The following is a 112,879-nucleotide window of genomic DNA, read 5'->3' on the forward strand; positions in this document are numbered from 1 at the left end:
ACGGTAGTTGCTTCTTTTTGCATCTTATTGTCCTCCTGTCGCTAAAGTCATAATTTGTTCTTGCGTCGCTTCATGGCTCGAAAGTTCGCCGCCGATTTTGCCTTCGTGTACGACGATGATTCGGTCGCTCATCCCGAGTACTTCCGGCAATTCCGAAGACACCATGATAATCGCCACGCCTCGGTCGGTCAGTTCATTCATCAACTGATAAATTTCGCGTTTGGCACCGACATCGACGCCGCGCGTAGGCTCGTCGAGAATGAGTAGGCTAGGTCCGATTCCGATCCATTTCGCGATGACGACTTTTTGCTGGTTGCCCCCGGACAAACTGCGAGCAGGCGTCTCGGCGGACTGCGTTTTGACTTGCAACCGCTTGACGAGCGAATCTACAAACTCACGCTCTTTGCGCGAAGAAATAAATCCTTTGGATGTAAAACTGAATAAATTCGGCAGCGCCATATTTTCCCGAATCGAAAAGTCGAGCACCAGACCTTCGTCTTTGCGGTCTTCCGTAATAAAGCCGATGCCATGCCGCACTGCATCTTCCGGGCGACGGATCTGAATCTTTTTGCCACGCAGCTTAATTTCACCGCTATCCAATTTATCCAGCCCGAAGATCGCCCGCATAATCTCAGTTCGTCCGGCACCCATCAGCCCCGAGAACCCGACAATCTCTCCGGCACGTACTTGAAAGCTCACATTTTCGAAAAGCCCGCGTCGGCTAATCTTATTCACTTCGAGTATGAGTTCGCTTGGCTTCGGATTACGTTTTGGGTAACGTTCCGTGAGTTCGCGTCCCACCATCTTACGCAAGACTTCATCGAAGTTCGTCGCCGGGATCTCTGTTGTATCTACGGTGATTCCGTCACGCATGACCGTGATCCGATCGCAGATCGCAAAAATCTCTTCCATCCGGTGCGAGATGTACACGATCGATACGCCTTCGGCTTTGAGCGACTTAATGACTTCGAACAACTTCACGATTTCTCGCTCGGTTAAAGCCGCAGTCGGTTCGTCCATCACGATGACTTTGGCATTCGTCATCAATGCTTTGGCGATTTCGATCATCTGTTGTTGCCCGACCGAACAAGTTCCTGCGTCTTTGCTCAGCGGTAAATCTACCGATAACCGCTGCAACTGTTCGCGAGCGAGCGCTTTCATTTTGCGTGTGTCCAGCAGCCCGTAAGGCAGGTTCAGTTCACGTCCGATAAATAGATTTTCGAGCACGGTCATTTCCGGCCAGATATTCAATTCTTGATGGATAAAAGCCAGCCCGCGATTTTCCGCTTCGCCGGGATTATCGAAATACGTTTCTTTGCCGTCTACGATAATCGTACCTTCATCGAGTTTATGTAAGCCGACGAGGATATTCATCAACGTCGACTTACCCGCTCCGTTTTCGCCCATTAGAGCGTGAACTTCGCCTTCTTTTAATTCGAAATCGACACCCTTCAGCACTTGGTTCGTGCCGAATGATTTATGAATGCCTTTCATTTCGATATTCATATCCGTTCCTCCTATTCTTCGTTGCCGAAGTACACGCCTGAGTACAAAATACAATTGGCGTAAGGCTTCGCTTCACCTGTTCGGATAATCACTTTGGCGCCTGCGGTCAAAGCTTTGAATTGTTCGTGACTGTAAGTCTCCAAAGTCTGCGAGGCAAAAGTTTGCTGGATAAATCCGTAAGCGGGTTGATTTTGCGCCTTGATTTCTTCTGCGATTACGACTTTCTCAATCTCCATATCATTAGCAACGATCTCCACCACTTGCTCAAAACTCGGAACGCCGTACGTCAGTGCCAGATCGATCTTGGGAACCCCGTCCGGAATCGGAAGCCCTACATCTGCAATCACGATATAATCGGTATGCCCAAGATCGGCTAATACTTTAGCGATATGACTGTTCAAGATGCCGTGTTTTTTCATTACAACGCTTCCTCCACTTCACTGCGAGTCGGCATACCGCCTTGCGCGCCAAAACGCATAACCGATAATGACGCTGCGCGGTTCGCGAATTTCAGGCTATCCCCAATCTGATTTCCTTCTGCCAAAGCTACGGCGAACGCCGCGTTGAAGGTATCGCCTGCGCCTGTCGTATCGACGGCTTCTACGCGGTAAGACGACACAACCGCTTCTTGTTGCCCGTCGAAATACCGGACACCTTGACTGCCTTCGGTGATAAACAATTTTTCGGGATGCCTGCATAAAATATCGCTGATCGATTGCCCTTCGAACAAAAGACTAGCTTCATGTTCATTCGGCGTGATATACGCGCAATTCTCGATTAATTCCGCTTCCACCGGACGTGCCGGTGCAGGGTTCAGTAGCAAAGGAACACCGGCTTGTTTGCAAATCCGGCTGACAAGCAGTACCGTCTCTGCGGGAACTTCTTGTTGGATCAATACGATATCCGCTTGCTCAATGATTTCACGGCATTTTTCTACATACTCTGGCGTGACATGCCGATTGGCTGCTTCGACAACGATGATACTGTTATCGCCTTCTGCCAAAATGATATGCGCGGTTCCGCTTTCGCAATGTGTAACCGGTTCCACATTATTCACACTTACACCATTTTGTTTGAGATTTTCCAAAATCGTCTGACCCAGCGTATCGTCGCCTACGCGACCGATCATCGAAACCTTCGCGCCGAGTCTAGCTGCGGCTACCGCTTGGTTAGCTCCTTTACCGCCGGGAACCGTTTTGAAGCTTTCTCCAAGAACGGTTTCTCCGGCACCCGGACGCCGAGACGAGGTGACGACCAAATCCATCGAACAACTTCCGACGACCACGACGTTCGCTTGTTTTTTGCTTTGTGTATTCATCTGGTTGCCCACCTTTTCTATAGATTAGAAGATTGTAACTTTCTATTAGATTGATTCTTCTGCCTTGATCCGTGTTGTGCCCCGCTGTATAAATTGTACCGGCATTTGGATACTTTTGAGTTCCACATCGTCATTTTCGATCAATTGGATCATTAGCTCTGCCGCTTGCTTCCCCATATCGTAAGCAGGCTGACGAATCGTAGAAAGACTTGGAGACACCAATTCGCTAAGCGGAATATCGTCGAATCCGATAATCTGTATATCTTCCGGTACTTTTTTGCCTAAACGAAGAGCTTCGTGCAAAACAGCGATTGCCGCCATATCGTTACTTGCGATCACACCGTCTGTCTCGGGAAAAGAAACAAATAACTCTTCGGCTCTACGCTGTGCTTCATCCAATGTGAACGAATCCGTCTGCACGACTTCATAGGTCACGCCTGTATCTTGCAGAACTTCGACTGCTCCTTGAAAGCGATCTTGCGCGGGACGCACATGCGCGGGACCTTGCAATACGGCAATCTGCCGACTTCCGCGTTCAATCATTTGCTGCGCCGCAATTCTGCCGCCTTCACGTCCGTCTGCGTATACCGCAGGTCGATCACTTGAGATCCGATCCAAAAAGACAACCGGAATCTTCAATCGACGATAAAAATCCATACCCGGAAAATTGGTGGACGCGATAATGCCGACCACGTTATTTTGTACAAAGGTCTGAATATAATCCTGTTCTTTTTGCTGACTTTCATCGCTATTGCCAAAAATAAGTCGCAGCCCGCTTTGTTGCATCCGGTCTTCGACTCCTCTGGCGAGCTGCGGAAAGTAGGGATTTGTAATATCAGGTAGCAATAGTCCGATCAATCTTGATTTGCGCTTATATAAAGAACGAGCGACTTCATTCGGTGTGTAATTCAATTCTTTGATTGCTTTCTCTACCACGCGGCGCGTATCTTCGTGCACATATCCATTTTCATTCAAAACTCGGGATATCGTCGCGACCGATACGCCTGCGTATTTCGCAACATCTTTGATCGTAACCATCTTTTCACCTCAAATAAGTAACCGGTTACACATAAACTAGCACAAATTTTAACCGCTTTCAAGTTTTTTGATCCATAAAAATAATTCCCGGCAAAAAACCTTCTACACCGGGCTTTTAGGCACCAATGAAAAGGTTTTTAGTCAATAATTAGATCGCTTGTACCGGATTTCCAGCAAGGACTACTGTTGCTGAACCGCCGCTGAAGATCGCGTTGATATTTTCGAGCGATGTAATGACGGCTTTGCTGCCCGGACGGCTTTCAGCGAACGAGATCGCCGCTTGTACTTTTGGCAACATACTGCCCGGCGCAAATTGATCTTCTTTAATCCACCCCTGCAATTGCTGAATCGTTACATCTTCCAACTTTTGTTGATTCGGTTGATTGTAATTCACATAGACGTTATCTACGCCGGTTAGCAAAAATAGATAATCCGCTTCTACCAGATTAGCGAGCTTTGCGGAAGCAAAGTCTTTATCGATTACAGCTTCGACGCCTTCATAGCCATGTTGTACTTTTTTGACCGGAATCCCGCCACCGCCTGCCGACACCGTGACGTAGCCGTTTTCGATCAGCGTTTTGATCATTGGATATTCGACGATCGTTTGCGGTTTTGGGGAAGGAACGACTTTGCGGTACCCACGCCCGGAATCTTCGATATAGACTTCGCCGGTTTCCTCCGACATTTTCGCGGCTTCTTCTTGGGTGAAGAAAGGGCCGATCGGCTTCGTCGGGTTGCTGAACGCCGGATCATGCTCGTCCACGACCACTTGGGTTACGATCGATGCGACCTGCTGACTCAAACCTGCTTCGGCAATCGCTTCGTTCATCGTATTTTGCAGCCAATAGCCGATACTGCCTTGGGTCATCGCGACGCAAGCATCGAGTGGCAACGCCGGATTTTTCTCGGACTTTGCAATCGATTGTTGGAGCAGTAAATTACCGACCTGGGGGCCGTTGCCGTGGCTAATAATGAGTTGATGCCCTTGCTTGATCAATTCGACCAACTGTTTGCTCGTATGGCGCAATGCTTCGATCTGCCCTTGCGGCGAAGGGTCTTCGTTCAATATCGCGTTACCGCCGAGTGCGACTACGATTCGTTTTCCCATAATTGCCTCCGTTTCGCTTGTCTTAAAAAAGTAAGCACACCGAGCAAACTATCGTTGCCCGATGTAGCCCCGTAAGCTTGGATGTGTTGGATTGCAGCTGTAATCTTGGATGAATCTCTATTTTGAATCGCGCTGCACAGATGTCTCCACGTTGGATGGATATATCCGTCGAAAAGTGTCTGATAATACGCAAGACTGACGTCTGTCGTCGAACGAATCTGCAAAGCTTGCCGGGTGAAATCCGCTATAATCGGCTTGCTCTGCGTAATTTGTTCCAGCAAGATCATTCCTTGCAAAAAATCGTCGCCCGAAGGCGTTAAGCCGATTCCTGCACCGATTAACGACTGAACGGTATCGGCTGAAAATTCAGCGGAACCCTCTGATAACCGAGCATCAATCTGATCTAGCGGCGGTGCAGCAAAGCCAGAATTTTGCCGGACTTGCGCTTGTTCGAGTTTTTGCAAAATGTCGCTTGCATACCAATCCTCTAGCGGAATACGCGGAATCGACACATCCACGTTTTGGATCGAAGTCAAAATCAAGATCATCGGTTGAGGTCGAACATATACCGTTAATACCAGATCAAATTGCTTACCCGCTGACGAACAATGCGGGCTGATTTTAATCAAAGTGCCGACCGATAACCCCTGCGCGATTAGGTCAAAGTTTTCGGTATCTATCGTAAATCCGATTGCAGATAGGTAAGCTTCCCCTTTGCCGACGAACCATAATCGCTTCCCGACTTTCAGGTTAAATCCATTCGAGAAGATCGAATGGACTTTTCCCTGAAGCCTACGCGTAGGATTTATCTGCCGAAAATAATTCCGCATATAACTGCTGATATAAGCATGTTCAGAGATCAAGCTTTCTTGAACCATGGGGATCCCTACTCTTCGACTGGAATGCCTAACGATTTTGCGTAAGCAATCAACGCTTTCTCGAAGCAGACCAGAGGAGCACGAACGGTTCCTGCGCCGATCTGACCGACGCCCGCTTCTTTATGCGCAATCCCCGTGTTGATGATTGGCGTAATTCCGGTCTCGACGACTTTACGAATATCGATCCCAAGCGTAGCGCCTTTGAAATTCCAGTTCGGAATCGACCAAGTCGGATTGTTCGTAATCGAAATCCGCTGCATTTCTTCCGAAATATTCTGCGCATCGTCCAAGCCGCTCAAACCCACGAAACGAGTGACGCCCGGCGCCGCAATCATCGCCATACCGCCTACGCCAACGGTTTCGGTAATCGCGCTATCGCCGATATCGGGATTTGCTTGCTCGGCAGAGTATCCGGTAAAGTACAGGCCATCCGGTGTATTCACCGCGCCGTTGAACCATTCGTCGCCAAGCGCGCTGATTCGTACGCCGAAGTTTTCGCCGTTGCGCGACATCGTGGTTACGACGCAACCTTCTTGGATTTTGCGGGCATAATCGACCATTGCTTTGCTCGTTGCCATCATGATATTCAAGAAAAATTGATCGGTATTCGCCAAAAATTGAATCACATCGGCTTTGTTTTGTTGATCGATATTTAGCAGCGTAATCGCTGGCGTAATTTCTTTGAGGAATACGAGCGATGCCGCAATATTCCGTTGATGGAACTCGTCGCCCATGCCGATTGCTCTAGCGATAATGACGTTTAAGTTAATGCCTTCGTCAAAAGTCCGCAACGCTTCGCCAAGTACCGGTCCAAGCACGTCGCGCATCCATTTGAGACGCGTAATGACGTTCTCGTTATTTGCACCGAAACGCAATACTTCGCCGATGCCTTCGTTCATGATGCACATGCCGGTTGTCCCGTCCGTTTTGTTTTCAACAATAAATACCGGGAAATTCGCAGTTGTAATGCCGCCCATTGGCCCTACGGCGCCTACATGGTGACACGGGATAAACTTCACTTCCCCGTTGTCCAACTGACGAAGCGCATCTTCTTGATCCGTTGCCCAACCTTCGAACAACATAGCACCGATCACGGAACCTTTCATCGGCCCTGTCATATTTTCATATTGAATCGGCGGCCCTGCGTGCAATACGACTTTTTCGCCCGTATTCAGTTCCGGAATCACTTCTTTTGCCGGGCGCGCATCGACAAGGAAAGGCTGCGACTCCATCAATCGGCTTACGACTTTATCGTTCGCCGCATCGATCTCCGCTTGGCGCTTATCCAACTCGTTCAAAATCCGAATCAGTTTGCGATTGCCGCCCGCTTTTGGACGCCATGTGAATTGAAGTGCTTTGCCTTGAAAATCCGTAATCGACTTCGTAAAACTTTGAATCCCGATATTGATCACGCGCGGCACGCTATTGAGCAGTTCCAATACTTTTTCGCCAGGAGCCGGAAGTTCGATTTTACTCTCGGTGTATTCCACTAGAGTTTTATCCCCGACTTGAAGTTCATGTCCCATCAGCTTAAGCGCCAGACGAACCGCGCGTGCGTTGCTGGTTTCGACGATGACTCCGGCATCTTGCAGACTCTGAACGGCTTGATCGTAATTTTGCGGATCGTTCGCGGTGCCGACGACGCTACCGATCACATACAATTTGCGCCCGGACTTTTGCGCTTGTTCCAATGCCGACTTGATGCTTGGCGTCAAAGCTCCTGCCATATCGGCATGCGCGCCGTAGCCCAGTACCACATCCAGCAAAATGATGCCGGTACTTTGATCTTCTAGCACTTCGCGCAATTTATTCACGCGAACTTCGGGATCGATCATTGGATGCGGCTTGCCTTGCGTATAAATATCGTCGCCGAGATCCATGACTTGGAATCCTTGCGTGTTGAGCATATATCCGTCTTCGCCTTTGACCTGATCCAGACCAAGCGCATCGGCGATCAGCGTCGCGGCTTCATTTGCCAACGTTCCGCCGGAATATAGTCCTTTGACGGTCTGACCTGTCGCTAACGGCTGATCGACGACATAATCAATCGGCTCATTGTAATTCGGCTTCACTTCGTCGCCGTTCGCGAGATCGACCGCGATCTTCGCCGCTTCTTCAAGCGTGTACGCCAGCGATACGTTGCCGATATGATGTTCCGGCTTTTCGCCGAGGAACAAAGCGACTACGGGTTTCGACAGCGATTGAAGCACTTGCATCACTTGATCGCGTACTTGCTTTGCCGGAGGCTTGGAAATGATTAAGATAACATCGGTCGGAGCATGTTGCTCCAAAGCGACGACCGCATCGATCATCGTCTGCGCATTCACGCCTTCTTTCAAGTCGCGTCCGCCTGTTCCGATCGCGTGAACAACGCCGCTTCCGAGGCGGTCAATGATCGTGGTTGCTTCTTGGATTCCTGTTCCCGACGCAGCGACGATGCCGATATTGCCGGGATTCGTAACGTTCGTAAATGCCAGCGGCACGCCGGACAAGATACCTGTTCCGCAATCCGGTCCCATCAGCAATAGCCCGTTATCGTGCGCTTTTTGCTTTAACCGAATTTCGTCTTCCAGACTGACATTGTCACTGAACGAAAATACATGCAGCCCTGCATCCAATGCTTTTTCGATCTCGTCGGCGGCATACATTCCTGGGATCGAGAACAACGCCAGATTCGCATCGGGCATTTGCTCCAGCGCATCTTTCCAGTTGTCGACGCTAACTACGCCGCCTTCTTTTTTGTTGCCAGACAAATTGCTCAAAAAGCGATTGACTTCTTCGACGACGGTATCGAGAATATCGTTATCTTCGGATTCCACGACAATCGCCATATCGTTCGCGCTTGCACCTTGAACTTCATCGGTGAACAGACCCGCAGCTTTCAAAATATCTTTATTGGCGTCCGTAGCCATCATGACCTGGCCTTGTTGAACACCTTCTAATCCGTTAATGGAGTTGGTTAGCAACATCAAATTGATCGAATCTTGGTAATTGTTTTTTTGGATCACAGCATGTAGCATGGAAACCCTCCTTTTGATTGTTAGTATAACCGCTTTCATATAGGCGAAAAATGAACAATTCGTATAAAAACACATATCTCGTTGTGCACTTTCAACAAAAGAAAAAGAAAAGAGGAATCACAATTGTCTAGCTATACACAAAACATTGTCACGATCGGGAATATTGATGGCGTTAGTCTTCAAGGAACCTTTTACCGAGATCACGAAATTCAATCTTATAAAGGCACGATCCTTTATCTACACGGAGGCGGGATGATCTTCGGTCAACGGGACGATCTGCCGGAACTTTATCTGTCGCTGCTGACACAACATGGATACGGCGTACTAGCTGTGGATTACTTGCTTGCTCCTGAAAGCCGGTTGCCGCGCATTATGGAGTCGGTACAGCAGTCGATCGATTGGTTTGTGCAGCAAGGAAAAGAAAAACTGAATATCGATTCCGCTTTTTTTTATCTGATGGGACGTTCGGCGGGAGCTTATCTAGCGCTTTATCATGCGGCGCAAAACCGTTCCGTTTCTGGCATTATCGCGCTGTATGGTTACTACACACTGAGCGAAGCCAGCTTCCACGTGCCGAGTCGGCATTTTCTAAGTTATCCGCCGGTTTCGGAATCCACGATGCAAAGTTTGGTCGGCAAGCATCCTGTGACCGCATCTCATTCCGACCAGCGTTACCTGCTCTATCTGGGTCTTCGTCAGCAAGGAAAATGGTTATCTGCTCTGACGTCCGATCCTGCGGAGTTAAAAGATTATTCGTTAACGAAAACGCAATTTGAATCTTTCCCGCCGACGTTTCTTGCCACTGCCGATCAAGACCCGGATGTCCCAAGCAGACAATCGAAAATGGCGCACAAATGGATTCCCAGCAGCGAACTACACATTGTAGCGTCCGATGAACATGATTTCGACCGTACGCAGCAAGATTCATTAGGAATCGAGATTTATCGGAAAATGGTGGTCTGGTTAGATGCCTTAAATAAAAGTCAATTGCAAACTTAGCTTCAAAACCAAAAAGAGGTTCAACCGTATACGCATACGACTGAACCTCTTTTTCAATACTATTCCTGACTAGCTATTAGCGATGCGCGACTTTTCGGGAACCGGAAGACAAGATCGTGAACAGCACAGTGCCGATCAGCAAAATGATTGCCCCGATATAAAAGCCCCATTCGCCCGAACCCGTCGAGTCGATGATGTACCCGGTCAACGCAGGGGCGATAACCGATGACGACATTCCGAAGAAATTGAATACACCTAATGTCGAAGCGACCGATTTGGAATCGGCTTTATCCGTAATGTACGAAATCAATACCGGATCGACAGCAAGTTTGCCCAAGAAGCCGTATAGAAGCAGTACAAAAGCGAGCAGCCCTGCATTCGGTACAAACACCGACACTGCAATCAAAACGAATGCCGAAAATTCAAGCCCGATAATAATCGCCGGCTTTTTGTCTTTCTTTTTATCCGATAGATTCGCGAAGAACAAAGCCCCCGGAACGGCTGCAACAGCGATCATCGAAGTGATTAAACCGATCATCGAACCTTGAATGCCGCGTTCGGATTCCAAAAACTTCGGCAACCACGTCACGATCAAGTAGTACGCATAGCACGTCGAGAAGTACAAAATATACGAAGCGACAAGTTCTTTGCGGAACAGCCCTTTTTTGACCGGAGCTTCTTCGATAGCCGCTTTGCCTAAAGGCTCGATACTTCCGGCGCTTTCGGCTTTTTCAGCACTTTCCGCTGGCTGCGTATGTTGCGGATTCGGAGCATTTTTTGCCCCCACGATCATGATCGCAAACCAGATTACCAAAAAGACAATCAGTGCCGCCGAGATAAATACCATCGTTTGCCACGGCAAATTCAATTGTTTGACGAGGAACGACGAACCGGTCATTCCCAAGATCAGACCCAGCGCCGAACCCGAGTTTACGATCGCGGTCGCGACCCCTTTTTTCTCGGGAGGAACGTGCTGCGCGGTCAGCGAGAATGCAGCTCCGTAGTACGTTCCGCAGCCGACGCCGGCAAGCACAGAACCGAAATAGATCATCCCTAGATTTTGAGCAAAAGCAATCGATAACACACCGATCGCAAATACGATAAACCCAGGAATCAATATTTTTTTCTGCCCGAACTTATCGACTAAAATCCCCGAAGGAATCTGCAAAGCCGTATATCCGAAAAAGTAACAAGAAGCGATCAAGCCCATTGCGGCATTGCTTTGCGGGCCAATCGTCCCTTGAATTTCCGTATAGATTGGAGACAGCATTGAACGGTATACCCAAATAATCGCCCAGCCCATACAAAACGTAAAGACGACTCTTTTCCAATAGTTTGGAGGGTATACGCTGTGTTTAGCAAGTGTGGACATATCTACCCTACTCTCTTTGTTTGTAGTCTATCGATCGTTTAATACGCCAGTCGCTTCAAAGCTTCGGCTAACGCTTGTACCCCTTGCTGAATATCAACAGCTTCTGTATGTTCCGCAGGATTATGACTGATGCCATCGATCGAAGGCACGAAAATCATGCCTGTCGGCACGCGCGGCGCAAAAATTTGCGAATCATGCCCGGCTCCCGAGTGCATCAATTGGTAGCTCAGGCGGTGGTCTTCACATACGCTTTGGATCGTCTGAATCAGATGCGCATCCATCGGAACCGGCTTCTCGTCCATCCAGTTATCGATCTCGATCTCAATGCCCATACGGCTTGCTAATTCGCGCATATCTTGTTCAATTTCTGCGGTAAAATCAGCAAGCACGTCCGCATCCGTATGTCGGCAATCCATCGTAAATAACGTCTCGCCCGGCACAACATTCACCGTATTCGGCTTCGGCTCTACCCGCCCGAAAGTCAGAACGAGCGGATTGCCTTTGGCTTTCGCTTTGTCGATACTTTGCACGATGATACGCGCCATACATTCGACCGTATCTTGACGGTATTCCATCAAGGTCGTACCTGCATGGTTCGATTGACCTTTGAGCGTGATATTGTAGCGTTTTTGACCGACAATCGCGTTTACGACGCCGACTTTTTTACCTGTGTTTTGCAAAAAGTTTCCTTGTTCGATATGTAGCTCCAAAAAGGCGGCAATCCGGTCGAACTGAGGCGCGCCTTCCAAAAAATCAAAGCCCGCTTGCTTCATCGCATCGGTAAATTTGATTCCTTCGGCATCGACGATCTCTTCGACATCGCGACGCTCGGCAATTCCGAAAATATTTTTCGAACCCCAGAACGCATATGGAAAACGAGACCCTTCTTCTTCTGCCATCGAGATGATTTGCAGCGACTTTTTCGGTTTCCCTTCGGTTTCCAGCAATTCTTTGATCGCGATGTATCCTGCCATGATGCCGAGTTGCCCGTCTAGGCGTCCGCCTTTGACGACCGTATCGACATGCGAACCGGTGGCAATAATTTGTTCCGGTTGCTCCGTACCTTCGATCGTGGCGAATAGATTGCCTACGGCATCAAATTGCACGTTCATTCCGAGTTCTTCGAACTTTTCTTTTAGCGCCTGTTGCGCTTTGATCCAAGATTCGCTATACAGCAAACGAGTCGTCCCCGGTCCTTCGGCATCCGATATGCCCGAAATCCAGTCCATCAACTCATCGATTGTTTGTGGTTTTGATTGGATCACAAAGCTCACCCCGTTATGTTTGATTTTCTACGCTGGGTCGTCTGACCGTTCAACTTTCTACGTTAAGTATAAATACAACCGCTTTCAATATCATTGGTGATTTATACAAAAGGTCTGTGTTCTTTTGTTTACTCTGCACATTTTTTACGGTAAAACGATCAATAACAGTCACAAAAGTGTGCGAAAATCCTAAAAAGCTAAAATAGATCGCTTTCATTTTGGCAGATTAACTGTCATGCTAGTATCATTGAAACTTTGCAAAAAAGAGGTCGAAGAAAGGAAATCCCAATGACAACAATCGCTGAAATTTTGAGTTTGCCTCGTTATTCGGATCTCAAATTGTTAACGAGTCCGCGCTCTGTCGATATTCATAAAAATATTCAAAGCGTAGAAATTTCCGAAACGCCAGATATCGAACATTATATTTCGAGCGACGTGCTGCTGCTTACCACGGCAATGACTTATGCGGACGATCAGCAAGGGCTGATTTCGTTGATCGATTCGCTGATCCGCGCGAAAGCCGTAGGGTTGGGGATCAAAACAGGACGGTTTCTCGGAGAAATCGATCCTGCTGTTATCGCTTATGCGGAGAATGCCGATTTTCCGTTAATCGATATTCCTAACACCTATTCGCTGGGTTCACTTTTGCATCAATTGCTCAATAAAATCTGGGGAACGCAGTACGAAGAAATTTCGTTTGCACTCGATATTCAAAAAAAGTTCTTTAGCCTATTGGTACAAAACGCGAATAACAAAGTCGTGATCAATAAGTTGAGCGAGATTGTCAAAACGCCGATTATTTTGCTGAATCCGTTCAAAGAAATCATGGATCATTCCAAGCAGTTCACTTATTCGCGTAATCCCGCGCAGCATTACGTGAACGAGATCGTGCAGCGCAAACCTGTATTATCGAAACAAAACGATTCTTTTATTATCAGCGCACCCGATGGACGCGAAATCCAAGTATCGATCATTCCGATCCATGTGCATACGTACTTTCCGCATTATCTCGTTATTGTGAATCCCGAGCAAATCCCGTATCCGATCTCAAGTTTTGCGATTGACCAAGCGGCGATGGTGTTATCGTTCGTTCTGTTCAAAAATGAAAAAGTATCGGAATCCCAGCAATCGATCGCAACCGAATATTTCAAAGAATTGATCGATCATCATTCCAGTGCTACGGCTACGCCTCAATCGTTCGAACTCAACACGAAATACGGGTATATCTTGTCGGATCATTATCAAGTCGTGCATGTGTTTGACGAAAAAGCGATTGAAGACACACTGCCTCGGCTGGAGCAAGAAGAACGGTTGATTTTATCGGCTCAATGGTTGCAAAAGCAAGTCGCCGAACTTTTCCCGAATAGCCTGATTCTATTTTTCAGTACAAGCAAAGAAACGATCTTGTTGATCCAACGCGAGACTTCGGATATGGATCAAAAGCTACTGAATCTGCGCCAAGCGCTGATTGAAAATTTGGACATTGCGCTCATGTTCAGCGTCGGCAACCCGTACACCGATTGGAAACGAATCAACCAATCGTATACGGAAGCTCGAATCGTATTCGATGAACGCAAAAATAAGCAACAACCCCAGCCGATCATTCATTATAAAGACAAAGGCATGGTGCAGCTTTTTCATCATTTAGAGAAAAACGATGTCCGGTTCTTTTGCGAAAATATTTTGAAAGATTTTGCTTATCCAAAAGAACCCGCGATGGTCGAACTGCGCAAAACGTTATCCGTCTACCTCGGCGCCCAATGCGAAATCGCGAGTGCCGCAGCGATGTTATTCGTACATCGGAATACGGTCAAATATCGGATTTTGCGCTGCGAAGAAATTCTCGGTCACGCGGTAAACTCGCCAAGTCATTCGCTCAATCTGCGCCTGGCGCTTGCACTCAGTGACGACAATCATTAATTGGATTCAACAAAAAAAGCATGGATACCGGGTAGTCGCAAAAAGCGCCGCTTCGCTTACTACCTTCGGTTTTCCATGCTTTTTTCGTGGTGCTATAGATCGCTACGTTATTTCGTCGTTTTGGCAAAAGCGTCCAAACCTTCGTACCGATCGTAATGAATATCGTCGGATTGTAGGTATTGAATAATCGACTCCGGAATATCCATACCTTCTTCCAGACTTTTCAGATACCGTTCGTGACTGCCTTGACCCGGATATTGCACATGATCGAATCCGGCTGCCGGCTTGATCGCGTTCAGTTCTTTCATCGTACGTGTGATCGAAGCTTGGAAAGGCTGCAATCCGACAAAACGTTCGGGATCGATCAAAATATAAATCTGTCCCAGATTACGTCCTTCTTGCAGATTATGATACATCGAGCTGACGTCTTTGCCGAACGGAAGTCCTAGCAATACGCCGGATAAAATATCGACCATCATCATCAGCCCGTAACCTTTAGGTCCCGCAATCGGCAGCAGACCGCTGACTTGATTCGGATCGGTCGTCGGTGCGCCGTTTTCGTCGACTGCCCATGTATCGGGAATCAGCTTGCCTTTGGAACGTGCATCCAAAATTTTGCCCCAAGCTTGAACCGTCGTCGCCATATCGAAAATAAGCGGGTCTTCGCCTGCGCTCGGCACGCCGAACGCAATCGGATTGGTTCCGTAATACCGTTCGGCGCCGCCGTAAGGCACAACCATCGGATCGGACTGACACATCGAAATGCCGATTAGATTGTTTTGCGCGATTTTGCGTACATAATACGATAACGTCCCGGTATGACCGACTTTGGAGACGCCGACCACTGCTACGCCGCTTTCTTTTGCCATACGGATCGCGGGTTCTAACGCTTCGTTCGCCGCATAATGACCTTGCGTATTATCGCCGTGGAAAATCGCTGTACTGCTTCCGGTTGGCTCGAAGTTCAGCTCCGGCTGTACATTGATTCCGCCTTTATGAATGCGCTCCGCATAATATTCGACACGCACGGCGCCATGCGAATGGATTCCGCAAAGATCGGCATAAACGAGATGGTTGGCGGTTTCTTCGGCTTGCTCTTGCTTTAGCCCAGCTAAAATCAGTTTATTTTGGATTAATTCATGGAGCTGCTGGCTTGAGACCCGGATCATTTTTTCTTCAGTCGTCGACATAGATCAAATCCCCTTTTTCAACAGATTAAACGCCGGGGTTGCGGTTGGCGTCTTTCGAATACACATAAGCGAGCTTTTCTGTCCGATGCGTCGCGTAAGCGGCTTGCGGCGTGTATGCCGCCATAAAGATATAGTCGCCTTTTTCGACCGGATACCAGTTGTTGTCCAAATTATACATCCCTTGACCGGACAAAATATAGGCGCCATGCTCTTGGTAATGCGTTTCTACGTAGCCGTGACTTGCCGCCGGAGAAAACTCCAAAATGTGCATATTCATATCGAAGCCCAAGTCGTCGGTCGGCAGCAGGTTCCAGAACAATACGTCTTTCATCCCTTCGTATTCGATCGGCTCGATATCCGCGCGGTTGCCGACGACTTTGTGAGCTTGGTGCCCTTGCAGCGGATCGTATTTGCGTTGATACAAAAAGGCTTCGGTCATTTCGGTTTGTGCATTTTCAAAATACATCTTCTCGCCAACTGGGAAAAAGGCATAGCCGCCGTCTGTCAGTTCATGTTGCTCGGTGTCGTCGCTAACTTTCAGTTTACCGGAAATGACATAGACGAATGTCTCAATGCCTTCGCCGCCGAATCCGAGCGTGTTTTTGCCTCCTTCTTGGAACTCCGCGATAAAGTCGGAAAAGCTTGCTCCGAGTCGCGGGGAACCGAGGATGCTGATTCTTGTATGTTCAAAGCCGGGTACGACGTTATTGACTAATCCGTCATGCGGTAATATGGCGTAATTATTTTTTTTGACGACTGCGCGCGAATGTAAAGCTCCGTCCAGGTAACCGATATTGTTGTTTTTGTAGCCCATGTTTATCGTCCTTTCCATGAGTGGAATGACAGCCGGAATCACTGTTCTTCATCATTGTAAACGCTCGTTGTTCGGGTCAACCAGTTTCAAAATGTACAATTGTGAAAGGAAAGTTGTTGATGTTGAACAAAAAGCGGCGTGAAAAAAGAGCCTACAGATTTTTGTAGGCTCTTTTGCAGTGGGAAGCGAGAAGACTTCGAGGGGAATTCGTTTCGGTCGCTTGTTGAAATCGGGAAAATTTGATTGGAATTTGATTGTTGTTTTCCCGATTTCAAAGGCGAACGCTAAAGCATATGCTTCCGAAGTGCATTTCTTCGAAATGCTTGACCTCCACTGAATTCCCCTCTCCGTCTTCTCGCTTCCAGTTACGTTTGAGGGTGGTAGATCACTACAAAAACTTAAGACTCGCTCACTCCGGTGAGTTTCACGGATAGCTCCCAAAGGCGCTTCGCTTCTTCGGGATCAGTCGCGAAGTCTTTGACGCCGAAAAAGTCGCCGTTGTCTGGGGCTGGATCGGCGATATCGCAGTCTTCGCAGTAGACGCCGCCTTTGCCTTCCAATTGCGGCGAGGTGGCTGCCCAGATTTGGGTTGCGGCGCCTTGTTCCGGGGTTTTGAAGCCGGGCTTGATCGCGCCGTCTTCTTCGTCGGTTACGTTAATCGCGACTTGTTCTTCGTAATTGAGATGACGTTTTAGCTGAGTCATGATGCTGCCGGGATGTACGGAGAAAGCACGCACGCCGTCCGATGCTCCTCGGCGGTCTAGTTCGACAGCGAATAGAGCATTTGCGGTTTTGGATTGACCGTAAGCTTGGAATTTATCGTAATTGCCTTCGAAATTCAGATTATCCCAACGGATTGCAGAGAAATGATGCCCTGCCGATGAAGTGACGACGACGCGGGCGCCGCCGTCCGCGATCAGCAGCGGCATGATGCGATGAATCAATGCAAAATGACCGAGGTGATTGGTCGCGAATTGGAGTTCCCAATTTTCGCCGACGCGTGTCTCGGGGCTTGCCATGATTCCTGCGTTAAGCAGTGCTAAGTCGATACTGCGTCCGCCAGCTAGCAGACGGTCTGCTAATTTTTCTACGCTGTTAAGATCGGAAAGATCAAGTTCTTCGACTTCGACATGTTCGATGCCGACTAGAGCTTTTTGCGCGGTTTCCAAGCGACGAGCCGGCACGATGACATGCGCTCCGGCTTTCACTAACGCTTTTGTCGTTTCAAGTCCAAGACCTGAGTAGCCGCCCGTTACAAGAGCAAGCTTGCCCGATAAGTCGATGCCTTCAAGCACTTCGTCTGCCGTACTTTCGAAGCCGAATCCTGAATTTAATTTATGTTGGGGGGTCTTCGTATACGTCTGTTCCATATTGATTTCCTCCTTGTAGATCTTGCAAAGTATTTGTCATGCTTAGTATATGTTATCAGCTTCTACTAATCAGAAGCAAAATCTGCTTTCATAACTTGTATTCAAAGATTTACAACTTGGATACAATTCGTTTTTAAATTCGATACATTCGCAGGGTAATCTGTAATCAGAAGGCAAGAGCAACATACACAACCTACACATTTTAAGGAGATGAATCATTATGAATTACAAACAATTTATCGCAGCTTCGCTCGCAGCAGGTGTGCTTTTGACAGGAACAATCTCGGCTCAGACCGCTTCGGCAGCCGGCGTAACCTCGCCAACAGTCGCTACCGCTTCGGCAACTACGGCTAAAGCTCAAAAAGCAAACTTCACGCTGACGGACATTCCGTATTCGGCGGCTCAATACAAACAAATCGTCAAAGCTTTTGGTCAGTTCGACGGCTTCGAGACTCCTTATGTGCCTTCGCGCATGATTACAGGCGATGCGTTCAAAAACGTAGCCATATCTGCGGATAGCGTGACATTTTCGTTCAAATATATGAAAGTATCGGTATCTCCGCGTGACGATTCCTACGGATACAAAGGAACAACCATAACTCTGCCGAATTCCAACAATGTCAAAGGGAAATGGTATAAAGTCGGAAAAACGGATATGCTAACGTTCCCGCTCAAAGACCGTTTCGTCACGATCTACGCGCCTTACCATTCCTTGAGCAAAACAAAATTGGAACATGTCGCGACCGAAGTAACTCGCTACCAGCCTTAATCGGAATTAAAAAACATAAAGAAAGAAGCTCGCACACTGTGCAGGCTTCTTTTTCTTTTCCTTCATTTAGATACGATTAAGCGCCGCTCACTCCGGTCAGCTCTACCGACAAATCCCATAGACGTTTCGCTTGTTCGGGATCGACCGCGTAATCTTTGACGCCTACGCGCTCTCCTTCTTGCGCAGGTTTGGAGATATCGCAATCTTCGCAATACACGCCGCCTTTGCCTTCAAGCTGAGGAGAAGTTGCCGCCCATAATTGCGTTGCGGCTCCTTGCTCCGGTGTTTTGAAGCCCGGATTCACGCCTTTCCCGTCTTCATCCACCCAGTTCAGCGCCACCATCTCTTCACGGCTCATATGACGCTGGAGCGGAGTCAAAATCCCGCCCGGATGTGCCGCGAAAGCACGTACGCCTTGCGAAGCTCCGCGTCGATCCAACTCTACCGCGAATAGCGAGTTCGCCGTTTTCGATTGCCCATAGGCTTCGAATTTATGATAATTGCCTTCAAAGTTCAGATTGTCCCAACGAACCGGCGAGATATGGTGCCCTGTCGAAGAAGTCGCCACGACTCTGGCTCCGTCGCCTGCGGTCAGCAGTGTCCACAACCGATTCACCAGCGCAAAATGTCCCAAATGGTTCGTCGCAAATTGGAGTTCCCATCCCGGGCCTACCCGCGTTTCCGGGCTTGCCATCACTCCTGCATTCAATAGGGCTAGGTCGATACTGCGTCCGCTTTCCAGCATTTGCTCCGCAAAAGCTTCAACACTGCTCAGATCGGATAGATCCAGCTCATAGATCTCTACGTTTGGCGTATCCGCAAGTGCTTCTTTTGCAGCTTCGGGGCGCCGAGCCGGTACGATCACATGCGCTCCTGCTTTCACTAACGCTTTGGTCGTTTCCAGACCGAGACCGGAATACCCGCCCGTAACGAGCGCAAGTTTGCCGGACAGATCGATTCCTTTTAACACGTCGTCCGCAGTACTGCGAAGACCGAAACCGGATTGTATCGAATGTTGCGGTGTTCGAGTATAAGATTGTTCCATATTGAATCGCTCCTTTTGAGTTGGCATGTACGCTTTACTCTTTAGAGTTTACTCCTCCCGACCACCCCCAAGTCAAGTTTGCCGAATATGTCACGATAGATATAACAAATTAAAAGATATAAAAATCAAATATTGTCCGTCTTATCTATATCTATTCATTTGAAAAACGGCTAAAGGAGCTTCAGCATGCAAAAACAACGCAAACTTCTCTCTCTCATTACTACGATTTATACGTTATTTATTCTGTATTGTATGTTTTTCGCTTTTGGTCGAGGAGGTTCTGCTTCGAACACTAGCGAATACACCTTTATTTTTGTACCGGGGAACTTTTTGAAATTGCCGACTCTGCCCGATCTGCTTCCTCCGACTCTGATGGATCTGGTGAGTATCGGAAATATCGCAGCGTTTATTCCGTTCGGGATTTTGATTCCTTTGCTGCGTCCGATCTCGTTCGTTCGTTTCCTGATCGGATTTCTTTTGGCAATTCTGATTCTGGAGACGGTTCAAGCATTGACGTTCCTCGGCAGTTTCGATCTGGACGACGTCTTACGCAATACGCTCGGCGCGTGTATCGGATTCGCGGCTTACCGAATAGCTGTTCGCGGACAAGATATGCGGCGGAAAATTGGACTTGCGTGCATGTCCGTTGCGGTTCTGTTTATGGCGGTATGGTTCGTCGGTTTCGGAATCGACAAAGCGTTCGCCAAAACCCCCGCGCCCTTTACCGCCGTTACCGAAAAAGAAGGCGGTAGCCCGGAAGCGGCTATGAGCGAAAAGCTTCAACCTTTCGAAATCGGAGGGCAAAAGATCGTTCCTGAGTTCAACGTCTACGATTCCGGAACCTCGTCCAAACAAACGTACACGTATGATTTTGGTCAAAAACAACTTCGATTCCGTTTTCAATACGGTATTCCCGACGGAGCCGACTTTAAAGGCTCAATCAGTGCTTCCGTAGACGGCAAAGAGATTCTCTCCAATTCCGAAGGGTATCAAGGACATACTGCTCAAATATTCGAATGGGAATTCGAAGAAGGCGGCGTACTGACGATCACCGTGGAAGGAAACGAGAAAGTATGGGACGTCGGCTATGAAGAAATGAAGCATTTCTGGGAATAGATCGTTCGGAATTTGCTTAAAGTCAAAAAGCGATAAGGAGGTTGGATACAGCGCCGCGGCGTATAGGGAATCTGTATCGCACAAGGTCAAGGCGGCTTGCAATTAGATATGATTCGGAGGAACACCAAAATAAAAAGCCGTCAGCGCGATTAAACGCCGACGGCTTGTTTTGTTTATGAGACGAATAGCTCAGACTGCTTTTTCCGGTTTTGGTACTTCGACTCCGTTCAAGATCAAACGCAAGTTAATATCTGCTTTGAGCGAGTCGGAGACCGCGCAGTATTTCTCTTCCGCCATCAATAACGCTTTCCAGATCCGATAATCGGGAACGCTGCCGTCGATACGGAAAAACAGATCGATCGACGTGAAGCCCGACGGATTCGTTTCTTTACGCGTTCCGTTCGCTTCGATCTCGATACGCGTAATATCGGACAAAAACCGGTCCAAAATCATCGTGATATCGATGCCCATACAGCCTCCGAGTCCAGCCAGCAGTAGCTCCATCGGAGTCATGCCTTCGCCGTTCCCGCCGTATTTCGGGGTCGCGTCCATGCCTACGGAATAACCGGACGGCCCGGTCGAGTCAAACTTGCGGCCGCCTTTCCAGATTGTCGATACATTCATGATAAGCTAACCTTCTTCCTTAGACTTTATTCATACTTAAACTTTACTTGTACTTAAACCTTATTCATACTTAAATTTCATTAATCTGACGCAAGAACTTGCGTGTTCGTTCTTGCTGCGGATCTTCGAAAAAGCGCTGCGGTGCAGCTTCTTCGATGATATTTCCTTCCGCCATCAGCACGACTTTGCTTGCCACTTCGCGGGCGAACTTCATCTCGTGCGACACGACCAGCATGGTCATGCCTTCTTGAGCCAGCTCGCGCATGACGCTGAGCACTTCGCCGACCAGTTCCGGATCTAGCGCAGAGGTCGGTTCGTCAAACAGCATAACGGCTGGCTCCATCGCCAGCGAACGGGCGATCGCGACCCGCTGCTGCTGCCCGCCCGAGAGACGGGACGGGTAGTAGTCTTCCCGCTCCGCAAGCCCGACGCGGTGCAGCAGTTTGCGTCCGATGGCTACGGCTTGTTCTTTGGGCAGCTTTTTCACCGTGATCAAGCCTTCTATCACATTGCCGAGCGCGGTCATATGCGGATACAAATTGAACTGCTGGAATACCATGCCGCTCTGTCTGCGAATCTCTCGCGTCGCCTGCTGACGCGCCCGCTTGGAAGCCGTCGCATCAACTATAATTCCGTTGACTTCGAAACTACCGCCCGAAATGTCTTCCAAGCCGTTCAAGCATCGCAGTAGCGTACTTTTCCCCGAACCGCTTGGCCCCAGCACGACTACGATATCCCGCGCCGCGACTTGAAGATCGATACTTTTGAGCACTTCGAGATTCTGAAAATGTTTGGACAAACCTGTCGTCGTGATCATCGCTTCATCTCCATGTTCAGTAAGCTTTCTCTAATCGGCGTTCGAAGCGTTCCAAAATAAAGGACAGCCCCGTGCTCATGATCCAATACATTACGCCGATCGCCAGATAAAAAGGCATATATTGATAGTATTGAGCGATTAACAACTGCGCTTGGCGAAGCAGTTCGCTGACCGTGATAACCGAAACGAGAGACGTTTCTTTGAGCATGCCGATAAACGTATTGCCCATCGGCGGAATCGCGATACGCATTGCTTGAGGCAGCACCACCCGGCGCATCGCCTGCCAAGGCGTCATCCCGGTCGAATAAGCGGCTTCCAACTGCCCTTTGGGAACCGAGAGAATCGCGCCGCGAAATGTCTCGGACAAATACGCGCCGGCATTCACGCTAAGCGCGATATAGGCCGCCGTAAGAGAACCGAGCGTGATACCATAGTCCACGACGCCGTAATAAATAATGACGATCTGGACGAGAAGCGGCGTACCTCGAATGATCGAGACATAGACGCGAGCCAGCCAACGAATCGGTCGATTGCCTTTGAGTCTGGCAATCGCGACGACCAAGCCGATCATCAGTCCGAAAAACATCGACACGATCGTCAGCAGCAAGGTAAAGCCTGCGCCCTTCAGCAAGAAGGGCAGATTGTCGAATACGATCTGCATGAATTCTACCGCCTTTCTGCCGGAGGGCGAATGTTTTGATCTTTATTTGGACGGTGCTTCGCCGAACCATTTTTTGAAGATCGTATCGTAAGTGCCGTCTGCTTTCATATCCGCCAATGCTTTGTTCATCGATTCTTGCAGCTCGGCGTTGTCTTTGCGAAGAGCGATCCCCGCTTCGTCCGATTTAATCGGCTCGCCTACTGCTTTGATTTTGAAGCCGTTCTCGTCCACGATCGGCTTCAGCGCATACAGATTATTGATCGTCGCGTCGATGCGACCCGCATCCAGATCTTTCAGCGATGTAATGACGTCGTCGTAGGTTTTGATCTCGAAATCGCCGACTTTCGGCAGCACTTCGGTGCGCAGGTACGTCTCGTCGTTGGTTCCGAGCCCTACGCCGACTTTTTTACCTTTGAAGTCGTCCAGCTTGGTAATATCGTTGTTGTTTTCGTTCACGATGATTTTGACTTCGTTCGTAATATAACCGTCCGTGAAATCGATTTGTTTTTTGCGCTCGTCCGTAATCGTTACCTGACTGACCACGATATCGAACTTTTTGGCTTGCAAGCTTGGGATCAATCCAGAGAATTCTTGAGTCGTGAATTCCGCTTTGACTCCGATACGTTTAGCGATTTCTTTGGCGATATCCGGATCGAAACCGTCAACTTCTTTTTGTTCGTTCAAGAATGTGTAAGGCGGATAAGTCCCCATCGTGCCGACCTTGATTACGCCGGCTTTTTTGATCTGCTCCAATTCGTTACCGGATGCTGCTCCCGAATTCGAATTTCCTCCGCATGCGCTCAGAATGAGGCTTAATGTCGTCAATGTCGCGAGGGTCATGCCTGCCAATTTACGTTTCATCATCTTTTTTATCCCCTTATCCTTATCTTGATTTTCCTAATAATCCATAGAACTCGAAATTCGCCAATTCGCTCGCCAACTGCTCGGCAGTCGATTCGGCAATTTTGCTGTGCATCTCGCCTGAATCGAACAGCCAGCGCGACAACAACCCTTCGCACATGCTCATCAAGAGAGCGGCGCGAAGTTCGACATCGATACTTTCCGGCAGCATATGCAGCTCTTTCGCTCTGCGAATATTACGCCGGAAACCCTGCTCCATCGCGTTCCGGGCGTCAGAGATACTTTGGCGGATCGTCTGATCCGCTCCGTTGCCCATCAGCAGAATTTCCATTAAGTGACGATTTTGCTGGGCAAAACCAAACAATCGAAGAAACAAAGCTTCCGAAGCCTGCACCATATCGTCCAGTTCTCCGGGATCTTGGCGATAGCCTTGGTCGATCACTTGAAGCAACCGTCCCTTGCCCTGCTCGATAATATCCAACCCAATGGCTTCTTTGCTTTTGAAATGCCAATAAAAAGTGCCTTGCGCGACGCCCGCTTCGGATACGATGTCCGATATCTTCGTTTGATGATAGCCGAGCCTGGCGAACTTCTCTAGCGCGATCTCCATCAATTGAGCTTTTCGATCAATCGATTCTTTATTTTTTTCCTCATTGGATTCATCGTTAGGCAACCTGCATCTCCTCCCCGATTGACGAGTCAGTCAGTATTTATTTTTAAATCCTATGGGATAACTCAGGTATTGTCAAGCAGATTTGTTTAGCCTACTATTTCCTACAAAAAAAGAAGCCCGCGTATATGCGTAGCTTCCTTTTATCTAACTTTATGATTGATGATGTACAAGATGCCTCCGAAAAGAAATCCGCCGAATATCATACTAATGACGATGCTCGTCAATGCGGTTAAAAGCAGCTGTTCAGTTGTATTCGGAATATTGATTAGCAATAGTACCGCACAGCATATACTTGGAATCCAAAAAGATTTGGAACGTAGAAAATAGATCATGGTCTGCTCCCTTGATTTTGTATATGTAGTCTAGTTACTTGGCGTCGGTTCGTAAAACAAAAGCAAACGTTTTGTTATCATCCTCGTTGATCAACTTAAACCCTCGAATGATATTGCCCGGTTCGTGATCTGTAGAATCCGAACTGTAGGCAGTCAGCGGATTCATAGGAACGGTAAAAGTTACGATGCCTTTTTTAGCTTCTGCGGTCACTGGAAAAGGTTCGCTACTTGCGAATTTCGAAGTTCCGTCTTCATTTAGAATCAAATCTTGAACTTGATAACGGCTTGAAGAAGAATCAGGTAGCGCTACAGAAATCTTTTCTTCTGATTTCACGTAAGGTAACTCGGAAGGCTTTTGAGAAATGAGACGTTGGAACAGAGTTTTATCATTTTCTTCCACCTTCAAAGCCGAAATCTTCGTCTGATCTTGGTCTTGAACACATCCGGTTAAAAGCAAAAAAAGGACGACACCGAAACTCCATTTTTTCATTATCTTTTTTTATCCTCCGTCATTCAAAAATTACTTTATATCCAATGAACGAGTGTAGATTTTGCTTCGTTACGTTTCAGGATGAATTTTTTAACAAAAAAAAACCTGCTCTAAAGCGCTAGTTTCTTTGACGTTATGGCTTTTATAGAATTCGAGTCATTTTCGCAAAAGGTTCTCCGCTTTGAAAGCCGACTCTCTGATACAAAGCTTCTGCCGGGTTGCCTACTGTGACACATAGCTTAACAACAGGAGCATGTAAACGCGCTTGAGCCTTAACGTGACGCAGCATGAATTCTGCAATTCCTTTTCCTCGATAAGCAGGCAAGACCGCTATATCTGCAATTTCTGCAAAACCAAGAGGCATCTTCTCGCCAATCCCAGCCATACAAACTCCGACAATCTCTGATTTATTTTTATCCAGGATGTATACAGAAAGAGGTTCATGGCGATACACATCCAGCACATATTGAATATCTTTGAGTACTTCTTCTTCGCTCGGCGTGCCAAAAGTCTGATAATCAATGCCTCCGGTATAAGAAGACTTTAATAGCTTCTGAACGAAATGCAGATTTGTCGTCTCGTCTAAACGTTGCAAAATCAACCCTTCTTCAATTTCAAACGTTTGTTCTCCGCCAGTCGGGCAACACATTACTTTACGCGTACTTTGAACCTGAAAACCATGTCTGATCAAAACCGCAATATCAAGTTGTAAAACTCCATTAATCCGCATAATTTGTTCGTTAGGATCGCTTAATAAACCTGCCCAGAATTGTTCCCGATCCATAAAAGGCGGAATTATAAATGGATATATCAGCGTATCGCCAAGCTTTATAATCCCGCCGATCCTTACCCCGTCTTTGACAATCCAGAAGCAGTCTTGTGTGAATTCGGTATCATCCAATCGTCCAGTCCAGTCATACCACATCTCCAGATCCGTATTGGAATAGATCACTTGGTTGACGGCAAACTCTTCTTGATCGGCACGTTCCCATTGATAAAAAGTCATATGTAGTTCCTCGCATTCGTAAATGATGGAAGCTCAATCGATTTATCATAAACGAATTGGAGGTTGATAAATGAACCGTTCTTGCTCGGAATTCGATTATACCAATAGCTCTTTATTTCAAAGACCCATTTCTAGTCGCTTTCTGATACTCTCCGTTTACTTCAACTGCAATAGCTTCGCTAGATTCTATGCCTTTAATTTCAAACAATTTGCTCCCAACAGGTGTATCATTGGCTTCTTCGTTACCCCCTGGCATAGGCGTGGCTACACGTTTCACTTCACCAAGCTGATTTCCAATATCGTCTTGCGTGACTGTTTCTACAGATAATCCATAAAGCGTATCATCTAAAGAAACGACACTGGGATAAGTTTCTTCCGATCCAATGGAACATCCCGCTAATATCACAATAGAAAGAAAAACAGGTAGTAGTGATTTCAATACTTTACGCCTCCATTATCATGAGGAATATTTATCTAATAAAACAACTTTTATACTTATATAGTATTGAAGAATGTAGCATTAAAAGTAAAGCGATATCTATCCAGTACTTTTTATTTCATCGAAAAAGTCTACTTTTATCGCCGGTTTCTCTACTTATTTTCCTACATTCACAATTTTGCCAATCCACCCCGGCTCCGTTGTCGCTGCACGCACCAGACTATCCGCGCAATCTGCAAAAGATAAAGGTTGAAACGGAGCAATACGGGCTGCCGGGCCTGCGGTATAACTCAAAGTAGCTTCTGCATGGCTCAGCCCTGCCGGTCTGACAATCACCCAATCCAGATTGCTCCGTTGTACCGACTGCTCCGCTGCCCTTTTGTCTGTGATCGCTTTAGAGAACACACGGCGATTGATGCCCAACATCAAGCGACTGCCTACAGACAACTCTTTTCCATCGCTCAGACCAATGCCGCTTTGCATGACAAAGCGCTTAACTCCGACGCGTCGGCATGCTTCCACAATGTTCGGGATCCCTTCCGACATTACGGTACCCGGCGAGAAGTTTGACGTTAACGTATTCATGATTCCTTTCGACGTAGAACCGCCGGAAGGGCCGATACAACTGATCACGACATCGACTCCCGCAATCGCTTCGGCTAGGCTCGATCCGTTCAATACGTCTCCTTTTCGAATGATAAGTCTTTTTTGCGGAGAAATCTGTTCCGGTCTCCGCGCCACCGCTACCACTTCGTGACCTAACTGAAGCGCTCTTTCCACCGTATGCTTCCCTGTTCCCCCCGTTGCTCCAATGATCGCGATTTTCATGTGAACGACTCCTTCTGGTTTTTGATTGCGATGATTCTCTTGCTTTTACTTTCTCTAAAATGCACAATTGTGTAATAAGTAACGCCTATGTACAATTGTATAAAGGAATAGCAAGTCTACAAGTAGCAAAAAATCAGAGTTCGCGTATTAATTCACAGATCATGGGGTATTGTGCATGTATTTCAGAGGAAAGTCGGTGAGCATTTTATGTTGAACTTAGATCGAAGAGTACGCAAATCGCGGGAAGCGATAAAAGGTGCTGTAATTGAACTGATGATTGAAAAAAACTTCGATCAGATCACGCTGCAAGACATTTCAGATCGAGCAGATGTTAGCCGTAGGACGGTCTACCTGCATTACGTAGACAAATTCGATCTTTTGGACAAACTTCTCGAAGAACATATCCAAGAGCTACGGGAATTTTGCGATCAGGTAGAAGCTGCTGAACATGAGAAGATTGTTTTGTTGTGGTTTGAGTATTTGGAGAAACATTATTCGTTCTTTTCGGCGATGCTTAAAAGTAAAGGAAGTCTGTTTTTCCATAATCGATTTCTTGAATTTTTCCTTGAAGAGTTGGGGAAGAACGAACATGATTTGCCTGAAAAGAATGATCCAAAACCAACAGACGGCGAGATCGTGGATATGCAGTTTTTGGGAGCCGCTATTGTGGGGATTGTGGAATGGTGGTTCAAAAATGACCAACCTCTTTCGCCTTCGTTTATGGCAGAGAGAGTCGGAGTGTTGCTGAAAAGGAATCTGCTTGATGAATAATAAAAAGCCCGCGACGAACGCGGGCTTTGCTTTTTTAACCTAATCGGCTTTTTAGAAAACGACGAATCAACGCCGCGCTAATATCCAAATCTTCTTCCAACGGGAAATGCCCGGTATTCAACAAATGTACCTCTACATCTTCCAAATCATCCATGTACGCAAGAGCTCCTTTGACACCGAAAAACATATCGTTTTTTCCCCATGCAACCAATACAGGTGGCTGGTGCTTGCGGAAATATTCGTGCCATGTCGGGTATTGCTTGAGATTGTTCTGATAGTCGTAATAAAGCGCAAGCTGAATATCTTGATTTCCAGGTCGATCCAGATGGATTTGATCGTTGTTCCAGTTGTCTGGGCTGATACTTTCGGGATCGCGTGTACCGTTCACGTATTGAAGCTTTGTGATCGGGAGGGCTAATAAATCAATCACGCCTTGGCGAACATCCGTATTCTCCGGAGTTTTCCAATACGCTTGAATAGGCGCCCATGCCGACTCTAATCCGATTTCATAAGCGTTACCGTTTTGCGTGATGATCGCTTGTACGCGCTCTGGGTGCATGACTGCCAGACGATAACCGACAGGAGCGCCGTAATCATGTACATAGAGGCTGTATTTATCCAGATTCAATTGCATAACAAAAGCATTCATCAGATTCGCTATGCTATCAAACGTATAACTAAACTCCGTCATAGAAGGTTGGTCGCTATTGCCAAAGCCCGGATAATCGGGAGCGATAACATGATAATCACCTGCTAACTGAATAATCAGCCGACGATACATATGGGAGGACGACGGGAACCCATGTAACAATAAAATCGTCGGATTGCTCCGGCTGCCCGCTTCTCGGTAAAACACATTCAATCCTTCTACGACCGCATACTTATGTTTCACGTTCATTAGAATCACCTCGTTTTGGAATAGAGAATAGAACCTGCAGGATTCTGTCTTGTTTCGAATTATACATACAGGTCTGTATAGTTTCAAGTCTTTTATTTTTATTTTGATTTGCAATTGCATTCACCGAGTTTTATTATAAAAGTATACAAGTCTGTATATGTTGAAAATATAGAGTTAAATAAAAGAACGGAGATTCTCAAATGGTCAATAAAAGTAAAAAAGAGCAGATTTTGCGCGTAGCATCGAATCTTTTCAATAAGCAAGGGATTCGCGCTACCGGAGTCGATCAAGTGGTGGCAGAGTCACAAGTTGCTAAAATGACTTTATATAATCATTTTCCGTCGAAAGATAAGCTAGTATTGGCGTATTTGGAAAGACAAGACGAACAATGGCGAGGTTGGTTTCAGTCTTCTGTCGAACAACGCGAAGATACGCCGCAAAAGCGGCTGCTAGCGGTATACGATGTATTGGGCGAATGGTTTGCAGCGCCGGAATTTACGGGTTGCGCCTTTATTAAAACAGCATCCGAGTATTTGGATCATAGCCATCCGTACTTTGAAGCCACGCAGCGGTATAAAATCATATTGAAAAACTATATTCGGGAACTGGTAGAGCAGTCCGATTTCAAAAAACCTGAAGCGTTGGCAAGCGCATTGTATTTGCTGGTGGAAGGCGCAATTACGGCATATATGCTGCAATCCGATACGGAATCTGCCGATCATGCCAAAAATGCAGCCGCTATCTTGATCCAAAATTTCAAAGACAATTGATGCTTAGATATATGTTAAAAAACACAAAAAAGCCCGCGTCTATCGCGGGCTTTTCTGTTTCTTTATTCATCCTGCATGTAGCAAGATTTTGTTGTACCTTTCGCTGCCTTTTACGCTGTTTCCGGCAACTTTTTAACATCGCTATCGTCGGAAGAAGAGACCAGATCGCTCAGTCCTACGATCAAGCTTTCAAGTTCGCGGAAACTATCGACCATTTGTTTCGTAAGGTTTCTCTGTTCATCCATGCCTGCCAAGATTTCTTCTGCCGCCGCGCTGGATTGCTCCGTCAGACCCGAAATCTCTGTAACTTCGCCTACGACATGCCCCGAAGAATCTTTCATTGTCACCGAACTGCTTTCGATATACGAAGCCTGTGTCAACACATCGCGGGAACTTGCATCAATCGCGCGGAACGCTTGCTCTGCCGTATGAACGACGTCACGGCTTTCTTCAAGAGAAGCTCGCATGCTATCGAAACGACCCGTCAACTCGCTTGTGCGTCCTTGGAGACGTGCGAGGATCGCGGCAACGTCTGTCGCTGACTTGCCTGAATGTTCGGCAAGCTTGCGAACTTCGTCGGAAACGACAGCGAATCCTTTGCCATGCTCGCCTGCGCGTGCTGCTTCGATCGCCGCATTGAGCGCAAGCAAATTCGTTTGACGCGCGATATCGGAGATACCGTTTAGAATAGCCGTCATCGATTCGCTTTCTTGACTAAAGCTCTGCATATCGTCGGCTGCCGTCTTCATCGCTTCGTAGAGATCGTCCATTCGCGTGTTCAGCATATCCATTTTGGAACTTCCGACTTGCGTACTTCCAGCCATATCCGCAGAGATGTCTTTCATTTGCTGCGAATAAGCCGCTACGTTCTGAATATGCCCATCTGTCAAAGCCAGCGATTCCGAAATTTCGGCTACGCTAGCCGCTTGCACTTCAACGCCTCGCGCAACCTCGCCAAAGCCTAATGTAATCTCGTCCGAGATCGTAACCGTATTATTGACTTTCTGCTTGAATCCGTCCGTAAATTCGGTCAACCCTTCTACCGATTCTTTGACACGGTTCAGCATAGCTTCTACGCGTGCTTGCGACTCTTCGACTTTTTCCCGACGCTTCTCGCCGCTCAAGAACAGCTTTTTGTTCACATTCGATACCGTGATCAAGATAATGCCTGACACGGCGAACATGCTCAAATTCGTCAGATCATTAAAAAGAACAGTCGGATCTGACGCAGGCTTGATCATCATATGAACGATAAAATAAACCAACGTTATTCCAAAAGAGATATTGTAATATTTAGTGTCAGGATACAGCAGCAAAGGTAGCAAGATCAAAATGCCCTGTATAAAGTTGATCTGTTCGAGGTTAATCCCGATCGCGCTTAGAATGACCCATGCTGTAATCACCCAAGGGATGACACGGACACCTTTTTTGGTAAAACTAGCAATCGTAACGCCCACAGGAATAATCAGCGAGATCAATACAACCGGCAAAAATTCTGGGACGATGAAAGCCAATGCCATGCTGATGCAGAGAATCGCCCACATCATACAAACTACCAATCTGTTGCGTTTCCAAAGAATACTGTCTTTACGATCCATTTTCCGATTCCGCCTTTTTCGTCATGATGAAGTTTCTTTTTTAATCTAGAACGTTTTCGGTAGGCAGATTGTTTCCTTGTCGATATAGCGCAGCGCTCTCTATCATTCGGAAACCTTCATATCGCATACTTTTACGTATCACTTCCTACATATCGGAATATTTCGACAAGTTATTAAGCTTTTAAGAAATTTCTTCATCATTCGACAAAGATGCGCCTTTTTGAATCGAAAAAGTAGATGTTTGATAGGTAAATTAGGCGTTGATATCGAGCATAGCCGGGAGATCAATCTCTTTGACGCAAGCCGCCGGGGATAAACCGATCAGGCAGTTGGTTAAATCGACGACGTCCTGCAAAGGAATACGCGTCCCTTCATAAGCTTCTAACGCACGCTCCCGCCCCTCGCTATACGGAATTTCCGCAGCCAATTCACCCGGATTAATGCAAGTTACAGCAATCCGATCTTCACGCAAATGTTCGCGCAATGCTTCTCCGATGCCGCGAAGCGCAAATTTCGAAGCTACGAAAGTGACTTGAGTATTGTTGGCATTACTCAATCCCGCTGTTGAACCGATGAGGATGATCTTGCCGGAATCAGACTGACGCAGGTTAGGTAAAAGTCCCTGCAAACACACAATCGCAGAAGTAATATTGGTCTGAATCATACGGCTGATATGCTCAGGTGCGTCTTGATCGAAGGTGTAGTGATTCTCGAAGCCTTCTTTTTCCCAAATGCCTACATTATAAATGGCGACGTCTAGACGCTCTCGTTGAACGGAATTGAAAATGGTATGGGCGGATTCCGGTTGGGACAAGTCGGCTTGAATCCAGATTCGCTTCACACCGTCTTGCAGCTCAAGGCTGGATGGACGACTCCGCGATACTAACCATATTTTATCCCCGCTCTTCGCCAGGCCTCTTGCAAAAGCATCTCCGAGTCCTTGACTGGCTCCGAAAATCAGGTAACTTTTCATGATGGATTCTCCTTTACTTGCTTTTTGATTTGCTGGTAACGTTCATCCATGCTTGCTCACTTTGTTAGCATATAATAGTCGATTTAACTTGTAATGAAGATTTGATTAAAAGCGGGTTTTGGGATAGTGATTGGTGACCAACATGCCGGAATTGTAGTTAAAGTCATGAAACGACAAAAAAGCCCGCGTACCCCGCGGGCTTCCCTACTCCAAACCGTCTTACACTTCTTCACCCGTCCCGATCGGATTATCGTCATACGAAATCCAATCGCTCCAACTACCCGGATAAAGCCTCACTCGGCTATATCCAGCTTCTTCAAGCGCCAAAATATTCGGCGTTGCGCTCATACCTGCCGCGCAATACACAACAATCTCCGCATCTTTATCTACAGATTCGAAGTGCTTTTCCAGTTGTTCCTTGCTTTTATACGACCCATCTTCATTAAATAAATCCATCCAAAAGAAATTGATGGCTCCCGGAATATGACCACCTACCCGGTCGATCGGTTCTTTTTCACCCAGATACCGATCATGTGAACGAGAGTCGATCAATACAGGTGTGAAGAATGTTGCTTTATTGCTTGTCGCGGAAGTCTCGATGTCTTGCACCGGCACTTCTCCATGCTCCGCCGCTATTTGTTCCTCAACGCCTTCGACGATCTGTTCCGCCTTAATTGTACCGACAATCCGCTGCACTTCGTTCACGTCTGTAACCAAATGATGCTGAACGTTAGGAACAAAAGTAGCCGGAACACGCACCGCCTGTTTATTGTCTACAATAAAATCGGCTTCTTTCCAGCCTTTCAATCCACGATCCAGCACGGCAACCTTCTCATGCCCGATCCAGCGAAGCATCCACCAAAGGCGAGCGCCGAACATACCGCCTTCTTCATCGTATACAATCACTCGCGTATCATTGCTGATGCCGGCTTTCGCAAGTTTGGCTGCGAATTCTTCCGGCTCCGGCAACGGAAAACGTCCTCCGTGCTGAGCAAGCGGCGCCGACAGATCTTTGTCTAAATCCATATAGATCGCGCCTGGAATATGCTCCTTTTCAAAAGCTTCTCGTCCCGCGTCCGGTTGTCCAAAAATGTAACGGCAGTCCACGATCGTTTGTTCCGGCTCGTAGAGACGTGCTAATAGCCATTTTGGCGATACAATATTTTGCATCTTATTTCTCCTCTCGACCTACGAAACTTTTCATTTAGAATAGCATTTTCATTTTTCAAAAGCTAATTTGTGTCCTTTTAAAAACAATCCTGAAATTTTTTCGATTTTGTGAACCCTAACGTGATACTGCACGCTTACTAAAGGTTATGGTATAGTATCTAGTAATACATTTAGGGAGGAGGCAACAGACTTGGGAAGGCGTTTAACTATATAGCTTCGTTGACCACCGTTTCTTTGACCTGTCTCTTTCATACGGAATCCGCATTAAAGAGGCGAAACTGCTTGATACGTTAACCCATTATCTGGAGGTGAATCCCTCAAAAGAGGGAACTTATTGGACCTAATGACGATCGTCAATTTATTGATTCTTGCCGTACTTCTTGTGCTCACTGCTTTCTTCGTTGCTTCGGAGTTCGCGGTCGTGAAAGTACGGGTATCCCGGCTCGACCAACTGATTTCGGAAGGCAATAAAAAAGCGGTACGCGCGAAACAGGTCGCTCAAGACCTGGATTACTACTTGTCCGCTTGTCAGCTCGGTATTACGGTAACTGCACTCGGCTTGGGTGCGATCGGTAAACCGGCTGTTGAATTGCTGCTGTATCCGGTATTCGATTGGTTGAACGTGTCCAGCTCCGCGTCTTCGGTCGCGTCTTACGCGATTGCTTTCTTCTTGGTAACGTTCTTACACGTTGTCGTAGGCGAGATGGCTCCGAAAACGCTGGCGATTCAGTTTGCGGAAAAAATGACGCTGCTGCTCGCTCCGTCGCTGTACTGGTTCGGTCGCATCATGTACCCATTCATTTGGGCGCTCAACGGTGCGGCTCGCGTCTTGCTTCGTTCGTTTGGCGTTAAACCTGCCGGGCATGACGAAGTGTACTCCGAAGACGAGTTGAAGATTATTATGGCGCAAAGTTTCGAAGGCGGCGAAATCAATGAAACGAAACTGTCTTACATGGAAAACGTCTTTTCGTTCGATGAACGTGTAGCACGCGATATCATGGTGCCGCGTACGCAGCTCGTCACGATCGACAAAGACATGGATTATGCGGAATTGATTACAGTGCTCGATGAGAATAATTACACGCGTTATCCGGTTACCGAAGAAGGAAGCAAAGACCGGATTATCGGTGTCATCAACGCGAAAAAGATGCTTCCTCATATTATCGCCGGACGTGCGCGTAGACTCGAAGAATTTATTCGCCGGATTCCGATTGTATCGGAAGCAACGCCGATCCAGGAAACAATGCTCAAAATGCAGCAAGAACGGATGCATATTGCGCTTGTCGTCGACGAATACGGCGGTACAGCCGGTATCGTCACGATGGAAGACGTCATGGAAGAACTCGTCGGCGAAATCCGAGACGAATTCGATGCCGACGAGATCGCCGAAATCCGCCAAATGGGCGAACGCGAATATGTGGTGAGCGGTCGCGTATTGCTGGACGAACTGGAAAAACGCTTCGGCGCGAAGTTCGACGAACGCAGCGATACCGATACCATCGCGGGATGGATTCAACATCGCAAAGGGACTGCGGCAGGAGAAGGCGAGCAATTGATCGAGAACGGATACGTCTGGACGATCGAAGAAAAAGACGATCTACAGATCAAACAAGTGAGGTTAAGTTATACCGAAGCGTAAATCTTCTCAGCTTAAATCAACGAACCAAATAATCCGAATATTGTGGAGGTGAATCCCTCTCGCGAGGGAATTTATTGGACGGAACAATTGCATTAAACCTATTTCTGGTTGCTGTATTTATCGGGCTTACCGCCTTTTTCGTCGGTGCCGAATTTGCCATATTGAAAGTCCGTATGTCACGATTGGATCAATTGATCGCCGATGGTAACAAAAAAGCGGTGATGGCGAAAAAAGTCGCGCAAGACTTGGACTATTACTTGTCGGCATGTCAGCTCGGGATTACGATCACGGCGCTTGTACTTGGCGCGCTGGGTGAACCGACTGTCGAAAAGTTGCTGCATCCGGTATTTGATCATTTTGAAGTACCCGCTGCACTTGCAACCGTATTGTCTTACGGTATCGCGCTTGCGCTCGTGACTTTTTTACACGTCGTCATCGGCGAACTTGCACCGAAGACGCTAGCGATTCAATTTTCCGAAAAAATGACGTTGCTTCTCGCTCCGTCGTTATATCGCTTCGGACGCCTTACCGCTCCATTTATCCGTTTACTGAACGGTTCGGCAACGCTGCTCCTTCGAGCTTTCGGTGTGAAACCCGCCGGTCACGAATCGGTTCACTCCGAAGAAGAGTTGAAATGGTTGGTCGAGCAAAGTTACGAAAGCGGCGAGATTAACAAAACAGAACAAGCGTATTTGCAAAACATTTTCGCTTTTGACGATCGATTGCTGCGGGAGATCATGATCCCTGCCGACAAAATCGTTAAAATCGCAAAAGAATTGCCGCAAAACGAACTGATCGCGAAGTTAAGCGAACACGAGTATACACGTTATCCGGTAACGAACGGCAATCCGGACGGATTTATCGGATTCGTGCATAGCAAAGAAATATTGACCGCAATCGCCGCGGGTCGTGACGGCAAGATCGAAGGATTTATCCATAAGCTGCCGCAGTTCAAAGAAACGGCGACGCTGCGCGAAGTCATGCTCAGTATGCAGCAAAAAAGTGTGCATATGGCTTCTGTATCCGATCATTCAGGTAACACGATTGGCTTAGTCACGATGGAAGATATTTTGGAAGAGATCGTCGGCGATATTCGCGACGAAGCAGACGGCGTGCGCTTACCGTTGGCTCCGGTATAACTCTTTTGAATAAACATTGTTTTTGATTGAAGAACAAGAAACCCCCAATATTCCGTCATTGCGGAACATTGGGGGTTTTTTATCAAATTTGGCGAAAAATCAGTTGCTCTTTAGGTTTATTTTTGAGCCTCCGAAAGCTTGTCCAACACGGCTTGGACTTCAGCTCCTGTTACTAGACGATTTGGTTCAAATGTATGGGTACCGACGCCTTCCATCATACCCGCCGAGGTTACGGAAGCAATAGCGGCTGCTGCCCAATGTCCGGCTGGAACGTCGCTATACGAAGAAGTCGTAGCGCCTTTCGAGCCTCCCTGTACCCGATCCGCTAGCACAGCAAGCTGCGCTCTTGTCACTGCCGATGCCGGCGCGAACTTTTTGCCGCCAAGCCCTTGCATCACGCCGGCTGTAGCCGCTTGACGAATTTCCAGATCATAGCTTGAGTCCGCTGTGTCGTTGTAGATTGAAGTACTCCGCACTTCGCCCAAATTCAGATGTTGAGCCAAAGCTGCCGCAAGATCCGCACGGGTTACCGTCGAATCGCTTTTCAATGGGTTCGTCGGTTTTTTAACATCCAACTTTTGCTCAAACAACCAATCTCTCATTTCTTTATTATTAAATACCGGAACCCATGACCAGTGTTTCATCCCGCCGTAAAAACGATTTTGATCCATAAAAGCATCATCATAGAGCGTGATCTTCGTATCTTTCGCGCCCATTTCTTCTAGCGCTTGATACGCAAGCGTGCTGGTACGGCTATCTGTCGTAGGGTCGTTTTTGGCATGTACGATCCAGAGCGGTGTATCCGTCACATCTTTCAATTCTTGTTTGAACGCTTCTACTGAACCTTTGTAATCGGCAATCGTATCTTTCGCGGCAATCGCGATTGCGCCTGCAAATTTACCCGGATACTGCATCACGAAACGGAATACGCCGCCTCCTCCGCTCGAAGGCCCTACAACATAGATCCGCTGCGGGTCGACTTTACCTTCCGCTACAAGCTTATCGATCAGCTCCACTTGCATTTCGAAGTAATCTTGCATCCTTTTCAATTGATCGGGTTTGGCATAGATTGCCCAATCGTAGTTTTGCGGATATTGCACAGCCAGTACCGAAGTATCGAAGCCCGACTCTGTCCATACCGTTGCGCCGCGATTTTCGGTCAGTTGCTTCATATTGTCGCTACCGACTTCGCCGCCGCCATGTAACCAGACCACTAGAGGTTCAGGTGTTGCCGACTGAGATAATTTCAAACGGTACGTCAGCGTATCTCCATTGTCGTTTTGAAGCCCACCAGCTTCAAAATCGTCGACCGTACGCGTTTCGACTTTCGATACTTTTTCAGCGGTAAACGCAAGCTCGGGGTACTTTTTATTCACGACAGCGAACTCCGATACATAACCGCCCGGATATTTGAACGGCTTGACTTTCATCGACAATACATTGCCTTTTTGCGTCAATTGAATCCCGTCGTCTTCGTAAGCGTCTTGCGTCAGTTCGCCTGCGGCGTTCAGCGGATAACCATCGTAGTTCCCGGTAATATCGAAATCGGAAGCTTTCAGATCGCTATAAGAAGAACCGCTTGGTAATACAAAATCAAAAGATTCTGCCATACGACCCGCATCGCCGATATATGTATGTGCCGTAATTTCAAGCTTGCTTGAAGAGGAAGACGTCGCTTCCGCAGCGTTTGCCGGAGCTACGCCTCCTAAAGTTCCGCCTAACGCCAGAGCTGCAATCAAAGTTAATCCTGTCGGTTTTCTCATTTGTTTTCCTCCGTTTATACTAAGAATAGGTAAAATAAAAGATCGATAAACGACAAAAAACCCAAACGGTATCCGCAGTAGGGAATTTCCCGTACTGCCGACCCGATCAGGTTTTGCCCGTTCGCACGGTCACAATCCATCATCGTCGCTTTTACTTTAGCAAATTTTGAAAGCGTTATCAACTGTAAAACTGAAAAAGACTTTTTTAAAAAAAGTCCCTTTCTTCGCGTTCTGTATATGGCATCTGCACTTTTGGGTAATAAAGTTATTGAGATGAAGCAGGCGCAACCGATAAAACAGACTTCCGGCAAGTGTAAGTTTGACTTTACTATGTTGGAAGCCCTATATTTTTAGAATATGGATTGGTTGATTATGGCAAGACTGTTGTCGCATGATCGTATTTCAATTTCCGAGGAGGTCAATACCCATGATCGCAAAAGACACACTGACAAAAGAGTGGAATTCCGAAGAAGTTGCGCAAATGCTCGAAGAGCACCGCGCTTTTTATGATACCGACCGCACACGCAGTTACAAATTCCGGATTCGTCGCCTTGAAAAGCTTAAAGCGGCGATTGTTCGCTACGAACCGGCTTTACTGGAAGCACTGAAAGCAGACTTAGGCAAGCCCGCTTTTGAAGCTTATTCGACCGAAGTCGGATTCATTCTGAATAGCATCACCGAAATTTCGAAAGAATTGTATCGCTGGTCGAAGCCGCAGCGTGTCGCAACGCCGATTTCTTTGTCTGGCGCAAGCAGCTACATTATTAACGAACCGCACGGCACTGTGCTGATTATCGGACCTTTCAACTATCCGTTCCAACTTGTATTGGAACCGTTGGTAGGCGCGATTGCTACAGGCAACTGCGCCGTGATTAAAATGTCCGATAGCACGCCAAACGTATCTCGCATCGTGAAGCAACTGCTGGGCGACGTATTCGAAGAACATTATGTACGTGTTCTCGACGGCGGCAAAGATACGGTAAACGCGCTCATTAACTCGCCATTCGACTACATGTTCTTCACAGGCAGTACCGAAGTCGGCAAAATCGTAGGCGAAGCCGCAGCGAAACAATTGATTCCGTATACGCTGGAACTTGGCGGCAAAAGCCCGGCTATCGTAGACAAGCAAGCCGATATCCGTATGGCGGCAAAACGCATTATCTGGGGCAAGTTAGTCAACGCGGGTCAGACCTGCATCGCGCCGGATTACGTTCTTGTTCATGAGAGCAAAAAAATCCAACTGCTGATTGCCCTTAAAAACGCGATTCGCGAGTTCTTGGGTGAAGATCCGTCAAGCAGCCCGGATTTCGGTCGCATCGTCAACGAGCGTCATTTCGATCGTCTATCTGAAATTTTGGATAAAGACAAAGACCGTATCGTATTCGGTGGCAATCGAAAACGCGAAGACAAATTTATCGAGCCAACGCTTCTGGATTTGGATTCTTGGGATGCGGCAAGCATGGAGCAAGAATTGTTCGGTCCGATTCTCCCGATCTTGACTTACAATGATGTCGAAGAAGCGATTAAACTTGTGAACAAGCATCCTCGCCCGCTTTCGCTGTATCTGTTCACGACAGACGAGCAGGTTCAAGACCGCGTACTCGAAAAAATACCGTTCGGCGGCGGCTGCATCAACGATACGCTGCTTCATGTATCGAACCCGAACTTGCCGTTCGGCGGTACGGGTTCTTCCGGCGTAGGTTCTTACCACGGCGTGCATAGCCTGCGTACGTTCTCACATCAAAAAAGTATCTTGAAACGCGCATCCGCGGAGAGCGGCACGACGATGCTGTTCCCTCCTTACGGCGACGAACAAATGGCTTTAGTGAAAAAGATGTTTAAATAAATAAGCATGATTAAGCCGCTTTCTCCGACTTGGTTCGGGGAAAGCGGATTTTTTGTTATGTATTTTTTGACGAGGGATATAAGTTGCAACCTTTTATAAAAAACCTTCGTCAGAAGGCTAACACACTATAGGAGGTCATCGAAATGAACAAAAAAACTTTTTCTTCGGTATTGGCGGTATCCGTCTTATCTTTGTCGCTCGGCGGTCAACTTTTCGCGGCGCAAGCAAGCTTCGGCGACCTAAGCGGCGTAACCGGACAACAAAAAATCGAGACGCTTCAAAAAGAAGGTCTCATCAAAGGCGTGAGCGCATCATCTTTTAATCCAAAAGCTGTGTTAACGAATGCTCAAGGCGTTCAATTGATCGCAGGCGGTCTACAGCTGAGTCTGGCAGCCATCACGTTCGAAGCAGGCAAAGTTCCAACCGCTCATGATCTGTTCCCTGCAGCGAAAGAGGGAGCTTGGTACGCCGAAGCTTTCGTCAATGCACACTTCAATGGCGTAGAGTTGCCAAAAACGATCGATCCATCTGGCGTCATGACCAAAGAAGAATATACAAACTATTTGATGCAAGCAGTCGAAAAAGCCGGCAATCTGCCGCTGATCAACATCAAGCCGCAAGATATTACCGATGAAAAAGAGCTGACTGCCGAGTATCAAGGTGCAATCCAGCGGGCGCTCAACCGCGGAATTGTGAAACTCGATGCCGACGGCAACTTCCATCCAAAAGAACAGATTACTCGCGCCGAAGCAGCTGTAATGCTGTACGATTCGATTGAGTTTTTGAAGCAGCAATCGGCTCAGTGAGTTCGAAAAAATCGGTTCGGATCTAAATCATTTTTACAATTCGCCGACTTCAGACAAAGCGGTTTTCAATTGCTCATCTAATCGGCTACGGAATAAATTCCAACTTTCTTCATCCGTATTTAAAGCTTCGGCGCCGTAATCTTCGACGATCTGGATTCGTACATGCCGATCGTTTACGTCGCCGAGCTTTTTTTGTACTTTTTTGAAATGTTTCGCTTCTTCGGCTTGTTTGGCTTCCAATGCAAATGCGGCAGCTTCGGCGGTATAGCGGAAACGTTTGGCTGCAATCCGTACTTGATGCAGAGCGTCTAGCGATTGTTCACTCGAAGCTCCTTCACGGTCTGCGGTTACTTGGTACATATGCCGACGTTTGCGGTAATCGTCTTTGAGCATACGCAGACTACTGCGAACGTCCGCTTGCCCTACAAAATCAGGCAACTCTTGCTCTATAAAATTTTGCCAACGTTTATCCAGCTTACGATTGATGATCTTCGGTAACTTTCGGCTTAACTTTTTACGTTGACGATCTCGTTCGCTTTTTTCGAGCTTCGTCATTTTTTTATATAATTTGGCTTCTTCCATTTGCCCTTCGGATTTGGCGCTTTGACGTAGCTTTTTGAAATCGGCGATCATCACGTCCGCGTCACGGACTCTGCCGAAACGTTTTTGCGCTTTTTTGATGATTCGATATAGCCCGGTTTCTCCGTCTGGATCAAGGATCTGAATCAAGGTCAGTAATTTGCGCGCGCTTACTCTCGCTTGATGGATGTCTTCGACTTCGTAGTCTTTTAAGGCAGCGCGGCTGCGCTTACGAAATTCGCTGTATAACTGCTCCAACGCTTCGCTCCACGGCTGGATCTGATCGGAAGCTACTGTCGTTTGTTCTGATGCTCTATCGTGGGTCATATGGATGGTTCACTCCTTTTGGATAAACTTCGGGTTGTATACGCGATCTATAAGAATCATTACCCGCAAAAAGTATAAAGAAAAATACAGCTTCCTTGACCGCATCTGCGGAAGGAAACTGTATTTGACTTTAGTTGAACGCTATATCCGGGATATAGTCGATACTAGCTAGAATATTGAAGCTTTTTTTTATTTTTCGCGAATCACGATTTTGCCTTTGGCGTGATGGCTTTCGCTTTTGATATGCGCGTTGCGTACGCCTTCTTCGTTCAACCAATACGTCGAGTCGATGATCGGTTTCAACTTGCCTTCTTTGATCATCTCCGCAAGTTTCTCCAACTGCTCACCTTTAGGCTCCATCATGAATAGAGCGGTATGAATCCCTAAATCTTTGGCAAGGCTTTCGTCTGGCTTCTCTACAACCGAGACCAGGTGCCCGCCGGGTTTCAATACTTTGAAACTTTTGCTCTGAATATCGCCGCCCATAGTGTCTAGTACCATATCATAATCCGAGAGAATCTCGGAGAAGTCTTCTTTTTTGTAATCGATAAAATGATCGACGCCCAGCGATTTCAACAATTCCTCGTTCGCCGAACTTGCGGTCGAGGCTACGGTTGCCCCTAAATACTTCGCGATCTGAATCGCCATTGTACCGACGCCGCCTGCTCCGGCATGGATGAGTACTTTATGCCCTGCGGTCACTTTGCCGTGATCGACCAGCGCTTGCCAAGCGGTCATTCCTGCGAGCGGAATCGCCGCGGCTTCTTCGTAGCTCAGGTTTTCCGGCTTTTTCACCACAACATCCGCGTCTACGGCTACATATTGTGCATACGTGCCAAATACGCGCGGACGCGCAAATACAGGATCGCGTGGCTTAAAGCGACTCACGTTTTCGCCGACTTCTTTGACAATGCCCGCTACGTCTCCGCCAAGAATCAAAGGGAAACTGCCGGCTGCCGCGCCTAACGCACCTTCGCGAATTTTCGTGTCAACCGGATTCACTGATGTCGCATACAGCTTGATTAGGATCTGGTTGGCATCGATCTTCGGTTCCGGCACACTCTGCTCATGCAGCTTATCAGGTCCACCAAACTCGTCAATTACGATTGCTTTCAAAAATATCCTCACCTTTCTGTAACAGGTTAGCGTTGCTTCCCATGCTATTACCCAAGCTATTAGTTAAAGACCCTATTGCTGTAAAAAAATACGGCTTACGATTCATAAAAAAGGGTCGAATGATGTTGTTTCAGTGGTGTCAAGTTTCGGAAAACGAGACTAATGGAGGAGGAATTTAAGTTTGACTGTTAAAAATAAACAAAAAAAGAAGCCGTTTTAGGTAACGGCTTCAGGCTTCGGGAGAGATTTGTTACGGTCGCTTGTTGAAATCGGGAAAAAATGATTATAATTTTGCTTGAATTTTCCCGATTTCAAAGGCGAACGTTAACACTCCTTCACTAAATCTCTCCCTACGCTCCTCGCTTCACTCGGAATAACATCTTAGCTGCTTTTTTATAAAAAATTTCAACAGCAACTTTTTTTGATTTGAAAATTAAACCTCTTTTTCCGTCAACAAGTTCAGGAACTGAGAAGCACGTTCGCTAGACGGGTTTTGAAGAACCTGTTGAGGAGGTCCTTGTTCCAAGATTTTGCCATCATCCATCAGAACGACGGTATCGGCGGCTTCGGCGGCGAATTTCATTTCGTGCGTCACGACGACCATCGTCATGCCTTCGGCAGCGAGTTGTTTCATGACTTTGAGCACTTCGCCGACCAATTCGGGATCAAGTGCGGACGTCGGTTCGTCGAACAACATCACTTGAGGATCGGTGGCAAGTGCGCGGGCGATGCCGACGCGTTGTTGTTGACCGCCGGAGAGTTGGTGCGGGTACACGTCTTCTTTGCCGCTCAAGCCGACTTTCGCCAGAAGTTCGATCGAACGTTTGCGAGCTTCTTCTTTGCTCCGTTTTTGCACGACGATCTGGGCTTCCATCACGTTTTCCAATGCGGTTTTGTGAGGGAACAGATTGTATGATTGGAATACCATACCTGTGCTTTGGCGAAGGTCGAGCGTTTGTTGTTTGCTGGCTTTGCGGCGATTGCCGAATTCGACTGTCGTATTTCCGAGTCGCAGCGTGCCTTCATTGGGTGTTTCTAATAAATTCAGGCAGCGTAGCAGTGTGGTTTTACCAGAACCGGAAGGTCCGATAATGACCAGCACTTTGCCTTTTTCCAAAGACAGGTCGATGCCTTTCAATACTTCCAGCGATCCGAACGATTTATGCAAATTTTGAATTTGGATCATGATCGTTGCTCCTTTCTAATAACTTCGAAGAAAGCTAACCTTTTACTGCGTAGAGAAGCGGGAAAGTCGTTTCTCCATCACGTTTTGCAGCGCGTTAAGTACGGTACAGATGATTAGATAAATAACAGCGGCTTCCGAATAAAGGAGCAAAGGCTCATACGTCGTAGCCGTAATTTGTTTGGCGACCTGGAATAGTTCGACTACGGTAATGGTATACGCCAGAGACGTATCTTTTACTAGGCTGATAAAGGAGTTCGAAAGCGGCGGAACCGAGACGCGCGTAGCTTGCGGAAGAATGATGCGGCGAAGTGCCTGACCGCGTGTCATTCCAAGCGAATAAGCAGCTTCCCATTGACCATTTGCGATAGATTGAATAGCTGCACGCACGATTTCGGAGTTATAAGCCCCCATGTTGAGTGTAAAGGCGATAATCGCAGCCGGGAATGGGTCGAGTTCGATTCCAATACTCGGTAATCCGAAAAAGATAATGAATAACTGTACAAGTAACGGTGTTCCGCGGATGACCCAGACGTAGAAGATCGCGATCTGGTTCAATACAGGAATTTTCCACACCCGTACCAAAGCGACCAATACAGCTAAAATCAATCCTAATACAAATGAAATGACGGCTAGTGTAATCGTGTATTGCAATGCCGCTTTGACCATTGGCAGAAACGAATCGATTACAATTTGAATTTTACGATCGTCCATATTCCTAGGACTCCTTTCAATTTTGCAGATGCCAAACATTCTTCTTTCTTATACACGAAAAAGCTTGCTTTGAACAAACGAAGCGGGGCTGCCTCGTAGATTCGCAGAGCGAACCGGAGATAGCCCCGTTTTTATAGTCGGAAAATAACAATTTGATTGATCGTTTTTCTCGGTGAGTATCGAGAAAAGCCGACAATTTGATTGATTATTTCCCTCGAAATATTACGAGGAAAATAACAATTATTTCGATACGTCCTCACCGAAGTATTTCTCGGAAATCGTTTTGTACGTACCGTCGCTGTGCATATCAGCCAAAGCTTTATTTACTGCTTCAATCAGTTCTGGGCTGTTTTTCGGGAACACGCCGCCGCTTTGCGAAGCGTCTTCTGCTTCTGCGACTACTTTCAGCGCCAGATCCGGTTTTTGCTTTTTCAAATCAAGGAACGACAGGTTATCGTTGATCGTTGCATCCACGCGGTTAGAGTTCAGCAAATCGATTGCTTGTTGGAATCCTTCGATCGGTACGATCTCAGCGCCGTTTTCTTTCGCGATATCTGCAAGGTTACTTGTCAGCGATTGTGCAGACTTTTTACCTTTCAGATCAGCAAGCGATTTGATGTCGTTATTATCGTCACGTACGATCAGTACCGCACCGGAAGAAATGTACGGGTCAGAGAAATCGTATTTTTCTTTGCGATCGTCGCGAATCGATACTTCGTTGAATACGGCATCGAAGCGTCCAGCATCAATACCTGCAAGCAGGCTGTCCCACGGTGCTTCTTCGAATTTCACTTCAACGCCCAGACGTTTTGCCACTTCTTGAGCAATCTCAACGTCGAATCCAGTCAGCGTGCCACTTGCATCGTGATAAGTGAAAGGTGGGTAAGTACCTTCTGTACCGATCACGATTGTACCTTTAGATTTAATCTTTTCAAGCAGATTATCCGAACCTGCAGCTGGTTGTTCCGACGATGCTGAATTATTGCTGTCTGTATTTGTAGCGGCTGTGTTGCTTGAATTATTGTTACCGCAAGCGGCAAGCATCAGCACCATCAAGATCGCAACAACGCCGAGTAAAGTTACTTTTTTCATCATTCTGCCTCCAAAGTGTGTTTTGTTTTGAGTCATTGTCTTTCAGATGAAACATTCAAACAGTTGGACAACATTTCCAGAAGTCTGCAACCGTCTAGTGAACATTTAGGTCGTGCAAGATTGAATTTTAAAGCCTGTTTTAAAGAAAGTCAATAGCTTTTCATTTAATTCCTATAAATTTTATCGGCTTTAAATCATTCAATCTAAAGCGTTTCCGAAAAATCTTTTATTTTCCTGCAAAAAATAGGCGGCGTGAAAACATGATTTTGCGTTTAATATAGAGTAGATTTGCTTGCTTGAGCCAAGCTAACTGTTACATATCATTTACGTTTGCAACAGATTCAGACGAAAGGTATCACGGTTAAAGCGCCGACGACATCTCCAAATCTATATCATCTGTGGGAGGACAATCATGTTCAAAAATCGATTTTTCGTAATAGGTGCGGGGATCGCCTTAGTTCTGCTCATCATTTTTCTCGGTACATTAGTCAAATTCATCTTCACCCCGATTACTTCTTTAGTTAGCTCGCTCGTTGTACCGTTATTGATCTCGGCATTCTTCTATTACCCTTTGCGTCCACTCGTGCGTTTTCTCGAACGTAAAAAATGGAAACGTTCCTGGTCAGTAGCCTTGATCTTCGCGGTATTTATTTTACTGATCGTAGGCGCTTCAGTTTGGGTCTTCCCAACACTGCGCGATCAAGTGGAAAGCTTTATTATGAACGCTCCGCAATTGGCAAAAGACGCAGTAGCTCAATTGCAGCAATTGCAACAAAATCCGACGATTAGCCGATTTATTCCAAGTAACGATTCACAAAACCAAGACATTCTGAACCGATTGTCCGGTGTGCTGGATACGTCGATCACTTGGTTATCCGATAACTTGGCAAGCATGTTCTCGTTCTTATCGAGCTTCGTACTGGTTATTGCGACATTCCCAATCCTGCTCTACTTCTTGCTACGCGACGATAACCGATTGCCGGGCAACCTCATCAGAATGTTCCCGAACAATCAAAAAGAAGACGGCAAATTGATGCTTGACGAGATGGACGAAGCATTGAACGGATTTATCGCAGGCCGCGTAATCGTTAACTTATTGCTGTGCGTCCTGCTGTATATCGGCTTCTTGATTATCGGCTTGCCGTATTCGCTCCTGCTCGTTATCATTTCGTTCTTCTTGAACTTTATTCCGTTTATCGGAGCGTTCCTTGCTACCGTTCCTGTCGGAATCGTAGGTCTGATCGAATCGCCGAATATGGCAATCTGGTCGATCGTGATCGTGATTGTCGCTCAGTTGATTCAGAACAACTTGCTTGAACCGCTTGTGTTCGGCAAACAGCTCGATATGCACCCGCTTACGGTCATTGTCCTGCTGCTTGTCGGCGGCGACGTGATGGGGATTTTGGGGATGTTGATCTGTATTCCTATCTATATGGTGGTTAAAATTGCAATTCGCCATATTTATCAGATGTATCTCAAAAGCAAAATCGAACATAAAATCAACTGATATCTTTTAAAAACCGGGCAAGCCGCTTTTCTCCGCAGTGAGAAAAGCGGCTTGTTTGCGTTTGAATGTCCATAACTTACAATTGAGAGATATCGTTACCTATCGTCTATTGAGAAAGGAGTCGACAATTTTTATGAAATTCGATCCACTTTATCAACCTTATACTTCTCACCGTCTGCCGACTTATGCCCGAAAAGGAATGGTGGCTACCTCGCAACCTCTAGCTTCTCAAGCTGGACTGGATATTTTGAAAGCCGGAGGAAATGCGATTGATGCCGCGGTTGCTACAGCCGCCGCTCTTACCGTTTTGGAACCGGCTTTCAACGGCATTGGCGGCGACGCTTTTGCTTTGGTTTGGACAAAAGGCGAACTGCATGGTCTGAATGCCAGTGGACCGGCTCCAAAGACCTTATCGATTGAAGCGTTACAAAGCCTGGGGATCGACGAAATTCCAAAATACGGCGTAACGCCGATTACCGTTCCGGGCGCACCTGCGGCTTGGGCAGAATTGTCGCGTAAATTCGGACGGCTTTCACTGGAACAAACGCTGGAACCTGCGGTACGTTATGCTTCGGAAGGTTATCCGATTCCCGCTGGTTTGGCCTATTTTTGGAATCGGGCGCATCGGATTTTCCGTACCAACTTGAGCGGCAAAGCGTACGAAGAATGGTTCCGTGTTTTCGCTCCGAATGGCAAAGCGCCGCAAGCGGGAGAACTATGGTCTTCGCCGGATCATGCGGCAACGCTGCGAGAGATCGGGAAAACAAACGCCGAGTCGTTTTATCGGGGTGAATTGGCAGCTAAGATTGTGACTCATATTAAGCAGCACGATGGATTTTTAAATCTTGAAGATCTTGCTGCTTATGAGCCTGAATGGGTAAAGCCTATTTCTGTGCCTTACCGCGGTTACGACGTTTGGGAAATTCCGCCGAATGGTCAAGGATTGATTGCATTAATGGCGCTACGCATTATGGATGGTTTGGATGCCGGGGAAAAAGATAGCGTCTCCACCCTGCATCGCCAAATCGAAGCGATGAAGCTTGCTTTTGCCGATGGTGAAGCGTATCTTGCCGATGCTCCGCATATGCGAACTTCAATCGAAGGGCTGATCTCCAGCGAATACGCGGATACGCGCCGAGCTTTAATCTCGGACGAAGCCGCTTTGCCAGGTCCGGGCACCCCTCCTTCCGGCGGAACAGTCTATCTCGCGACCGCTGACGAAGAAGGCAATATGGTCTCGTTTATCCAAAGCAACTATATGGGCTTTGGCTCAGGCATCGTCATTCCGGGAACAGGCATCTCGATGCAAAATCGCGGGCATAATTTCTCGATGAATCCCGAACATGATAACGCACTGGCTCCAGGCAAAAAAAGTTACCATACGATCATTCCCGGTTTTTTGACCAAAGATGGCGAAGCTGTCGGTGCATTCGGCGTTATGGGCGGCTTCATGCAGCCTCAAGGTCATTTGCAAGTGATGATGAACACTATCGATTTTCAATTGAACCCGCAAGCGGCGCTCGATTCGCCTCGCTGGATGTGGGAACACGGTAAAAGCGTTCAAGTTGAACCTGATTTTCCGACTCATCTTCTTCAAGCGCTGATGCGCAAAGGGCATGAAATCAAGGTCGCGTCGGACAAAAGTACATTCGGGCGCGGGCAGATTATTTGGCGCGACTCCAAAAGCGGTGTTCTGTGCGGAGGTACAGAGTCTAGAGCCGACGGGTCTATTGCAGCTTGGTAAAAGCAAGCTTGATCCACAATATAAAAGCAGAATCACCCCTTCTCGCGTCGCCTTTTCAACCCTTTTCACGTTTCTATTTCAAAGGTTGGTTTAAGTATGAGACATATAGAAGTCTATACTAGGGCTAAAATGACCACGAGGAGGACGACATCATGAATCGAAAAATTATCGGAATATTCGCCACGGAACAGGAAGCCTCGCATACGATCGAAGCTTTGAAAAATATGGGGTATTCGACGGACGATATTTCAGCAGTCACTCGTAGCGCCGAAGAAGCTCGCAAATTCGAAGACGAAACGGTAACCCTCGCGCAAGAAGGAGCAACAGGCGGCGCGGCAACAGGTGGCGTAGTCGGCGGGATCGGAGGACTTTTGGCAGGTCTTGGCGCTTTGGCGATTCCGGGTATCGGTCCTCTGCTCGCAGCAGGTCCGATCGCGGCTACTCTTGCCGGAGCGGCGGTCGGTGCTGCCGGTGGCGGGCTGATCGGAGGATTAATCGGTCTGGGTATTCCTGAACATGAAGCCAAAGAATACGAAGCGATTGTCGGAGAAGGTCGTGTTCTCGTTATTGTCGATACGGAGGAAGCCAACCGAAGCGAAATTTATCGAATCTTCCGCGACAACCATTCTTTGAATAAACGGTACGATGAAGAATTTGCGGATTTGCCTCAATCTGCCGTAGAAGATTCCACCTATAACGAGACGCCGGCTATGGGTGCGACCAATCTCGAAGGAAACCGAATGGATGGTGCGCCTATCGGGCATCGCGGGCTTGCCAGCCCTGCCGATCTGGAAGAAGCAAATCCAAACGATCCAACCTATCGAACTCGAAAATCTGAATCTTAAGGAGGAAAGGCAACTATGATGCAAAAAACAGTAGGCGTCTTTTTGACGGAACGCGAAGCGGCTGAAGCCGTGGAAGAACTCAAACGTTCCGGCTATCAAGCAGACGATATTTCGGTCATCACTCGCAACCGCGAAAATGCGGAAGAAATGCTGGATCAGCATCATAATAAAGCTCCAGAAGGCGCGGCTGGCGGTGCAGCAGCTGGCGGGATCTTAGGAGGCGTAGGCGGGCTGTTAGTTGGACTTGGTGCGCTGGCGATCCCCGGTATCGGTCCTTTGCTTGCCGCAGGTCCTATCGCGGTGAGTCTAGCGGGTCTTGCGGTCGGCGCAACAAGCGGCGGATTGGTTGGCGGGCTGATTGGCTTAGGGATTCCTGAGGAAGATGCAAAAATGTATGACGAGCATGTCGGCGGAGGACGCGTACTGGTGATCGTCGAGACGGAAAATGACAAACGAAGCGAACTCGAATCGATCTTCCGCAATCATTACGCACTTAATCACACGCGCTTGGGTGGAACCGACGATTCCGGTCATAATATGCAAGCGATTCCGCCGCATCAAAAAGAGATTCGTTCCGATCCCAATTCTCCAATGAATAAATAGACCTATGATATACCTTTCAAAAAAACCTTTAATGTAATTAAATGTATTATAGTTATTTTTATAATTATATTTTTGTTGATTATTTATTCTTTTTTGATAAAAGCCCCTACATGGTTAGGGGCTTTTTGACGATAATAAAACTAAGTTTTACGCATCGCAATATCTAATATGAGGGAAGTGAGCATTTGAGTAACTTAGAGCGTGTAATGCGTCAACGAAACAAAGTAGTCATGTGGATCCTATATGTTTGCGTACCTTTGGTTATTTTATCTGCTATTTCTGGTGATACTATCGCCAAAATCTCTGCCGTCTTCTTGGTTGTATTTCTTGCAGCATTTACAGTCCTTCACATTCTTAAAAAAGCTACCTTTCTTCTTCCCTATGGCGTCGCACTCTATTTTGCCATAAGTTATGCTTTGCAATATACGACCACGATCAGTCTCGTAACGGCTATTGTTCCTTCTGTACTTCTTCTGTTGTATCCGCTTTATCGATATACCCTTGTCTACTCCTCAACGGCTTTAGTAATCATGGTTATTTCATACTTCCGAGGAGCTCAACCTTTCATCCCTGAAGGATCGGTTGGTCTACTATTAAATACGGTTATCGCATTTGCAATAATCGCGACGATCGCGGTTTTAATTGGTGTTGCTACTGAAAAAACACTTCGTGCAATGGCACTTCAAAGAGAAACAAGCAACAGCAATGCAGCAAAGATCGACCAAGTCTTATCTGAAGTTCGTACGGCTCTCGATGAACTGAGTAAATTCGCACGTAAGTCCAAAGAAAGTATTACGTTGAATGAACTGATCACTGGCGAAATTACGAATACCTTCTCTCACGTTGCAAAAGGCGCTGAATCTCAAGCCCAAAGCGTTACGAGCATTTCCGATAAAATGTCGGCAAGCGATGTAGAAATCGATGGCGTCGTTCAAAACTCTTCGATGATGCGCGATTTATCTGAACTTACGGTACATGTAACCCAAGAAGGTTCGGGAAAAATGACCGAGCTTCGTACACATATCGATCAAGTCTATTCGGTTATGAACGATACCGCCCATGATATGGAATTGTTCCGGGAACAAAATCAACAAATCGCTCAAATTTTAACGACGATCTCTGAAATTGCAAGCCAGACGAACCTTTTGGCACTCAATGCTGCGATCGAAGCTGCACGTGCGGGCGATGCTGGACGCGGATTCGCTGTCGTCTCCGACGAAGTTCGCAAACTTGCCGAACATTCGCGTGAATCCGCTGAACAAATCGGCGGGATCTTAAGCGAACTGCAAAATGGTACAGAGCGTCTAATGAGTCAAATCGTACGCGGACGCGAAGCCGCAGCAAACAGTTTGGGTGCAGCAGAGCGTTCGGAACAAGCGTTAAACGAAATCAATCAAAATACGCATCAATTGTTGGATCAAGCCGGAGAAGTTGAATCGCGTTCCGAGAAAATGAAAGCTTCTTCTTCGGAAGTTTCGACGCAAGCCGTCGCGATTGCTGCCGTAACGCAACAAACGAATGCGGCGATGGAAGAAATTTTAGCCGGAATGGGCGAGCAAAAATACATCAGCGACGAAATGACGAAAAGCTTCAACAAATTGGAGCAATTGATCAGCAATCTTCAAAATTTGTCGTCGTTCAAAATTGAAACGACACCTGATGAAACTGCTCCTGTTGCAAAAATTCGTAAAAAGAAAAACAAAAGTGATGAAACAGCCGTAGTAAATAGCGAAGAAGCAATTGCCGGTTAATCATTTTCGAACCTCTTCAAAAAAGCCGTTCCGAAGTTCGCCATTTGGCAATTCGGAACGGTTTTTGATATTTATTGAATCGTAAATACGCGGGATGCCGCATCAGCGCGTACCGATGATCCGGCATACAATACTCGATCCGGTTGCTTGTAGAACTGAGGCCATAATCCGTGGCGATAGTTTGCTTTATTCGGGAACGTTGGATCATTGGCTCGGATCGCGGCTGCGTACACATATACTTTTTGCCCTTTGGATGCTCCGGTCGCTTGTTTGAGATCAATCTGATATCGCATCGTATTGGCGTTAGACAATCGGAATTTGGTCGAAGACATTTTCCACTTCCCGGTAGCTCCAATCTTATAATGCAGTTGAATCTCAACTGGGCGATTTCGATCATATCGATTGCTCTGCGGGTTATCTGTTGCAGCGTATGCCGTCAAATACAACACATTTCCTTTTTGCCAGTCTGCCGAGATATAGTCAAGATCCGATCCCGCATTCCAAGTCTCGAGCGACGTATGACGATAAAACAGATACATGGGCATCGTCTGAATATCCGCTGAGTTACTTTTCCCACGGCTGACTTGTTGAATATGCAGATGTGGATTATATCGCTTTGCCCGATCCACGGTACCGATAACGGTCGTCTCTGTGACGTAATCGCCGACCGCAATGCCATAACTACCAGAGCCTGCCGGATCGATATGGACGTATTGCACGTAGACACCATCCGGGTTTCCGTCTCCGTCGGTATCGTGATCGATAATGACGCTGCCTAATTGAGCAGACGTATTGGATTTGATCTCGGTAATTTTCCCCGGCAAAATCGCATAGACGCGCTCGCCCGATGCCATCGCCATATCCGATCCGTTATGTGGATTCGTGCCGCTGACGACATTACGAGGTTGATTGGTTTTGCTTTCAATAGGCGCATAGCGTTCCAACAATCCATCTGCATCGCTTCTTGAAGGGGTCATTGCCGGTGCGATCGAAGCTTTGACTCCGTATTGTTGCAAAAATCTCGCTCCGTAATCCGCTGCTGAAGCTGAAGATACCGCGCTAAGCAAAAGCAGTGCCGCCATCGTCAGTTGTACTTTTCGCCGAAGATTCTTATTCATTATTTGACCTCCTTGCTCATATCAACGACATACGTCGACTCATGGGCTGACTCGCGATTGCGAACTTGAACGAGTAAGGTCTCTGAATCTTGCCAACTCATACCGATGATCGAACTGCCTGCCGGCTCGTCAAATTTATGTATCTCAGACGTATTCGCATCAACGACAATCAATGTCGAAACTCGGCTTGAGCGGTTCGGCGCATTGAGCAGCGCAAACCAAGCTCCATTCTCCGATGACGAGATCGAACGCAAATGATTCAATCCGCTGCCGCGTATCACTTTCTTTTGCCCTGTCGATAGATTTCGGATATTCACCGAACCGTCCGCAGTCTGGTACATCAAATGATTAGCTGATAGCGCTGACACTGAATATTCGGAAACAAGTTGGGCAGAAGCTTTGCCGCTACTGTCCACCTGCACAATTCCCAGATCGCCTAAATCCAGATAAAAGCGATTTTTCTGATCCCAACCGAGCACGGTATATCCGGCTCCGTATACTTTACGTTCTGCTCCGGTACGCAAATCTTTGATCCAGTTTTCGCCGTCTTCATTGCCGGTGGCGACGATATTGCGCGTTGTCCAATACAGCAACTGGGTACCGTCCGGGCTGATCGAAGCTCGCTGTCCCCATACGACCATTTTTGCCGAACCTCCAGAGATTGGACCGCGCTGTGTTTTGCGAATATTTCCTGTCTGACTGTTCAAAAACAGAGACAGGGTACGCTTTTGCGGATTTAGCTTATAGATCGACGCCGCGTATTCCACTAACACATTGCCATCAGGTAGCGTGACTATGTCATAACCGAGATCCGGTGAAGGCAATACCGTCATTTTTCCTGCGGAATCGATATAACGAAAAGTTAACGTGTCATTTAGACCGTCTGCGGTCAGCTTTGCTGTAAATGTCCGTGTTGAGTTAGAGATTGTGCCTGCACGCTTTGCAGAAATTCCTGTAACGGGATCGATTGAAGTCACTGCTTGTTGTTTCTCATCGCGCCCGGGTATTTTGACTTCAACGCCTTGTGTAGCGATAAGACGACCCGATTTTTTGCTTGCTTGTGTCCAAAGATCGGAGTCGGCAAGCGCGACGCTCGCCGCAAGGATTAACATCAGCGCCGTAAGACTAAATACCTTCCAACTCGTTTTGTTTCGCATCAGCTTCACCTTTCTTTTGGCTATGGGATTTAAAATGCTGGATTGCGCTCAATGTAACCGAAAAAACGATCGGATGCAATAAATCGGACGTTATGGAAAAACTATTCAGAAAAATAGGTCTAAAGATATTGTTATTTTTAGTTTAAAAGGCTTATTTTATAAGCAAGGATTATTTTGTATACGCTTTTTTTGACAATAAATCATACCTATAGACCCATCCTACTCCTGGTTACGAATCTCTCTTCTCTCCTCCACACTCTTTACGAGTCCCCGTGGTTATGATCATCTAGAGGAGGTTTTTTTGCGTGTTGAAATTTAATGAAGATATAGACACCCTATCGGAAACTACGCATACTACGCCTTGCAACGGGCTTATCGAAATTCGCGAGAATCGGTTTATTGTGACTGACCCGCAAGACGAAGGTGATTTTGCGGTGCTCATTCCGACTTTTCCGCTTCGTTTATGGTTAAACGGGGTTGAAATGAGAAATCCGTTTCCGGTTCGCGCCAGTGATCGGATCGAATGGGAACGTGCGGAAGAACCTTTATATGAGATCAAAGTTTCTCCAGATCGGATGCAAGCTTTTTTAACGGTATTTAGCGAAATTCGATATGCTTGGAAATTACAAGATTGCGCAGTCGCAGAACGATTGGCTCCGACCAGTGTTCACGATCTGGAAAACCCTGTGCATCGACTCGAAATTGCTGAAATCATGGCTGAGATCGGTAAACAAGGAATTCGCAAAAACTTAGACGTATCGGCAATCGCAGGTATTTTGCAAGAAGCGACAGGCCAAGCGGCTCAGTTTGCTTTCGGAGAAGAAGCATTACCGGGTGTAGATGCTACAATCGATCTGCTTTTTGAACAAAAAATCGAAAATGCTTTTGAAGAAGTCGGCGGTGCGCTCGATTATCGGAATCATCTACGTATTCCTTCGGTGCAACCAGGAGATATATTGGCTTACGCTCATCCTTCACAGCCGGGTACTCCCGGATTCGACGTGTTCGGAGATGTAATTGAACCTCCGCCTGTACGCGAAATCGATTTACGTGCCCGCCAACATGTTGAAGAACGCGAAGGCGGAATCTTTGTTGCGACCAAAGCCGGGCGTCCTTGTCTTGCCGAAGGCACAGTCTGTTACTTGGATATATCGGATGCTTATTTTGTTGCGGGTGATGTGGATCTCAAAACAGGGAATATCGTCTTTTCCGGTGATGTCACGATACAAGGTCATGTCACAGATAATATGATTGTGGAATCACTGGGCAACGTCTATATCTCGGGCGGTGTATATAATTCAACGATTACCGCTGCGGGTAGCATTATTGTACTCGGAAGCGTAATCGGAAGTCGGCTCTACTCGGGAAGTTTCGGTCTATCGTTCAATCGACTGTATCATCTTTCGCAAAAGTTAAAAAATGATCTGGGCGTGCTGCTGCAAGCTTCGCGAACTTTATATACTGAAGTTGGCAAACGCGGACAATCCGCAAAATTCGGACAAGTGGCTCTGCTGCTACTGAAAAGCAAATTCAAAGAAATCCAGCCAGATATTCGCGAGTTATTGCAAGTCATGATCACCGTACAACGTAGTACCGGTGGGGCTTCAAACGAATTTGCCGATGCGCTAAATCTAATGCTTTCTCCGACGCAAATGATCGAATCGCTGACCGAAGATTTGCTGCTCAATCTTCAAGATCATCTGGATCGCGAACATACTTTTGTCGATGATATGCAAAAAAGCGATGCTCAGATCGAATTATCCCGTTGTCAGACCAGCACGATTAAATCAAACGGCGATATCGTCATTCATAAAGAAGGTATTTTGCAAAGCGATCTCTACGCAACCGGATCGATCACGTTCGCTCATCCTTCTTCGGTCTGCCGAGGTTCATGCCTAGAAGCGGAAGACCGAATCAATGCAAAAACGGTAGGTAGCGCCGGCGGTGCTCCTTGTATCCTCCGCGCCAAACGAACGATCTACGTTTCTCAAATGTTTGACGGCAAAATATCCGCCGGTGGATTACACCGCGAGATCTTAGCTCCTGTCCGTGACTGCACCTTCGGATATATGGAAGACAATGCAACCCCCCTTCCAAATTAAAGGTTGTAAGCGCTAACTAACTTACTAACTCTTTTCATTCTATTAACGATTCCCAAACGATCTATACCCATAAAAAAAGCCAGCGAAGACTTTATTCGCTGGCTTTTATTCTTATTCTTATTCTTTTTCTTTCTCTTTTCTTTCTTCTTACCCTACCCCACATATCGTGCAGATACGTAAGCGAAGGGGAAAATACGTGAGATCCGCCTTTGAACTCGGAAAATTCCAATAAAAACTTCAATCTATTTTTCCGAGTGAAACAGCGAATCGAACGAATTTTCCCCGCAGCGCCTTCTACTTCAGCTGCTCGATCAACCGCCCCAACGCAACCCCTCGATGACTAATCTGCTGCTTTTCTTCCACGCTGACTTCCGCCATCGTCCGCTCATATTGCGGCACATAAAATAGCGGATCGTATCCGAAGCCGCCAGCTCCGGCAGTCTCCGAAGTGATCCAACCTTCGACCTCGCCTTCTGATTGAATACTGCTTTCATCAGAAGGATCGTATAAGACCAGGGCACAGACGAACCTTGCGGTGCTCAGTAGCGGCTGCTCCGTATCGTCACCTTGACGAAGACGCATCAGCTCACTCAATAGCTTGGCATTATTCGCGGCATCGTCGCCATGTTCTCCGGCATAACGAGCGGAATAAATACCTGGCGCTCCATCGAGTAGATCAACGCAAAGACCGGAATCGTCAGACAGCACCGGAAGATTCAGAAAATCTCCGATTTGTTTTGCTTTTTTAAACGCATTTTCCGCAAAAGTGTTTCCGTCTTCCACCACTTCCGGTGCTTCTGGATATTCGTGCAAACTGCGAACCTCTTTCCCAAAAGGAGCCAGTGCATGTCGAAATTCGCGAACTTTACCCATATTGCGTGTCGCTACGACGATAATCTGCTTGTTATCCCCGCTCATCCTTTCGATCATGCCAAGCCTCCAATCTCAGGGTTCCCGATTTTTAAAGCTGTTGTGCCAAGCGCTTGCTTTTGCACTTCGATCATCTGACGAACACCGGTTTCACCTAATTCAAGCAACTGATTCAACTCCGCACGACTGAACGGGCGGTCTTCTCCGGTACCTTGCAATTCGACGAACTCGCCCGAACCCGTCATCACGACGTTCATATCGACTTTCGCTGAACTATCTTCTTCGTAACGAAGGTCAAGCAGCGCTTCGTCTCCAACCACCCCTACACTGACCGAAGCCAGAAAATCGGTAATCGGATAACGCTTAAGCTTGCCTTGTTCTTCAAGCTTGTTCACAGCCAGACACATCGCGACAAAAGCTCCAGTGATCGAAGTCGTACGCGTGCCTCCATCGGCTTGAATAACATCACAGTCTACGATCAGTGTACGTTCGCCGAGTGCTTGCAGATCAACTACCGAGCGCAAAGCACGAGCGATCAAACGTTGGATCTCCATCGTACGTCCGCCAAGCTTTCCTTTTGCGGATTCACGGATATTTCGGGTATGTGTAGCGCGAGGCAGCATCGAATATTCAGCTGTCACCCAACCGCGTCCTTGCCCCTTCATAAAAGGAGGTACTTTCTCTTCAATCGTCGCATTACAAATGACTTTCGTATCTCCGACTTGAATGTGTACCGAACCTTCTGCGTATTTGTTCGTGTTAATTTCTAAAGTCACCGGGCGAATTTCATCCGGCTTTCGATCATTCCTGCTCACTTCGTTGTCCTCCCGTATATGCCCAATTTACTACGTTCTTCCCCTCATTTTAGCAAACTCGATCACCAAACGCACGGTGATTCGGAACTTAAGGGGGAATTTGATTCAAAAATGACGAATAGTATTAGAGATTAAGACGTAGAGACTTCTCTTTTTTTAATTCGGAGCGCACTCTACTTCTCAATTACTTTTGATAAAATCCGAGGTGAATATGATGCAAAATCCAGAGCAACCTACGCCAAAAGAAGAAAAAATGGGGATTCCCGAACGCCAAGCTTACTCGCTAAACAGCCGTAAAGTCGCCGAAGCAACCCGAAGTTGGCTTCAGCAACGCGGAGTTCAAATCGAAGAAATTGCTGAACTGGTTCTTTTTTTGCAAAAAAAATATTATCCGGGTCTTACGATGGAAGAATGTATACACAACGTCGAAAAAGTATTAGAAAAGCGTGAAGTTCAAAATGCCGTTCTAACCGGGATTCAACTCGACGTTCTTGCCGAAGAAGGCAAATTGCTATCCCCTCTGCAAGAAATGATCAAAAACGACGAAGGGCTGTACGGCGTCGATGAAATCTTGGCGCTATCGATCGTCAATGTCTATGGCAGTATTGGGCTGACGAACTTCGGCTATGTCGATAAATTGAAACCCGGTGTATTAGAACGGTTGAATGATAAAAACTTGGGACCGGTGCATACCTTCCTTGACGATATTGTCGGTGCGATTGCTTCGGCAGCAAGCAGCCGGATCGCCCACAATAAGCAAAGTGAACGTGAAGTTGAAATTGAACTGCCGAAAGAACCCGGCGACGATTAATCGGCTGCCCGGTTAATAGATCTAGTTTATCGCATCACGATTTCTTTACGTTTGTGCTTCTCGTAAAACGGAATACAATCCGATTCAAAATAAGATTCTAACCCACTCGTGCCGTCGAGCTGTACAAAGTCGACGGGCGGGTTGGGCATATGTATATCAGCAGTCTGATTGACTACCCTCTCGATGACTTGATCCCAACGATGTTCGACCTCAATCGCAATCAAAGTATGTGGTGGATCACCCGTTTCCGGATGATAATAATGAGCTAAATATGCCATTTTGACCTCAGGCAAAGTCTCGAACAAATTCGCCAAAACACTCAGTAGTTCATGAGGAAGCTGTTTCGGTTGTCCCAAAAGAACTTGTGAGTCTGCATGTACGGTGTACGTTTGCGTAGCCTCGAACAAACTCCCATCTAAGATCGATTCAATTTCCGAAGCTGGAAATACTTTAGCAAAAGCAGCACCGGGATTTAACCATACATCCGATCCACGTACAAGATTGAAAAAGTCAATCGATTGAATCGAGATATAATTCATTTCGCGATCAATAAACCGTTGTAACATCGTAAGTGAACTAAATACCGGAATATACGATTTATTTTCGATTTCAAGCGAAAAAAGCTGAAGATTGATCTTAGGATCGTCACTTGAAATCTGACCCTGTCCAGAAGATGAATCTTCAACTCGTAAGGTGTATAATTCTGAGCGGCGAAGCTCTTCGTAAAACTCCTTTCTGCGCGAGGAATCTTCGACTGCGGCTGAAAGTGCTCGCTCTAGTTTATTTTGTAGGTCAAAGCTCATGAAGATCCTCCTTTTTCTTTTTTATTCCAATCTGTCTTATTCCATACCTATACCCATTTCTCATACCTAACGAAAAGGTCAAACCCTCTTTTACCAAGAATTTCTCGTTTTTATGAATAAAAAAGCCGAGCACCCTATTAAATCCTAGGGTGCTCGGCGATTTTTAAATCATTATTCCGTTTTTATGCGGAAGGGTTCAAACAAATTACATCGATTTTGTCAGTGTGATCATCCAGTTGCTGCTGTTCACGCTGAAGTCCCAGCCCAGCAGTCCTGTGATGAAACGAAGCGGCACAACAGTACGGCCATTTTCGTCTGCGAATACAGTAGCGCCTACAGGTTGACGTTTACCGTTGACTTCCATGAAGTCTTTGCCCAACCAGAATTTCAGCGTATCGTTACCCGCCATTACCGTAACTTCGTTTGCTTTTTTGTTCCATTTCACTTGAGCGCCAATTCCTTCACTCAGGAAACGAAGCGGTACATAAGTTGTGTTGTTCCAAACGCGTGGCATTGTATCCATTTTCGTTGTTTTGCCATTCAGCGTCAGGTTCATGCTACCGATCTGCATTTTAACCGTTGTTTTGTTAGGTGCAGGTGTTGGAGTCGGCGTAGGTGTTGGCATTGTTGTTTCTTGGAATTTCGAGTTGAATTGGTCAACGATTGCACCGCTCAGCAGTTTACCTACATCGAACATCAACGCATAGCCTTCACGCTCTGTTTTGTACGAACCTGTGTAGTCTTTTGCTACATATTGATTCAGTACTTGTTGTACTTGGTTTTCGTGTGCAGTCAGACCTTCCAGTGCGCCTGCTTCTGGAATACGGTTTTCAGTTGCTGCACTCAAGAATTTAGCCATTTCTTTTGTGAACATCGTGATTTTTGCTTTAGCTGCTGTGATTTCAGCTTGGTTGCCGCTCTTCACTGCTGCTACGTATTGTGCTTGAACGTTGATGTGATCGGTTGTCCACAGTTTCTCGAACTGGTCTGCACCTGCGTTTCCGTATACGGAAGCGATCGCTGCTTTGAAGTCTTTTGTATTGCCAGCTTCAGCAGCTACCAAAGCGTTGCTGCTTGCTGTCATGCCATCGTATTGCTCTTGCATTTGCAGCGTTGCCAATGCGAAGTGTTCAGCAAACAGGTGGTTCAGTGCCGAACGCAGATCGCCTGCTTTTGTATCTGCTTTTGTATTTTGGAATTTCTCAGGCATTTGCGTCACGATTGCTGTCGAGAGTGCTTTACTGATCGTGAACATTTCGTTCAGACCTGTACGGTAAGCCGTAAATGCACCTGTGTAATCGCCTGCTACATATTTATCGAATGCTTCTTGAACTTGGTCTTCGTGGAGACGAAGTACTTTTTCAGCGGTTGCTTGTGGCAATTTGCCGCCTGTTGCTGTTCCCAAGAAAGCAGAGAATTCTTTAACGAATTTTTCGATGTTGGCTTTTGCGGTTTGAACTCCAGCTGTATCGCCGGCTTTCATTGCTTTTACCAAATCGTCTGTGTATTTGTTGTGTGCACGGAAGATGCGGCCGAATTCAGCAGCGCCGTCTTTACCGTACAGCGATTCGATCGCTGGCAACATGTCTACTGCGTTTTGATCAAGAGCTGCATAAGCGGCTGCCGCGTCTGGCGAACCTTGGTAGGCTTTGATCATTGCATCTACAGCCAGTTGATAGTGCTCGGAGAGAAGGTTGTCCAGTGCAGCTCTCAGTTCAACTGCCGGTGTAGTGATCGAAGCTTTCATTGTTGCCGATTGCGCTGCAGTTGCCGTTACGCTTGTTGCGGATGCTGCATGTGCAGGTGCGGCTCCTGCTACTGTTGGAACAACCAGTGCTAAACCGAGTACCGGAACCATAATCTTTTTGGCATTGAACTTCTTAGAGTCGAGATTTTTCACATTGAACATTTTAAACATCTTAATCCCTCCAGTTGTGTGTGGTTCATAATGGATGTTGCTGTTATTCTGTGGTGTCTGTTGTTCTTGTGTCTCTCGTGTACATTGGGTAAAACGCAGGGTTTGAAAATTTGGATCACATCTTTTTAAATTTTTTTAAAAAAGTTTTTAAAACGATGAATCCGTAACAGAGAGCGTCATACACTTTTATCGCTAAATTAAATTTACCTAAATCTTTTTGAGGTAAATATAGTTGCCGACTCTTTTTATATACACACGGTTCATTAGTCCTAATCAAGTAGAACTACTTATTTTTAAAATTTTTTTGGATGTCTTAGGGTACATGATAGCCTTTACTGTTCACGATTTGTCATAAAAAACCTCCCATTAATAACTCATTTATTCCTCATAATGTAAATATATATATTTTAAAGAAAAAATCAATACTTATCTAACTAAATATCAAAAAAAGCTTTTAAAAACCTAAAGGTCCTTAAAAGCTTCTTGATTTAATCCGTTAAATAGTGAAATATGATCGTTACTCGATCTTCATACGACTTCGCTTTGCCCCGGTCTTCCAGCTCGATCAAATGCGCAATCGTTTCCGATAAAGCGAATCGCAATTGATGGATACCAAGCGAATCGCCGAACAATGAGATACAGATTTCGTATGCGGTTTTGGAACCGTTTTGCAGGAGTTCCGCCATACGTTCTAGCCGCTGCTCATGATGCGCAAGCAATTGCCGGGTTCGCTCGGTAAAGTTCTCGAACGGATCGCGATGACCGGGGAAAGCTTGAGCGACCTTAAGCGCTCCAAGTGTACGTAACCCATCCAGATAAGAAGATAACGGATGAGCTTCGCCTCCAGGGCTATATGAAATATTAGGCGAAATACGCGGCAATACCGCATCTCCGCACAATAAAATTCCGGTCGATTCTTCGTAAAAAGATAAATGCCCTTCTGCATGCCCGCCGGTCTGAATCGGTTGCCACAGACGTCCACCGAAACGAATCGGTAATCCCGGTTCGATCACGGTGACTTCCGGTTGCGGATAGACTTGCGGGATAAAAGAAGCCAAATGCGCGGGAAGTTCTGCCAATCTCGACTCTGCCATCCCATGTTGCCGATATACTTCAATCGAAGCTTCAGCGAATCCGGTATCTGCCGAAGACGATTGAACGCCGCCCCAATTTCTCCAAGCTGCTTCACTTGCTGTTTTGGACATCCAGACTTGAGCTCCGCTACGTTCTTGTAGCCAGCCCGCCAATCCATAATGATCGGGATGATGATGCGTGAGCACGATCGAGGCAATCTCATTCATATCCATGCCCCATTCTTCGAACGCTTTTTCCCAAGTTTCTTCGTTTTCGGATGAACGTGGACCTGGATCGACAATCGTCAGACCCTCTTCGCCGCGCAGCACATAACTGTTCACCCAACGCAGCGGAAACGCCATCTCCATCCGAACACGCGAAAAAGGTTCATACACGGTAATTCTTGATTTGCTCATAACGTTTACGTAACCTTCCTTTCACTCCTGAACGTTTTTATCCATAGCCAGTATCGCGTTCAGCAGATGCAGCTTGCGGATCGGCTTCGTGATGATCGAACGGAAACGGCTTCGCTTTTCATCCTCTACCTTTTCGCCTAGACGCGCAAGCAAAAATACGTTCACGCCTTTGATTTCAGATAACGTGTAGAACTCTTCATCTTCATCAACCGTCTTCAAATCCGCTAGAACCACATCGAATTCACCTTGCCGAGTGCGATGAGTCAAAGCTTCTGTCGCTTCTTCTGCACATTCGACTATTGCACCCCATCCTTCCAGCATACTTGCGATGACGTGCCGGGATAATGGATGTTGTTCCAATAGCAAAAAGCGCATATCGGTCAATACATCGTCTTCGAACGGAATCGAAGGAATATCGGTGTAGCGTTCGAAAGAAAGGTTAATTTCGACAGACGTTCCTTTCCCTTTTTCGCTAAGCACTTCGATCTTGCCATCCAAAAGCTCAATTAGATTTTTGGTGATCGCAAGCCCTAGACCTGTGCCGCCATAATTATGTTCGGAGGCTTCATGCACTTGTGCGTAGACATCGAAAATTTTGGACACTTGGTCTTCCGACATGCCAATGCCTGTATCACGAACCGCAAAACACACATTAATTCGATCATTTTGAAGAGAAGGTACCCTTTTCAATTCAAATACGATTTGTCCGGTATGCGTAAATTTAATCGAATTTTGGATGAGGTTGAGAAAAATTTGACGCAACTTCAATGAATCGCCGACGACAAACAATGGAATTTCAGATTCAATATCGAGGATAATTTCGACTTCTTTTTCAAAGGCTTGCGGCGCAAGCATATAGATCAGATCTTCAATTGTGTTGATCAGGTCAAACGGATTAGTGGTAACCGTCATTTTACCCGCTTCAAGACGGCTAATATCTAAAATCCCGTTAATCAATTCCATTAGCGAATCGTTGCTCGCTTGAATGATTTCCAGATAACTTTGCTGTTCTTCTGTTAATTCAGTCTCGCCCAACAATTGACTCATCGCTACGATACCGTTAGCGGGATTACGAATTTCGTGACTCAAAAACGCAACGAAATTAGACTTGTTTTTCAAATCTTGCTGAGCTTGCTCTTTTTCTTGCGTTTCTTGATCTAAAAGCAACTGTAGACGAGCGTTCTCTGTCATACATTGTTCGTACTCGTTAGTCATAAATGACACCTCTTCGGTCTGTTGAATACAAGCTTATCTGATAGCTCTATATACCCGGTGCTTGCCAGCTCCTAACATAAACGATGTTCATTTGTACGCTGCCTTCGTAATCATATTGCGTTTCGCTGCTCTTTGTCACGTAACGCGGCTCCGCAGAGTTGGAAGCGATTCGGTGCGCCGCTACAGCAAGTGCCGCCGCGTCAAGGAGATCATCTTTTGCCACATGTTTTCTTAAAAAAAGAGTGAATTGCTGCTCCATTTGAGTCTGCGATAAACCGGATGCTTGCAAAATACGCAGACGTTCGCGCTGACCTTCTGCTTCTTTTTTACGATATAAAGGCACTTCTTCTATACCCGTATTCAAATTTAAAAAGACCAATTCAGGGTGCGATTCTTCGATAAATCCAGCGACAGGTAGCTGCCTCTTCAACCGCTGCGCGATAAAATCATCAACTTCCGAAATCTTCGGTAAAATATGAATACTTTGCCGGCTTAATTTGCGACCCGTTACCGAAAAGTTGATCGCAGACGGATCTTCTGCACGCAGCGCTTGGCGAACAGGAACCGGGAAAACGCTCGATTTGCGGCTTTTGGGAAGCAGCTTGCGGCAATCGCGGTCGCACTTCCGATCTTCTACGCTATTCAATTTCCCAGCTATGCCTTCCGGTAGCCCGATCGGAATATCGATCAGAACATGATCATAATCAGGATTTGGATTCAAATCTGCCCATAAATCCGTGATCGTCGGGTAGACAGCGCTGCGGATTCGTTGAAATTCAGTTGCTTCTGCCGAAGCTTCGATCAGGGCAGCAATCCAACCGGCTGGGCAGCCGTCAATCCCGATTCCACGGTACAGCGGAGACGGGTGAGCTTCTTTTTCTTTTGACATTCGGGTTCTTCGCCTTCCTTCCGCTCGATTCATCTGCTTCTATTATAAAGCAGATCCAAGATCGCGAAGCTTTGGCGAATAAGAAATAGCATCTTCGAAAAGAATCGAAGATGCTTAGAGAGGCGTTTTTATAAAAGTTAAAAATAATTATGAGGTCGTCTGCGAAGCCGCAATCGGAATCTGCACGCGGTATTCCGCATCCGGTATCCAGCAGCGACGTACAAAATCCCGACCCCGAACGACCACTTGATCGGCATACACTTCCACATGCAGCCCTTGGCTTCCGATGAGATGTTGATCTTGATCCGTCCAGAGATACGCTACGGATGCAGCGTTGAACATCGAAGGTTCGGTTCCATGCCCATCCGAAAATGTACGCTTCGCTTCCAATTGCCAATGGGTATGCCCCGAGAACAAGATAACTTGCGGATATTCCGCCAACGCTTGTTGTAGCGCCGCATTCTGGTTTACGCCGTACCAACCTTGATGACTCATCGAACCTGCTACCGTATCGCGCAGCGGTTGATGCAAGAATACAAAGATTGGACGCTCGGGCGATGCTTCTTCAGATAATCGATCACGTAGCCAATCCAGTTGCATATTTGATAGATCGCAATCTTTCGGATGCGGGCTTTCACTGCCGAGAAAAATAAAATGATAACCGGCTAGCCAATGATCGTGATAAGGAGCCGCTTCTCCTGTTCCTTCGGCAAAACGGCGCATCCGCGTTGTCCATAGTTCACGCGCTTGTTGCGAAATCGTCTGAGGTTCAGAAGAACCCAGACGTTCCGCCATTCCGGCAAAGTCCAGCCCCTCTGTCGCTGCGACAAGCTCAGTGACCGGGGACAACCTTCCGTCCAGTGCATCTTCGACTTCGTATTCCGGCAATAGGCTCAGATCGATCGGCGTGCCGCCTTCGTCCCAGAGCACGGCTCCGATATCATGGTTCCCGAGTGTGAGATAAAGCTCCGGCAAAGGTCTTGGGCGACTATTCCAAATCCGTCGAAACTCCGCATATTCCGTAGCTAGCCCGCGATCGGTTACATCGCCGACGTGCATAATACCCAGACTTTTCTGACCGAACGAAGATATATCGATCAGCGCTTCTTCAAAATGCCGGTTATGAATATGGCTGGCATCTTCCCGGACATGCGTATCCGTGATGACTTGGAATACAGCAAGCGGTTGCTGTTGAACCGATGGTGCAGACGTCGCGTCGATCTTAAGAAGTTCGGTGAACGAAGAGATCGTGAAATCCGCAAGTTGGAATACATCAGGCTCGCCGATTCCAACTTTGAGCGCGGCTCCTGCGGCTCTCGCCATCTCCATATCCCCATCGGTATCGCCAATGACCACGACGCGCTGAGGTGCTACGCCGAGCTGCTGGCAAGCAAGAAGACACAAATCGGGATACGGCTTGCCTCGCTCCGCCAGATCATTGCCAATGATTGCGCCAAAATAATGGTCGACGCCAAGCCAACGTAAATGCTGCAAAGCGCTATACGTATCGTCTGCGGTGACGACTGCCATCGGAATTTGCTCCGAGCGGCAACGATCCAGAAACTTTTGTACGCCGGGAAGCAGACGCGCAGGACGCACGATCTCCATTTGAGCATCGGCATATTCCATACAATCTTGTACGATCATTTTGGATTCTGCCCATGATAAGCCGGCGCGGTATCCTTGCCAGATCAGCACCGCATTCATTTCTTCCATCGTGCCCATTGCGAGCGGTCCGCGCCGATCATAATCGGACATCGAACCGGAAGCTTCATGCCGGGTTCCCCAAATTTCCGGAATCTGCTCATCCGTTAAAATAAGCTTCTGTTCAGCCAAACACTCGCGGAACCGATCAAGCACCGTATCTGCCCAAAATCCCCATAAAACGGTGAAATCGAGCAACGTTCCGTCTTTGTCGAACAAAATCGCGTCGGCTTGCCAAATCTCATGCTTCTGCTTTGAGGTTTCCTTCTCCATGTTGTCGACCTCCTATCGCTTTTGCTAAGCTGCTTCGATCCCGAGCAACTCTTATTTAGTCACGCGATCCAGTTCGCTTTGTGCTTTGGCTTGCGCTTCTTTCAAAGCTTGCTCGGCAGGTACGTTGTTGATCTGTACTTGATCGGCAGCCAATTTCAGCGCATCGGTAATTTTTCCGCCTGTCGGATCTTGATACGGAACCGATGCGTGCGAAGCTTGCTGAAGCGGAACGCTGATTTGCGGGTTCTTTTCGCTGAACGCTTTGAAAGCCGGATCTTCGAGCGAAGATTGACGAACCGCGATATAGCCGGTATTCATCGACCAATCCGCTGTATTTTCAGGCTGCATGAAATAGGTGAACCATTTGAACGCGGCTTGCTGTTGCTCAGGAGTTGCTTTCGCTACGATGCCCGCTTGAATCGCATTCGCTACCGGCTTTCCTTCGCCTACGCCTTCCCAGCCCGGTTGTTCCATCGCCGCTACGATATTGAAGTCCAGATCGCCTTGGTCGCCGCTGGAACCTGTATAACCCGCCGCTTTGTTTTTCATGACGTCGTCAATCGTTTTGTACCAATATTCCCAGCCTTGTCCGCCGGAATGGATACGCATGATCTGATCTTCGTGAATCCATTTGCGGAAATGTTCCCAAGTCTCAATCCATTCCGGGGAGTCGATCATGACCGTTTTGCCGTCTTCGCTCAGCACTTGCCCGCCGCGGCTAAGCGCCGCATCGATCATATTACCTTCGCCCCACATCGGTTCCCAACCGTAGAAAGTCGTTTTGTCGCCTTCTTTTTTGGTCATTTTAGCCGCTGCATCGGCAAGAGCTTCCCATGTTTTCAGGCTTGCCGGGTCGATACCCGCTGCTTCCAGCGTATCTTTGCGGTAGTACATGACTTGCGTCGTCCCGTACATTGGCAAGAAGTATTGTTTTCCGTCAACTTTACCTTGATTCAGAAAAGTCTGAACGAAGTCTTCGGACTTGAATTCGGGATCAGCCGCAATCATTTCGTCTAACGAAGCGTAATAACCTTTGCGTGCCCAGTCGACGTTAGAACTCAGTACAGCTGCCGGTACATTGTTCGATGCGATCGCCGCTTGCAGCTTTTGCTCGGTTTCGGTGTAGTCGGCTTGCGCGATTCCTTTTACGACCACTTCGTCTTGCGACTTATTAAACGCTTCGATCTTTGCTTTCATGTTGTCGCCGAGATTGCCGCCTAGACCGTACCAAAACTCGATTTCAACCGGCTTACCGGATTCGGTAGCTGCGCTAGCCGTGCCTGCCGAAGCTGCCGCGGTGTCGCCGCCTGTTTGCGAACCGCAAGCTGCGAGTAACGTAAAGCTCGCCGCGAGCAGCATCGACATTCCGCTTTTCCAACTCCATTTTTGACCCCATGATTTTTTCACCGAAAAACGCGCTTGATTCGAACTTGTTTTCATTCTTGATTCGCCTCCGATAGATAGGTTGATTGAAATCCGATTAGTTTTTGTTCACGCCAGCCGACATGTTGACACTTTGCATAATCGTTTTTTGCGCAAATACGAACAAGATCAGTAAAGGGGCAATCGTGAACGCGCTCGCTGCCATAATTTGCGGCCAGGCTAGCCCGTAAGCTCCGCCTTCGACGAAAAATCCGCGCAGCCCCGCCGACACTAGCCTTAGATCGGGGTCTTTAGTAATCAACATCGGCCAGAAGTAGTTGTTGTACTGGTCGATAAAGGTAATCAAGATCATCACGGCAAAAGACGAGCGAATCAGCGGCGACATAATCGTCCACAAAATGCGGAAGTGCGAAGCACCGTCCAATTGCCCTGCCTCTACCAGCTCATGCGACACTTGCATAAAAGCTTGACGCAATAAGAAGATCGAGAATACGCTGACACAGTTCGAGATAATCAAGCCCGCATAGGAGTCAAGTAAATGTAGATTGTTCAAAATCATATAACTCGGTAAATAAACCGCCGTGCTCGGAATCATATAGCCGATCAGCACCATCGCGGTAAACGGATTTTTGAGACGGAATTTCATATGCGTCAAAGCGTAAGCCATCATGCTTCCGTTAATGACTTGAATGACGCAAATGCTGACCGCTACAAAAATACTATTGAACATATATCTGGCAAAAGGAGCCGCGTTCCAAGCATCTGCATAGTTGTTCCAATGAATATTTTCCGGGAAAAAGGTCGGCGGGAACTGCCAAATCTCGTCGTTTGTTTTTAGCCCGCTCGTGACCATCCAGTAAAAAGGAAACGCCATCGCCAAGCTAATCAGAACCAAGACCGTATAGCGCACCGCGACTCCGATCTTTTCACTCATTGATAGCATTGAACGGCTACGATCACCCTTGCGTCCTCGGCTTAGTTCGCTTCGCGACTTCATTTTTTTGGCTTCGGTTAGATTCATGAGTAATGTACCAAGCGTCGACTGAGCAGGAACGATACCCCTGACAACAGCACGCAGATCAGAATGATAATCACGGCAATCGCAGAAGCTTCGCCAACGTTAAACGACTCGAATGCCGATTGGTAATACATGTACAGAAGCGTGCGTGTCGATCCGGCTGGGCCGCCTTGCGTCATGACGTTGATTTGGTCGTACGCTTGCAGCGACTGAATCGTCAGAATGATCGAAAGGAACAATGTCGTAGGCGAGATCAGCGGTAGCGTAATCCCTCGGAATTTGTCCCATGCCCCTGCTCCGTCAATCGAAGCGGCTTCCATTAGGTCTTGCGGCAGATTGCGCAGAGCGACCAGATAGAACACCATCGACCAACCGATCGATTTCCAGACGGTCACGATCATGACGGCTACAAGCGCCCATGTCGAATCTTGCAGCCAGCCGACAGGCGAAATGCCGACCCATCCCAATACAAGATTGGCAAGCCCGACATCCGGTTCGAAAATCCACGACCAAACAATCGATACGGCAACGGTAGGCGTGACCCATGGCGAGAACATCATGGCGCGAAAGAGTCCGGTCGAACGCAGCTTGCTGTTCATTAACAGCGCGAGCGCCAATCCTCCGACGATAATCGGAACCACGGTGCCGAATCCGAACAACAGGGTAACTTTCAGCGCTTGGTAAAAGTCGGCGTGCGTCAGTAGATATGTATAGTTTTCCAGACCGACAAACAACTTTTCCGGGCTCATGAAATCCCACTCGGTAAAGCTCAAATACACGATATAGCCGAGCGGTCCGAACCAGAACAACATAAGCGGTACAAGAGCCGGCAAGGTGAACAACACCGCTTCGCCTTCTCGCAAAGCTTTCAGACGCAAAACGTCAACTCCTCTAATTTTTATTTTTTGACGATAGCTTCATTCCGGTGTACAACTAAGGTAACTGGTGATCCGTACAAACATGATTGTACAGAGCAATTGAAAAACGCAGATTATCGTAGTGTTAAATGTTCCGGCTGTTATGTAAAAGTTATAGGTATAAAATTGGAGCCAATTTCGGTTCGATTATGGATGTAGAGGTGACTTTATGGAAAAAGAAATGATCAGCGGATTTGCGGATTCTTCGGCTGTGGGACGAAGCGAATTACGCCAAAAAGTGATCGAGTCGATCGCTTCAACCATGGATTTGTACGGGGTGAACCATTCATTCGGTCAACTGTACGGCATTATGTATTTCGAAGACCGTCCGATGACGCTCGAAGAAATGAAGATCGAGATGAATATGAGCAAAAGCAATATGAGCTATGCGGTACGTTCATTGACCGAGTCGCAGATGATTTACAAACTTGACGAAAAGCGCGACCGGAAAGATCAGTACCAAGCGGAGACCAACTTTTTCCGCACGTTCCGTAATTTCTTCGGTGCGAAGCTGCAACGCGAAGTTAATGTGATGTTGACGAGTATCCGCGAAGTTACGCCGGATTTATCGGAGATCGCGGTATCGCCGGATACTTCTGAGACGGAAAAGGAAGAAGCGCTGCGCGATCTGCATAAGCTGCAACATGCGGAGCAGTATTATGTATGGTTGCAAGGGTTTGTGGATCGGATGCAGAGTGAGGACGGGTTTTTTGAGGGGTGATTGAGGAGGGGAAGCGAGAAGACTGCGAGGGAAATTCGTTAGCGTATGCTTACGATGTGTCTTTCTTCGAAAGCCTTTAGCTCGCTTGTTGAACTCGGGAAAATTGGATTGGAATTTTGATTTGGATTTTCCCGAGTTCAAAGGCGAACATTTCATTCCTCCACTGACTTTCCCTCTCCGTCTTCTCGCTTCCCAGTTAGGTTTGAGGGATTAGGTACATAAGGAAAAGAGGAATCTTCGCGATTCCTCTTTTTTTAACGATATTGTCTTGGGTCATGGGGTTTAGGGATGGGGTCAGGATGGGCTTCGCACCATTTGACGGCAAAGCGTTCCAGTTCATCGAATAGATTATAGTTCATGTACGCGATATACGGTTGGCGCATCCGGTTGATGATCGTTTCGATTCGGTCTCGGTCGTAATCGGGCAGGTTGGTCGGGTCGAATGTAATTTCGATAAAATCACAGAATAATTCGTAGCCTTCGTCCCAATTGGCGTTGCCGTTACGTTCCGCTTCATCACGCAGTCTACCGACGGAACGGATCAATTCGCCTTGTACGGTATCCGCTTGTCCGCCGTCCGGTACAAGAGTTTTCCACAATTCTTGGAACTTGGGTGAGCTTGTCATGGTTGAAAGTCTCCTTTGATGTAGAAAAATGATCATTCATTTGGCTTGATGTAGTCGGCTTCTCAGTTCACGTTCAAGCTCTGAATCTTGTTCCACTCGTCGATACGACAGCGGAGGTCGAAATCCGTATTGATCTCGAAGCACCGTCAACGGCATCGGCTTGATGGGCTGAAGTTCCAGTAGTGGCAAAGCATAACCTTTTGTGGCGCCTTTAAAATACTCTAAGGTTCCGGCATAAGTACCCGCTTCGTCGTTTTCCGCAAGTTCCGCTAATTGCTCCGGCGTTGCGATGATCGGTTTGCCGAACTTGGCATAAGCCACAACCGAAGACACAGGCGCGGATAGATACAAAAAAGCTTCGGTTGGCGCATCTGGGAACCGGCGGCGAAACTCGTGCTTTTTGCTCCCTTCACTTAGAGCTTGGTAAGGAGCTGGACGCAAACTCAGAATGATCGGCGGCTCACCGGTAACCATCGTAATCGATGTGCCAACTTCTCCGACTTTTTGGAATCCAAAACGTTGATACAATCGCATAGCCGGTTCATTATCGGGATCGACACTTAGCGATACACGCTTTACGCCTTGCGACTTTAAAAGATCGAGCAGATATTCAAGCAAAGCCGCTCCGATTCCTCGACCTCGACTTTCTGCGGTTAGCGCCATACCAAGTTCCGGTACATCCGGCGCTACAGATCCATACCCTTGATCGTGTTCGGGAAACAATCGGACGTAAGCCGATCCCAAAGCTTTGCCTTCGTGATCCTCCGCAATAACGCCGACATCGCCTTTACGCCCCCAATGATCGATATATTTACGCATCGAAGGCTCGTCCAAAATGCTGCGTTCGAATGGCGGGTCTCCTTTTCTCACATACAACGATTGAAACAACATCTCCCGCAAAAAAGGAATATCTTTCGGTTCGGCAATGCGGATTCGAAAATTCAATGTAGACTTCTCCATGCTCGTCCCTCCCTTATTGGCTCCGTTTGCGAAGCAGCATCCATCCTCCAGCCGCAATCACCAGTAAAGCGCTCACTCCCAAGGTTACAGGTAAGATCCAGCGATTTCTAGAACTTTCGGCTGAGGGTATCTCTTGCGCTGATTGCTCGAATACCGTTCCCGCTCCAAGCTGCTGTAAATCGTCCATGACTCTTGCATTGGTTTCGATCACTTCGCCTGAACGTCCGCAATTCGTCACTTCGTATCGTCCATCATGCTCATACGGATAGAGAAGATAGGTTTTACCTTTTTCAAAATCGAACTGGCAGCTACTCCAACTGGTGTAGACTTCGACTTCCGGCTCACTAACTCCACTCCAGCTTTGCTTCACAGACAATGTAGCGACATCGTAATTTTCATATTGTTTGGGTGAATCTTCTCCGATCTGGGTTACGGTTCCTGTGAAAGTCGCCGCCGCTTCATTTTTCGCTTCTTGCGCTGTTTCTGGAAACATACAGCTACATGCTACCGCTTGCTGAGTTGGCAAAATAAAGGGCATCGATACCAGCAGCAAAACAACAATCATCCATACTTTCCCGAATTTCAGCATCCTTTTTCCCCCTCTATGTCTTATGCAAAATCGATACAATGTCATAGACGCAAAAAAGAAGAAAAAGGTTTTACACGGTGGTTTTAACAATTTGTTCCTGCAAGTCATTGAGTCTGCTAAGGTGCTTTCGGGTAATGAATGAAGAATTGTTGAAAACCGCTTATTATTTTCACTTACTTTCAACACATGAGATTTTAAACTACGATCCAAGAAGGAGAGCTGGTCCATCCTATGAGTAAAACGATTTTCGTATCCAACCGTCTTCCCGTCACCGTTTCCAAAAACGAATCCGGCCTGGACTACAAAGAAAGCATAGGCGGTCTGGCTACCGGGTTAAAAAATTACCATGAACAAGGCGATACGATCTGGGCAGGTTGGCCCGGCGTCGCGCAAGACGATCTGAGTGAAGAAGAAACCACTTCTATTGCGACCACACTGAAAAACAAATACAAATGCTTGTCCGTTCCTCTCACTTCTGCTGATGTGGAGCAATATTATCATGGATTTTGTAACGAAACGATCTGGCCTTTATTCCATTATTTCACAAGTGCGGTCGAGTACAATACGGACACTTGGGAAGCTTATAAGCGCGTCAACCGTACGTTTTTTGAATCGGTCGATCCGCTGATCGAAGAAGGCGATACGATCTGGATTCACGATTACCAATTGATGCTGCTGCCGCAAATGATTCGGGAAAAACACCCGGACGTCAAAATCGGCTTTTTCCTGCATATTCCGTTCCCATCGTTCGAAATTTATCGTCAAATGATCTGGCGTAACGAAATTTTACAAGGTCTGATGGGTGCGAATCTGATCGGCTTCCATACTTACGATTACGTGCGTCACTTCCTGAGCAGCGTGCGTCGTCTACTGGGTCATGAACATAGCTTATACAAAATGCAATTGGAGTCGCATATCGTACAAGTGGACGCGTTCCCAATGGGGATCGACTACGATTACTTTGCCAAAACACCGACTCGCGAAAATGCTTCGCCGGAAACGATGGAGTTTGTGAAAAGCACGCAAGACGTACGCAATATCGTTTCGGTTGACCGACTGGATTACACCAAAGGCATCCCGGACCGAATCAAAGCATTCAAAACGTTCCTCGCGAACTACCCGGAATATCGGGAAAAAGTGCGCTTGAACCTGATTATCGCACCTTCGCGTGTCGGTATTGAAAAATACGATAATTTGAAAAAAGAAATCGAAGAACTCGTCAGCGAAGTGAACGGCGAATTCGGTACGTTCAGCTGGATGCCGGTCTGGTTCTTCTTCCGTACCGTGTCGCAAGACGACCTGATCGCGTTCTACCGCCATAGCGATGTCCTATTGGTAACTCCGCTTCGCGACGGTATGAACCTGGTAGCAAAAGAATATATCGCTTCGCGCACCGACTACAAAGGGATGCTGGTCATGAGCGAAACAGCCGGCGCGGCAAGCGAACTTGGCGAAGCGGTTATCGTCAATACGAATGACCATGCAGCGATCGCAGCCGGAATCAAAACCGCGCTTGAAATGCCGGAAGAAGAAAAAATGGATCGCAACAAAAATATGCACCGCCGTCTGTCCCGGTATAACGTGAAGTTCTGGGCAGAAGAATTCCTCAGCACCTTGCACGGATCGCCGGAAGAAAAAATCCATACCGAACCACTGGATCGATTGACTTCCGGTTCGTCGGAACTGGATCTTGCGTATCGCACCGCCAAAAAACGCGTCTTGTTCCTCGATTACGACGGGACTTTGGTCGGCTTCAAGCCAACGCCGGATCAAGCCCGTCCAGACCGTGAGCTCAAGCAGCTGCTGACGAAGCTGACGGAAGATCCGAAAAACACGGTCGTTATTATTACCGGACGCGATAAAGTAACGGCGCAAAAATGGCTTGGCGATCTGAATCTCAGTATCGTTGCCGCACATGGTCTATGGTTCCGCCCTGCCGGCGGCGAATGGACCATGACACTCAATATCGACAACGAGTGGAAAGAAGCGATCCGTCCGATTCTCGAAACGTACACCGACCGTACGCCAGGTTCGTTGATCGAGGAAAAAGATTATTCGATCGCTTGGCATTACCGCCAATCCGAACCGGATATCGCAGCAGTGAAACGCAACGAATTAAAAGAAGCGCTCATGTCGATCACGCAATCGATGACGGTCGGCGTACTGGATGGCAATAAAGTCATCGAAGTAAAAGACGCTCGCGTCAACAAAGGTCACGGTGCGCATGTCGTCTTGAGCCAAGGCGAATACGACTTCGTATTCGGAGCCGGCGACGACCGTACCGACGAAGATATGTTTGCGGCTTTGCCGGAAAACGCGTATTCGATCAAAATCGGCAAAGAAGTAACAGCGGCTAGATACCGCCTGAAGTCTTCGCAAGATATTCGATCTTTGTTAGGGCGGTTTAACGAAGTGTCGAATGAAGTAGCGCAAGAAAATACGAATCGCTAAACTTCGGGTTTGCGATATGGCAAAAAGGGAGTCTCGTCTGCAATTGCGGCGAACTCCCTTTTTTAATTGGCGCAAGTGTCATCGGATCAGCTTTACCTTGCCGAGACTCCATACGCCTTTTATAATGAGTGTACTTATCTTATGTAAAGCGGCAAAGGAGTACGGTAATGAATATACACAATACGAACATTCCGCTCAATCCAAAAAATATCATTTTGATAGGATTTATGGGCGCTGGCAAAACAACGATCGGCAAGCTGCTCGCCCAAAAGCTAGAACGCGATTTTCTCGATGTCGATCACGAAATCGAACGTCAGCACGGCATGCCCGTGACGGAAATTTTCAAAACGATGGGCGAACCGGCTTTTCGAAAATTGGAAAAAGAGTACGTCGTACAGTTATGCCAACATTCAAACGGAAAAGTCGTCTCGTTAGGCGGAGGTTCATTCATGCAAGACGAAATTCGCGAGGCGTGCTTAAATAGCGGCATCGTCTATCATTTGGATTTAACTTGGGAATCGTGGGAAAAACGCTGTGCGTCGCTGGTCGATACACGCCCGATTCTGCAAAGTCGTTCGATGGAAGAGATCGAAGAATTGTTTTATACCCGCCGAAAAATCTATGCGGACAACCATCATCAGATTAACGTCGATACGCTTACGCCTGAGCAGATCGTAGAGGTAATGATTCAGCAGATTCAAGCTAACTAATGGGTAAAAAGAAAAGACGGAGCCACGTTGTAAAATGCGCAGCTTCGTCTTTGTTATGCTTCAAATTAGCCCAACTGCGTATACACTTTGTTCGTTAATTGCTCTAACCCTTGCTTTCCCGCTTCGTTACAAAAAATGATGATAACCGACTGATCTTCAACACGATACATAAACCTCCGATCGCTTCTTTGGACAATTGTAGCCACCCGCTCGAACGCATAAATGTCCAACCAATCCCCGGTATTCATCACCGAAATTTCATGCTGCTTTCCTTCATATACAAAAGAAATATCGGTTGCATCTTGTTTCGGATCAAATGTACCGTGTAGGTCTGAAATTTGGATCTGACCTTGCGATAAACCGATCATTTCGGTAATCAAATATTCATACACATCCGAAGATTCTGCGCTTTCAAGATCAAACGTTAAAAGTTGACCCGAAAAGCCAAACATCGCGATTTCATTCAACAGAAGCATGTATGGCTCTTTCTCGTAATAGTCCTCGCCTACGTACTCGGTCAACTTTTGCAACAACTCTTCTTTTGGAAATTTGAATGTAATGCCTAGAGCAAGTAGTTTGTCGATTTGTTCGTTAAGGGTTGGCATACGTTCACTCCTTCATCCGACGCATGATCGGGTGATCTTCGTTTAATTGCAGCAGATCCCATAGATTCCCGTATAAATCTTTGAAAACAGCGACGGTTCCGTAACTATCTTCTTTCGGTTCGCGTACAAACTCGATTCCGCGCTCTACCATCTCCCGATAATCTCGCCAGAAGTCGTCGGTATTCAAAAACAAAAATACGCGTCCGCCCGCTTGATTTCCGACAAACGGCTCTTGTTCGGGTTTCGAAGCGCGAGCCAGTAGAATCGTCGTACCCGATGATCCCGGAGGCGCAACCACGACCCAACGTTTATTTTGCTCAGGCTGGTCAATATCTTCGACCAAGGTAAAATGTAGCTTTTTCGTATAAAACTCGATGGCTTCGTCGTAATCATTCACAACGAGCGCGATATGGACGATCGATTGGATCATGTTCGGTTTCCTCCTGAAATCGCTGATTTCTTACGCATTCGGATAAACGACAACTTTCAGGCATTCGCTTTTATGATTTAACGCACGTTCCATCGCTTCATAGGTCTGCTCTAGCGGATATTTATCCGTCACAAGTACAGACGCATCGATCTGCCCCGACGATAAAAACTCGATCCCTTTCGGATACGTATTCGCATAACGGAACACGCCGTAAATATCGACTTCGTTATCCGCGATAAACGGGATATTGATCGGAATCTCGGCTTGTGCAGGCAGACCGACAATCGCAAGTTTACCGCCGCGGCGCAGACTTCCAAGCGCAGCTTGCAAAGCTTTCGGACTACCTGCCGTTTCCCAAGCCGTATCGACGCCGACTCCGTTCGTAATGGTCTGGATCGCTTCGATCGCATCTTGCTCCAACACGTTGATGACGTGCGTCGCCCCCATCTTTTTGGCGGCATCCAGACGTAGCGGTTCCAGATCGGTCACGATAATCTTCGAAGCTCCGTAGGCTTTTGCGGCGGCGACTGCCATCAGACCTACCGGTCCCATCCCCATAATCGCGATCGTGCTGCCCGGTTGAAGTTTGGAACGCGCCGCGGCATGAATCCCGACTGAAAAAGGTTCGACCAATGCTGCTTCTTCATACGACAAATGATCGGGAATCAAAAACGCGAAGTCTTGCCGGATTTTCAAATATTGCACGAATGCACCATCATACGGCGGCGTTGCCAGAAACTCAACGTTGGGGCACAGATTATAGCGACCGGCTTTGCACATCTCGCATACTCCGCATGTTACTCCCGGTTCAATCGCGACGCGATCTCCGATCCGAAGCGTATGCACATCATCGCCGATGTCTACGATTTCTCCCGCGCATTCATGACCCAAAATAAACGAACCCTCTACGATATAAGGACCGATCCGACCGTGATCATAATAATGCAGATCGGAACCGCAAATGCCGACTGCCATTACTTTAATCAACACTTCATCGGATTTAATCTGCGGAACAGGAATTTCTTCGATGCTAATCTCTCTTAATTGGTGCATAACAGCCGCTTTCATTACCGTAGGAACGTGAGTGCTTGGCATATTCATCATCCTTTTCGTATTGAAGTCTGTAGGGCGTAATCGCTTCCAAACTAAGATATGGATTTTACTTTATTGCGGAGCTTCAACCAATCTTCCACTTAACCAAAATGTCCCGTTTAATACGTCGCCTTCGTGAATTTCCCGACCTTCGATCAACGTCTCGTCGGCAACTACGTCAATATCCCCGCCATACGTGCGCACCAGCGCCCATTGAAAATAACGTCCGGTCAGTTCATTCTTGATCCATCCTGCGCGCAGTACGGTTCCGCTGAACTTCGCTGTTGAAATATCTTCGCCTCCGTCGTCATTCAGCCCCGTCGATAAAAAAGATTGCGCCGGAATAATCGGAGCGACCAGCGATTGGCTCAATTGATAATGTTCGTATTCCACTTCATTCGCAAACACATTGATGTCATGCGCAAAAGCGGCTAACTGTACATATTGAAGCATCGGCTGAGTGAGCGGTCCATAATGATCGCGATCCGGTAGATCGAACACGAACGAGTACAACTTTTCGCCTGCATTCTCCGGTTCTGCCCACGCATAAAACGTTCCGTCCAGTTCGCTTCCTTCTTCACGCATCACTTCAGCTTCGATCCCGATTCGCATCAGTCCCGCTCCGGTAAAGTGCGGCTGCATCCCGATCGCAACGCCTTCTGCGTTCAGTTGCAGCCAAAGCTCCGCGCCGCCGCCGGCTTCAAACCGCACATAAGCGCCTTTTGCCGTACGGATCAAATTCCCGCGCTCGTATACCGTATTCGCAAGTTCCAAAAAATCGTCTTCTTCTTGCATTTGAAATCCCAACATCGTCATATGATTCATATCTTAATTCCTCCTGAGCCACATCGTATTCGGCTTTGCCACTGCCTTCTATGCTAGAGGTCGATGACAGGCAAGTCAATCCGAACGGTGAGAATGTTGGGAGGAATAGGGATCATAGGGCGCGATGACTACAGATTGTTTCATATAACTCTCCTTTTCCTAAATGACTGGTATACCTCAACGCTGAACAATTGCGGCGTCATGAATAAAAAGACATAAACGAGATCAAGCAAATACATCCACGGCTTGATATTCATTGCCGCTATCGGATTGTAGAACTGCATCGTCCATAATGTTAGCGGGAAGATCAGTACAAATAATATAGCGGTTGAAATCAATACGTCTTTGAAAGATTTCCACAAAAAGATAAACAAAATCGCGACTGCGATCGCAAGTTGCCATGAAGCGATAACGGGTGCAAACAGAGCACAGCAAAATAAGATCGGATATAAAACGATGAATGCGATTCGAAGTGCCAACTTTTAGACCTCCTTTTATAGATACCATGAGAACGATTATAAATTAAACGTCATTCCTTCCCTAAAAGTTGGATTCCAAAATAAAAAGAGTTCCGAGGTAATGAACCTCGGAACTCTTAGACTTTAAACGATAAATAAGAATAATTAGACTTCTTTGATCACGTACAGCAGGCTTTGGAAATCGCCGCTCAGCATCGGCAGAGCGATACCGAAGTTCATCAGTTCGTCGCCGCCGTAGACGGAGCCGCTTTCGCCGATCGCCAAGCGACCTTCGACGCTATAGCGTTTGGTTGGGTCAAGCCCTTTGAGCTTCAAGCGGCGCAAAGGCGCATAAGGTTCGCCCAGTACGCGGAAGTACGCGGCGAACGCTTGGGAGCGGTCTTCCGACACGTACGCCCAAGCGGTGTCGTTCGTCTCGAACGGGCTTTTGATTCGGTAGAAATTACCGAATTGGATCAGTTCACGCAAGTTTTTGTATTGCTGAACTTGCGCTTTCACCTCGTTTTTCTCTTCTTCGGTGAATTGGGTCAGATCCAATTCGTAGCCGAAGTTGCCGCTCATCGCGACGTGACCGCGCATTTCAAGCGGCGTGATCCGGTCGACCTGATGGTTCGGGACTGCCGATACGTGAGCGCCCATACTGCTAGCCGGATACACGATGCTTGTTCCGTATTGAATCTTAAGACGTTCCACCGCATCGGTATCGTCGCTTGTCCAAGTTTGCGGCATGTAATACAGCATGCCCGGATCGAAGCGACCGCCGCCGCCGGAGCAGCTTTCGAACAGGACATGCGGAAAGCGCGATACGATACGCTCCAGCACATCATACAGACCGAGCATATAACGGTGCGCCGTCTCGCGTTGACGGTTCGCCGCCAACAGCTGCGAACCGATCTCCGTCATATTGCGGTTCATATCCCATTTTACATAAGTGATCGGCGCAGATTGCAGTACGTTGGATACCGACTCTACGATATAATCGCAGACGTCTTGGCGCGACAGATCCAGGACCAACTGTCCGCGACCTTCGGTGCGGCTACGGTTCGGGACGTGCAGGCACCAATCCGGGTGGGCGCGGTACAGTTCGCTATTCGGCGATACCATCTCTGGCTCGAACCACAGTCCGAACTCCATCCCCGTCGAGGTAATCTCTTGCGCAAGTTTTGCCAGACCGTCCGGCAATTTGCGTTTGTTTTCGAACCAATCGCCGAGCGAACTGCTATCGCTATCTCGCTGCCCGAACCAACCGTCATCCAGTACGAATAATTCGATGCCTAGTTCTTGACCCGCTGCCGCGATGCCTTTGATCTGCTCCGCATTAAAATCAAAGTATGTCGCTTCCCAGTTGTTGACCAGCACGGGACGTGCTTTGTCACGGAATTCGCCGCGGCTCAGACGGGTACGGTACAACTTGTGATACGTACGGGACATGCCGCCTAGACCTTCCGACGAACGTACCATCACGACTTCCGGCGCTTGGAAACTTTCGCCTGCTTCTAATCTCCAGGCAAAATCAAACGGTTGGATGCCCAGCTGTGCACGTGTTAAGCCGAAAGAATCCACTTCCACTTGACCGAGGAACCCGCCGCTATAGACCAAGCTCATACCGTATACTTCGCCGAAATCTTCGGTTGCGTCTTTCTCAAGCAGCGCAATAAACGGATTTTGGTTATGGCTGCTCGATCCGCGCTTGCTGTCGATCCGGTGAATGCCCGGTACCAACTCGCGCTTATGGATATGACGCTCGCGTGTCCATGCCCCGGACAATTGCAGGAAATCGAATTCGCTATGATTGAAGTCCACACTTGCGCTCAGTACGCGATTCAGCGTCATGGTTTCTTGCCCTTCGTTCACGAAAGCAACCGAACGCGTAATCACGTCAAGCTCGTTGAACACGGTATAGCTAAGAATCGTGCGAAGACCTGTCAGTTCGTCGCGAAGATGCACGTGCAGCGTATCCGCTTCTTGATCTTGTTCGATATACGTCGCAGGCAGACTCGGCAATCCTGGCTTACCCGATACAATCTCATGACGTTCGTAGATCAAACGGCTGATTGTCGATCCATTTTCGTAAGTAACTTCAAAAGCAGGCTCGCGGAAATCGCCGCTGCCGTAAGAAGGGTATTCTTGCGGAAGCGTATCCAAAGAAATCTGCATGGCTTCGCGGCTTAAGTTCGGGCTGAACGATGCGCGTTCAATCGAGAAAATACGTTTATCGAATTGTTCCTGTGCAAGTTTCGGACCCCAGTATACATGCGCAAGTTGCGTAGACTCCATCAACTCGATGATATAACTGGATGCAGCAGATTGCAGATGGAACGTGTGATTCGTAGAATTATAAAAAATAGGCAAGGGAAAATCCTCCGTTTCATGCTGTCTAATAAGATGAACACAATCGATTACAGGCATGGCATGATCCAAGCTTAACATCGACATCAATAGTAGTATACAAAGAAATAGAGCAGGTAGAGAATGTCAGGATATATGATGTGCATGTGATAAAGCTTGATTTTTCTAAATTCAGCTTACGATTCTTTCCAAATTCCGCAGCGTCGAATCCAGCGACTGTTCATGCTCTTTTTTCCCAATCCCATTCGGCACTTGGTCGCAGCTTACGGTCACGATTGTTCCATCACCGTTACTCGCCGCCTCCAGTGTCCAAGTCATACGCATTTCTCCGGCAAAAGATGGATCAGGCGAATCGAATCTTACCGCTTGCACAATCCGTTCGCCGGGAACTAATTCCACGAATCTGCCTTCGACAATGTCGGTATCCGTCGTCGATTTGCCTACATTCGGCGAACCGCTTGGATACGTCAACACCATCCGGTAAGCCCCTCCGACTTGAGGTTCGAATTTCTCGATGCGCCCTCTCATGCCTTCCGGCGGAAGCCAGCGTACCAATACATCCGGATCGACCAGCGCCCAATAGATCTTTTGCGAAGAAGCCGAGATTTTGCGTATGGCACGGTCTTGGCGCGGCTGCTGATCGACTACAGGATTAGACTTCGTTAGACCGACAGGTGAAGGTGTGCTAGTTTCGCTTGAACGTCGGGAATCGGACTCTTCGTCAAATGTGAACCGGCTTAGCTCAATCGGTTGCAGCGGACGCAGTGCCTGAAATAATCCAACGCCGGCAAGCACCGCTCCGAGTGTCCGATAAGCCGCGATCCCGCTTTGTTGTACGAGCCAAAATCGGGTACTGGAACTAAACTCTTCTCGATTCGAAGTGAGTGTATCGGCTTGGCTCAATCCAAGTTCTGTACTGCGCAGCACCATCCAAACGCCAACCAGTCCGACTAGTAGTGAAATCCCTCTCATTGTCCACGCTAACGAAGATTTTTTCATGTGATTCTCCTTTCGGATGATCATGCTTTTTGACTTGTTCATCAGAGCAACAGATTACCGGCAAGCAGGACGCACAAAATCACACAGGCAATTAACACGATAAAAAGTTTTCGACTTCCACGTAAGCGTATCGCTATGATTCCAAAAAACACAGCCGCCGCGAGCTTCGCTCCCACTTGTGCATACAATCCGAACGAACTGTTGCTCAGTATGACTGCCGCCCCAAGCGACGCGATAATCAAGATTTTGCACCATAGAGGTTCCTGTAAAAACATCGCGTATAACCCTTTAAGTGACTGCATGAGTAGGTCAAACCTCCTTATGGACCTTCTTTTTCGATAACGATATACGATTGCTTATAAAAAGGGTTCGTCCGCCAAAGTTGATCCAATTCAGCGATCGGCAGACTGCGGTTATACAGGCTTTCTTTTGCATTGGCTTTATGTTTTAACGACTCCGCAAGATACAGATGATCGGCATCGTATCCCACGACAGGCGCGAAATGGGCGTATCTTTTGTCTGGAAACACTTTGATAAAAGCGATCACCGGAACGCCGAGACTGACTCGTTTTTTAAGCGTATCCACCGTCCCCCGGTAAAACGTAGCGTTATAGCCTTTTTTTCGAAACAATGCCAAAATGCCTTTCGGATCGACGGTGCCGTCTAGCAATTTGCGAGGAAATCCCCGGTACAACTCTCGCCCTTCTGCTTCAACTCCAAAATGCCGCAAAACATAAGCACTTGAGAACGCCGCACATTCGGTATTCGGTTGAAAGTCAGTCCGGTTCGGCGTATCGATTAGAAACCGCTGCGGAAGGTCGCCTACCTCGATCTCGTCTTTTTTCGGAAGTGCATAATAGTAAGGAATCGCTGCGGCTAAAGCAACTCCGGCAATTAACCACGATGTATCGGCTTTGTTCATATGAACCCTCCTTGATTTTTGGGACGTTGCGATCAAGACGATAGATTTCAAAAAGTTGGTTGTAAGCGGTATAGGCAATCGGTAGAATAACGGTAAGCTTCTGGGACGAACCCCTTGAGGATGCAGGAGGCAAAATACGATGAATTCCAAACCATTAATCGGGATGATGCTCGGCTGGACGGTGCGTCAAGATCTGATGAGAGCTTGTTCGCTTGCCGCTTCGCATTACGGAGCCGACTTTTACTATTTTCAGACGCGTGATATTAAACAAGATACCATTATCGGCATGCAGTTGGAAGACAATGAATGGGTAGAAAAAGAATTCCGTTATCCCGATGTGATCTATGACAATACGCGGCGCCGAGGAAATCCGTTATTTCAAGAAGCGTACGATAAGCTGAAAGATATTCCGATGGGACATACGCTTGGTAGTCGCTCGATGGGCAAAACGAAAGTGTACAATATGATTCGCAAAGACGAAGTTTTGAAAAAGCACCTGATTCCTTTTATGACATTACGTGATCCAGAAAAAGGCTGGGCGTTTATCGAGAAGCATCAACGCGTTATTTTAAAACCGGACGGCGGCTATATGGGCAGAGACGCGTTCACGGTAACGAAAACCGAAGACGGGATTGAATTATCGGATCAGCAGCATCTTCACCAATTGGATCGACAACAGACATTGGATTTGCTTGCAAATATGATTCCGTTGAAATACTGTGCGCAAAAGATGATCCGCAGCGTCACGCCGCACGGGTATCCTTTTCATATCCGGGTCCATGTCTCGAAAAACGGTAAAAACCAATGGACGGTTCCGTACAAATCCGTCACGCTGTCGCTGATGCCTCAAGTCAAAGTCACGAATAGCGATTTTACGTATCGGGGAACGAGCACGTGGAAAGACTTTTTGCAGCATCAATTTGGCGAAGACGAAGGCGGTCCAATGGATAAACGTCTCAAAGAGTATGGATTGCAGTTGGCGGCTTTTTTGGAAAACGAGATCGGCGGTGGCTTTCATGAAGTAGGCTTGGATCTGGGCGTCGATAAGAAAGGCAAGTTCTGGTTATTCGAAGCCGGATTGGGACTTCCGCGTTCGCCTTATTATCAGATGCAAGGTTCGATGCCGGCGATCGCCTATACGTTATATGTACTGAAAAAACATCGCGGAGAACTTGCGGACGGGGAGTTGTAAACCAAACATGACGACAGAGCAAAAGCCGCTAATCGCTATGATGCTCGGCTGGGAAGTCGGGATCGATCTGTTGCGCGCTTGCGCGGTAGCGGCGGCGTATCACGGTGCGGACTTTTATTATTTTCGAACTTCGGGGATCAAAGAACAATCCATTACGGGTATAAAGCTTGAAAACGATCAATGGATTGAAGGCGAGTTTCGGTATCCCGATGCGATCTACGATTATACGCGCAGACGAGGAATCGCAAACTTCGAAAAAGCGTATAGCCAAATCGGTCATATTCCGATGGGGCATACGATCAAAGGACGCTCGATGAATAAAAGCAAAGTGTACCGGATTATTCAAAAAAGCGAAGCGCTTAGCCGAACGTTGATTCCGTATATGACGGTACGCGACTCGGAAAGTCTTTTGCAATTTATGGAGAAGCATGGGAAAGTCATATTTAAAACAAACGGCGGTTATCTGGGTCGAAATGCTTTGACAGCGGAACTGAAAAATGATGTGATTGAACTTTTCGATCAAAAATACTTGCATCGGTTTTCGTTGGACGATTTGCCGCGCTTGACCGAGATGTTGACGAGCAAACGGTATTTTGTGCAAAAAATGATTCACTCGGTGACGCCGCAAAACCATCCTTTTCACGTGCGTGTGCATGTGTGTAAAAACGGAGAAAATCGCTGGATCGTCGCTTTTCATTCGATTGGGTTATCCTTGACGCCGCATGTGAAAGTGACCAATTCAGACAGCACGTACCGAGGGACAAGTACTTGGCAAGACTTTCTACGCAATCAATTTGGCGAAAAGGAGAACGGTGCTTTCCATCGAAGGATCGATAACTATAGCGTGGATCTCGCGAATTATCTGGAAGAAGCGACCGGCGGCGGGTTTCACGAAATCGGATTTGACTTCGGCGTCGACGATCAAAAGCGCTTTTGGTTATTCGAAGCTGGAATCGGTCTCCCGGGAACTTCGTATTATCATCTTCAAATGGCGATGCCTGCGGTGGCGTATACGTTGTCGTTATTGAAATGACGATCTATGGATAAAAATTTTAGGCATAAGAAAAGCCGCTCCGGTGAGCGGCTTTTTTGACGTGCGCTGTTATTTGGCAACGGAAGATAAAAACTTTTCCAGTGGCGCTTTGTCGGTAATGCTATGGTTGCAAGCTTCGTCGTCCATGCAGATATACTGACCGATTGAGGACAGATTATCCGGTGAACTGCCTTTGAGCTTGACGTTGAAAAATCCGAGTTCCTGATGTCGATTGCAAAACATGCAGAAGCCTTTTTTGTTCGTTGGCGTGATTCGCCCTTCGATCCCGACAAATTGTTCGCCTTGCTCGTACACGATATATAGACGATTCGTAGCCTGATCGACCCATCTCAGATACGTCGTATGCGCGTAATCCAATCGTTCGAGATCGGGCAACTTCAACTTTTTCGTTTTCGGGAACAATTTCTGCGCTTGCTTCGCGGTTACTTCGGGAAACGGCAATAGATACGGCTCTAGCGAATCCAAATAATTTTGCACATGCTGTGCTTCTTCTTGGCTTGCTAACTGCTCCAGCAGTTGCTTCTGCTCAGCAGTCAATTCGTCGAATACGTCCAGCACTTTAGCTACCGCGGTCTGCCGAACCGACTCCAATACCATTCGATCCGCTACGCTGCGGAGTGTTTTGAGCAGGAAGTTCGCTTGTTTCTTGATCACGTTCAATTGATGGTTATGAATAAACGGTGTGTAATTTTGCATGACTTTCAGCCCCTTATTTATGATGGTTGGACGATAAGGTGCAAAGCCTACGGAATCTATGACGGTTCAGCGTGATTGCGCTTCGGGGTCGATTGAATGTAACTCTCGCAATCGCCCTACACAAAGTCTTCCCCTAATTAGGCTTCGCGTAAGGCTGTCTTGATAAACGAGCAATCCGGTGCGATCCAAGTTGCCACGGTATAACCCCCAGTACAAATGATATACGGGAAGTATAGCAGTTGAAAGGCGGCGAGACAATGTTTGGGGGGCGGGTTAGAAAGGATCGTCCAGATCTGGATCTCGCGGTTGGATTTCTGCTTTTTCCGCTTCGGCTTTGTTTTGTTGATCTGAAGCTTGTTGACGCAAAATGAGTATAGTCGGAATCAATGCTGTAAAAAAGCTTAGCACGGGTGCTGTTACAAGACCATACTGCATAACTTCTAAGGATTTCCCACCTAACCACACACTCACGGGATCGAAAACAAACTCGCCTACAAACAAATACATAAAGTAAAAAATAAAAAAGGACAAAACAAAAGTGAAACCACCAAGTAAGAGAATGAAGCAGCCAAGCATAAGGCACTTCCTTTTCGTTATGGGATAGGTTACAAATTGAACGAGTAGGTGGAATGGATTATCTTCTGGAGTTGCGGCGTTTGCCGATGATACGAGGTGAGACCGTTCGAATGTTTCTTGAATTGGGTTTTTCGTGAAGAGAAGGTTGTTCTTTTTGGAAACGGAGTCTTGCGTCTTGGAGATGTTCGATCAGGGCTTTGCGATGTACTCTTTCGCCGAATAGAAAAGCGTCAGGCAACTCCCCTAAAAAATATTGCGTGAAACCAACCATTCCTATAACAGCAAAGACAAATAAAAACCCGGTCATAAATATAATTGTCGCTTCTTCGAGTGTTGTCACAGTTTTGAATAAAAACGTTAGGTACTGTATCCATAACGGAACTGAAAGTGAGATTACGATCCCGGAGTTGAGAAGTACCGGATATTTGTTTTGACGAAGTTCTTGTTCATGTCCTTCAATTAGTAACTTTATTTTCTCATCCGTATATAAATGATGAGTTTTTAAATAGCTTTTTAACAGATTAGCTTGAAATATTTTATACTCTGACGTTCTCCATATCCCTTTTGCTGGTAACATTCCATACTGTTGCTCCAAAACCTTTTTTGCTTTAATGTTTAATCCCCACACTGAACAGATAAATAACGTAACTGACCCTATCCAACCGGAAAACCCTATTTTAAACATCAAAAATTCTTTAAAAAGCAAAGCAATTAATCCACCAAGTACTGATACATAACTGGAGAGTAAGAACACTAGAAAAGAAACCTGCAACAAAATATACCATATCCTCATAAACCGAAAAACAAGCTGATACGTCGTTATATTTTTCCGGTAAAACGTAAATAGCGACTCTAACATTTTCTACTCTCGACCTCGCTTTTTGATTTCATCATCTTTCCTTTTACGGTTCTAACTTCTCGTCAAGATGCTGGGCATAATATTGAAGCGGTCTACTGAAATATTGCAGCTTTTCATCCGAAGTCGTCTCTAGCAATTGAGTCATTAGAATCTCGGTCGATTCTGCATATTTGCCTGTATTATACAAAGCAAGCGCTAGAAAAGCTTTAAGCCCTCGATGATTCGGAAACTCCTGCACGCCGCGCCGCAACGTAGCTTCCGCTTCTTCATAAAATCCTAGGTATCGGTATGTGCTGCCAAGCCCAAGAAGCGCTCGTTCCAAATCTGATCCCGACAATCCGAGGTCAATCGCTTTGACGTAAAACGGAATCGCGTCTTTGCCCATCCCCGAATTGTCATGTGCGACTCCCGTCTGGTAGTTGACTTCGGCATCTTCGGGATACGTCGCCGCTAGATCGAGCAGCATGTCACGAACTTGAGTCAGCATTTCTTGATCTTGTTTAGCCCGTGCTTCTTCGCGCAATTGTATCGCTTGGTCTAATTGTTGTCTTTTCATAAATATCTCCTTTTCGGCACGTTAAATATTTATTTTATATATGCCTGCTTCTCCCAAAAAATCGTCTCGCGTCAAATCGGTTTCTCCAAGTACGGTTCGATATTTAGTGATCGTCCCGTCATGAGAGATGATAAAAGCTTTTTCATACCGAGATCGAATCCAATTCAATAGTTGCGTAGCATAGACTTCAAATTGAGCCTGAGGAATTTTGTTGATCCCTGTCTTCCAGCATTCTGTATCGAAATCCAGCAGAGCGATGTTTGAATAAGAAGCTAAAACTTCTTGCTCAGTGTAGATTTGATCACATAATAGTTCGGTATATTCCGGGTTTTGCGGAAACATTCTTGGACCGACAAAAGGCGTCACGATGAAGCGATGTTCATTTGTAAGCTTAAGCGCGGTGTCTATCGTCCGTTTCATAGGGCTGACTAGAATAACATCTTGAGGTCCGATTTCTATTCTTTGACGCAGCTCTTGCACTTGATCCTTCCCTTGCTGAGTTAGACCGGGGTGTAAAGTATGTAAGCGATGCGGATAGTTACTTAGATGTTCGCCGTGCCCATGACGGATAAATATGAGTTCCATATCGATTAATCCCTCGTCTCTTGCTTCTTCGCGCAATTGCATTGCTTCATCTAATTGTTGTCTTTTCATTTTTAGGTACTTTTTTTATGGTTTATTATGGAAAACAATAGACAGACTACATCTGCTAACGTTTAATAAAAAGTAGATAAGGAGTGATACCTATGATTTTCGTATATATTGCAGGTTCTTTTATTGGATTCATACTACTTAATTGGCTATTGGGTATGTTTAACATGGGGTTTTTAGACGGTCCCAATGCTACATCTTTTTTAGTATTTGGCTCTATTATGGTTGGGATTTTGCTTAATATTAATGACCAAGTTTCGGATAAAAATGAAAAAGAGAATGTAGACAATAAAGATTAGAAATAAAACTTTACATCCCCATAATCATGTATACCTGTGCCATGTTTGACTAATTCTTTGCTTAATAGCCCTTGACCTGCTTGATTTAGTTTTTCGATGAAAGTCCGATCCAGATTTAATTCATGATGTCCCGGTAAAATTTTGGTTACATACTCGATGGCGTTTATTTTTTGTATCGATTGCACCAATAATAGCGGATCGGTGGAAGGATAAAAAGCGAACAACGTTCCTTTATAAATTAAGTCTCCTGTATATAAATAGCCGCGGTCTTTTTCATAAAAACAAAGGTGTCCAGGTGAGTGCCCCGGAGTATGCAAGAAAGTCAAAATTCTATTTCCTAGATCCATGGATTGAGAATCTTTCATTACGTCAGTAGGTTTGCCTGTAAACGGTACATATTGTTCAATATCGAAATCAGGCGGTAAAGGTTGGGATAAATCTCGGATAACATCTCGTCGAATGACTTCAATCGGAAGCCCAGGTATTCCTTTTTCTAACCAAGATTGCTCGGATTCGTGAACATACACTTCTTCAAACAATCCATGTCCGCCAATATGATCCCAATGCACATGAGTCGTCAGCACTTTTATAGGGAGAGAAGTTAATCGGTCTACGACTGTTTTGATATTGCCTATACCTATTCCGGTATCAATTAATGCTGCATATTTTGTACCTATAACCAGATAAGAATGAACTTTTTCCCAATGCCCGTATTCACTGATTGCAAAGGTAGTCGAGTCGATTTCTTCAACAGTAAACCATGAATAAGAATTCATACATAAAAGCTCCTTTTAACGGATAAAATCTTTTTACCTACCTTCGTATTCTTTGAAAAAAACACCGTCGACATATACTTCATACTTTGTTTTACGGAATCCGGCAAGGAATAACTTTCTTATTTTATCGATTCTGATATCATGCCGCTCTTGGTAGCCGACTTCGAACCGATACGTTTTGACGAGTTCAAGAGACGCTGTGATAAAATCTTTAATACAATCTTCGCCATTGACTTTAATACTTAAGTTGCCCCATATCTGATTAAATTGAAATTCAATGAGATGCCGTTCCTGTTCTCCAACTTCGAAAAAAAATTTCATGATCATGCTCCCCTTTTCAACTTCAAATAATTCCAATTGTACTCATCGCCAGATAGGTTTAGCACTCCGCTAAATCCACTAAACTCCCATTTTCCTTGTTCATTTGTTTTAAAGATATACTCGCGATTCCAAGACTTTAGACGTTCATCATCGCCGATATATTCTTCTCGGATCGTTAAGATATGTTCGTCGAATAAATCGGTCTCAAACTCGCTTTTGTATTCTGTGGCTTTCGTAACTTCAACACCTTCGTGCAAGATTGTTGGGTAAAAGGTATCGGGATTGACCGATCGATCCACTTCAGGTCCAACATCTAAGTCTTCGATAAAAATCATACTTAATAGATCAGATCCACGGCTACCGAATTGTTTTTCTAAAGACTGTCCGAGTTTATCGTATTCGCTTTTGGATACTTTTTCTTTGGCAGCGATATCGAGGATAAGTTGTTCTTTGGGCTTGATCATCTCAGCGGCAGCGGTTAAATCGAAATCTGTTGTTTCTTCCAAGATCGGTTTCTCTTCGGTCGAAGATTGGCAGGCTGTGAGAAGAAGCAAAATCGCGATCACGAGCCATAAGTATAATTTTTTCATAATGGGTGATTCTCCTTATACGGTTTACCTCATCAACGTCTCAGCCGATGCGAAAGTTGGGTTCTTTTAATCCCAAATTCGATCCAAATTTTCCGAGTAAAATGTGATTGCCTTTTTATAAGTTTGAATTCCTGGGTCTGTACTGGTTTGTGCTAATTGCTTTAAAAGGATAGACATCGCTTCGTTGAAATTCTGTTGATTGTACAAAACCATCGCATAAAAAACCCGATATTCGTTACGATCCGGAAATTCTTCGATGGCTTTTTCAAATAGGGATTGGGCTTGGTCGTACATCCCTAAAGTTCGGTAGGTACTTCCCAGGCCCAATAACGCGCCTTGTTTCTCATCGTCGGCTAGTCCGAGTTCTAACGCCTTTTCGTAAAAAGGTACCGCTTCTTTCTCTAGCTCCAACACATCATGAACCCAAGCGCACTGGTACCACACGGAAGGATTGGCTGGTTCTTGCTTCACTAGCTCAAGCAATAACGATTGGGCTTTTTCTAAATGTCCCGCTTCTCTAAGTTCGATTGCCGTTTCTAAGGAATTCACAGATATTCTCCTTTTCCTTCATTTTCAACATCGTTTAATTTAGGATCATGCGATAAACTGACGCTTTATTAAAATTAATTATGTAATTCAGCTAGCGCTTGCTCAAAATGCAGATACGCCTTATCCGCAGTTTTCAAAAACTTTTCGACATCCTGATCGCTGTCTAAGTAATATTCATACAAATTATTCACAAGAGAAGGGTCGAACTCGCTGTAGGTAATGATGGCATTTTTTGTTTTTAGCATATCGTCTTCCCATACGCCCGTATCTTTCAAGACCAATGAATACAAGGCGCGTAGTAGTCGTTTGGAATAGCCTTTGATATACCGAGTTTTCGCTGCGATACCCTCTGGCGTAGAAAGTAGACGTCGAAATCGATCGATTTCTTTTGGCGTATCCGCATTAAGCTCTAAAACAAATTTTGGAGAAATGACGATCGGCGGCACTTGCTCTCCGATGTCTTCCCCATGCACGCATATGCAGATGACTTTAATCCAAAATCCCCAATCGTTAGGTCTGTGATGGACATCGTCTATGGAGCAAATCGTCGTATCGATCTTAGTGATCAGTGGGTATCGTTCCAGCAGCTTTTCTGTAATTTGAGATAATCGTTCCCGGTCAATATCTTGCGGATTTGCACATACAATCGTGAAGTCGGCATCGGATTTGAAAGGGGTTGCCGTTCCTTTTGGAATCGAACCGCACATATATACGCTATGAATGTGATCTTCAAATTCGTTTACGATTTGCTGGATGTATTGATCGACAAGGCTTTGATATTCTTGTTGGATATGAAGTTCTGGAATGACTTTTTCTAAAATCATGTCATTTTCCTCCTGTATGCTTGGTCTACAATTATCGTTCTCCTAACGGCGCTCCTAATAAAAGAATCAATAAACCTAAAAGGAAGACGATAGTAACAATCGAAGCCACCCGAATATAACGAATAGCGCCTTCGGAAGGCTCGGGTTCTTCTTTATACATCCATCTTTTTCCCCATAACAGACTTTCTCTTGGATTGAATATATTCCATGTCATTAAACCGAGGAACGGAATAAAGAAAATAACTAACAAGATTTTTTCAGCCATAGATTTATCCTTTCCTCATTTTATGTATTCGCACATCCTAATATTAGGAAACTTGGTTTATCTTTCAGCTTATCATCATCGTAGAATTTTGGGAACCTTGTCGGAACATAAAAAAGAACCTCCAGATGCTGATCCATCTTGAGGTTCCTGAGTCTTTTCGCGTATAGACTTCGATCTAGCTCGCTCGTCTTGCCTGACTTGCTTCTTCCGGTGAACTGTACATACGTCCTGCTTGTATTTCTTTGTTTAGATGCGCTTCGAAAACGAAAGTACCAATCGGAAGTACGGAAGCCACCAACGCCCAAAAGAGCTTTGTCAGACTCCATTTCAACCGGATAAACGCATGGAGCGCCGCCAAAATGTACAAGACGAATAATGCCCCGTGCGCTGCACCTACAATCGTGACCGCCATATCGACGCCTGCTGCATATTTCAGTGGCATCGCCACCAGTAACAGCAGCAAAAACGAAATCCCTTCCAAAATCCCCACGACTTTAAATCTCCCCAATACCGTACCCATGCCCATAACCTCCCTTTGATCTAAAGGCGTTTGCGTAAACGGCGGTAATGCTCACCGATTCGCTTGCGCAAGCGTCCTATCCTTCTATTTTAACGGATAATTTAGACACTTCTCAACTTTAAAGCGCCGCATATGTAAGGTTAGGTATAAGAAGGGAATTGGGATCAAATAAAATCTTTATAACGCGAAACCTCATAAGAATGCACGGCAGCGGTCTGAAAATAAAAGTAACGCATTTCTAATTCCTGATTCTCCTGAGACATTTCTTGGAACCAATCTTCTTGCCTCGTTTCTTCGGTAAAGACGGAAGGACGCCATAAGTTTAATCCGATATCTCCAAAAATGTACTGATATTCGTCGCTCACATCTTGCGAATACTTTGAGATTTCATTTAATGCTGAAATCAATTGATCTGCTTTTGTCTTAAACACGTGAAGTCCGTAGCAAGTGCATTCAAAAAAGTCTTCGAATTCCGCTACAATTTCAATAAATTCCGCTTTTCCGTTAGCGTCATATTCGACTTTGAAAGAGTGCTCGAAAAAATCAAAGTAATTCGTGCCTGCTTCGTAATTCTTTTTGTAGTATTGGACAGCTTCTTCTATTTCGCTTTGAGTCATGCCTAATTTTACTTTTCCGATTCCGATGCCGGGTTCGATGATGAGTTGGTCTTTTTCTTTGTTAAATTCCATGATTGAGTTCACTCCATTAATCGATGTTGGATGTATTCATGACTTTCGTGATAAACTCTGTTTTCCCTTGCGTATAAGCTTGGCGATCATTTCGGAATGCAGCAGATAAGTCGCTTTTTAACGTACTGTATTCCTCTACTAATGAAGGATGTTCTCTTAGTAGATCCCGAAATTTAAGATGTTTTTTGAGTTCACTGCTTTCTAGATCGCATACGTAGAGGTGGTGTTCGTATTTCATATCGCCGTCATGACTGTAAGGGACGTACGCATCTTTTCTGGCAAAAGCTTCTCTACTTTTGATCCCTAGATTCCCTTCGTGTATGTATCCGAGTGCGTTTAGTTTTTCAATGACTTGAGGTAGCTGCTCCGTAGACTCAATGACGACGTCAATGTCGATGATCGGTTTGGCTGCAAGATTCGGGACGGACGTACTTCCGACATGCTCGATGCGCAAAGCTAGAGCGCCTAGTTTAGTTGATAGGATCGATTCTAGAGTATGAAATGCTTTTTGCCATTCTTCATTGTAAGGTTCGATGACAACTGGGTCCGGTTGGGTCATTGCAGTCTCCTTATCCTTTTTACAACTTAAATTCGGTTTTGATTAATTTTGCAACTTCCTCGGCGCTTCGATCCGCGTTATTGATTCTCAAGTAATTTTTCCGATTGATTTCTCCTTCTTGCGAATTGAGTCTATGGTTATTCATCGTTTGGATTAAGTCGGATTCTGAGCGTTCAACGTTTCTTTTGGTTGGTTTTTGTTCCAGTCTGAATGCTGTGGTATTTCGCTTTAGTCTTTCTTCAATCGGCGACTCCAACTCCACAAAATAAATTTCTGCGCCTTGCTTCTCGAAAATAGCACAAGTCTGATCGACGAAATCCCAATCGCTTTGAAGATCAAATCCCCAGACATACGTAAAGATAAGCCCATACTGATCGCTGCTTGCGAACGATTCAAATACTTCTTGTCTCACTAGATCGGTTAATCTCCAAGTCTCGCTACTCGCACCGAATAAAGGATGAAAAAGCTCAATAGTCATATGGTTATGGAACAATTTTAATTCTGTGATTTTCGTAAGTTCGTAGCCGATGGTCATCTTGCCTACTGCTTGCGGACCAAAAATCATGACGAACTTCATTGGAATCAACCTTTCTTGATGATGTTTTCTATCCACACTTTAATCTGCGAAGCGACCTCCGTGACATCCGTCTCTGAAGTGTCGATCGTCGGCATAGGCGGGGTGTAGGCTTCATCGGCAATTTCCAGCAGCTTTTTCGCAAAGTTTTTGTGAGTCTCGATATCTTCGTCCGACCAATTTCTGGCACGCAAACGGCTCTCGCGATGTTCTTCGCTACAATGTAAGTTCATATAATAGACGTGGCTAAAGTACGAAAAGTCTGGGCATTTTTCAATATCCCACGGCATCATGGTTCCGCATAGGATCGTCATTCGTCCGCTTTCAGCGGTATTTCGTGCGACCCGAAGCCATACGTTTCTGATTTTTCCCCAATCATGCCCTAGAAACTCAACAAGATGATCGGGATCAAAAATATCGAAATCCGGCATTTGCTTGCGCAGTTCTTGGATCACATACGTTTTTCCTGAGCCGCTTGCACCGGTTACGATGAATAAAGGTTGTTTGGTTTCCATAAAATCATGCTCCATTTTCAGATAAATTTTTCGTCAAATACAAAACGATATCATCGTCGATGACCACTTGATCGCCGTATTTCACATACGCTTGCCCATTATGTATCCCTTTTCCGTCTGGAACATAGCCGCGTTTCGCATATAAGATTTGAGCAACTCCGTAATCCGAGAAGGTCCCGACGCCGATTCCCGCGATTGACGATCTTTCGCGTATGATTTCTTCCGCTGCATCCATCAATTTCGAGCTAATGCCTAGTCCTCGGTATTTCATCAAGACATTCAAATCGCTTACTTCGGGGATACGATTTTCGTTAAAAGCTGGATAGTCCGAGTTCCAAATCACGTTTGTATAGCCAGCGAACTCTCCGTCACGTATAGCTATTAATGTAACTCGTTCGCCGTTTTTCTGTTCCGTAACGTATTTTTCATAAAGAGCAACTGGCTTCGACCAGCCTTGTTCTTCGAAAGCTTTAGAGATAATCACTGGGTCTGCTTCGGTGATGTTGCGAATCGTTAGGTTCATGTTGGGTTCCTTTGTTGATTCTATCGATCATATTGAATTACTTAACTGTTGATCGAAGAAATCTTTTATTTGATGTTGTTCAATAGAGTATCTTACGCCTTCTGACTTCAAATCAGTTCGCGTCACATAAATATTCTCTGAATCATATTGAATTCGCACTTCTTTGTTAGACGAAAGTCTAAATACAATACCAGCGACGATATCCGAAGGCGTGTGATCTCTGATCGTAATTGCATGTGCAGGTGTACTATTCATCCAATTCACAATTGCTTCGATTTGTTCTTGCTGAAGCTCCACGTCTATAAAATAAATCTGAGCTTGATCCCATAGGGAATTAGTTTTGGTCATTTGTGCACTCGAAATTCGTTCTTTTTGAATGGGGCGATTCACTACAGATTGAGGATGATCAAACTTGTGAGTGAATTGCGAAGTAACTGTGAGAATTAGAATGAATAATGCTATTACATAGAGTGGTTTGATGTTTGCTTTTTCTTTGATTACAGATTCCTCATTTCTTGTGGTTGTTAATCCGATCTTCTTAACTTTTAATTATTCCGTTAGCACTCGATCATTTTGGGTATTCGGTTGAGAGATAACGAGAAACTCCAAATCTTTATCGGATTGATTCATGGCTTGATGCGGTACTGTCGGTGGAACTTCGATACCTTCTTGTTGATTCAAAATATGTTCGACTCCGTCAAGTTCAAAAACCATCGTTCCCGATAAAACAAAGAAAAACTGCTTGGAGTACTGATGAAAATGTCTGGCTTCACTTGTATCGGGTGGCATTTTCTCATGAATGATACTTCGACCTTCTTCGTTTACAAGTCGCCAGCCATCGCAGTTATTGCCCCAGATGTAATGTTCTGCGTTTTGTTTGCTGATCATCTAAATCATCCTTTTCCTAGTTAGCTTATCTTTACAGCCAAGTCATTCCCCAGCGGATACAATACTCCGTTGTCTGTCAGGTATACTGTTTGCCATTCTATATACATAGACGTATCAAACATCATAACAATTGGTTTCATCGTAGAATTGATTTCAAAAATCTCATAGCGAGTCCCTGACTCTATATGCTGAGTAGCTTCTTCAAAAATATGTTCGCATTCTTTCTCAGACAGGTCTACATGATAAAGCCCTATCCTTTTTTCGTAGATTTGCTCTATCGAAAGGTTATGATCGGTTTCTGGGCTACATATTTGAGCACCTTCAAGTCTCCACATATCTTGTAGATCCATAAGTGTAGCGACTGTACCCCAACAGCCTATTGTACTTCTGTTCATTTGATGAACAACGTTTATCAATTCGATATACATTTCTTTTGCCCAAAATAGGGTTCCTTGATCAAACGTTGAAGGTGATTGAAAGTCACGATGAATCGAAGCAGATTTGGCATCTAGCGACTTTTTCCAAACCACATAATGATCGAAATTCAAAACTTCAATAAAACCGTCATCGGAGCAACCTGGATGATGACAATGACTGCAAACATCGATTTGGATGAATGGTTCAAACTCAGCTTCCAAGTTATAAAAATTCTCAGCAACCACATGTCCATTTAATTTGAGCAAAAAAGTTCCCTGTTCACGAGGAATGAATTCGAATTTTTCGACCAACATTGAGATCCTCTCCAAACTTGAACTTCAAATATTTCAAATCGTATTCACAGACTAGGTTGTTATATCTGCTTCCACCATATCCCTGCACACTCTGGAACCGTAGCCCATTGATGCTGTCTGATCTTTTCCACGACTTCTTCTCCAAAGAAAAACTCTGTATGTTCTACCGCTGCTTCAACGCTATCAAACGTATAATCGACTCTGATCCAACGACTTTGAAAACCATACTTTTCTTCTAGCAAAGAGAAATACGACGTCAGAAATTCAGGAGGGTTTGGCGTGTCGTATCCGGTTCCCATTGTCTCGAATATGATGATGCTACCGTTAGGTTTCAAAACTCGCTCTAACTCCGCCATGATCAGATCCAGATTTTCTTTCCAATCGCTCTCATATGTATTTGCCAAGTAACAAATGCTCCAACCGGAAACGACCAGATCGATAGAGCTATCGGGTATAGGCAGTTTTCTGTGATCGCAGACTACGGTTTTCCAGTTTGTTGTTTGGTTCTCATTGGTCAGTTTGTGTTCGAGTATATCCAACATTGAAGATGAAATATCGCTGCAAATCAGAGACTTCGCTGCCGGAGCCAATACCGTAGACAATCTTCCCGATCCCGCTCCTAAATCCAGTACGTCTAGATTGTTAAAAGGTCTGATTTCGTTAATCACATGAGCTAAATTGGGTTGACGGCTAATCATCGCTTCGTATTGTTCAGACTGCGTGGCATAAACCGTATTTTCTTCTGACATTTAAAAACCTCCATTCTATAACTCAAAAACTTGATTAATCAGCCTAAGTTCTTCTGTAAGTTTCGAATCGATTCGTTGGTTCCATTCGTTCGGGTTAATTGTAGTTAAAGGGAATTCGGCTTGATGAGTTAGAACATATTTCAGTTGTAAGTAGCTGCTGATCGGAAAATCCTGCGCGTACCATTGCTTTCTATATCCCACAAGCCCATGATTCTTTAATAGATCTTCTAAGATGTTTACAATTTTAAAAATAAACATATTTAGATCACATACTTCTTGAAATTCAACTTGCCCAGAATTTTTTTTTATTCCATCTTCATAATAAGTGATCACAATTTGAATTTGTTCTTCCGATTTTCTTTCTATCTTCCAATTGTGAATAGCAGGTTCCGAATCCCATTCAAATTCAATTGACTTTTTAACTTCGTCTTCTGGCGTACATTCAGGTAATAAGATTTCGATCGATCTTACCAAATCTATCAACGGCTCGGATAAGTAACTTGGAGACATATATATTTCTGATTTTCCGATTTTCAGATGAACGTCAGCCCATCCTATACTGTTAAGTTTGTAGCTGAACTCCATTGATAAAGCTCCTTTTTGTCAGACTGTTTCCCTTTGAACTCTACTAATCTAATCGATGGCTAGACCTATGTAATAGCATCTGGATAAAGCTTTTAGCTTTTTCATGGCGTTCCTCAGTTTTTTGGAATTTCTATTTGATTAAGCGCTGTTAGGACGATAATTCGGTTATGATAATAATCTGGATCATTTGGATTTAACAGAATTGCCTGATCGAATTCTTTCAAGGCTTCTTGTAATTCATTTTGTTCGTAAAAAATATTCCCCAAATTATAATGAGCTTGATCGTCATTAGGCACGAGTTCGATGTACTTTTGATAACTTTTGATTGCTTCGTGACGTTGGTTAAGCTCTGTACATACAATAGCTTTATTAAAATATACAGCTGCATGATCAGGCTTTAGTTTAATCGTTTCGTTGTAGGAGAACAAAGCTTCGTCAAATCGTTCTAATTCTTTCAATTCATTACCTTTGTTAAAATATGCAGAACTAAGATCAGGTGCAATTTGAATAGCGGCTTCATATAACTCAATCGCTTTAAGCGACTTTCCTAAACGAGAAAAAGAATTCGCCTTGTTGTAGAGGTACTTAGGATTATTCGGCTCTAGTTCAATCGCTTGATCAAAAAATCTGATCGCTTCTTCATGAAGATCTTGTTCAGCTAGTGTGTTCGCGATGTTGTAATAAAGAGTCGGATGATCTGGAAGCAAGCGTAACGCTTCTAAGAAATAACTCATCGCTTCATCAAATTTTGATTCCTCACAGAGCTTCAAGGCTTTTTTATTTAACTCGGCTGCTTTCTTTTTTTGAAGGGTCATTGTTGTCCTTTCTGTATTAGCAATGATCAAACTTCAAGTTGTCGTTCTATAACTCTATACACGTTTTCTACACCCTCAATTTCAATATCCTCTTCTTTTAAGCATTGAGTTTAGACGATCGGTTTGTAACTCATCGCCATTTCGTAGATCTGTTCAGCGCTATATCCTTCTTCGCTCCAAAATATCAAATTAGATACGTTAGGATCAGGTACATTTTTCTTAAGTAACTCGATCTTATCATCGATTTCCTGTTCGGTTCCTTCGCTGTTTTGGATCTTTTCGATGAGTGAGATTACTTGTTCTTTGTTTAATTTCATGTTCATAAATGCACCTCTCGATTCTTTACTCAAAAGCTGGAGATTGAGCGTAGATCTATTTGGTAAACTCATTATCATCCCTATCCCACTCTTCAGGAACAAACAGCCATAGTGCTGGAATAATAGAAGCTCCGAACTCTTTATGCTTTAGACTTCTTAAATGAATCCTAACTCGATCATTAATCGTCTTCACTTTCTCGATAACATTTGATTGATCAACTTCTGCTAATTCTTTTTCGTTAATCGTATATAGAGGGAGTTGCATTTCGCTAAACCATCCTTCAAAATAATGACTTTTCGGTCCGCCCATCCCAGAAACATATCCATTCTTGCTTGTTGTATACTTTTTGCAATGACACCACCAACTGATAGACTCAACAATAATATTAGCTTGCGTTAAGTCTGTTAAAAAGCTTTCAATATATTCGTCCGTAACAATCAAATCAATATAGCCGTTTCCTACAGGTTGTACAGCATTTCTTTTTAAAATGTTTTCGATTTCAGCTTGCGTACTGGAACGATTCATGCGAAGCATATCGAGATATTTCATAGTTTCACCTCCATATGGAGTAGAATACTGAATTTACAGATGACTTACCTTTTTTCCGAACTCACTCATAAAAATAAGCCATCAACGCTTCGTCGTATTCTCGTCCTTCATACTGCAAAGCATTTTTCTCGGTTCCGTAGATCTCAAATCCTAACTTTTTATAGAGGTTGATCGCAGCTTGGTTCGTCGTGACCGCACATAGATTAATCTTTTTCAGACCTTCTAGCTCTTTCCCTCGGTTGATGACTTCTTTTAATAGACCTTGTGCAATTCCTATACCGCGATATTCGGGTGCTACATAGACTCCCCAGATGATTCCTTTGTGTTTAAATTTAATGCCTAGTTCTCTTCGGAATCCGATCATCCCAGCTGCTTTGTCTTTTTCTGTAAAAGCCATTAACATATAATTGTCAGGCTCGTCTTTGATTCGCTGCAATACGTCAGACATCGGAGTTTGAAGAGAATCTTCATAAGACGCTCCGAATGTTGTTGGGTTCGTTCTCAATGCTTCTAGTCTTAATTTCCAGTACGCTTCAACGTCTTCTTTGGTCACGTTTTTAATGTAAAACATTGATAAACCCTTCTTTCTAATTTATTCCCCAACTTGCTTTAGCTCATAGGTAATCATCTGCCCTGCTTTTTCAGGCTCTGTATTTTGCTTGTAATCAGCGGACTTCATCACAATTTCGTATCCTAGCTTCTCAACCATCAAATCAAATTCATATTTTCCGTACCAACTTAGAGGTAATCGTTGTAACTCGGTCTTCATTAACTTTCCGTTTTTCCATTTCTCGTATTTTAACAACGACACTATTTTTTGTTCCAGAACATTTAACTCGATTCGTTTGTCTTCAAGTGTAATGACTTCATCGCTCGGAGTGTCCCATGATTTGGTTTGAATCAGAAATGGAGTGAAATCCGTGGGCATAAACAAGTCCAAAATCAATCTTCCGTTAGGCTGCAAACAAGACTTAAAATGACGTAGTGCTGAAATTGCTTGCTCGCGTCCTTCAATTAGCTGAAAAGATCCACCGGGGATAATAATGGCTTCATATTTGTGAGGGATTGAAAAATCGTACATCTCTGCTTTAAAAAGATTCGGCTGGAGCTGGAGCTTGTCACATCTTTTTTTGCAGGATTCCAGCATCGCTTCGGAGTTATCCAATCCATCGATATCTATTCCGGCTTGAAGCAAAGGAATCAATACTCTTCCGGATCCACAGCCTACTTCAAGCACTTTTCCTTGAGTAGTGGACAGTCGATCTAAGTAAAATTCTACATCGCCAAATGTAAAACCAAGTGGTTTGCTCAAATCGTATACTTCTGTGCAAAGTTCGCCGTATGTGTCGTACATGTGTCGATCACTCCTATTCTTTATTCCTGTATTTCTCCATTCCAATTAACGATTTTTATTTCTTTATCTTTTGATAGACACCAGTCAATGATGTCTCCTACTAGCTTTGGCGTAATAATTCCATCATCCCATTTTGGCGTTAACACTCGTCTATAACCGATATATTCTTCTATCCAGCCTTCAAATTCTTTTCCCATGATCACTATATTCGGTTTTTGCTTTTCATTGTTATGCTGACCCACTTCATAAGTAATCAGAAAGTTTTTATCTTCAGAAATAATATGCAGCTTATTAAGCCCTTCGTCGTCAAAGTCTGGTTGGACGTACCAATAAAACAACCGATTTGAACGTATGATTTTACGTTTGTATTTTTTTCTTACACCCATACTTCACCTCAAAGAGTTCGTTTCATTTTTCGTAAGATATTGACGCATTAGTCGATCTGCTTATTATACGTATTCGACTATATCCGCTTCGGTATTATATATGGCTGTTCTCGTATCATTTTTTAACACGAATTTTTCTTGACCCTTCGAGTCGATACAATAGGCAATTGGAATCGATATTTTACTATCTTTAAAAGCTCCATCGCTATGGCTTGTCCCAATCACCATCACTTGACTCTGCACCGCGATCTTTTTAGCTGTATTAATCCATTCCTCAAATTGTGCTTCGCTAAACATCCCTACACCAATCGGATGGATCATCAGGCCTAGTTCCTTCCCTTGCACTTTTTCCCGACCTTGTAGAACTAACTCATCGCACAGTATAAAACCTATATGTATTCCTTCTACTTTAACAATCGGAGATTCATCGTATTTGGCGCGATCTAGCTTGATCTCACCTACTCGATTAATAATAATCGCTCGATCTTTAGGCTTTTTATGACCTGAAATGATTGCGGTATCGTAAGCTTTCGCCAATGCACAAGCTTCTTTCACGTTTTGATTTAGATAACCTTCTGGATAGATCGCAAGATCGATGGCATGTTGATTGTTCATCAGCTCTGCTTCAAGTTGCGTCAAACTTTTTTCTAACTTCGGCTGACCGATTAAGATTTTCATAATTGATCTCCTATCCTACTGTATCGTGACCCGCAAACCCCTTCATACTTTCTCTCAACAAACTAACGCCTTCTTCGACGCTTTTCATATTTTCGTCGTCATTCATATGATTCCGCGCATGTAGCAATACCGGTCTCAAAGACTCTACCGAGTTCCCGAATTCGTACATCCATTCATACCGAGGAACCATCCATAAGTGAAAGTGATGCGTCGTATCTTCGTTATAAAAGTAATACACTTTTTCAATGCCTAATTGTTTTCTTTGTTCGCTTCTTAGTTTGTGGATCAACGACATATATTCGGTCTGCTCGTCATCCGTTAATTCGTCCATGCAGTAAAAATGTCTTTTTGCAGCCAATATCACTAAACCTCTGATCGGGTAAGCGATATCTTGATGCACATGAAAGTTTTCCGATTCGTAAATGACTCCGCCTGTAGACTCAATCAAACCACTTGTTAAAGCGCAGCTTACACATTCGATTTCTAGCGTTCTTCCGTCCGGTAATGTAATTTGCCTCGGCATGATAAACCTCCTGAGTAGGTTGGTAACGTTCTCATTTTGATAATTATTAAAAAGCCAATTCCTCCGCTACTTTAGAAGAAAGTTCCCTTCTGGTCATCGATCATTTTTCTCCATTCTTCTTCCAAAATACTCATCTCGATCAGATTCCAATATTCATTTTTGTACCTTATCGCGTCTCTAAATAATCCTTCTTTTACGAAACCCGCACTTTCGTAACATTGTATAGCCGAGGTATTAAAATCAAAGACGCCTAAGCTAATCCGATGCAAATCGAGTTCGTTGAATCCGATACGAATGGCATGTTCAATAATCTGTTTTCCATAACCTTTACCTCTGTGAGCTTGATTGAGCAGGACTTTACCGATTCTTCCTGATCGATTAGATCGGTCTATTTTTCCAAGCGAGATGTGCCCTACAAGTTCATTCGTATGTTGTTCGACTGCTTTATAAATGAATGTACTAGAAGTTTGCTTATCGTTTGCTCCTTCCAGATAATCAGTTAACTGCTCGACGGTTAGAGGATATTTAAACTGAGGTCCAGACCATTGGAGCAAAAACTTCTCATCTCCGCTCCATTCCATTAATGAATTAAAATCAGCAGGTTCAAAATATTCAAGAGTAATCATACGAATCTATCCCTTCGGTCGTTGGTGGGTAACCTCTATGCGTAATATCCGCCATGCAACAAATATTCTTTTGTTTCTTTATAGTGTTTATAAATTTTACTGAATGCTTTATTGGCTTGATGCTGATCTTTGGTTTCGCTTAAAGAAGGTTTAAGAACTTTCACGATTTCTTTCATATCGGTCTCAAGTGAGGGTTCGCTCGCGATCAGTTTCTCTAAATCCAATTCAAAGGTTCCTTCCAAATTTTCCGAACAATCGCCGTAGCTATAGACTGCTGTAGTGTCATGTGTTTGAAGCAGCTTGAATCGGATGCAAATCGCCATAGAATTCCTCTGTTCTTTTTGATTTAATGTATGACGGAAGCATAGGTGGGATATCACGAAAAGCTTTTCGTTTCCTGTAAGGTTTTTAAAAATGTACGGGTTTGCTTGGGAGACGTTAAAATATAGACTTCTTTCTCTCCTTTTAAATTCTCCAACATCTGCAATATACCTGGTCTTTTGTCGCGCCTATACCTCCATATCCAATTCAAGAACTGAAGGTCGACTCTTTCTTCGCATCCATTTGCCATATCAGGTCGTGACTTGCCTCTATATGAAAGGTTCTTTTTATAGCTCGGTAGAGGCTGATGTAAGTAGGATAATCCAGATAGATGATCGTATCCGCTTCCCGTAAGCGAACGTTCATCGTTCCTCCGTAGTTGCCATCAATGATCCACTCTTTTTGCAAGACTAACTCTTCCATCAACCGGTTCCACTCTTCTTTTGGCGTTGGCACCCATCCCGGGTTCCAGTTCAAAGCATCCAAATGAAAAACAGGAAGTTGCCTGATCTGCCCTAATTTTAAAGCTAAAGTCGATTTTCCTGATCCGCCTGAGCCAATGATCGCGATCTTTTTCATGTTGTGTACCTTTTGACTCCTTTCCGCCTACTCTAGTCGCATAAAAAGTAGAAGTTCTGGATTAAAGCTCTTTTTATCATATAACTGAATTCAAGTTGCAAGAGCACGTTTGATGTTCCCTTTCGCTTCATCTATCAATCTTTGATCGCCCTCGCTAATTGCCTGCATCATGATCAGCATGGGAATATATAGGGCAATCAATCGTGCCAATATCTTTGTTTCTTCATCCACTTCTCCATACACGTCGAAAAAAGTTGAACGTGCTTCTGGAGGTAAAAAGCTATATCCAATATTCAAGTCGCAAGCCGGATGACCGATGTTGATATCTCCCCAATCAATAATGCCTGAAATTTTACCGCTCTTATCTACCAGCATATTTTTGAAATGAAGATCGCCGTGAAGGAATGTATGCTTTTGCTCAACCTTTTGAATACTAAGCTGTTCCAAATAATTCACTAAAGCCAAATACTCTTCTTCGCTCAAATGAGGGGCAACGTTAGGCAGGAATGTGTACATCTTTTTTTTACGCTCTTCAATATCCGTCAAATTTCTATGATCTTGTTGAACTCCATGTTCTAAGGCGACTTGCACGGGGAACGTATGTAAGTTTTTAAGAAATACAGCAATTGTTGTTGCCGAAAGAGCACGTTGCTTATCCGTTAATCCGATCGGAAAATCGCCAGGTAAATAGGAGTAGCCTAGAAAAGGTGCTGGATAACCATAGTCCGCTTTTCCAAAAAATAATGGCATCGAATAATCCAGCGAACAATAGTCTTTAAGCTTGGGCAGTATCTTTTTCTCGATCTCCAAAGAAGGTATAGCAAATTCTCTTCTCGGAAAACGGAATACATATTCAGTTCCCACAAGATAGACCGTATTGTCCCATCCATACCCTAGTTTTTTCACGCTTTTTGAAGCTAGCTCCGGGAATTGGTTGCTTATTAATCGACATGCCAATTCCTGCGATACTTCCCACTCTGCATCCCATTGATTCGAACTTCCCATATCTTTTATCTCCCTTATGCAATCGAAGATTTCCGTCACAGTATCTTTACCAATTCTAAATTTGCGTAAGTCGTTTCGGAATGTTCGTTATCTCCGTAGATCCCGCTCGCATGATTGAACCCAGATTTAATCCAAAACTTCAAAGCTCCCCAATTTTTCAAAGCTACGTTAATCCGAATTTCTTTATATCCTAAAGATCTCGTTTCTTCTACAAATTGATGAATAACTTCTTGTCCAAAGCCTTTCTTTTGAATACGCTTATCGATATATAAAAATTCAAAATACATAGAATCCGTAGACGGATACCCATGATAGATGCTCAATATTCCTATGATTTTGGCGTCTTCTTTCGTTCGAATGGTTTGTATGCTGTAATTTTCCAACTTCCCGTCGGGAGGTAGATTCCCTTTGAAGAAACCGTCTTTGATATGCTCTGGATTATAGGTTTGTCCATCCCATTGATTCATGTATGTACTCGTTTCGTAAATCTCTTGCACGGATGCAATTTCTTCTTCTTTTAGATCGGATAGAATCAGCCTTTGGGAAGTCCAGTTATTTGAGATCAGTTTCATGATTTTGTCCCTTCTTTTGTAGCATGGAAAATGAATGATCTTGCTTGTGGCGTAGCTTGTTCAAACTCCCAATCTCCATAAACTTGAATGTGCGAAAAGTTAGCTTGTCTTAACGAATCATAGATAGCTTCTTCTGTTCTGAATTTTAGTTCCATTTTTTCATGAACGAGGACTTGACCTGTATCTGCGACTTTGACCGTTTCATAGAAAGTAAAAATATCGTCCACAAACCCTTCATATTGCGTCCAGATCTCAAGAGTCTCTCCAGTCAACGCGTTTTTTGCGATATCAGGTGTAGTGTCCAAAGCCCAATGCTCCCAAGCTTTTGCTAATGGGTTTCGTGTATCAAAAATAAAGCTGCCGCCGGGTTTTAAAGCTCGGTACGCATCGGCAAGGACATTTCTCCAGCTTTCTTCCGTAAGAAACACTTGCGCGACATTCGCGGTCATGATGATGGCTTCGAAGGCATCGGTTTGCAGTTGCGCACTATCGCCAACTATCCATTTTACAACTCCCTGAGATTCTTTGGCTTTCGCGTATTGAATTGCTTCTTCATGTGGATCAATAGCGGTAACCTCATAACCTTCTTTTGCAAAATGGGTCGTTAATCGCCCTGTGCCGCAACCTAAATCCGCTAAAGTCTTAACGTTGATCTTCTTTAATAAGGCTAAAAAGAATTCATCGTCTTTGCCCCAGCTATTTACTTGATCGTATACCAATGGAATCATTTATTTACCTGCTTTCTACACATTTATTTCTTATTTCTTTCTGGGAATGATATAGGCTTTATCCGTTTTCTCAAATCCGATCAGGGGATAGAATTCGATGGCTGCTGGAGACGAAATTAATACCAAAGACGTCTCGTCTCCTAATAAATCTTGCAGTCTATTCACTAATTGCTTTCCGATTCCTTGATTTTGATAGTCTCGATCTACTGCAAGGTCCGACAAATAGCAAGAATACGAATAATCGGTCAATGCTCTTGCAATCCCGATCATTTTATTACCATCCCATGCACTAATCATGATGTCCGAGTTGTCTATCATTCTTTGCACTCGATCTATATCTTCGTGCGGTCTTTTTATTCCTGATTTTTCAAATACTTTGGCTACGTCTGTAGCGTTGAGTCGTTTGTCTTCTGAGTATGTGATCATTGTCATGGCTCCTTTTTGCTTTTTAATTCAATGAATTGCCCTCATGGCTAGTATCTATATCTTTGCCACTACCATTTAAAAGTAAAGAAGCGCTGACTTGGCGTATTCAGTTAAGGTCTATTCAAAAATATCATCCATTTACGGAATTACTAATAATGAATGATTCAATATATCTTTACTCTATTAACGGCTTACACTGTCTTAAGGTTCTGTTGAGATCAAGCTTCTCACAGAGAATATAATTACTTTTTTAATATTTCTATTGCGTTCTCTAAGATTGTCTTATCGCGTATCATCATGAATTTTGTTGAGTAATCAGTGCAACGTGTTAACGAATTGTTCATTACTTCTAATGCGTTTTCTAAAGTCATCCATTTCATTAACATCCCTGATTCTATTTCACTAGCACTTAATTGTATTGCCTCAGGCTCTCCGTTTACCTTTGCTATATAACAATATGAAACTTGCATAAAATCATTTCTATTTTTGTGTTCTTCAATATACCCTAGCTCGTAGATTATCTTAGCTACGTACCCTGTCTCTTCTTTAATCTCTCTTGTAAAAGATTCTTCTTTTCTTTCGCCTTCTTCAATTCCTCCACCTGGTAACTTATATAAGTTGAGTTCTGACATGCACATCATAGCTACATAATTACGCTCATCAATAAGTACACCTCTAGAAGCGTATCGTGTTGCATTTTTTATTATTTTTATAGGACCCGCAAACATATCACTGTCTGTTATTCTCCTAATCAATTTCAATTCGATTACCTTCTCCCTCTAATCATCTTAAAGTATCTTCATCTCCAACATGTTGGATTTCACTCAACACATAACGTTTCTCTTTAGATCCTTGGTACGAAACAAAATACTCTTTGTTCACTGCAATAAGATTCCAGACCTTTGCATCTTCGACTTCTATTCGTACTTCCTCTATTTCCTCGGCACTTGAGTTATAACCAATAATCCATTTTTCTTTGTAATCGTCAGAATAATGTTTCTCAGTCACGCGAAGAAATGTTGCGATTGAACTCGTAGTTGTATGGCTCTGTTTTTCGCAACCAGTAAAGATCGTGACCAACAGTATTAAAGCAAAAAATGTTTTAAAGGTTTTAAAAATCAATTTAATTCTCTCCTCAAGTCTTAAGACGTACAACATTGACCAGTACAAACAAAGCAGCGGACGCAAAAGCGCCCGCCGTACTATACCGTTCATTATATAATATCTTACATTAATAGGTCATTCAAACAAATAATTTGACTTCCTTTACTTTCGTAATAACGCATCATCTCGTCTATTTTCTTTTTATCGTAACTAGTCACGCAATCGGATAAGACATTAACGCTATAATTGGCTTTGCGTAAGTTGTAACAAGTGGACTTCACGCAAGCTACAGCATCTGCTCCTGTTATGCAGAACTCATCTATTTCATGCTGATCGATAAAGTCGGCAAATTCTTCGCAGCTTAATGCATTTTGTTTGGATTTAGTAAAAATATTTTTGGATGCGATTTGCAAGTCTACAGCTAACTCAGATCCATATGTATTAGGCTTAAGTGTTCTTGTGCCGGCTGATAAATTTTCATGCTTGATATAAACAACATGAATGTCATTATCGACTGCCCAATCAATAGCTTGATTAATATTGCCGATCACATCTTTGTAATTTTTGGTGATATCATTTTGAATATCGATGATGACCAAAGCTTGTTTTTGCATGATACTTCCTCCAAATGGTTGATTTGCTTGCTTGTTTATCATACGTTGTAATTATTGACAACAGTATGGCAACAATCTGCAAGGGCAATAACCAATATTGAAGGGCGGCTATCCCATGAAAGTGGACAGGCTTATTAGCATTATTATGATACTTCTTGATAAAAAGCGTATAGGCGCACAGGAATTAGCCGATCGGTTTGAAGTTTCACCCCGCACAATCTACCGCGATATCGACACGATCAATATGGCAGGAATTCCTGTTCGTTCTACATCGGGAGTCGGCGGCGGCTTTGAGATTATGCAGGAATATAAGATTGATGGGAAGGTTTTTTCGACTGCGGATCTTTCTGCTATCTTGATGGGGCTTTTGAGTCTTTCTAACATGATTCATGGCGATGAACTGATAAATGCCTTTGCGAAGGTCAAAAGCTTTATTCCAGCCGAACGAGCAAAAGACATTGAAGTAAAAGCAAATCAAATCTATGTAGATTTAAGTCCGTGGATCGGCAACCGGAATATACAATCTTATTTAGAAATGATCAAAACAGCTATGCAGCGAAGCAAGCTACTTTCTTTTAACTATGTAGACCGCTACGGAAATCAAACTACGCGAAAAGCCGAGCCTTACCAGCTTGTATTGAAAAGCAGTCATTGGTATTTCCAAGGGTATTGCCTTAACCGAAACGATTTTCGCTTATTTAGACTATCCCGTATATCAAACTTACTCATTCAAGAGGACGTATTCACGCCACGGGGTTATGAAAAACCGCAGTTAGATTTCACAGACATTTTGAAAACGCTCCAAACAAAAATCAAAATCCGTATTCATCAATCTGTCATGGACAGGGTATTGGATTATTGCACGTATGAACACTTTTCGCCAGACGGTGATGAGCACTACATCGTTAGTTTTCCTTTTATAGAGAACGAATACTATTACAATGTTCTTTTTAGTTTCGGGGATAAATGCGAGTGCTTAGAGCCAGTACATATTCGTGCAGAAATGAAACGTAGGATATATCATATCGCTGCGTTGTATGAACGTTAATACGTGAAGGAATGTGAAAAAGATAAACGATTTTGATTATTATATGAAAGAGTAGCCCTCCAGAATACAATCAATCACGGTGTATAAAATGTTTAACGCCTTGATCTTCCACACTCATTTTCAGTAATTCATCTTTAATAAACGAAGGGACGATTTTGTGTTGATCAAGCTCTTTCAGATCGATCCACCTATTTCGGTAGCCCGGTTCTATTCCAATCTCTTCTTTCTCTTCATCAACTGATTGAATGGTTACCCTGTAATAGAACCCAATTTCGTGAAACTTTTTCCCTTCTAATTCAAAAAAATTCTCTACGATCCATACCAGTTGATGCCCGCTCACTTCAAATCCGAATTCTTCTTTAAGTTCTCTTGAAAGGGTCTCCGTTGTATCTTCATGAAGCTCCACTCTGCCACCCGGTAGAAACCAATAATCTTCTCCTTCCGCTTGTTGAAAAAGTATTTTATTGTTCTGAATAACGATACATGCGGCACGAAAATTAAATTTACTTGAATCGATGTCAAAAGAAATCATCATTGGTGTTCGCCCCTCAGATTAGGATTGGCTGCTACTTACGTCCGGCATATCTATCTATAGCTTTATATCTTCTACTTTTCCTATTACTTTTTCAATCTTAATGGTTCCAAAAAATCTACTATCGAGACTGTTTTTTCTGTTATCGCCTAACACAAAAATTGTATGATCAGGAACCTTCTGTTCAGCAAAATCTAGCGTGTATCTGTCTCCGTATTTATGCCTGTTTTTGATTTCGTCTTCAATATACGGTTCATCTTGAATCTGATTATTGATATATAGTTTATCATTTTGAATTTTGACAGTTTCTCCAGGTAAGCCTATCACTCTTTTGAAATACTGTTCCTCGTTCGGAGTAAAAAACACGACAATATCACCGCGTTCAAAAGGATTACTTTTGTAATATTCTTTGTCCACCAACAATTTATCACCGGGCGATATTGTAGGTTCCATAGATGGTCCTTCCGCGACATACTGCGCATAGGGACTTAATTCTGCTCCAACCCCAGAAAATAAGATAAGAATAATAAATAGAATTTGCATCTTTCATTCCTCCTTTCGTCTATTCAAAACTTCTTTTCAATAAGTCATTAATTAGAAAGCTCATCTATGGCTTGAATCGCTAA

124 protein-coding genes and 2 pseudogenes (2 of these 126 cut by a window edge) are annotated in these 112,879 nt (G+C 45.5%); 24 read left to right on the forward strand and 102 right to left on the reverse strand.

The genetic code is table 11. From position 1 onward, the window contains the following. The 9 genes and pseudogenes from NOM90_RS15695 to fdrA form a co-directional block, all read right to left on the reverse strand. A protein-coding gene (locus NOM90_RS15695; protein ID WP_255943281.1) for an ABC transporter permease crosses the window boundary here: on the reverse strand, positions 1–23 show its 5' end (the start). It extends 949 nt beyond the left edge of the window; only the first 23 of its 972 coding nucleotides appear in the window; the start codon lies at positions 21–23; its stop codon lies off the left edge, out of view. Between the two features lies 1 nt (position 24). After that, entirely contained in the window at positions 25–1,506 is a 1,482-nt protein-coding gene (locus NOM90_RS15700) for a sugar ABC transporter ATP-binding protein (protein WP_255943282.1), read from the reverse strand. 11 nt (positions 1,507–1,517) lie between these two features. Then, positions 1,518–1,925, reverse strand: coding sequence for a D-ribose pyranase (rbsD, locus tag NOM90_RS15705; protein WP_255943283.1), 408 nt, complete (start codon positions 1,923–1,925; stop codon positions 1,518–1,520). Further along, entirely contained in the window at positions 1,925–2,824 is a 900-nt protein-coding gene (rbsK, locus tag NOM90_RS15710; protein ID WP_255943285.1) for a ribokinase, read from the reverse strand. The genes rbsD and rbsK overlap by 1 nt, the downstream gene beginning before the upstream one ends. A 45-nt stretch (positions 2,825–2,869) precedes the next feature. Continuing rightward, positions 2,870–3,862: a LacI family DNA-binding transcriptional regulator gene (locus NOM90_RS15715; RefSeq protein ID WP_255943287.1), complete on the reverse strand. Its 993-nt coding sequence runs from the start codon at positions 3,860–3,862 to the stop codon at positions 2,870–2,872. Between the two features lie 148 nt (positions 3,863–4,010). Continuing rightward, a complete protein-coding gene (gene arcC, locus NOM90_RS15720) occupies positions 4,011–4,970 on the reverse strand; it encodes a carbamate kinase (protein WP_255943289.1) in 960 nt (319 codons plus the stop codon). Further along, positions 4,952–5,848 carry an oxamate carbamoyltransferase subunit AllH family protein gene (locus NOM90_RS15725; protein ID WP_255943291.1) on the reverse strand — a complete coding sequence of 299 codons (897 nt, stop codon included), beginning with the start codon at positions 5,846–5,848 and terminating at the stop codon, positions 4,952–4,954. Before NOM90_RS15725 ends, arcC begins: the two co-directional genes overlap by 19 nt. A gap of 8 nt (positions 5,849–5,856) precedes the next feature. Beyond that, positions 5,857–7,080 carry a YlbE family protein gene (locus NOM90_RS15730; protein WP_255943576.1) on the reverse strand — a complete coding sequence of 408 codons (1,224 nt, stop codon included), beginning with the start codon at positions 7,078–7,080 and terminating at the stop codon, positions 5,857–5,859. 66 nt (positions 7,081–7,146) lie between these two features. Beyond that, a pseudogene (fdrA, locus tag NOM90_RS15735) lies at positions 7,147–8,943 on the reverse strand (acyl-CoA synthetase FdrA); the annotation flags it as partial. Positions 8,944–8,991: 48 nt separating this feature from the next. Between fdrA and NOM90_RS15740 the strand changes: the two are divergent. Beyond that, positions 8,992–9,867 carry an alpha/beta hydrolase gene (locus tag NOM90_RS15740; protein ID WP_255943293.1) on the forward strand — a complete coding sequence of 292 codons (876 nt, stop codon included), beginning with the start codon at positions 8,992–8,994 and terminating at the stop codon, positions 9,865–9,867. Between the two features lie 76 nt (positions 9,868–9,943). Here NOM90_RS15740 and NOM90_RS15745 read toward each other — a convergent pair whose 3' ends face one another. Further along, a complete protein-coding gene (locus tag NOM90_RS15745; RefSeq protein WP_255943295.1) occupies positions 9,944–11,239 on the reverse strand; it encodes an MFS transporter in 1,296 nt (431 codons plus the stop codon). 38 nt (positions 11,240–11,277) lie between these two features. Continuing rightward, entirely contained in the window at positions 11,278–12,504 is a 1,227-nt protein-coding gene (gene allC, locus NOM90_RS15750) for an allantoate deiminase (protein WP_255943297.1), read from the reverse strand. A gap of 288 nt (positions 12,505–12,792) precedes the next feature. Between allC and NOM90_RS15755 the strand changes: the two genes are divergently transcribed. Beyond that, complete coding sequence (locus NOM90_RS15755; protein WP_255943300.1) at positions 12,793–14,424, forward strand: PucR family transcriptional regulator; 1,632 nt, start codon at positions 12,793–12,795, stop codon at positions 14,422–14,424. 107 nt (positions 14,425–14,531) lie between these two features. On the opposite strand, the gene allD is transcribed toward NOM90_RS15755, so the two are convergent. The 3 genes from allD to NOM90_RS15770 form a co-directional block, all read right to left on the reverse strand. After that, positions 14,532–15,590, reverse strand: coding sequence for an ureidoglycolate dehydrogenase (gene allD / locus NOM90_RS15760; RefSeq protein ID WP_255943578.1), 1,059 nt, complete (start codon positions 15,588–15,590; stop codon positions 14,532–14,534). A gap of 49 nt (positions 15,591–15,639) precedes the next feature. Next, the gene (gene allE, locus NOM90_RS15765; RefSeq protein ID WP_255943303.1) at positions 15,640–16,428 is read right to left on the reverse strand and encodes a (S)-ureidoglycine aminohydrolase; all 789 of its coding nucleotides are present in this window, start codon (positions 16,426–16,428) and stop codon (positions 15,640–15,642) included. A 398-nt stretch (positions 16,429–16,826) separates the two neighbouring features. Continuing rightward, complete coding sequence (locus tag NOM90_RS15770) at positions 16,827–17,798, reverse strand: SDR family NAD(P)-dependent oxidoreductase (RefSeq protein WP_255943305.1); 972 nt, start codon at positions 17,796–17,798, stop codon at positions 16,827–16,829. A 220-nt stretch (positions 17,799–18,018) separates the two neighbouring features. Between NOM90_RS15770 and NOM90_RS15775 the strand changes: the two genes are divergently transcribed. After that, positions 18,019–18,567 (forward strand): hypothetical protein, encoded by a 549-nt coding sequence (locus NOM90_RS15775; RefSeq protein ID WP_255943308.1) that lies wholly within the window; start codon positions 18,019–18,021, stop codon positions 18,565–18,567. A 76-nt stretch (positions 18,568–18,643) separates the two neighbouring features. Here the strand turns inward: NOM90_RS15775 and NOM90_RS15780 are convergent, their stop codons facing one another. Continuing rightward, positions 18,644–19,612: an SDR family NAD(P)-dependent oxidoreductase gene (locus tag NOM90_RS15780; protein ID WP_255943309.1), complete on the reverse strand. Its 969-nt coding sequence runs from the start codon at positions 19,610–19,612 to the stop codon at positions 18,644–18,646. A gap of 186 nt (positions 19,613–19,798) precedes the next feature. On the opposite strand from NOM90_RS15780, the gene NOM90_RS15785 reads away from it, so the two are divergent. Next, a complete protein-coding gene (locus tag NOM90_RS15785) occupies positions 19,799–20,728 on the forward strand; it encodes a VanZ family protein (protein WP_255943311.1) in 930 nt (309 codons plus the stop codon). Between the two features lie 189 nt (positions 20,729–20,917). Here the strand turns inward: NOM90_RS15785 and NOM90_RS15790 are convergent, their stop codons facing one another. The 9 genes from NOM90_RS15790 to NOM90_RS15830 form a co-directional block, all read right to left on the reverse strand. Continuing rightward, a complete protein-coding gene (locus NOM90_RS15790; protein ID WP_255943313.1) occupies positions 20,918–21,352 on the reverse strand; it encodes an OsmC family protein in 435 nt (144 codons plus the stop codon). Between the two features lie 70 nt (positions 21,353–21,422). Next, positions 21,423–22,169, reverse strand: a complete 747-nt coding sequence (locus NOM90_RS15795) for an amino acid ABC transporter ATP-binding protein (protein ID WP_255943315.1) — start codon at positions 22,167–22,169, stop codon at positions 21,423–21,425. A 16-nt stretch (positions 22,170–22,185) separates the two neighbouring features. Beyond that, the gene (locus NOM90_RS15800) at positions 22,186–22,830 is read right to left on the reverse strand and encodes an amino acid ABC transporter permease (protein WP_255943316.1); all 645 of its coding nucleotides are present in this window, start codon (positions 22,828–22,830) and stop codon (positions 22,186–22,188) included. A 42-nt stretch (positions 22,831–22,872) separates the two neighbouring features. Then, entirely contained in the window at positions 22,873–23,691 is an 819-nt protein-coding gene (locus NOM90_RS15805; RefSeq protein WP_370866634.1) for a substrate-binding periplasmic protein, read from the reverse strand. 22 nt (positions 23,692–23,713) lie between these two features. Next, positions 23,714–24,394: a TetR/AcrR family transcriptional regulator gene (locus NOM90_RS15810; protein ID WP_370866635.1), complete on the reverse strand. Its 681-nt coding sequence runs from the start codon at positions 24,392–24,394 to the stop codon at positions 23,714–23,716. Positions 24,395–24,730: 336 nt separating this feature from the next. Then, positions 24,731–25,186 (reverse strand): hypothetical protein, encoded by a 456-nt coding sequence (locus NOM90_RS15815; protein WP_255943317.1) that lies wholly within the window; start codon positions 25,184–25,186, stop codon positions 24,731–24,733. Between the two features lie 142 nt (positions 25,187–25,328). Then, positions 25,329–26,192 (reverse strand): GNAT family N-acetyltransferase, encoded by an 864-nt coding sequence (locus tag NOM90_RS15820; RefSeq protein WP_255943318.1) that lies wholly within the window; start codon positions 26,190–26,192, stop codon positions 25,329–25,331. A 112-nt stretch (positions 26,193–26,304) separates the two neighbouring features. Further along, a complete protein-coding gene (locus tag NOM90_RS15825) occupies positions 26,305–26,631 on the reverse strand; it encodes a hypothetical protein (protein ID WP_255943319.1) in 327 nt (108 codons plus the stop codon). A gap of 156 nt (positions 26,632–26,787) precedes the next feature. Then, on the reverse strand, positions 26,788–27,459 hold the full coding sequence (locus NOM90_RS15830; protein WP_255943320.1) for an NAD(P)-dependent oxidoreductase: 672 nt from the start codon (positions 27,457–27,459) through the stop codon (positions 26,788–26,790). A gap of 207 nt (positions 27,460–27,666) precedes the next feature. Between NOM90_RS15830 and NOM90_RS15835 the strand changes: the two genes are divergently transcribed. After that, positions 27,667–28,230 carry a TetR/AcrR family transcriptional regulator gene (locus tag NOM90_RS15835; protein ID WP_255943322.1) on the forward strand — a complete coding sequence of 188 codons (564 nt, stop codon included), beginning with the start codon at positions 27,667–27,669 and terminating at the stop codon, positions 28,228–28,230. Between the two features lie 34 nt (positions 28,231–28,264). Here NOM90_RS15835 and NOM90_RS15840 read toward each other — a convergent pair whose 3' ends face one another. Further along, positions 28,265–29,128, reverse strand: coding sequence for an alpha/beta fold hydrolase (locus NOM90_RS15840; protein WP_255943324.1), 864 nt, complete (start codon positions 29,126–29,128; stop codon positions 28,265–28,267). A gap of 200 nt (positions 29,129–29,328) precedes the next feature. Here NOM90_RS15840 and NOM90_RS15845 point away from each other — a divergent pair, with 200 nt between their 5' ends. Then, on the forward strand, positions 29,329–29,898 hold the full coding sequence (locus tag NOM90_RS15845; protein WP_255943326.1) for a TetR/AcrR family transcriptional regulator: 570 nt from the start codon (positions 29,329–29,331) through the stop codon (positions 29,896–29,898). A gap of 110 nt (positions 29,899–30,008) precedes the next feature. Here the strand turns inward: NOM90_RS15845 and NOM90_RS15850 are convergent, their stop codons facing one another. From NOM90_RS15850 to NOM90_RS15860, 3 genes are all read right to left on the reverse strand, one after another. After that, positions 30,009–31,496: a methyl-accepting chemotaxis protein gene (locus NOM90_RS15850; RefSeq protein ID WP_255943329.1), complete on the reverse strand. Its 1,488-nt coding sequence runs from the start codon at positions 31,494–31,496 to the stop codon at positions 30,009–30,011. A gap of 253 nt (positions 31,497–31,749) precedes the next feature. Beyond that, the gene (locus NOM90_RS15855; RefSeq protein WP_255943331.1) at positions 31,750–32,469 is read right to left on the reverse strand and encodes an SDR family NAD(P)-dependent oxidoreductase; all 720 of its coding nucleotides are present in this window, start codon (positions 32,467–32,469) and stop codon (positions 31,750–31,752) included. Positions 32,470–32,688: 219 nt separating this feature from the next. Further along, positions 32,689–33,639 (reverse strand): sulfurtransferase, encoded by a 951-nt coding sequence (locus tag NOM90_RS15860; RefSeq protein WP_255943332.1) that lies wholly within the window; start codon positions 33,637–33,639, stop codon positions 32,689–32,691. A 334-nt stretch (positions 33,640–33,973) separates the two neighbouring features. Between NOM90_RS15860 and NOM90_RS15865 the strand changes: the two genes are divergently transcribed. Then, the gene (locus NOM90_RS15865; protein WP_255943333.1) at positions 33,974–35,278 is read left to right on the forward strand and encodes a hemolysin family protein; all 1,305 of its coding nucleotides are present in this window, start codon (positions 33,974–33,976) and stop codon (positions 35,276–35,278) included. Positions 35,279–35,352: 74 nt separating this feature from the next. Beyond that, positions 35,353–36,417 (forward strand): hemolysin family protein, encoded by a 1,065-nt coding sequence (locus NOM90_RS15870; RefSeq protein ID WP_255943334.1) that lies wholly within the window; start codon positions 35,353–35,355, stop codon positions 36,415–36,417. A 116-nt stretch (positions 36,418–36,533) separates the two neighbouring features. Here NOM90_RS15870 and NOM90_RS15875 read toward each other — a convergent pair whose 3' ends face one another. Beyond that, the gene (locus tag NOM90_RS15875) at positions 36,534–38,180 is read right to left on the reverse strand and encodes an S-layer homology domain-containing protein (protein WP_255943335.1); all 1,647 of its coding nucleotides are present in this window, start codon (positions 38,178–38,180) and stop codon (positions 36,534–36,536) included. A gap of 427 nt (positions 38,181–38,607) precedes the next feature. Between NOM90_RS15875 and NOM90_RS15880 the strand changes: the two genes are divergently transcribed. Beyond that, positions 38,608–40,026 carry an aldehyde dehydrogenase gene (locus NOM90_RS15880; RefSeq protein WP_255943336.1) on the forward strand — a complete coding sequence of 473 codons (1,419 nt, stop codon included), beginning with the start codon at positions 38,608–38,610 and terminating at the stop codon, positions 40,024–40,026. Between the two features lie 143 nt (positions 40,027–40,169). Beyond that, entirely contained in the window at positions 40,170–40,832 is a 663-nt protein-coding gene (locus NOM90_RS15885) for an S-layer homology domain-containing protein (protein ID WP_255943337.1), read from the forward strand. Between the two features lie 33 nt (positions 40,833–40,865). Here the strand turns inward: NOM90_RS15885 and NOM90_RS15890 are convergent, their stop codons facing one another. The 5 genes from NOM90_RS15890 to NOM90_RS15910 all read right to left on the reverse strand — a co-directional run bounded on the left by NOM90_RS15890 (position 40,866) and on the right by NOM90_RS15910 (position 45,843). Continuing rightward, positions 40,866–41,738 (reverse strand): CHAD domain-containing protein, encoded by an 873-nt coding sequence (locus tag NOM90_RS15890; RefSeq protein WP_255943338.1) that lies wholly within the window; start codon positions 41,736–41,738, stop codon positions 40,866–40,868. A gap of 189 nt (positions 41,739–41,927) precedes the next feature. Continuing rightward, positions 41,928–42,854, reverse strand: a complete 927-nt coding sequence (locus NOM90_RS15895) for an NADP-dependent oxidoreductase (RefSeq protein ID WP_255943339.1) — start codon at positions 42,852–42,854, stop codon at positions 41,928–41,930. A 433-nt stretch (positions 42,855–43,287) separates the two neighbouring features. Further along, positions 43,288–44,040, reverse strand: a complete 753-nt coding sequence (locus NOM90_RS15900) for an amino acid ABC transporter ATP-binding protein (protein ID WP_255943340.1) — start codon at positions 44,038–44,040, stop codon at positions 43,288–43,290. A gap of 42 nt (positions 44,041–44,082) precedes the next feature. Further along, positions 44,083–44,751 carry an amino acid ABC transporter permease gene (locus NOM90_RS15905; RefSeq protein ID WP_255943341.1) on the reverse strand — a complete coding sequence of 223 codons (669 nt, stop codon included), beginning with the start codon at positions 44,749–44,751 and terminating at the stop codon, positions 44,083–44,085. A 240-nt stretch (positions 44,752–44,991) separates the two neighbouring features. Further along, positions 44,992–45,843, reverse strand: coding sequence for an amino acid ABC transporter substrate-binding protein (locus NOM90_RS15910; protein ID WP_255943582.1), 852 nt, complete (start codon positions 45,841–45,843; stop codon positions 44,992–44,994). 412 nt (positions 45,844–46,255) lie between these two features. Between NOM90_RS15910 and NOM90_RS15915 the strand changes: the two genes are divergently transcribed. The 5 genes from NOM90_RS15915 to NOM90_RS15935 all read left to right on the forward strand — a co-directional run bounded on the left by NOM90_RS15915 (position 46,256) and on the right by NOM90_RS15935 (position 52,293). Then, the gene (locus tag NOM90_RS15915; RefSeq protein WP_255943342.1) at positions 46,256–47,350 is read left to right on the forward strand and encodes an AI-2E family transporter; all 1,095 of its coding nucleotides are present in this window, start codon (positions 46,256–46,258) and stop codon (positions 47,348–47,350) included. 133 nt (positions 47,351–47,483) lie between these two features. After that, the gene (locus NOM90_RS15920; RefSeq protein ID WP_255943343.1) at positions 47,484–49,094 is read left to right on the forward strand and encodes a gamma-glutamyltransferase family protein; all 1,611 of its coding nucleotides are present in this window, start codon (positions 47,484–47,486) and stop codon (positions 49,092–49,094) included. Positions 49,095–49,246: 152 nt separating this feature from the next. Then, complete coding sequence (locus NOM90_RS15925) at positions 49,247–49,939, forward strand: general stress protein (RefSeq protein ID WP_255943344.1); 693 nt, start codon at positions 49,247–49,249, stop codon at positions 49,937–49,939. A 15-nt stretch (positions 49,940–49,954) separates the two neighbouring features. Next, a complete protein-coding gene (locus NOM90_RS15930) occupies positions 49,955–50,542 on the forward strand; it encodes a general stress protein (RefSeq protein WP_255943345.1) in 588 nt (195 codons plus the stop codon). Positions 50,543–51,072: 530 nt separating this feature from the next. Continuing rightward, positions 51,073–52,293 carry a methyl-accepting chemotaxis protein gene (locus NOM90_RS15935; RefSeq protein WP_255943346.1) on the forward strand — a complete coding sequence of 407 codons (1,221 nt, stop codon included), beginning with the start codon at positions 51,073–51,075 and terminating at the stop codon, positions 52,291–52,293. A 71-nt stretch (positions 52,294–52,364) separates the two neighbouring features. Here NOM90_RS15935 and NOM90_RS15940 read toward each other — a convergent pair whose 3' ends face one another. After that, positions 52,365–53,411 (reverse strand): M23 family metallopeptidase, encoded by a 1,047-nt coding sequence (locus NOM90_RS15940; protein ID WP_255943347.1) that lies wholly within the window; start codon positions 53,409–53,411, stop codon positions 52,365–52,367. Further along, a complete protein-coding gene (locus NOM90_RS15945; RefSeq protein WP_255943348.1) occupies positions 53,411–54,568 on the reverse strand; it encodes a hypothetical protein in 1,158 nt (385 codons plus the stop codon). Before NOM90_RS15945 ends, NOM90_RS15940 begins: the two co-directional genes overlap by 1 nt. Before the next feature lie 305 nt (positions 54,569–54,873). On the opposite strand from NOM90_RS15945, the gene NOM90_RS15950 reads away from it, so the two are divergent. Continuing rightward, on the forward strand, positions 54,874–56,670 hold the full coding sequence (locus NOM90_RS15950; protein ID WP_255943349.1) for a flagellar assembly protein A: 1,797 nt from the start codon (positions 54,874–54,876) through the stop codon (positions 56,668–56,670). Between the two features lie 294 nt (positions 56,671–56,964). Here the strand turns inward: NOM90_RS15950 and NOM90_RS15955 are convergent, their stop codons facing one another. Next, complete coding sequence (locus NOM90_RS15955; RefSeq protein ID WP_255943350.1) at positions 56,965–57,600, reverse strand: XTP/dITP diphosphatase; 636 nt, start codon at positions 57,598–57,600, stop codon at positions 56,965–56,967. Next, complete coding sequence (gene rph, locus NOM90_RS15960; RefSeq protein ID WP_255943351.1) at positions 57,597–58,355, reverse strand: ribonuclease PH; 759 nt, start codon at positions 58,353–58,355, stop codon at positions 57,597–57,599. The genes NOM90_RS15955 and rph overlap by 4 nt, the downstream gene beginning before the upstream one ends. Positions 58,356–58,608: 253 nt before the next feature. Between rph and NOM90_RS15965 the strand changes: the two genes are divergently transcribed. Further along, a complete protein-coding gene (locus tag NOM90_RS15965) occupies positions 58,609–59,166 on the forward strand; it encodes a phosphatidylglycerophosphatase A family protein (RefSeq protein ID WP_255943583.1) in 558 nt (185 codons plus the stop codon). A gap of 26 nt (positions 59,167–59,192) precedes the next feature. Here the strand turns inward: NOM90_RS15965 and NOM90_RS15970 are convergent, their stop codons facing one another. From NOM90_RS15970 to NOM90_RS16010, 9 genes are all read right to left on the reverse strand, one after another. After that, a complete protein-coding gene (locus tag NOM90_RS15970) occupies positions 59,193–59,969 on the reverse strand; it encodes an enhanced serine sensitivity protein SseB C-terminal domain-containing protein (RefSeq protein ID WP_255943352.1) in 777 nt (258 codons plus the stop codon). A 205-nt stretch (positions 59,970–60,174) separates the two neighbouring features. Then, the gene (locus NOM90_RS15975; protein WP_255943353.1) at positions 60,175–61,887 is read right to left on the reverse strand and encodes a copper amine oxidase N-terminal domain-containing protein; all 1,713 of its coding nucleotides are present in this window, start codon (positions 61,885–61,887) and stop codon (positions 60,175–60,177) included. Positions 61,888–62,375: 488 nt separating this feature from the next. Further along, positions 62,376–63,377: an MBL fold metallo-hydrolase gene (locus tag NOM90_RS15980; RefSeq protein WP_255943354.1), complete on the reverse strand. Its 1,002-nt coding sequence runs from the start codon at positions 63,375–63,377 to the stop codon at positions 62,376–62,378. 21 nt (positions 63,378–63,398) lie between these two features. Next, complete coding sequence (locus NOM90_RS15985; protein WP_255943355.1) at positions 63,399–64,592, reverse strand: ATP-binding response regulator; 1,194 nt, start codon at positions 64,590–64,592, stop codon at positions 63,399–63,401. A 46-nt stretch (positions 64,593–64,638) separates the two neighbouring features. Beyond that, positions 64,639–65,481: a DUF429 domain-containing protein gene (locus NOM90_RS15990; protein ID WP_255943356.1), complete on the reverse strand. Its 843-nt coding sequence runs from the start codon at positions 65,479–65,481 to the stop codon at positions 64,639–64,641. Between the two features lie 147 nt (positions 65,482–65,628). Next, positions 65,629–67,458, reverse strand: coding sequence for an HAD-IA family hydrolase (locus NOM90_RS15995; RefSeq protein WP_255943357.1), 1,830 nt, complete (start codon positions 67,456–67,458; stop codon positions 65,629–65,631). Positions 67,459–67,509: 51 nt separating this feature from the next. Then, on the reverse strand, positions 67,510–68,823 hold the full coding sequence (locus NOM90_RS16000; RefSeq protein ID WP_255943584.1) for an ABC transporter substrate-binding protein: 1,314 nt from the start codon (positions 68,821–68,823) through the stop codon (positions 67,510–67,512). Positions 68,824–68,938: 115 nt separating this feature from the next. Further along, positions 68,939–69,775, reverse strand: a complete 837-nt coding sequence (locus NOM90_RS16005) for a carbohydrate ABC transporter permease (RefSeq protein WP_370866636.1) — start codon at positions 69,773–69,775, stop codon at positions 68,939–68,941. Between the two features lie 83 nt (positions 69,776–69,858). Further along, a complete protein-coding gene (locus NOM90_RS16010; RefSeq protein WP_370866637.1) occupies positions 69,859–70,671 on the reverse strand; it encodes a carbohydrate ABC transporter permease in 813 nt (270 codons plus the stop codon). A gap of 274 nt (positions 70,672–70,945) precedes the next feature. On the opposite strand from NOM90_RS16010, the gene NOM90_RS16015 reads away from it, so the two are divergent. After that, the gene (locus NOM90_RS16015) at positions 70,946–71,497 is read left to right on the forward strand and encodes a GbsR/MarR family transcriptional regulator (protein ID WP_255943359.1); all 552 of its coding nucleotides are present in this window, start codon (positions 70,946–70,948) and stop codon (positions 71,495–71,497) included. A 254-nt stretch (positions 71,498–71,751) separates the two neighbouring features. Here the strand turns inward: NOM90_RS16015 and NOM90_RS16020 are convergent, their stop codons facing one another. The 3 genes from NOM90_RS16020 to NOM90_RS16030 are packed head-to-tail and all read right to left on the reverse strand — an operon-like array spanning position 71,752 to position 73,672. Further along, positions 71,752–72,123: a hypothetical protein gene (locus NOM90_RS16020; RefSeq protein WP_255943360.1), complete on the reverse strand. Its 372-nt coding sequence runs from the start codon at positions 72,121–72,123 to the stop codon at positions 71,752–71,754. A gap of 36 nt (positions 72,124–72,159) precedes the next feature. Then, on the reverse strand, positions 72,160–73,083 hold the full coding sequence (locus tag NOM90_RS16025; RefSeq protein ID WP_255943361.1) for a GNAT family N-acetyltransferase: 924 nt from the start codon (positions 73,081–73,083) through the stop codon (positions 72,160–72,162). Positions 73,084–73,096: 13 nt separating this feature from the next. Continuing rightward, positions 73,097–73,672 (reverse strand): hypothetical protein, encoded by a 576-nt coding sequence (locus NOM90_RS16030; protein ID WP_255943362.1) that lies wholly within the window; start codon positions 73,670–73,672, stop codon positions 73,097–73,099. Between the two features lie 231 nt (positions 73,673–73,903). On the opposite strand from NOM90_RS16030, the gene NOM90_RS16035 reads away from it, so the two are divergent. Continuing rightward, positions 73,904–76,123, forward strand: a complete 2,220-nt coding sequence (locus NOM90_RS16035; RefSeq protein WP_255943363.1) for a bifunctional alpha,alpha-trehalose-phosphate synthase (UDP-forming)/trehalose-phosphatase — start codon at positions 73,904–73,906, stop codon at positions 76,121–76,123. A 167-nt stretch (positions 76,124–76,290) separates the two neighbouring features. Then, on the forward strand, positions 76,291–76,833 hold the full coding sequence (locus NOM90_RS16040; RefSeq protein ID WP_255943364.1) for a shikimate kinase: 543 nt from the start codon (positions 76,291–76,293) through the stop codon (positions 76,831–76,833). Positions 76,834–76,898: 65 nt separating this feature from the next. Here the strand turns inward: NOM90_RS16040 and NOM90_RS16045 are convergent, their stop codons facing one another. The 9 genes from NOM90_RS16045 to NOM90_RS16085 all read right to left on the reverse strand — a co-directional run bounded on the left by NOM90_RS16045 (position 76,899) and on the right by NOM90_RS16085 (position 84,534). Then, on the reverse strand, positions 76,899–77,438 hold the full coding sequence (locus NOM90_RS16045; RefSeq protein WP_255943365.1) for a hypothetical protein: 540 nt from the start codon (positions 77,436–77,438) through the stop codon (positions 76,899–76,901). A 4-nt stretch (positions 77,439–77,442) separates the two neighbouring features. After that, positions 77,443–77,868 (reverse strand): VOC family protein, encoded by a 426-nt coding sequence (locus tag NOM90_RS16050; protein ID WP_255943366.1) that lies wholly within the window; start codon positions 77,866–77,868, stop codon positions 77,443–77,445. 30 nt (positions 77,869–77,898) lie between these two features. Further along, positions 77,899–78,963 (reverse strand): NAD(P)-dependent alcohol dehydrogenase, encoded by a 1,065-nt coding sequence (locus NOM90_RS16055; RefSeq protein ID WP_255943367.1) that lies wholly within the window; start codon positions 78,961–78,963, stop codon positions 77,899–77,901. Between the two features lie 69 nt (positions 78,964–79,032). After that, positions 79,033–79,785, reverse strand: a complete 753-nt coding sequence (locus NOM90_RS16060) for a hypothetical protein (RefSeq protein WP_255943368.1) — start codon at positions 79,783–79,785, stop codon at positions 79,033–79,035. A gap of 140 nt (positions 79,786–79,925) precedes the next feature. Then, complete coding sequence (locus NOM90_RS16065; protein WP_255943369.1) at positions 79,926–80,264, reverse strand: hypothetical protein; 339 nt, start codon at positions 80,262–80,264, stop codon at positions 79,926–79,928. A gap of 144 nt (positions 80,265–80,408) precedes the next feature. Next, complete coding sequence (locus NOM90_RS16070) at positions 80,409–82,616, reverse strand: alpha-galactosidase (protein WP_255943370.1); 2,208 nt, start codon at positions 82,614–82,616, stop codon at positions 80,409–80,411. 168 nt (positions 82,617–82,784) lie between these two features. Continuing rightward, positions 82,785–83,612 carry an SRPBCC domain-containing protein gene (locus tag NOM90_RS16075; protein ID WP_255943371.1) on the reverse strand — a complete coding sequence of 276 codons (828 nt, stop codon included), beginning with the start codon at positions 83,610–83,612 and terminating at the stop codon, positions 82,785–82,787. A gap of 41 nt (positions 83,613–83,653) precedes the next feature. Further along, positions 83,654–83,914, reverse strand: coding sequence for a hypothetical protein (locus tag NOM90_RS16080; RefSeq protein WP_255943372.1), 261 nt, complete (start codon positions 83,912–83,914; stop codon positions 83,654–83,656). Between the two features lie 17 nt (positions 83,915–83,931). After that, positions 83,932–84,534 carry a cysteine peptidase family C39 domain-containing protein gene (locus NOM90_RS16085; protein ID WP_255943373.1) on the reverse strand — a complete coding sequence of 201 codons (603 nt, stop codon included), beginning with the start codon at positions 84,532–84,534 and terminating at the stop codon, positions 83,932–83,934. A gap of 139 nt (positions 84,535–84,673) precedes the next feature. Here NOM90_RS16085 and NOM90_RS16090 point away from each other — a divergent pair, with 139 nt between their 5' ends. Further along, the gene (locus tag NOM90_RS16090; protein ID WP_255943374.1) at positions 84,674–85,726 is read left to right on the forward strand and encodes a YheC/YheD family protein; all 1,053 of its coding nucleotides are present in this window, start codon (positions 84,674–84,676) and stop codon (positions 85,724–85,726) included. A gap of 7 nt (positions 85,727–85,733) precedes the next feature. Further along, positions 85,734–86,759, forward strand: coding sequence for a YheC/YheD family protein (locus tag NOM90_RS16095; RefSeq protein ID WP_255943375.1), 1,026 nt, complete (start codon positions 85,734–85,736; stop codon positions 86,757–86,759). Between the two features lie 69 nt (positions 86,760–86,828). Here the strand turns inward: NOM90_RS16095 and NOM90_RS16100 are convergent, their stop codons facing one another. The 5 genes from NOM90_RS16100 to NOM90_RS16120 all read right to left on the reverse strand — a co-directional run bounded on the left by NOM90_RS16100 (position 86,829) and on the right by NOM90_RS16120 (position 90,121). Next, positions 86,829–87,476: a FusB/FusC family EF-G-binding protein gene (locus tag NOM90_RS16100; protein WP_255943376.1), complete on the reverse strand. Its 648-nt coding sequence runs from the start codon at positions 87,474–87,476 to the stop codon at positions 86,829–86,831. 273 nt (positions 87,477–87,749) lie between these two features. After that, complete coding sequence (locus NOM90_RS16105) at positions 87,750–87,911, reverse strand: hypothetical protein (RefSeq protein WP_255943377.1); 162 nt, start codon at positions 87,909–87,911, stop codon at positions 87,750–87,752. A 199-nt stretch (positions 87,912–88,110) separates the two neighbouring features. Further along, complete coding sequence (locus NOM90_RS16110) at positions 88,111–88,827, reverse strand: hypothetical protein (protein ID WP_255943378.1); 717 nt, start codon at positions 88,825–88,827, stop codon at positions 88,111–88,113. A 127-nt stretch (positions 88,828–88,954) separates the two neighbouring features. Then, entirely contained in the window at positions 88,955–89,467 is a 513-nt protein-coding gene (locus NOM90_RS16115; protein WP_255943379.1) for a tetratricopeptide repeat protein, read from the reverse strand. Between the two features lie 21 nt (positions 89,468–89,488). Continuing rightward, positions 89,489–90,121: a histidine phosphatase family protein gene (locus tag NOM90_RS16120; RefSeq protein ID WP_255943381.1), complete on the reverse strand. Its 633-nt coding sequence runs from the start codon at positions 90,119–90,121 to the stop codon at positions 89,489–89,491. A gap of 92 nt (positions 90,122–90,213) precedes the next feature. On the opposite strand from NOM90_RS16120, the gene NOM90_RS16125 reads away from it, so the two are divergent. Next, a complete protein-coding gene (locus tag NOM90_RS16125; RefSeq protein WP_255943383.1) occupies positions 90,214–90,417 on the forward strand; it encodes a hypothetical protein in 204 nt (67 codons plus the stop codon). On the opposite strand, the gene NOM90_RS16130 is transcribed toward NOM90_RS16125, so the two are convergent. The 35 genes and pseudogenes from NOM90_RS16130 to NOM90_RS16300 form a co-directional block, all read right to left on the reverse strand. Beyond that, entirely contained in the window at positions 90,414–91,193 is a 780-nt protein-coding gene (locus NOM90_RS16130; RefSeq protein WP_255943384.1) for an MBL fold metallo-hydrolase, read from the reverse strand. The genes NOM90_RS16125 and NOM90_RS16130 overlap by 4 nt on opposite strands. A gap of 33 nt (positions 91,194–91,226) precedes the next feature. Then, positions 91,227–91,514 carry a hypothetical protein gene (locus NOM90_RS16135; protein ID WP_255943385.1) on the reverse strand — a complete coding sequence of 96 codons (288 nt, stop codon included), beginning with the start codon at positions 91,512–91,514 and terminating at the stop codon, positions 91,227–91,229. A 2-nt stretch (positions 91,515–91,516) separates the two neighbouring features. Then, entirely contained in the window at positions 91,517–92,104 is a 588-nt protein-coding gene (locus NOM90_RS16140; protein WP_255943386.1) for a hypothetical protein, read from the reverse strand. Positions 92,105–92,170: 66 nt separating this feature from the next. Further along, positions 92,171–92,653 (reverse strand): tetratricopeptide repeat protein, encoded by a 483-nt coding sequence (locus NOM90_RS16145; protein ID WP_255943387.1) that lies wholly within the window; start codon positions 92,651–92,653, stop codon positions 92,171–92,173. 74 nt (positions 92,654–92,727) lie between these two features. After that, positions 92,728–93,477: a nucleotidyltransferase domain-containing protein gene (locus NOM90_RS16150; protein WP_255943388.1), complete on the reverse strand. Its 750-nt coding sequence runs from the start codon at positions 93,475–93,477 to the stop codon at positions 92,728–92,730. Between the two features lie 31 nt (positions 93,478–93,508). Continuing rightward, positions 93,509–93,742 carry a DUF6199 family natural product biosynthesis protein gene (locus tag NOM90_RS16155; protein ID WP_255943389.1) on the reverse strand — a complete coding sequence of 78 codons (234 nt, stop codon included), beginning with the start codon at positions 93,740–93,742 and terminating at the stop codon, positions 93,509–93,511. A 175-nt stretch (positions 93,743–93,917) separates the two neighbouring features. Beyond that, complete coding sequence (locus tag NOM90_RS16160) at positions 93,918–94,268, reverse strand: DUF3817 domain-containing protein (RefSeq protein ID WP_255943390.1); 351 nt, start codon at positions 94,266–94,268, stop codon at positions 93,918–93,920. A gap of 158 nt (positions 94,269–94,426) precedes the next feature. Continuing rightward, positions 94,427–94,951, reverse strand: coding sequence for a hypothetical protein (locus tag NOM90_RS16165; protein WP_255943391.1), 525 nt, complete (start codon positions 94,949–94,951; stop codon positions 94,427–94,429). Between the two features lie 16 nt (positions 94,952–94,967). Next, a complete protein-coding gene (locus NOM90_RS16170) occupies positions 94,968–95,510 on the reverse strand; it encodes a GrpB family protein (protein WP_255943392.1) in 543 nt (180 codons plus the stop codon). Positions 95,511–95,529: 19 nt separating this feature from the next. Then, entirely contained in the window at positions 95,530–96,087 is a 558-nt protein-coding gene (locus NOM90_RS16175) for a shikimate kinase (RefSeq protein ID WP_255943393.1), read from the reverse strand. 5 nt (positions 96,088–96,092) lie between these two features. After that, positions 96,093–96,599 carry an AAA family ATPase gene (locus NOM90_RS16180; RefSeq protein WP_255943394.1) on the reverse strand — a complete coding sequence of 169 codons (507 nt, stop codon included), beginning with the start codon at positions 96,597–96,599 and terminating at the stop codon, positions 96,093–96,095. A gap of 4 nt (positions 96,600–96,603) precedes the next feature. Beyond that, positions 96,604–97,122: a GNAT family N-acetyltransferase gene (locus NOM90_RS16185; protein WP_255943395.1), complete on the reverse strand. Its 519-nt coding sequence runs from the start codon at positions 97,120–97,122 to the stop codon at positions 96,604–96,606. A 27-nt stretch (positions 97,123–97,149) separates the two neighbouring features. Next, complete coding sequence (locus tag NOM90_RS16190) at positions 97,150–97,470, reverse strand: hypothetical protein (RefSeq protein WP_255943397.1); 321 nt, start codon at positions 97,468–97,470, stop codon at positions 97,150–97,152. Positions 97,471–97,671: 201 nt separating this feature from the next. Next, positions 97,672–98,010 (reverse strand): cupin domain-containing protein, encoded by a 339-nt coding sequence (locus tag NOM90_RS16195; protein ID WP_255943399.1) that lies wholly within the window; start codon positions 98,008–98,010, stop codon positions 97,672–97,674. Between the two features lie 20 nt (positions 98,011–98,030). Then, the gene (locus NOM90_RS16200; protein WP_255943401.1) at positions 98,031–98,741 is read right to left on the reverse strand and encodes a hypothetical protein; all 711 of its coding nucleotides are present in this window, start codon (positions 98,739–98,741) and stop codon (positions 98,031–98,033) included. 59 nt (positions 98,742–98,800) lie between these two features. After that, on the reverse strand, positions 98,801–99,490 hold the full coding sequence (locus NOM90_RS16205) for a class I SAM-dependent methyltransferase (RefSeq protein WP_255943402.1): 690 nt from the start codon (positions 99,488–99,490) through the stop codon (positions 98,801–98,803). 15 nt (positions 99,491–99,505) lie between these two features. Beyond that, a complete protein-coding gene (locus tag NOM90_RS16210; RefSeq protein ID WP_255943404.1) occupies positions 99,506–100,075 on the reverse strand; it encodes a hypothetical protein in 570 nt (189 codons plus the stop codon). Between the two features lie 113 nt (positions 100,076–100,188). After that, positions 100,189–100,890 (reverse strand): tetratricopeptide repeat protein, encoded by a 702-nt coding sequence (locus tag NOM90_RS16215; protein WP_255943405.1) that lies wholly within the window; start codon positions 100,888–100,890, stop codon positions 100,189–100,191. A gap of 110 nt (positions 100,891–101,000) precedes the next feature. Next, positions 101,001–101,213, reverse strand: coding sequence for a hypothetical protein (locus NOM90_RS16220; RefSeq protein ID WP_255943406.1), 213 nt, complete (start codon positions 101,211–101,213; stop codon positions 101,001–101,003). A 49-nt stretch (positions 101,214–101,262) separates the two neighbouring features. Beyond that, entirely contained in the window at positions 101,263–101,757 is a 495-nt protein-coding gene (locus NOM90_RS16225; protein ID WP_255943408.1) for a hypothetical protein, read from the reverse strand. A gap of 61 nt (positions 101,758–101,818) precedes the next feature. Then, a complete protein-coding gene (locus NOM90_RS16230) occupies positions 101,819–102,328 on the reverse strand; it encodes a GNAT family N-acetyltransferase (protein WP_255943410.1) in 510 nt (169 codons plus the stop codon). Positions 102,329–102,349: 21 nt separating this feature from the next. After that, a complete protein-coding gene (locus NOM90_RS16235) occupies positions 102,350–103,111 on the reverse strand; it encodes a class I SAM-dependent methyltransferase (protein ID WP_255943412.1) in 762 nt (253 codons plus the stop codon). A 20-nt stretch (positions 103,112–103,131) separates the two neighbouring features. Further along, on the reverse strand, positions 103,132–103,497 hold the full coding sequence (locus NOM90_RS16240) for a hypothetical protein (protein WP_255943414.1): 366 nt from the start codon (positions 103,495–103,497) through the stop codon (positions 103,132–103,134). A 63-nt stretch (positions 103,498–103,560) separates the two neighbouring features. After that, entirely contained in the window at positions 103,561–104,175 is a 615-nt protein-coding gene (locus tag NOM90_RS16245) for a hypothetical protein (RefSeq protein WP_255943416.1), read from the reverse strand. 10 nt (positions 104,176–104,185) lie between these two features. Beyond that, positions 104,186–104,698, reverse strand: a complete 513-nt coding sequence (locus NOM90_RS16250; protein WP_255943418.1) for an HIT family protein — start codon at positions 104,696–104,698, stop codon at positions 104,186–104,188. Positions 104,699–104,769: 71 nt separating this feature from the next. Beyond that, positions 104,770–105,324 (reverse strand): GNAT family N-acetyltransferase, encoded by a 555-nt coding sequence (locus NOM90_RS16255; protein ID WP_255943420.1) that lies wholly within the window; start codon positions 105,322–105,324, stop codon positions 104,770–104,772. A gap of 35 nt (positions 105,325–105,359) precedes the next feature. Next, on the reverse strand, positions 105,360–105,647 hold the full coding sequence (locus NOM90_RS16260; protein WP_255943421.1) for a hypothetical protein: 288 nt from the start codon (positions 105,645–105,647) through the stop codon (positions 105,360–105,362). 53 nt (positions 105,648–105,700) lie between these two features. Next, a pseudogene (locus NOM90_RS16265) lies at positions 105,701–106,224 on the reverse strand (DNA topology modulation protein). Positions 106,225–106,314: 90 nt separating this feature from the next. Then, complete coding sequence (locus NOM90_RS16270) at positions 106,315–107,229, reverse strand: phosphotransferase (RefSeq protein WP_255943423.1); 915 nt, start codon at positions 107,227–107,229, stop codon at positions 106,315–106,317. A 35-nt stretch (positions 107,230–107,264) separates the two neighbouring features. Then, positions 107,265–107,801, reverse strand: coding sequence for a GNAT family N-acetyltransferase (locus tag NOM90_RS16275; RefSeq protein ID WP_255943425.1), 537 nt, complete (start codon positions 107,799–107,801; stop codon positions 107,265–107,267). After that, positions 107,798–108,529 (reverse strand): class I SAM-dependent methyltransferase, encoded by a 732-nt coding sequence (locus NOM90_RS16280; RefSeq protein WP_255943426.1) that lies wholly within the window; start codon positions 108,527–108,529, stop codon positions 107,798–107,800. Before NOM90_RS16280 ends, NOM90_RS16275 begins: the two co-directional genes overlap by 4 nt. Positions 108,530–108,559: 30 nt before the next feature. Continuing rightward, positions 108,560–108,955 (reverse strand): GNAT family N-acetyltransferase, encoded by a 396-nt coding sequence (locus tag NOM90_RS16285; protein ID WP_255943428.1) that lies wholly within the window; start codon positions 108,953–108,955, stop codon positions 108,560–108,562. Between the two features lie 242 nt (positions 108,956–109,197). Then, positions 109,198–109,716: an NUDIX hydrolase gene (locus NOM90_RS16290; RefSeq protein ID WP_255943429.1), complete on the reverse strand. Its 519-nt coding sequence runs from the start codon at positions 109,714–109,716 to the stop codon at positions 109,198–109,200. Positions 109,717–109,738: 22 nt separating this feature from the next. Next, positions 109,739–110,077: a hypothetical protein gene (locus NOM90_RS16295; protein ID WP_255943431.1), complete on the reverse strand. Its 339-nt coding sequence runs from the start codon at positions 110,075–110,077 to the stop codon at positions 109,739–109,741. A gap of 104 nt (positions 110,078–110,181) precedes the next feature. After that, positions 110,182–110,673 (reverse strand): cysteine hydrolase family protein, encoded by a 492-nt coding sequence (locus NOM90_RS16300; protein WP_255943433.1) that lies wholly within the window; start codon positions 110,671–110,673, stop codon positions 110,182–110,184. Between the two features lie 115 nt (positions 110,674–110,788). On the opposite strand from NOM90_RS16300, the gene NOM90_RS16305 reads away from it, so the two are divergent. Then, positions 110,789–111,721, forward strand: a complete 933-nt coding sequence (locus NOM90_RS16305) for a helix-turn-helix transcriptional regulator (protein ID WP_255943435.1) — start codon at positions 110,789–110,791, stop codon at positions 111,719–111,721. 70 nt (positions 111,722–111,791) lie between these two features. On the opposite strand, the gene NOM90_RS16310 is transcribed toward NOM90_RS16305, so the two are convergent. The 3 genes in view from NOM90_RS16310 to NOM90_RS16320 are tightly spaced (at most 54 nt apart) and all read right to left on the reverse strand, a layout consistent with a single transcriptional unit that may run on beyond the window. After that, positions 111,792–112,256: an NUDIX hydrolase gene (locus tag NOM90_RS16310; RefSeq protein ID WP_255943437.1), complete on the reverse strand. Its 465-nt coding sequence runs from the start codon at positions 112,254–112,256 to the stop codon at positions 111,792–111,794. 54 nt (positions 112,257–112,310) lie between these two features. Continuing rightward, positions 112,311–112,796: a signal peptidase I gene (gene lepB, locus NOM90_RS16315; RefSeq protein ID WP_255943439.1), complete on the reverse strand. Its 486-nt coding sequence runs from the start codon at positions 112,794–112,796 to the stop codon at positions 112,311–112,313. Positions 112,797–112,843: 47 nt separating this feature from the next. Continuing rightward, on the reverse strand, positions 112,844–112,879 hold the final stretch of the coding sequence (locus NOM90_RS16320; protein ID WP_255943441.1) for a hypothetical protein. Its footprint extends 327 nt past the window's final position; 36 of the gene's 363 nt are visible here — the last part of the coding sequence; its start codon lies beyond the right edge, outside the window; its stop codon occupies positions 112,844–112,846.

Origin of the sequence: Saccharibacillus sp. JS10 (genome assembly GCF_024436065.1) — a bacterium.
Classification (GTDB): domain Bacteria; phylum Bacillota; class Bacilli; order Paenibacillales; family Paenibacillaceae; genus Saccharibacillus.

What these genes read in the sequence shown, in the direction of transcription:
- NOM90_RS15700 (WP_255943282.1), bottom strand. Translation starts at nt 1,506, where the DNA reads ATGAATATCGAAATGAAAGGCATTCATAAATCATTCGGCACGAACCAA.
- rbsD (WP_255943283.1), bottom strand. Translation starts at nt 1,925, where the DNA reads ATGAAAAAACACGGCATCTTGAACAGTCATATCGCTAAAGTATTAGCC.
- rbsK (WP_255943285.1), bottom strand. Translation starts at nt 2,824, where the DNA reads ATGAATACACAAAGCAAAAAACAAGCGAACGTCGTGGTCGTCGGAAGT.
- NOM90_RS15715 (WP_255943287.1), bottom strand. Translation starts at nt 3,862, where the DNA reads ATGGTTACGATCAAAGATGTTGCGAAATACGCAGGCGTATCGGTCGCG.
- arcC (WP_255943289.1), bottom strand. Translation starts at nt 4,970, where the DNA reads ATGGGAAAACGAATCGTAGTCGCACTCGGCGGTAACGCGATATTGAAC.
- NOM90_RS15725 (WP_255943291.1), bottom strand. Translation starts at nt 5,848, where the DNA reads ATGGTTCAAGAAAGCTTGATCTCTGAACATGCTTATATCAGCAGTTAT.
- NOM90_RS15730 (WP_255943576.1), bottom strand. Translation starts at nt 7,080, where the DNA reads ATGGAGTCGCAGCCTTTCCTTGTCGATGCGCGCCCGGCAAAAGAAGTG.
- NOM90_RS15745 (WP_255943295.1), bottom strand. Translation starts at nt 11,239, where the DNA reads ATGTCCACACTTGCTAAACACAGCGTATACCCTCCAAACTATTGGAAA.
- NOM90_RS15755 (WP_255943300.1), top strand. Translation starts at nt 12,793, where the DNA reads ATGACAACAATCGCTGAAATTTTGAGTTTGCCTCGTTATTCGGATCTC.
- allE (WP_255943303.1), bottom strand. Translation starts at nt 16,428, where the DNA reads ATGGGCTACAAAAACAACAATATCGGTTACCTGGACGGAGCTTTACAT.
- NOM90_RS15770 (WP_255943305.1), bottom strand. Translation starts at nt 17,798, where the DNA reads ATGGAACAGACGTATACGAAGACCCCCCAACATAAATTAAATTCAGGA.
- NOM90_RS15775 (WP_255943308.1), top strand. Translation starts at nt 18,019, where the DNA reads ATGAATTACAAACAATTTATCGCAGCTTCGCTCGCAGCAGGTGTGCTT.
- NOM90_RS15780 (WP_255943309.1), bottom strand. Translation starts at nt 19,612, where the DNA reads ATGGAACAATCTTATACTCGAACACCGCAACATTCGATACAATCCGGT.
- NOM90_RS15785 (WP_255943311.1), top strand. Translation starts at nt 19,799, where the DNA reads ATGCAAAAACAACGCAAACTTCTCTCTCTCATTACTACGATTTATACG.
- NOM90_RS15790 (WP_255943313.1), bottom strand. Translation starts at nt 21,352, where the DNA reads ATGAATGTATCGACAATCTGGAAAGGCGGCCGCAAGTTTGACTCGACC.
- NOM90_RS15795 (WP_255943315.1), bottom strand. Translation starts at nt 22,169, where the DNA reads ATGATCACGACGACAGGTTTGTCCAAACATTTTCAGAATCTCGAAGTG.
- NOM90_RS15800 (WP_255943316.1), bottom strand. Translation starts at nt 22,830, where the DNA reads ATGCAGATCGTATTCGACAATCTGCCCTTCTTGCTGAAGGGCGCAGGC.
- NOM90_RS15805 (WP_370866634.1), bottom strand. Translation starts at nt 23,691, where the DNA reads ATGAAACGTAAATTGGCAGGCATGACCCTCGCGACATTGACGACATTA.
- NOM90_RS15815 (WP_255943317.1), bottom strand. Translation starts at nt 25,186, where the DNA reads ATGAAAAAATGGAGTTTCGGTGTCGTCCTTTTTTTGCTTTTAACCGGA.
- NOM90_RS15820 (WP_255943318.1), bottom strand. Translation starts at nt 26,192, where the DNA reads ATGACTTTTTATCAATGGGAACGTGCCGATCAAGAAGAGTTTGCCGTC.
- NOM90_RS15830 (WP_255943320.1), bottom strand. Translation starts at nt 27,459, where the DNA reads ATGAAAATCGCGATCATTGGAGCAACGGGGGGAACAGGGAAGCATACG.
- NOM90_RS15835 (WP_255943322.1), top strand. Translation starts at nt 27,667, where the DNA reads ATGTTGAACTTAGATCGAAGAGTACGCAAATCGCGGGAAGCGATAAAA.
- NOM90_RS15840 (WP_255943324.1), bottom strand. Translation starts at nt 29,128, where the DNA reads ATGAACGTGAAACATAAGTATGCGGTCGTAGAAGGATTGAATGTGTTT.
- NOM90_RS15845 (WP_255943326.1), top strand. Translation starts at nt 29,329, where the DNA reads ATGGTCAATAAAAGTAAAAAAGAGCAGATTTTGCGCGTAGCATCGAAT.
- NOM90_RS15850 (WP_255943329.1), bottom strand. Translation starts at nt 31,496, where the DNA reads ATGGATCGTAAAGACAGTATTCTTTGGAAACGCAACAGATTGGTAGTT.
- NOM90_RS15855 (WP_255943331.1), bottom strand. Translation starts at nt 32,469, where the DNA reads ATGAAAAGTTACCTGATTTTCGGAGCCAGTCAAGGACTCGGAGATGCT.
- NOM90_RS15860 (WP_255943332.1), bottom strand. Translation starts at nt 33,639, where the DNA reads ATGCAAAATATTGTATCGCCAAAATGGCTATTAGCACGTCTCTACGAG.
- NOM90_RS15875 (WP_255943335.1), bottom strand. Translation starts at nt 38,180, where the DNA reads ATGAGAAAACCGACAGGATTAACTTTGATTGCAGCTCTGGCGTTAGGC.
- NOM90_RS15880 (WP_255943336.1), top strand. Translation starts at nt 38,608, where the DNA reads ATGATCGCAAAAGACACACTGACAAAAGAGTGGAATTCCGAAGAAGTT.
- NOM90_RS15885 (WP_255943337.1), top strand. Translation starts at nt 40,170, where the DNA reads ATGAACAAAAAAACTTTTTCTTCGGTATTGGCGGTATCCGTCTTATCT.
- NOM90_RS15890 (WP_255943338.1), bottom strand. Translation starts at nt 41,738, where the DNA reads ATGACCCACGATAGAGCATCAGAACAAACGACAGTAGCTTCCGATCAG.
- NOM90_RS15900 (WP_255943340.1), bottom strand. Translation starts at nt 44,040, where the DNA reads ATGATCCAAATTCAAAATTTGCATAAATCGTTCGGATCGCTGGAAGTA.
- NOM90_RS15905 (WP_255943341.1), bottom strand. Translation starts at nt 44,751, where the DNA reads ATGGACGATCGTAAAATTCAAATTGTAATCGATTCGTTTCTGCCAATG.
- NOM90_RS15910 (WP_255943582.1), bottom strand. Translation starts at nt 45,843, where the DNA reads ATGAAAAAAGTAACTTTACTCGGCGTTGTTGCGATCTTGATGGTGCTG.
- NOM90_RS15915 (WP_255943342.1), top strand. Translation starts at nt 46,256, where the DNA reads ATGTTCAAAAATCGATTTTTCGTAATAGGTGCGGGGATCGCCTTAGTT.
- NOM90_RS15920 (WP_255943343.1), top strand. Translation starts at nt 47,484, where the DNA reads ATGAAATTCGATCCACTTTATCAACCTTATACTTCTCACCGTCTGCCG.
- NOM90_RS15925 (WP_255943344.1), top strand. Translation starts at nt 49,247, where the DNA reads ATGAATCGAAAAATTATCGGAATATTCGCCACGGAACAGGAAGCCTCG.
- NOM90_RS15930 (WP_255943345.1), top strand. Translation starts at nt 49,955, where the DNA reads ATGATGCAAAAAACAGTAGGCGTCTTTTTGACGGAACGCGAAGCGGCT.
- NOM90_RS15935 (WP_255943346.1), top strand. Translation starts at nt 51,073, where the DNA reads ATGGTTATTTCATACTTCCGAGGAGCTCAACCTTTCATCCCTGAAGGA.
- NOM90_RS15940 (WP_255943347.1), bottom strand. Translation starts at nt 53,411, where the DNA reads ATGAATAAGAATCTTCGGCGAAAAGTACAACTGACGATGGCGGCACTG.
- NOM90_RS15945 (WP_255943348.1), bottom strand. Translation starts at nt 54,568, where the DNA reads ATGCGAAACAAAACGAGTTGGAAGGTATTTAGTCTTACGGCGCTGATG.
- NOM90_RS15955 (WP_255943350.1), bottom strand. Translation starts at nt 57,600, where the DNA reads ATGATCGAAAGGATGAGCGGGGATAACAAGCAGATTATCGTCGTAGCG.
- NOM90_RS15965 (WP_255943583.1), top strand. Translation starts at nt 58,609, where the DNA reads ATGGGGATTCCCGAACGCCAAGCTTACTCGCTAAACAGCCGTAAAGTC.
- NOM90_RS15970 (WP_255943352.1), bottom strand. Translation starts at nt 59,969, where the DNA reads ATGAGCTTTGACCTACAAAATAAACTAGAGCGAGCACTTTCAGCCGCA.
- NOM90_RS15975 (WP_255943353.1), bottom strand. Translation starts at nt 61,887, where the DNA reads ATGTTTAAAATGTTCAATGTGAAAAATCTCGACTCTAAGAAGTTCAAT.
- NOM90_RS15980 (WP_255943354.1), bottom strand. Translation starts at nt 63,377, where the DNA reads ATGAGCAAATCAAGAATTACCGTGTATGAACCTTTTTCGCGTGTTCGG.
- NOM90_RS15985 (WP_255943355.1), bottom strand. Translation starts at nt 64,592, where the DNA reads ATGACTAACGAGTACGAACAATGTATGACAGAGAACGCTCGTCTACAG.
- NOM90_RS15990 (WP_255943356.1), bottom strand. Translation starts at nt 65,481, where the DNA reads ATGTCAAAAGAAAAAGAAGCTCACCCGTCTCCGCTGTACCGTGGAATC.
- NOM90_RS15995 (WP_255943357.1), bottom strand. Translation starts at nt 67,458, where the DNA reads ATGGAGAAGGAAACCTCAAAGCAGAAGCATGAGATTTGGCAAGCCGAC.
- NOM90_RS16000 (WP_255943584.1), bottom strand. Translation starts at nt 68,823, where the DNA reads ATGTCGATGCTGCTCGCGGCGAGCTTTACGTTACTCGCAGCTTGCGGT.
- NOM90_RS16005 (WP_370866636.1), bottom strand. Translation starts at nt 69,775, where the DNA reads ATGAGTGAAAAGATCGGAGTCGCGGTGCGCTATACGGTCTTGGTTCTG.
- NOM90_RS16010 (WP_370866637.1), bottom strand. Translation starts at nt 70,671, where the DNA reads ATGTTGTTCTGGTTCGGACCGCTCGGCTATATCGTGTATTTGAGCTTT.
- NOM90_RS16015 (WP_255943359.1), top strand. Translation starts at nt 70,946, where the DNA reads ATGGAAAAAGAAATGATCAGCGGATTTGCGGATTCTTCGGCTGTGGGA.
- NOM90_RS16020 (WP_255943360.1), bottom strand. Translation starts at nt 72,123, where the DNA reads ATGACAAGCTCACCCAAGTTCCAAGAATTGTGGAAAACTCTTGTACCG.
- NOM90_RS16025 (WP_255943361.1), bottom strand. Translation starts at nt 73,083, where the DNA reads ATGGAGAAGTCTACATTGAATTTTCGAATCCGCATTGCCGAACCGAAA.
- NOM90_RS16030 (WP_255943362.1), bottom strand. Translation starts at nt 73,672, where the DNA reads ATGCTGAAATTCGGGAAAGTATGGATGATTGTTGTTTTGCTGCTGGTA.
- NOM90_RS16035 (WP_255943363.1), top strand. Translation starts at nt 73,904, where the DNA reads ATGAGTAAAACGATTTTCGTATCCAACCGTCTTCCCGTCACCGTTTCC.
- NOM90_RS16040 (WP_255943364.1), top strand. Translation starts at nt 76,291, where the DNA reads ATGAATATACACAATACGAACATTCCGCTCAATCCAAAAAATATCATT.
- NOM90_RS16045 (WP_255943365.1), bottom strand. Translation starts at nt 77,438, where the DNA reads ATGCCAACCCTTAACGAACAAATCGACAAACTACTTGCTCTAGGCATT.
- NOM90_RS16050 (WP_255943366.1), bottom strand. Translation starts at nt 77,868, where the DNA reads ATGATCCAATCGATCGTCCATATCGCGCTCGTTGTGAATGATTACGAC.
- NOM90_RS16055 (WP_255943367.1), bottom strand. Translation starts at nt 78,963, where the DNA reads ATGCCAAGCACTCACGTTCCTACGGTAATGAAAGCGGCTGTTATGCAC.
- NOM90_RS16060 (WP_255943368.1), bottom strand. Translation starts at nt 79,785, where the DNA reads ATGAATCATATGACGATGTTGGGATTTCAAATGCAAGAAGAAGACGAT.
- NOM90_RS16075 (WP_255943371.1), bottom strand. Translation starts at nt 83,612, where the DNA reads ATGAAAAAATCTTCGTTAGCGTGGACAATGAGAGGGATTTCACTACTA.
- NOM90_RS16080 (WP_255943372.1), bottom strand. Translation starts at nt 83,914, where the DNA reads ATGCAGTCACTTAAAGGGTTATACGCGATGTTTTTACAGGAACCTCTA.
- NOM90_RS16085 (WP_255943373.1), bottom strand. Translation starts at nt 84,534, where the DNA reads ATGAACAAAGCCGATACATCGTGGTTAATTGCCGGAGTTGCTTTAGCC.
- NOM90_RS16090 (WP_255943374.1), top strand. Translation starts at nt 84,674, where the DNA reads ATGAATTCCAAACCATTAATCGGGATGATGCTCGGCTGGACGGTGCGT.
- NOM90_RS16095 (WP_255943375.1), top strand. Translation starts at nt 85,734, where the DNA reads ATGACGACAGAGCAAAAGCCGCTAATCGCTATGATGCTCGGCTGGGAA.
- NOM90_RS16100 (WP_255943376.1), bottom strand. Translation starts at nt 87,476, where the DNA reads ATGCAAAATTACACACCGTTTATTCATAACCATCAATTGAACGTGATC.
- NOM90_RS16105 (WP_255943377.1), bottom strand. Translation starts at nt 87,911, where the DNA reads ATGCAGTATGGTCTTGTAACAGCACCCGTGCTAAGCTTTTTTACAGCA.
- NOM90_RS16115 (WP_255943379.1), bottom strand. Translation starts at nt 89,467, where the DNA reads ATGAAAAGACAACAATTAGACCAAGCGATACAATTGCGCGAAGAAGCA.
- NOM90_RS16120 (WP_255943381.1), bottom strand. Translation starts at nt 90,121, where the DNA reads ATGAAAAGACAACAATTAGATGAAGCAATGCAATTGCGCGAAGAAGCA.
- NOM90_RS16125 (WP_255943383.1), top strand. Translation starts at nt 90,214, where the DNA reads ATGATTTTCGTATATATTGCAGGTTCTTTTATTGGATTCATACTACTT.
- NOM90_RS16130 (WP_255943384.1), bottom strand. Translation starts at nt 91,193, where the DNA reads ATGAATTCTTATTCATGGTTTACTGTTGAAGAAATCGACTCGACTACC.
- NOM90_RS16135 (WP_255943385.1), bottom strand. Translation starts at nt 91,514, where the DNA reads ATGAAATTTTTTTTCGAAGTTGGAGAACAGGAACGGCATCTCATTGAA.
- NOM90_RS16140 (WP_255943386.1), bottom strand. Translation starts at nt 92,104, where the DNA reads ATGAAAAAATTATACTTATGGCTCGTGATCGCGATTTTGCTTCTTCTC.
- NOM90_RS16150 (WP_255943388.1), bottom strand. Translation starts at nt 93,477, where the DNA reads ATGATTTTAGAAAAAGTCATTCCAGAACTTCATATCCAACAAGAATAT.
- NOM90_RS16155 (WP_255943389.1), bottom strand. Translation starts at nt 93,742, where the DNA reads ATGGCTGAAAAAATCTTGTTAGTTATTTTCTTTATTCCGTTCCTCGGT.
- NOM90_RS16160 (WP_255943390.1), bottom strand. Translation starts at nt 94,268, where the DNA reads ATGGGCATGGGTACGGTATTGGGGAGATTTAAAGTCGTGGGGATTTTG.
- NOM90_RS16165 (WP_255943391.1), bottom strand. Translation starts at nt 94,951, where the DNA reads ATGGAATTTAACAAAGAAAAAGACCAACTCATCATCGAACCCGGCATC.
- NOM90_RS16170 (WP_255943392.1), bottom strand. Translation starts at nt 95,510, where the DNA reads ATGACCCAACCGGACCCAGTTGTCATCGAACCTTACAATGAAGAATGG.
- NOM90_RS16175 (WP_255943393.1), bottom strand. Translation starts at nt 96,087, where the DNA reads ATGAAGTTCGTCATGATTTTTGGTCCGCAAGCAGTAGGCAAGATGACC.
- NOM90_RS16180 (WP_255943394.1), bottom strand. Translation starts at nt 96,599, where the DNA reads ATGGAAACCAAACAACCTTTATTCATCGTAACCGGTGCAAGCGGCTCA.
- NOM90_RS16185 (WP_255943395.1), bottom strand. Translation starts at nt 97,122, where the DNA reads ATGAACCTAACGATTCGCAACATCACCGAAGCAGACCCAGTGATTATC.
- NOM90_RS16190 (WP_255943397.1), bottom strand. Translation starts at nt 97,470, where the DNA reads ATGACCAAAACTAATTCCCTATGGGATCAAGCTCAGATTTATTTTATA.
- NOM90_RS16195 (WP_255943399.1), bottom strand. Translation starts at nt 98,010, where the DNA reads ATGATCAGCAAACAAAACGCAGAACATTACATCTGGGGCAATAACTGC.
- NOM90_RS16200 (WP_255943401.1), bottom strand. Translation starts at nt 98,741, where the DNA reads ATGTTGGTCGAAAAATTCGAATTCATTCCTCGTGAACAGGGAACTTTT.
- NOM90_RS16205 (WP_255943402.1), bottom strand. Translation starts at nt 99,490, where the DNA reads ATGTCAGAAGAAAATACGGTTTATGCCACGCAGTCTGAACAATACGAA.
- NOM90_RS16210 (WP_255943404.1), bottom strand. Translation starts at nt 100,075, where the DNA reads ATGGAGTTCAGCTACAAACTTAACAGTATAGGATGGGCTGACGTTCAT.
- NOM90_RS16215 (WP_255943405.1), bottom strand. Translation starts at nt 100,890, where the DNA reads ATGACCCTTCAAAAAAAGAAAGCAGCCGAGTTAAATAAAAAAGCCTTG.
- NOM90_RS16220 (WP_255943406.1), bottom strand. Translation starts at nt 101,213, where the DNA reads ATGAACATGAAATTAAACAAAGAACAAGTAATCTCACTCATCGAAAAG.
- NOM90_RS16225 (WP_255943408.1), bottom strand. Translation starts at nt 101,757, where the DNA reads ATGAAATATCTCGATATGCTTCGCATGAATCGTTCCAGTACGCAAGCT.
- NOM90_RS16230 (WP_255943410.1), bottom strand. Translation starts at nt 102,328, where the DNA reads ATGTTTTACATTAAAAACGTGACCAAAGAAGACGTTGAAGCGTACTGG.
- NOM90_RS16235 (WP_255943412.1), bottom strand. Translation starts at nt 103,111, where the DNA reads ATGTACGACACATACGGCGAACTTTGCACAGAAGTATACGATTTGAGC.
- NOM90_RS16240 (WP_255943414.1), bottom strand. Translation starts at nt 103,497, where the DNA reads ATGGGTGTAAGAAAAAAATACAAACGTAAAATCATACGTTCAAATCGG.
- NOM90_RS16245 (WP_255943416.1), bottom strand. Translation starts at nt 104,175, where the DNA reads ATGAAAATCTTAATCGGTCAGCCGAAGTTAGAAAAAAGTTTGACGCAA.
- NOM90_RS16250 (WP_255943418.1), bottom strand. Translation starts at nt 104,698, where the DNA reads ATGCCGAGGCAAATTACATTACCGGACGGAAGAACGCTAGAAATCGAA.
- NOM90_RS16255 (WP_255943420.1), bottom strand. Translation starts at nt 105,324, where the DNA reads ATGATTACTCTTGAATATTTTGAACCTGCTGATTTTAATTCATTAATG.
- NOM90_RS16260 (WP_255943421.1), bottom strand. Translation starts at nt 105,647, where the DNA reads ATGGCGATTTGCATCCGATTCAAGCTGCTTCAAACACATGACACTACA.
- NOM90_RS16270 (WP_255943423.1), bottom strand. Translation starts at nt 107,229, where the DNA reads ATGGGAAGTTCGAATCAATGGGATGCAGAGTGGGAAGTATCGCAGGAA.
- NOM90_RS16275 (WP_255943425.1), bottom strand. Translation starts at nt 107,801, where the DNA reads ATGAAACTGATCTCAAATAACTGGACTTCCCAAAGGCTGATTCTATCC.
- NOM90_RS16280 (WP_255943426.1), bottom strand. Translation starts at nt 108,529, where the DNA reads ATGATTCCATTGGTATACGATCAAGTAAATAGCTGGGGCAAAGACGAT.
- NOM90_RS16285 (WP_255943428.1), bottom strand. Translation starts at nt 108,955, where the DNA reads ATGATCACATACTCAGAAGACAAACGACTCAACGCTACAGACGTAGCC.
- NOM90_RS16300 (WP_255943433.1), bottom strand. Translation starts at nt 110,673, where the DNA reads ATGCAAAAACAAGCTTTGGTCATCATCGATATTCAAAATGATATCACC.
- NOM90_RS16305 (WP_255943435.1), top strand. Translation starts at nt 110,789, where the DNA reads ATGAAAGTGGACAGGCTTATTAGCATTATTATGATACTTCTTGATAAA.
- NOM90_RS16310 (WP_255943437.1), bottom strand. Translation starts at nt 112,256, where the DNA reads ATGATGATTTCTTTTGACATCGATTCAAGTAAATTTAATTTTCGTGCC.
- lepB (WP_255943439.1), bottom strand. Translation starts at nt 112,796, where the DNA reads ATGCAAATTCTATTTATTATTCTTATCTTATTTTCTGGGGTTGGAGCA.